The 105,852-nt window shown below is 71.5% G+C and carries 82 protein-coding genes and 4 tRNA genes; 57 read left to right on the top strand and 29 right to left on the bottom strand.

The features are described 5' to 3' along the window. Positions 1-166 precede the first annotated feature (166 nt). On the top strand, positions 167-967 hold the full coding sequence (locus RT054_RS13170; RefSeq protein ID WP_313024307.1) for a zinc ribbon domain-containing protein: 801 nt from the start codon (positions 167-169) through the stop codon (positions 965-967). Here the strand turns inward: RT054_RS13170 and RT054_RS13165 are convergent. Next, a tRNA-His gene (locus RT054_RS13165) sits at positions 960-1,035 on the bottom strand. The genes RT054_RS13170 and RT054_RS13165 overlap by 8 nt on opposite strands. Positions 1,036-1,178: 143 nt before the next feature. After that, positions 1,179-1,808 (bottom strand): oligoribonuclease, encoded by a 630-nt coding sequence (gene orn / locus RT054_RS13160; RefSeq protein ID WP_312719074.1) that lies wholly within the window; start codon positions 1,806-1,808, stop codon positions 1,179-1,181. A gap of 99 nt (positions 1,809-1,907) precedes the next feature. On the opposite strand from orn, the gene RT054_RS13155 reads away from it, so the two are divergent. From RT054_RS13155 to RT054_RS13145, 3 genes are all read left to right on the top strand, one after another. Continuing rightward, the gene (locus tag RT054_RS13155) at positions 1,908-3,101 is read left to right on the top strand and encodes a PrsW family intramembrane metalloprotease (RefSeq protein ID WP_312719073.1); all 1,194 of its coding nucleotides are present in this window, start codon (positions 1,908-1,910) and stop codon (positions 3,099-3,101) included. Positions 3,102-3,168: 67 nt separating this feature from the next. Continuing rightward, positions 3,169-7,095: a Pls/PosA family non-ribosomal peptide synthetase gene (locus RT054_RS13150; protein ID WP_313024302.1), complete on the top strand. Its 3,927-nt coding sequence runs from the start codon at positions 3,169-3,171 to the stop codon at positions 7,093-7,095. Next, a complete protein-coding gene (locus RT054_RS13145) occupies positions 7,088-8,473 on the top strand; it encodes a M1 family metallopeptidase (protein ID WP_313024299.1) in 1,386 nt (461 codons plus the stop codon). Before RT054_RS13150 ends, RT054_RS13145 begins: the two co-directional genes overlap by 8 nt. A gap of 63 nt (positions 8,474-8,536) precedes the next feature. On the opposite strand, the gene RT054_RS13140 is transcribed toward RT054_RS13145, so the two are convergent. Next, entirely contained in the window at positions 8,537-9,334 is a 798-nt protein-coding gene (locus tag RT054_RS13140) for a 4'-phosphopantetheinyl transferase superfamily protein (protein ID WP_313024295.1), read from the bottom strand. A gap of 116 nt (positions 9,335-9,450) precedes the next feature. Continuing rightward, entirely contained in the window at positions 9,451-10,842 is a 1,392-nt protein-coding gene (gene phaZ / locus RT054_RS13135) for a polyhydroxyalkanoate depolymerase (RefSeq protein WP_313024292.1), read from the bottom strand. A 274-nt stretch (positions 10,843-11,116) separates the two neighbouring features. Here phaZ and RT054_RS13130 point away from each other — a divergent pair. From RT054_RS13130 to RT054_RS13120, 3 genes are all read left to right on the top strand, one after another. Continuing rightward, positions 11,117-11,190, top strand: a tRNA-Arg gene (locus RT054_RS13130). A gap of 476 nt (positions 11,191-11,666) precedes the next feature. Beyond that, a complete protein-coding gene (locus RT054_RS13125) occupies positions 11,667-11,849 on the top strand; it encodes a hypothetical protein (RefSeq protein WP_313024290.1) in 183 nt (60 codons plus the stop codon). A 12-nt stretch (positions 11,850-11,861) separates the two neighbouring features. Next, a complete protein-coding gene (locus tag RT054_RS13120; protein WP_313024288.1) occupies positions 11,862-12,395 on the top strand; it encodes a hypothetical protein in 534 nt (177 codons plus the stop codon). Between the two features lie 259 nt (positions 12,396-12,654). Here RT054_RS13120 and RT054_RS13115 read toward each other — a convergent pair whose 3' ends face one another. Next, positions 12,655-12,912, bottom strand: a complete 258-nt coding sequence (locus RT054_RS13115) for a hypothetical protein (RefSeq protein ID WP_313024285.1) — start codon at positions 12,910-12,912, stop codon at positions 12,655-12,657. Positions 12,913-13,471: 559 nt separating this feature from the next. On the opposite strand from RT054_RS13115, the gene RT054_RS13110 reads away from it, so the two are divergent. From RT054_RS13110 to RT054_RS13090, 5 genes are all read left to right on the top strand, one after another. Beyond that, positions 13,472-15,184: an ABC transporter gene (locus RT054_RS13110; protein WP_396837302.1), complete on the top strand. Its 1,713-nt coding sequence runs from the start codon at positions 13,472-13,474 to the stop codon at positions 15,182-15,184. Further along, a complete protein-coding gene (locus tag RT054_RS13105; RefSeq protein WP_313024279.1) occupies positions 15,181-16,911 on the top strand; it encodes a GTPase in 1,731 nt (576 codons plus the stop codon). Before RT054_RS13110 ends, RT054_RS13105 begins: the two co-directional genes overlap by 4 nt. 175 nt (positions 16,912-17,086) lie before the next feature. Further along, on the top strand, positions 17,087-17,683 hold the full coding sequence (locus RT054_RS13100) for a single-stranded DNA-binding protein (protein WP_312719061.1): 597 nt from the start codon (positions 17,087-17,089) through the stop codon (positions 17,681-17,683). Between the two features lie 69 nt (positions 17,684-17,752). Beyond that, a complete protein-coding gene (gene ettA, locus RT054_RS13095; protein ID WP_312719060.1) occupies positions 17,753-19,435 on the top strand; it encodes an energy-dependent translational throttle protein EttA in 1,683 nt (560 codons plus the stop codon). Between the two features lie 173 nt (positions 19,436-19,608). Further along, a complete protein-coding gene (locus RT054_RS13090; protein WP_312719059.1) occupies positions 19,609-20,487 on the top strand; it encodes a pseudouridine synthase in 879 nt (292 codons plus the stop codon). 3 nt (positions 20,488-20,490) lie between these two features. Here RT054_RS13090 and RT054_RS13085 read toward each other — a convergent pair whose 3' ends face one another. Then, complete coding sequence (locus RT054_RS13085; protein ID WP_396837301.1) at positions 20,491-21,432, bottom strand: acyl-CoA thioesterase; 942 nt, start codon at positions 21,430-21,432, stop codon at positions 20,491-20,493. Here RT054_RS13085 and RT054_RS13080 point away from each other — a divergent pair. Both RT054_RS13080 and RT054_RS13075 read left to right on the top strand, forming a co-directional pair. Further along, positions 21,431-21,940 (top strand): acyl-CoA thioesterase, encoded by a 510-nt coding sequence (locus RT054_RS13080; protein ID WP_312719055.1) that lies wholly within the window; start codon positions 21,431-21,433, stop codon positions 21,938-21,940. The two genes, RT054_RS13085 and RT054_RS13080, sit on opposite strands and share 2 nt — an antisense overlap. Next, positions 21,937-22,632 carry a hypothetical protein gene (locus tag RT054_RS13075; protein ID WP_313024272.1) on the top strand — a complete coding sequence of 232 codons (696 nt, stop codon included), beginning with the start codon at positions 21,937-21,939 and terminating at the stop codon, positions 22,630-22,632. Before RT054_RS13080 ends, RT054_RS13075 begins: the two co-directional genes overlap by 4 nt. A 32-nt stretch (positions 22,633-22,664) precedes the next feature. Here RT054_RS13075 and RT054_RS13070 read toward each other — a convergent pair whose 3' ends face one another. The 3 genes from RT054_RS13070 to RT054_RS13060 all read right to left on the bottom strand — a co-directional run bounded on the left by RT054_RS13070 (position 22,665) and on the right by RT054_RS13060 (position 25,983). Beyond that, a complete protein-coding gene (locus RT054_RS13070) occupies positions 22,665-24,434 on the bottom strand; it encodes a glycoside hydrolase family 13 protein (protein WP_313024322.1) in 1,770 nt (589 codons plus the stop codon). Between the two features lie 60 nt (positions 24,435-24,494). Then, positions 24,495-24,896, bottom strand: coding sequence for a globin (locus RT054_RS13065; RefSeq protein WP_396837300.1), 402 nt, complete (start codon positions 24,894-24,896; stop codon positions 24,495-24,497). 70 nt (positions 24,897-24,966) lie between these two features. Then, positions 24,967-25,983 (bottom strand): mechanosensitive ion channel family protein, encoded by a 1,017-nt coding sequence (locus RT054_RS13060; RefSeq protein WP_313024270.1) that lies wholly within the window; start codon positions 25,981-25,983, stop codon positions 24,967-24,969. A gap of 237 nt (positions 25,984-26,220) precedes the next feature. On the opposite strand from RT054_RS13060, the gene malQ reads away from it, so the two are divergent. Continuing rightward, positions 26,221-28,404 (top strand): 4-alpha-glucanotransferase, encoded by a 2,184-nt coding sequence (gene malQ / locus RT054_RS13055; protein WP_313024269.1) that lies wholly within the window; start codon positions 26,221-26,223, stop codon positions 28,402-28,404. A 61-nt stretch (positions 28,405-28,465) separates the two neighbouring features. On the opposite strand, the gene RT054_RS13050 is transcribed toward malQ, so the two are convergent. Further along, positions 28,466-29,872 carry an MFS transporter gene (locus tag RT054_RS13050; protein WP_396837299.1) on the bottom strand — a complete coding sequence of 469 codons (1,407 nt, stop codon included), beginning with the start codon at positions 29,870-29,872 and terminating at the stop codon, positions 28,466-28,468. A 5-nt stretch (positions 29,873-29,877) separates the two neighbouring features. Beyond that, positions 29,878-32,442: an aminopeptidase N gene (pepN, locus tag RT054_RS13045; protein ID WP_313024268.1), complete on the bottom strand. Its 2,565-nt coding sequence runs from the start codon at positions 32,440-32,442 to the stop codon at positions 29,878-29,880. A 208-nt stretch (positions 32,443-32,650) separates the two neighbouring features. Here pepN and RT054_RS13040 point away from each other — a divergent pair, with 208 nt between their 5' ends. From RT054_RS13040 to RT054_RS13020, 5 genes are all read left to right on the top strand, one after another. Continuing rightward, positions 32,651-33,253, top strand: a complete 603-nt coding sequence (locus RT054_RS13040; protein WP_313024267.1) for a disulfide bond formation protein DsbA — start codon at positions 32,651-32,653, stop codon at positions 33,251-33,253. A gap of 111 nt (positions 33,254-33,364) precedes the next feature. Continuing rightward, complete coding sequence (locus tag RT054_RS13035; protein ID WP_313024264.1) at positions 33,365-34,483, top strand: PP2C family protein-serine/threonine phosphatase; 1,119 nt, start codon at positions 33,365-33,367, stop codon at positions 34,481-34,483. Between the two features lie 227 nt (positions 34,484-34,710). Then, positions 34,711-35,526 (top strand): hypothetical protein, encoded by an 816-nt coding sequence (locus RT054_RS13030; RefSeq protein ID WP_312719043.1) that lies wholly within the window; start codon positions 34,711-34,713, stop codon positions 35,524-35,526. Then, positions 35,523-36,029 (top strand): phage holin family protein, encoded by a 507-nt coding sequence (locus RT054_RS13025; protein WP_313024261.1) that lies wholly within the window; start codon positions 35,523-35,525, stop codon positions 36,027-36,029. Before RT054_RS13030 ends, RT054_RS13025 begins: the two co-directional genes overlap by 4 nt. Continuing rightward, positions 36,026-36,733 carry a DUF3618 domain-containing protein gene (locus RT054_RS13020; RefSeq protein WP_312719041.1) on the top strand — a complete coding sequence of 236 codons (708 nt, stop codon included), beginning with the start codon at positions 36,026-36,028 and terminating at the stop codon, positions 36,731-36,733. Before RT054_RS13025 ends, RT054_RS13020 begins: the two co-directional genes overlap by 4 nt. A 74-nt stretch (positions 36,734-36,807) precedes the next feature. Here the strand turns inward: RT054_RS13020 and RT054_RS13015 are convergent. Beyond that, positions 36,808-36,881, bottom strand: a tRNA-Gly gene (locus tag RT054_RS13015). A gap of 158 nt (positions 36,882-37,039) precedes the next feature. On the opposite strand from RT054_RS13015, the gene RT054_RS13010 reads away from it, so the two are divergent. From RT054_RS13010 to clpX, 5 genes are all read left to right on the top strand, one after another. Further along, positions 37,040-37,113, top strand: a tRNA-Pro gene (locus tag RT054_RS13010). Positions 37,114-37,315: 202 nt separating this feature from the next. After that, positions 37,316-38,725: a trigger factor gene (gene tig / locus RT054_RS13005; protein WP_313024256.1), complete on the top strand. Its 1,410-nt coding sequence runs from the start codon at positions 37,316-37,318 to the stop codon at positions 38,723-38,725. 220 nt (positions 38,726-38,945) lie between these two features. Beyond that, on the top strand, positions 38,946-39,566 hold the full coding sequence (locus RT054_RS13000; RefSeq protein WP_312719039.1) for an ATP-dependent Clp protease proteolytic subunit: 621 nt from the start codon (positions 38,946-38,948) through the stop codon (positions 39,564-39,566). 25 nt (positions 39,567-39,591) lie between these two features. Then, positions 39,592-40,251: an ATP-dependent Clp protease proteolytic subunit gene (locus tag RT054_RS12995; RefSeq protein WP_312719037.1), complete on the top strand. Its 660-nt coding sequence runs from the start codon at positions 39,592-39,594 to the stop codon at positions 40,249-40,251. A gap of 296 nt (positions 40,252-40,547) precedes the next feature. Next, positions 40,548-41,834, top strand: coding sequence for an ATP-dependent Clp protease ATP-binding subunit ClpX (gene clpX, locus RT054_RS12990; protein WP_313024251.1), 1,287 nt, complete (start codon positions 40,548-40,550; stop codon positions 41,832-41,834). A gap of 76 nt (positions 41,835-41,910) precedes the next feature. On the opposite strand, the gene RT054_RS12985 is transcribed toward clpX, so the two are convergent. Then, positions 41,911-43,959 carry a PTS mannitol transporter subunit IICBA gene (locus RT054_RS12985; RefSeq protein ID WP_313024248.1) on the bottom strand — a complete coding sequence of 683 codons (2,049 nt, stop codon included), beginning with the start codon at positions 43,957-43,959 and terminating at the stop codon, positions 41,911-41,913. Positions 43,960-44,133: 174 nt separating this feature from the next. Here RT054_RS12985 and RT054_RS12980 point away from each other — a divergent pair, with 174 nt between their 5' ends. Together RT054_RS12980 and RT054_RS12975 are read left to right on the top strand one after the other, a co-directional pair. Further along, on the top strand, positions 44,134-45,180 hold the full coding sequence (locus RT054_RS12980) for a zinc-dependent dehydrogenase (protein WP_312719033.1): 1,047 nt from the start codon (positions 44,134-44,136) through the stop codon (positions 45,178-45,180). Between the two features lie 122 nt (positions 45,181-45,302). Continuing rightward, complete coding sequence (locus tag RT054_RS12975) at positions 45,303-47,693, top strand: EAL domain-containing protein (protein ID WP_312719031.1); 2,391 nt, start codon at positions 45,303-45,305, stop codon at positions 47,691-47,693. Between the two features lie 106 nt (positions 47,694-47,799). On the opposite strand, the gene valS is transcribed toward RT054_RS12975, so the two are convergent. Both valS and RT054_RS12965 read right to left on the bottom strand, forming a co-directional pair. Next, on the bottom strand, positions 47,800-50,502 hold the full coding sequence (gene valS / locus RT054_RS12970) for a valine--tRNA ligase (protein WP_313024245.1): 2,703 nt from the start codon (positions 50,500-50,502) through the stop codon (positions 47,800-47,802). Positions 50,503-50,796: 294 nt separating this feature from the next. Then, positions 50,797-50,940 (bottom strand): hypothetical protein, encoded by a 144-nt coding sequence (locus RT054_RS12965; protein WP_313024241.1) that lies wholly within the window; start codon positions 50,938-50,940, stop codon positions 50,797-50,799. Between RT054_RS12965 and RT054_RS12960 the strand changes: the two genes are divergently transcribed. The 11 genes from RT054_RS12960 (at position 50,876) to RT054_RS12910 (ending at position 64,270) form a co-directional block, all read left to right on the top strand. Next, positions 50,876-52,348 (top strand): alanine/glycine:cation symporter family protein, encoded by a 1,473-nt coding sequence (locus RT054_RS12960; protein ID WP_313024315.1) that lies wholly within the window; start codon positions 50,876-50,878, stop codon positions 52,346-52,348. The two genes, RT054_RS12965 and RT054_RS12960, sit on opposite strands and share 65 nt — an antisense overlap. 138 nt (positions 52,349-52,486) lie before the next feature. Beyond that, a complete protein-coding gene (locus RT054_RS12955) occupies positions 52,487-53,701 on the top strand; it encodes a glycosyltransferase family A protein (protein WP_313024239.1) in 1,215 nt (404 codons plus the stop codon). Continuing rightward, on the top strand, positions 53,698-54,180 hold the full coding sequence (locus RT054_RS12950; RefSeq protein WP_313024237.1) for a PaaI family thioesterase: 483 nt from the start codon (positions 53,698-53,700) through the stop codon (positions 54,178-54,180). The genes RT054_RS12955 and RT054_RS12950 overlap by 4 nt, the downstream gene beginning before the upstream one ends. 94 nt (positions 54,181-54,274) lie before the next feature. Then, complete coding sequence (kdpF, locus tag RT054_RS12945; protein WP_312719023.1) at positions 54,275-54,373, top strand: K(+)-transporting ATPase subunit F; 99 nt, start codon at positions 54,275-54,277, stop codon at positions 54,371-54,373. Next, entirely contained in the window at positions 54,373-56,019 is a 1,647-nt protein-coding gene (gene kdpA, locus RT054_RS12940; RefSeq protein ID WP_313024232.1) for a potassium-transporting ATPase subunit KdpA, read from the top strand. The genes kdpF and kdpA overlap by 1 nt, the downstream gene beginning before the upstream one ends. A gap of 188 nt (positions 56,020-56,207) precedes the next feature. Next, positions 56,208-58,298, top strand: a complete 2,091-nt coding sequence (kdpB, locus tag RT054_RS12935) for a potassium-transporting ATPase subunit KdpB (RefSeq protein ID WP_313024311.1) — start codon at positions 56,208-56,210, stop codon at positions 58,296-58,298. Position 58,299: 1 nt separating this feature from the next. Beyond that, positions 58,300-58,881 carry a potassium-transporting ATPase subunit KdpC gene (gene kdpC / locus RT054_RS12930; protein ID WP_312719021.1) on the top strand — a complete coding sequence of 194 codons (582 nt, stop codon included), beginning with the start codon at positions 58,300-58,302 and terminating at the stop codon, positions 58,879-58,881. Between the two features lie 135 nt (positions 58,882-59,016). Beyond that, positions 59,017-61,527 carry an ATP-binding protein gene (locus RT054_RS12925; protein ID WP_313024229.1) on the top strand — a complete coding sequence of 837 codons (2,511 nt, stop codon included), beginning with the start codon at positions 59,017-59,019 and terminating at the stop codon, positions 61,525-61,527. Beyond that, positions 61,524-62,207: a response regulator transcription factor gene (locus RT054_RS12920; RefSeq protein WP_312719019.1), complete on the top strand. Its 684-nt coding sequence runs from the start codon at positions 61,524-61,526 to the stop codon at positions 62,205-62,207. Before RT054_RS12925 ends, RT054_RS12920 begins: the two co-directional genes overlap by 4 nt. 67 nt (positions 62,208-62,274) lie before the next feature. Beyond that, complete coding sequence (locus RT054_RS12915; protein ID WP_313024224.1) at positions 62,275-62,991, top strand: calcium-binding protein; 717 nt, start codon at positions 62,275-62,277, stop codon at positions 62,989-62,991. A gap of 55 nt (positions 62,992-63,046) precedes the next feature. Continuing rightward, complete coding sequence (locus tag RT054_RS12910) at positions 63,047-64,270, top strand: FAD-dependent oxidoreductase (RefSeq protein WP_313024221.1); 1,224 nt, start codon at positions 63,047-63,049, stop codon at positions 64,268-64,270. 52 nt (positions 64,271-64,322) lie between these two features. On the opposite strand, the gene RT054_RS12905 is transcribed toward RT054_RS12910, so the two are convergent. Further along, positions 64,323-65,807, bottom strand: a complete 1,485-nt coding sequence (locus tag RT054_RS12905) for a long-chain fatty acid--CoA ligase (protein ID WP_313024218.1) — start codon at positions 65,805-65,807, stop codon at positions 64,323-64,325. A gap of 134 nt (positions 65,808-65,941) precedes the next feature. Next, positions 65,942-67,297, bottom strand: coding sequence for a M20/M25/M40 family metallo-hydrolase (locus RT054_RS12900; RefSeq protein ID WP_313024215.1), 1,356 nt, complete (start codon positions 67,295-67,297; stop codon positions 65,942-65,944). 666 nt (positions 67,298-67,963) lie between these two features. On the opposite strand from RT054_RS12900, the gene RT054_RS12895 reads away from it, so the two are divergent. Further along, positions 67,964-69,772: a hypothetical protein gene (locus tag RT054_RS12895; protein WP_313024212.1), complete on the top strand. Its 1,809-nt coding sequence runs from the start codon at positions 67,964-67,966 to the stop codon at positions 69,770-69,772. A 95-nt stretch (positions 69,773-69,867) separates the two neighbouring features. Here RT054_RS12895 and RT054_RS12890 read toward each other — a convergent pair whose 3' ends face one another. Further along, positions 69,868-71,229, bottom strand: a complete 1,362-nt coding sequence (locus RT054_RS12890) for an FAD-linked oxidase C-terminal domain-containing protein (RefSeq protein WP_313024209.1) — start codon at positions 71,227-71,229, stop codon at positions 69,868-69,870. Positions 71,230-71,269: 40 nt separating this feature from the next. Between RT054_RS12890 and RT054_RS12885 the strand changes: the two genes are divergently transcribed. The 4 genes from RT054_RS12885 to RT054_RS12870 all read left to right on the top strand — a co-directional run bounded on the left by RT054_RS12885 (position 71,270) and on the right by RT054_RS12870 (position 77,583). After that, positions 71,270-71,881 carry a hypothetical protein gene (locus tag RT054_RS12885; protein WP_313024206.1) on the top strand — a complete coding sequence of 204 codons (612 nt, stop codon included), beginning with the start codon at positions 71,270-71,272 and terminating at the stop codon, positions 71,879-71,881. Between the two features lie 314 nt (positions 71,882-72,195). Continuing rightward, complete coding sequence (ileS, locus tag RT054_RS12880) at positions 72,196-75,567, top strand: isoleucine--tRNA ligase (protein WP_313024203.1); 3,372 nt, start codon at positions 72,196-72,198, stop codon at positions 75,565-75,567. Then, positions 75,564-76,205, top strand: a complete 642-nt coding sequence (locus RT054_RS12875) for a GNAT family N-acetyltransferase (RefSeq protein WP_312721936.1) — start codon at positions 75,564-75,566, stop codon at positions 76,203-76,205. Before ileS ends, RT054_RS12875 begins: the two co-directional genes overlap by 4 nt. Continuing rightward, positions 76,192-77,583, top strand: a complete 1,392-nt coding sequence (locus tag RT054_RS12870; RefSeq protein ID WP_312721941.1) for a folylpolyglutamate synthase/dihydrofolate synthase family protein — start codon at positions 76,192-76,194, stop codon at positions 77,581-77,583. The genes RT054_RS12875 and RT054_RS12870 overlap by 14 nt, the downstream gene beginning before the upstream one ends. Positions 77,584-77,662: 79 nt before the next feature. Here RT054_RS12870 and RT054_RS12865 read toward each other — a convergent pair whose 3' ends face one another. After that, entirely contained in the window at positions 77,663-78,355 is a 693-nt protein-coding gene (locus RT054_RS12865) for an FCD domain-containing protein (RefSeq protein WP_313024198.1), read from the bottom strand. 124 nt (positions 78,356-78,479) lie between these two features. Between RT054_RS12865 and RT054_RS12860 the strand changes: the two genes are divergently transcribed. From RT054_RS12860 to RT054_RS12835, 6 genes are all read left to right on the top strand, one after another. Beyond that, on the top strand, positions 78,480-79,883 hold the full coding sequence (locus RT054_RS12860) for a GntP family permease (protein WP_313024194.1): 1,404 nt from the start codon (positions 78,480-78,482) through the stop codon (positions 79,881-79,883). A gap of 10 nt (positions 79,884-79,893) precedes the next feature. Further along, entirely contained in the window at positions 79,894-80,433 is a 540-nt protein-coding gene (locus tag RT054_RS12855; RefSeq protein ID WP_313024192.1) for a gluconokinase, read from the top strand. A gap of 149 nt (positions 80,434-80,582) precedes the next feature. Next, complete coding sequence (locus RT054_RS12850; protein WP_312721956.1) at positions 80,583-80,993, top strand: DUF4233 domain-containing protein; 411 nt, start codon at positions 80,583-80,585, stop codon at positions 80,991-80,993. Positions 80,994-81,114: 121 nt separating this feature from the next. Next, the gene (gene ndk, locus RT054_RS12845; protein ID WP_312721958.1) at positions 81,115-81,534 is read left to right on the top strand and encodes a nucleoside-diphosphate kinase; all 420 of its coding nucleotides are present in this window, start codon (positions 81,115-81,117) and stop codon (positions 81,532-81,534) included. 179 nt (positions 81,535-81,713) lie between these two features. Beyond that, complete coding sequence (locus RT054_RS12840) at positions 81,714-82,034, top strand: BatC protein (protein WP_312721961.1); 321 nt, start codon at positions 81,714-81,716, stop codon at positions 82,032-82,034. A gap of 5 nt (positions 82,035-82,039) precedes the next feature. Continuing rightward, positions 82,040-83,260, top strand: coding sequence for a JmjC domain-containing protein (locus tag RT054_RS12835; RefSeq protein ID WP_313024187.1), 1,221 nt, complete (start codon positions 82,040-82,042; stop codon positions 83,258-83,260). Between the two features lie 107 nt (positions 83,261-83,367). Here RT054_RS12835 and RT054_RS12830 read toward each other — a convergent pair whose 3' ends face one another. Together RT054_RS12830 and RT054_RS12825 are read right to left on the bottom strand one after the other, a co-directional pair. Next, complete coding sequence (locus RT054_RS12830; RefSeq protein ID WP_313024185.1) at positions 83,368-84,843, bottom strand: DUF1501 domain-containing protein; 1,476 nt, start codon at positions 84,841-84,843, stop codon at positions 83,368-83,370. Continuing rightward, positions 84,840-86,333, bottom strand: a complete 1,494-nt coding sequence (locus RT054_RS12825; protein ID WP_313024181.1) for a DUF1800 domain-containing protein — start codon at positions 86,331-86,333, stop codon at positions 84,840-84,842. The genes RT054_RS12830 and RT054_RS12825 overlap by 4 nt, the downstream gene beginning before the upstream one ends. A 370-nt stretch (positions 86,334-86,703) precedes the next feature. On the opposite strand from RT054_RS12825, the gene RT054_RS12820 reads away from it, so the two are divergent. Both RT054_RS12820 and RT054_RS12815 read left to right on the top strand, forming a co-directional pair. Continuing rightward, positions 86,704-88,191 carry a hemolysin family protein gene (locus tag RT054_RS12820; protein WP_313024178.1) on the top strand — a complete coding sequence of 496 codons (1,488 nt, stop codon included), beginning with the start codon at positions 86,704-86,706 and terminating at the stop codon, positions 88,189-88,191. After that, a complete protein-coding gene (locus tag RT054_RS12815) occupies positions 88,188-89,204 on the top strand; it encodes a hemolysin family protein (RefSeq protein WP_313024174.1) in 1,017 nt (338 codons plus the stop codon). Before RT054_RS12820 ends, RT054_RS12815 begins: the two co-directional genes overlap by 4 nt. Before the next feature lie 145 nt (positions 89,205-89,349). Here the strand turns inward: RT054_RS12815 and RT054_RS12810 are convergent, their stop codons facing one another. From RT054_RS12810 to RT054_RS12795, 4 genes are all read right to left on the bottom strand, one after another. Continuing rightward, on the bottom strand, positions 89,350-90,369 hold the full coding sequence (locus RT054_RS12810; protein ID WP_313024171.1) for a lactate utilization protein C: 1,020 nt from the start codon (positions 90,367-90,369) through the stop codon (positions 89,350-89,352). Beyond that, entirely contained in the window at positions 90,366-92,030 is a 1,665-nt protein-coding gene (locus RT054_RS12805) for a lactate utilization protein B (protein WP_396837297.1), read from the bottom strand. Before RT054_RS12805 ends, RT054_RS12810 begins: the two co-directional genes overlap by 4 nt. Further along, entirely contained in the window at positions 92,027-92,830 is an 804-nt protein-coding gene (locus RT054_RS12800) for a (Fe-S)-binding protein (protein WP_313024169.1), read from the bottom strand. Before RT054_RS12800 ends, RT054_RS12805 begins: the two co-directional genes overlap by 4 nt. 61 nt (positions 92,831-92,891) lie before the next feature. Next, positions 92,892-94,553 (bottom strand): L-lactate permease, encoded by a 1,662-nt coding sequence (locus tag RT054_RS12795; RefSeq protein ID WP_313024167.1) that lies wholly within the window; start codon positions 94,551-94,553, stop codon positions 92,892-92,894. A gap of 229 nt (positions 94,554-94,782) precedes the next feature. Between RT054_RS12795 and RT054_RS12790 the strand changes: the two genes are divergently transcribed. After that, entirely contained in the window at positions 94,783-95,526 is a 744-nt protein-coding gene (locus RT054_RS12790) for a FadR/GntR family transcriptional regulator (protein WP_313024164.1), read from the top strand. A 48-nt stretch (positions 95,527-95,574) separates the two neighbouring features. On the opposite strand, the gene RT054_RS12785 is transcribed toward RT054_RS12790, so the two are convergent. Next, complete coding sequence (locus RT054_RS12785; protein WP_313024162.1) at positions 95,575-98,052, bottom strand: molybdopterin-dependent oxidoreductase; 2,478 nt, start codon at positions 98,050-98,052, stop codon at positions 95,575-95,577. A 204-nt stretch (positions 98,053-98,256) separates the two neighbouring features. On the opposite strand from RT054_RS12785, the gene rpsO reads away from it, so the two are divergent. The 5 genes from rpsO (at position 98,257) to RT054_RS12760 (ending at position 104,041) form a co-directional block, all read left to right on the top strand. Further along, positions 98,257-98,526, top strand: a complete 270-nt coding sequence (gene rpsO, locus RT054_RS12780; RefSeq protein WP_312721746.1) for a 30S ribosomal protein S15 — start codon at positions 98,257-98,259, stop codon at positions 98,524-98,526. 259 nt (positions 98,527-98,785) lie between these two features. Beyond that, a complete protein-coding gene (locus tag RT054_RS12775; RefSeq protein WP_313024159.1) occupies positions 98,786-101,380 on the top strand; it encodes a polyribonucleotide nucleotidyltransferase in 2,595 nt (864 codons plus the stop codon). 296 nt (positions 101,381-101,676) lie between these two features. Beyond that, positions 101,677-102,642: a GNAT family N-acetyltransferase gene (locus RT054_RS12770; protein WP_313024156.1), complete on the top strand. Its 966-nt coding sequence runs from the start codon at positions 101,677-101,679 to the stop codon at positions 102,640-102,642. 206 nt (positions 102,643-102,848) lie between these two features. Next, positions 102,849-103,337, top strand: coding sequence for a DoxX family protein (locus tag RT054_RS12765; protein ID WP_312722734.1), 489 nt, complete (start codon positions 102,849-102,851; stop codon positions 103,335-103,337). A 251-nt stretch (positions 103,338-103,588) separates the two neighbouring features. Then, on the top strand, positions 103,589-104,041 hold the full coding sequence (locus RT054_RS12760) for a hypothetical protein (RefSeq protein ID WP_312722735.1): 453 nt from the start codon (positions 103,589-103,591) through the stop codon (positions 104,039-104,041). 460 nt (positions 104,042-104,501) lie between these two features. Here the strand turns inward: RT054_RS12760 and RT054_RS12755 are convergent, their stop codons facing one another. Genes RT054_RS12755 through RT054_RS12745 form a run of 3 tightly spaced genes read right to left on the bottom strand, consistent with a single transcriptional unit; the run spans position 104,502 to position 105,364 of the window. Further along, complete coding sequence (locus tag RT054_RS12755) at positions 104,502-104,861, bottom strand: rhomboid family intramembrane serine protease (RefSeq protein WP_313024152.1); 360 nt, start codon at positions 104,859-104,861, stop codon at positions 104,502-104,504. A gap of 3 nt (positions 104,862-104,864) precedes the next feature. After that, positions 104,865-105,107: a hypothetical protein gene (locus RT054_RS12750; protein ID WP_313024148.1), complete on the bottom strand. Its 243-nt coding sequence runs from the start codon at positions 105,105-105,107 to the stop codon at positions 104,865-104,867. Continuing rightward, positions 105,104-105,364, bottom strand: a complete 261-nt coding sequence (locus RT054_RS12745) for a hypothetical protein (protein WP_313024145.1) — start codon at positions 105,362-105,364, stop codon at positions 105,104-105,106. Before RT054_RS12745 ends, RT054_RS12750 begins: the two co-directional genes overlap by 4 nt. Between the last annotated feature and the right edge of the window lie 488 nt (positions 105,365-105,852).

Below are 105,852 nucleotides of genomic sequence, written 5' to 3'. Positions count from 1 at the left end.
CGCTTCCCCAGCACGATGCTGGATTCAGCGTGTCCAAGATCAGGGGTCAAGCCCCCAGTCCGCCCTCGGACGATTGACCCCCGTCGAATACGAAGCAATCATGACCACGCCAGCCACTCAGGCTGCGTGACCCAACCTGTCACCCGATCGTGCAGCAGTCCCGACCGTGCTCGGCACGCACCGCTCGGCTGCGGATGCGACGCAAGTCCATGAGCACTACTTGAAGGGGACGGTGTTCTGCGGGCAGTGCGGGTCGCGGTTGCTGGTGTGCAACGCGAAGAGCAGTCAGGGCACGATCTACCCGTACTTCGTCTGCGCCAGCCGTCACGGTGGCAGAGGTACCTGCACCCGGCAGGCGATGCTGATCGAGCAGGTCGAACGACTCGTCGAGCGCTTCTACGTCAAGGTGCAGATCGACCCAGAAACGATCGAGGCGGTCTCGGGGATGATTCATGCCAGGTTCGACGAGATGATGGCCGAAGGAGCCGCCGAGCTCGCCGACCTCGCGTCCCGGAGAACCCAGCTCGAAGGCGAGCAGCAGAAGCTGCTCCAAGCCCACTACGCCGGGGCGATCCCGCTCGACCTCCTCAAGAGGGAGCAGGACCGGATCACCGCGTCGTTGGAGACCATCGAGCACCGGATCACCGCGCACCACGGCCACTACGCCGCTGCGCGAGAGAACCTCGACGACTCCCTGAAGCTGTTGTCCAACGCCGCCGACATCTACGAGCACGCCGACGACGCGAACCGGCGGCTCATCAATCAGGCGCTGTTCAAGGCGATCTACATCGACGAGGACAACGACGTGCGCGTCGGCTACCGGAACCCGTACGACGGGCTGAGCATCCCTGGCCTCCATGCCGACGCCCTGAGCTGGGCCGCCGAAGCGAAGAAAATGGGCCAGGTGGGAACCGCGACCAAGGGCGGACCCTTGGTCGCAAGTTCACACCTGACCCGTTTGGGGTGAGTGACGGGACTTGAACCCGCGGCCACCTGGACCACAACCAGGTGCTCTACCAGCTGAGCTACACCCACCATGGTGCGCGATCGAGGACGGGGATCCGGTCTGGACTCCCGGCGAGCGGCGCGGCGACCATCGTACCTGCTTTCCGGAGTGCTCGTGACCATCGCCTCCGGGGGCTGCCGTCGGGCGGGTCCGGTCCGGCCCGGCGCGGCGGTCACATCTTCGTGCGCAGCTCCTCGTGCCGGGCGCCGAGCTCCTTCGCCGTGGCCGAGTCGGGGCCGGGTTGGGGGACGAAGACCGCGTCGCGGTAGTAGCGGAGTTCGACGAGCGAGTCCTTGATGTCGGCGAGCGCGCGGTGGCCACCGTTCTTGCGGGGCGAGTGGTGGAAGGCCCTTGGGTACCAGCGACGCGCAAGTTCCTTGATCGACGAGACGTCGATGTTCCGGTGGTGCAGGTAGCCCGCGAGCTCCGGCATGTCGCGGGCGAGGAAGGAACGGTCCGTGCCGACCGAGTTGCCACCGAGGGGCGACTTCCCGGCCGCCGGCGCGTGCTCGCGCACGTAGGCGAGCACGGTGGCCTCCGCCTCCTCCATCGTGACCCCGTCCTCGAGCAGCGGCAGCAGGCCACTGTCCGTGTGCATGGCGCGGACGAAGTCGCCCATCTGCGCCAGCGCCTCCGCGGGCGGTCGGACGACGACGTCGATGCCCTCGCCGAGCGGGGTGAGCTCGTAATCGGTGACGAGGGCGGCGACCTCGATGAGCGCGTCGTGCTCGAGGTCGAGTCCGGTCATCTCGCAGTCGATCCAGATGATGCGGTCCTGGGAGGAATCAGTGGTCTTTGACACGCCCGCCACTCTAGGCCGCACGTGCGTGCATGCCCGACGGCACCGGCGGGTGTCGGCGTGGTCCCATAGTCTTCGCGAGCGACGCCGACAGGAGATCCGATGACTGCGATGACCACGCCACCACCCCCGCCGTGGCGCCACGTGCCGCCGAGCGGTTACGTCCCGGCGGCGGGTCCGTCGAACGCGACCCACCGCCCCGCGCTGCGGCGCTGGTTCGCCGTCGGCATCGTCCTGCTCCTTGCGCTGCTCGGGGCGGCCCTGCTCGCCTGGGCCATCGGCGCCACCGTCGGCGTCCAGGCCGCCCTGCGGGCGACCATCGTCGCGCTCATCCCGCTCACGGTCGTCGTGCCCGCGTTCCTGTGGCTCGATCGCCAGGAGGCCGAGCCGATCACGTCACTGGTCCTCGCGTTCCTCTGGGGCAGCTGCATCGCGACGGCTCTCTCGTTGCTGCTCAACGAGCTCTTCGCCGGGCTCGTCTGGGCGCTGGGCTTCGACCCCCAGGTGGTCGCGCCCGTCGTGGGTGCCCCCCTCATCGAGGAGACGACCAAGGGCCTCGGGATCCTCGTCATCCTCGCGCTCCGCCGCCGGGAGTTCGACGGCGTCCTCGACGGGATCGTGTACGCCGGCATCATCGCGGCGGGGTTCGCCTTCGGTGAGAACATCCTCTATCTGGGCCGGGCCATCGTCGAGGGTGGTCCGGAGGCGCTCGCGGTCACGTTCGTGCTGCGGGCGGTGTTCTCCCCGTTCGCCCACCCCCTGTTCACGATCTGGATCGGCGTCGGGATCGGCCTCGCGGTCGTCGGACGCACCCCGCTGCGCTTCCTCGCCCCCGTCGCGGGCTGGGTCTTCGCGATGGTGCTCCACGGATTCTGGAACGGCGCCGCATCACTGGGACTGGCCGGTTGGGTGGGCTCGTACCTCTTCATCCAGATGCCGGTGTTCCTGGGTGCTCTCGTCTTCGCCGTGTGGCTTCGCTACCGGGAGAACGCCCTCGTCGCCCGCTACCTCGTCGGCTACGCCCAGGCCGGACTGTTCGGTCGCGACGAGGTGGCCATGCTCGCCACGCCCAAGGGCCGCCGCGCCGGGCGGCGCTGGGCGGGAGAGGTCGGCGGTCGCCGGGGCAGGCGCGCCATGCGCGACTTCCAGGACGACGCCGTCGAGCTGGCCTTCCTCCGCGCCCGTCACGACCGGGGCCGTGCCGGGCCGGGCGTCGCACAGGAGGAGCGTGTGCTCGTCGACTCGTTGCTCCGCGCACGCCAGGAGTTCACCGGGACCGCCCTGCCGCGCCGCTGACATCCGCGCCGCTACCATCGTCGAGATTCCCCCACAGCCGGAGCGCTACTGCTCGAAAGGGTGCTGAATGCCCTCCTCCCTGCCGTCCGACGTGGAGAACCCTCCCCTGAGGCGCAGCTCGCTCGCACCCCCGCCGAGGACGCTCGTCGACGTGTTGCGGGAGGTCGTCGCGCAGCATCCCGAGCAACCGGCGATCGACACCGACGACGGGGTGCTCACCTACCGACAGCTGTGGGAGTCCGCCGGCGAGGTCGCGTTCTCGTTGCGCCGGGCCGGGGTGCGCACGGGCGACCGGGTCGGGATCCGCATGACGACGGGGGGCGCCGCCCTCCACGTCTCGATCGTCGGCATCCTGCGGGCGGGCGCCGCCTACGTGCCCGTCGACGCCGACGATCCGGAGGAACGTGCCACCCTCGTCTTCGGCGAGGCCGGGGTCGCGGCCGTCCTCACCGACGCGGGCGTGGCTCCGCGCGGCGAGGTGCCGGGCGACGGCGGCGAGGACGTCGAGTTCGAGCCCGATCGCTGGGAGCCCGCGCTCACCGACGATGCCTGGATCATCTTCACGTCGGGATCCACGGGCACCCCCAAGGGCGTCGCCGTCACCCACCGCAGCGCCGCGGCGTTCGTCGACGCCGAGGCCCGCCTGTTCCTCCAGGAGGCCCCACTCGGACCCGGCGACCGCGTCCTCGCCGGTCTGTCGGTCGCCTTCGACGCCTCGTGCGAGGAGATGTGGCTCGCCTGGCGTCACGGCGCCGCGCTCGTGCCCGCGCCCCGCTCGCTCGTGCGCTCGGGGGTCGACCTCGCCCCGTGGCTCGAACGGCGCGGCGTCACCGTCGTGTCCACCGTGCCGACCCTCGCCTCGCTGTGGCCGCAGGAGTGCCTCGCCGGGGTCCGTCTGCTCATCTTCGGCGGCGAGGGGCTGCCCGCCGACCTCTCCGCCCGGCTCGTCTCGCCCGAACGCGAGGTGTGGAACACCTACGGTCCCACCGAGGCCACGGTCGTCGCGTGCGCCGCCCGGATGACGGGGGAGGAGCCCGTCCGCATCGGCCTGCCGCTCGACGGGTGGGACCTCGCCGTCGTCGACGCGGACGGTCACGAGGTCGAGGACGGGCAGACCGGCGAACTCGTCATCGGGGGTGTCGGCCTCGCGCGCTACCTCGACCCCGAGAAGGACGCCGCCACCTACGCCCCGATGCTCGGGTGGGACCGCGCCTACCGCAGCGGCGACCTCGTCGTCCGCGACGACGACGGGCTCGTGTTCGCCGGGCGCGCCGACGACCAGGTCAAGGTCGGCGGCCGGCGCATCGAACTCGGTGAGATCGACGCCGCGCTCCAGAGCCTGCCCGGGGTCGCGATGGCGGCGGTCGCCGTGCGCGAGACCTCCCCGGGCGTCAGCGTGCTCGTCGGTTACCTCCTGCCCGAGAGCGGCGACGGCTACAGCGACGCCGACCTCGCCGACGCCCGCACCCGACTCGAGGACCGTCTCCCCGCGGCGATGGTGCCGCGGCTCGCCGTCGTCGACGACATGCCGACACGCACCTCGGGCAAGGTCGACCGGGACGCCCTGCCCTGGCCGCTGCCCGGCGAGGGCCCGGTCGGGGGCGGCAGCGACGGCCTCGAGGGTACGGCGGCGTGGCTGGCGCAGCAGTGGCAGGCCGTGCTCGGTGTCGACCCCGGCGCCGACGACGACTTCTTCACCCTCGGGGGCACGAGTCTCGCCGCCGCCCGGCTGGTGTCGCTGCTGCGGGCACGTTCGCCCCGGGTCACGGTCGCCGACCTCTACGACCACCCCCGGCTCGGCGCCCAGGCCGCGATGCTCGACAGCCGGCACGACGCTCCGGCGTCGCAGGCGGCCGTGTCCGACCCGCGGCCGGTGCCCTCCCCGGTGCCGATCGGCGCCCAGGTCACCCAGCTCGGAATCGACGTGGTCTGCGCGACGGTCCGCGCCGCGCGGTGGCTCGTCGTCGTGCTCACCCTCGCCACCGTTCTCCACGGCCTCGGCTGGGGCGCGATGCCGCGCACGTCGTGGGCGTTCCTCACGGTCGGCCTGCTCGTGGGATGGACTCCGGTCGGGCAGATCGGTCTCTCGGTACTCGTGAGCCGCGTGTGCCTGCGCGGGCTGCGGCCCGGCACCTACCCGCGCGCCGGTCGGGTGCACCTGTCCGTCTGGGGGTGTGAGAAGTTCGCCGAGAGCATCGGCGCGACCTCGATGATGAGCGCCCCCTGGATGCTCAACTACGCCCGGTGGCTCGGCGCCAGCGTGGGTCGCGGCGTCGACATGCATGCGGTCCCCCCGGTGACGGGCATGCTCACCCTCGGCGGCGGGGCCGCGATCGAGCCCGAGGTCGACCTCTCCGGGCACTGGGTCGAGGGCGAGGAGTTCCACGTCGGCCATGTCCGGGTCGCCTCCCACGCCTCGATCGGCGCGCGCAGCATCCTGCTGCCCGGTGCGTCGGTGGGCAAGGGGGCGGTCGTCTCGGCCGGATCGGCCGTCCACGGTCTCGTGCCCGCCGGCCAGGTGTGGGCCGGCTCACCCGCGTCCCCGTCCTCCGCGCGCAAGGTCGTGGGGGAGTGGCCCGACCACCGGCCCGTCCGTGCGCGGTGGTGGGTCGCGGTCTACGCCGTCACCGGGATCCTCCTGTCCTTCCTGCCGATCATCGGGTTCCTCCCGGCGCTGTGGCTGCTCCTGCGTCCGTCGCGGGACGTCGACGTCCTCGGCAGCGCCCTCCCCGCCACCCTCGCCCTCACCCCGCTCGCGACCATCGTCGGGATGCTCGGGTTCGCCCTCGTCGTCCTCGTCGTCGTGCGGCTGTGCGCGATCGGCGTCCGTGAAGGGCATCACGCGGTGCGCAGCCGCGTGGGGTGGCAGATCTGGATCACCGAACGCACCCTCGACATGGCGCGCACGCTGCTCTTCCCGATCTACGCGAGCCAGCTCACGCCGGGGTGGCTCCGCGCGCTCGGCGCCGACGTGGGGCGCGGGGTCGAGGCCTCGACGGTGCTCCTCCTGCCGTGCATGACGAAGATCGGCGACGGCGCGTTCCTCGCCGACGACACCCTCGTCGCGTCCTACGACCTGCGCGGTGGCTGGATGCGTGTCGGTCGTGCCCGCGTCGGCAAGCGCGCCTTCCTCGGCAACTCCGGGATGGCCGCGGCCGGTCGCAAGGTCCCCAAGGACGGGCTCGTCGCCGTCCTGTCGGCCGCCCCGCACAAGTCGAAGTCGGGCACCTCGTGGCTCGGCAGCCCACCGGTGAAGCTCCGGCGCATCGCCACCGAGAGCGTCGACGAACGCACGTACTCGCCCACGCCGATCCTGCGTGTCTACCGCGGGCTCGTCGAGGTCTGCCGCCTCGTGCCGGTGGTCTGCAGCGTCGCGCTCGGGGTGCTCGTCGCCTACGCCTTCGTCGCGCTCGCCGCGTTCGGCCTGCCCGCCGCTCTCCTGCTCGGGGGTGTCGTCGTCCTGGGCGCGGGCGCGATCGCCGCCGTCGTCACGAGCCTGGCCAAATGGCTCATCATCCGACGGATCGCGGTGTCCGAGCACCCGCTGTGGAGCGCGTTCGTGTGGCTCAACGAACTCTCCGACACGTTCGTCGAGATGCTCGCGGGCCCGTGGTTCGCCTGGGCCGCCACCGGGTCCCCGACGATCACCGTCTGGTTGCGCAGCCTCGGCGCTCGCATCGGTCGAGGCGTGTGGTGCGAGACGTACTGGCTCCCCGAGGCCGACCTCGTGCGCCTCGCCGACGGCGCGAGCGTCGGGCGCGGCTGCGTCGTCCAGACCCATCTCTTCCATGACCGGGTGATGAGCCTCGACACCGTGACCCTCGGTGTCGGTGCCACCCTGGGGCCGAACAGCGTCGTCCTCCCGGCGGCGCAGATCGGCACCGGTGCCTCGGTCGGGCCCGCGTCTCTCGTCCTGAGGGGGGAGGACGTCCCGGACGGGACCCGGTGGGTCGGCAACCCCATCGCGCCGTGGGACAGTGACGACCATGCCTGACCTGTCCCTGCCCGGCCCCCTCGACCGTCTCGCCGCCGCCCTCACCCCAGGGCCGGCGGACTACGTCTCCGATCAGGGCAGCGACGTCTACGACGTCACCCACTACGACCTCGATCTCGACTACACGGTGCGGACGAACCGTCTCGTCGCCACGGCGCGCATCACCGTCGTCCTGCGCGAGGCGGCCAAGCAGCTCGACTTCGACCTCGACGGGCTCACCGTCTCGGACGTGCGCGTCGACGGGGAGTCCGTGCGCCGGTGGCGCACGCGCGGCGCCAAGCTCATCGTCCCGCTGCCCGGCGAGACCGGGGCGCGGCGTCGGTTGCAGGTGGTCGTCTCCTACGGTGGCCGGCCAGGTCCCCGGACGGGTCCGTGGGGTGAGGTCGGGTTCGAGGAGCTCACCGACGGCGCCCTCGTCGCGGCCCAACCCGACGGCGCGCCCACGTGGTTCCCCTGCAACGACCGGCCCTCCTCCCGCGCCACCTACCGCATCTCGGTGACGACGGAGTCGGCCTACACCGTCGTCGCCAACGGTGAGCTCGTGTCGCAGCGACGCTCCTCGAGCCGCACGACCACCGTCTTCGACAACCCCACCCCCACGGCGCCGTACCTCGCGACGATCCAGGTGGGGCGGTACGGCGCGGTCGAGCCCGAGGGTCTCGCCCGCGGTGACGTGCCGCAGCGGATCTACGTCCCCGACCGGCTGCGTCGCCGCGCGGCCCACGACTTCGGCCGGCAGACCGAGATGATGCGGTTGTTCGTCGACCGATTCGGTCCCTACCCGTTCTCGCGCTACGACGTCGTCGTCACCGACGACTCGCTCGAGATCCCGCTCGAGGCCCAGACCGTGTCGATCTTCGGCGCCAACCACGTCGACGGCCGTCGGCACAGCGAACGTCTCGTCGCGCACGAACTCGCCCACCAGTGGTTCGGCAACGCGGTCGGGCTCGCGCGGTGGCGCGACATCTGGCTCAACGAGGGCTTCGCCTGCTACTCGGAGTGGGTGTGGTGGGACCACCTCGGCTCGCGTCGGCTGCGCGCCACGGCGGAACGCCACCACGCCGCCCTGCGGGACGAGCCCCAGGACATCCGCGTCGCCGACCCCGGAGCGGAGCGGATGTTCGACGACCGCGTCTACAAGCGCGGTGCCCTCGCCCTGCACGCCGTCTCCTGCGCCGTGGGCCCCGAGGCGTTCGACGCGATCGTCCGCTCATGGGTGGCTCGGCACCTCGACACCGTGGTCACGACCGACGACTTCCGCGCCCACCTCGCCGCGGCCCAGCCGGGCCTCGAGGACGTCCTGTCACCGTGGATCGACGAGGAGGACCTGCCCGACCTGCCGCCGACGCCGCCCGCTCCGCGACGACGCCGGTCCTGAGGAGGGCCCCCCTCGCTCCCGGCCCGGCCCGAGACCGGCTCGGGTGTCGCGGCGTCGCCTGGGTCAGTCGTGGTTGCGCCCGCCCGGCACCGCCTGCACCGAGACGGCGTCGGGGGTGTCGACCTCGTGCAGGTGGACCCGGAGTTCCACGTCGCCGGCGACGGCGACGGCGGCGGCGTAGCGTCCGCGCACGGGCAGATCGGCCATCGAGACGGTGGGGCGGGGGATGTCGTCGTCGGTCCAGTCCAGCAGGGCGGCCGGGCGGTCGGGCGCCGAGACGCGCAGGTGACGAGCATCGACGCGTAGTCCGTGCCCGGTGGCCTTGAGGACGGCCTCCTTGCGGCACCACCACACCGCGCGCGCGACCTCACGCTCGGACACGTCGAACTCGAGCAGCTCCCGGGCCTCCTCGGAGGTCAGGGCGACGCTGGCGAACCCGGCGAAACTCGTCGCGTCCCAGCGTTCGACATCGACGCCGACCGCGTGGTGGGGGGAGAGGGCGAGCACGATGCGCCCGTCGGTGTGGGAGAGGTTGACGTGGGGTGTGCCCGGGTCCGCGGCCAACGTGCCGTCCTCACCGGGTTCGACCCCCGGCGGGAGGAGCCGGGGCTTGCCGTGCGGGCCGCGGCACAGGACGCACCTCCGGTGGAAGCGTTGCGCGCTCTCGGGGATGCCGGTGTGCTGCGCGAGGGCGTAGCGGAGCAGGGCGTGTGCGCTGACGTACCGGGCGTGATCGCGCGGGCGGCGCAGCGTGGCGAGGGAGGTCCGTTCGTCGTCGTCGAGGAGATGAACGGACTCCGGCGCGAAGGTGGGTCGCGCGGAGTACACGTGCACCTCGGCAACTCGACGCGGCTCGTTCACGTCCACAACCCTAGTGGCCGAGGGTGGGGGTGACACGAATCACGTGGGTCCGTCCGGTGGACGGACCCACGTGATCTCTCGCGAACGGCAGGGCGTCAGCCGGTGAGATGCCTGTCTCAGCCCTCGTACGGCGCGATGGGGATGTGCGGGTACTGCGGCGGGCTGTAGTTCTCGGTGGCGTAGGCGTGGATCTTGCCGAGGACCCGCGGTGCGATGTCGCCACGCCAGTGACCGCCGGCGAAGACGCCGTAGTGTCCGGCGCCCTCCTGCTCGTAGAACGACACGTCGTCCGAGCCGGTGAACTTCGCGAGGAAGTCACGGGTCTGGCCGGGCGCCGAGATGTCGTCGTTCGAGCCCTCGATGCCGATGATCGGGCACGTGATCGCCTCGGGTCGCACCAGCCGACCGCCGTACTCCATCGTGCCCGCGGCGAGCTGCTTCTCGATGAACACCCGCTTGACGGTGTCGGCGTAGAACTCGGCGGTGAGGTCGGCGACGGCGAAGTACTCCCGGTAGAAGCGCTCGATGCGCTCGATCTCGGGGTGGGTGTCGTCGGCGACCTGGTAGCGGTACAGGTCGCGGTGGGAGGAGAAGTGGTTCTGCGGGTTCATGGCGATGAACGACATGAGCTGCACGTAGCCCGGGTAGACCCGGCGACCGTTGGGGGCGCGGGCGATGAAGGTCTGCAGATAGGTCGGCAGATGCATGCGGTCGGCGAGCTCGGTGACGTCGGTGGGCGCCGCCGCGGGGTCGAGCGGACCGGCCATGACCGTGAGCGTCGCCGGCTGCGTCGCGGGGTCGTCCTCGGCGAGGCGGGAGATCGCCATGACCGAGGGCACCGTGGACTGACAGATCGCGAGGACGTTCGTCCTCGGCCCGAGCATGGTGACGAAGTGACGGACGTCGTCGGCGTACGTGTCGAGGTCGAACGTGCCCTCCTCGGGGGCGACCTCGCGGGCGCTGATCCAGTCGGTGATGTAGACCTCGGCCTCGGGGAGGAGGCGTTCCACGGTGGGTCGGAGCAGGGTCGCGTAGTGGCCCGACTGAGGGGCGATGAGCAGGACGATCGGGTCCTTGCGGTCGGTGTCCCGGTCGAAGTGGATGAGGTTGCAGAACGGCCGCGCCTCGACGATGCGCTCGGTGACGGCGACCTCCTTGCCGTCGATGCGCGTCGTGTCGAGGCCGAACTCCGGCTTCGTGTACTCGCGGGTGAGCTGGTCCATGAGCGAGACGTTCGCGTCGGCGATCCGCCCGAGCCAGCTGGAGAACTGCTGTACCGGCAACGGCTGGCCGTAGAGGCGCCCGAGGTCGCGCTGGACCCGCAGCCAGTCCCGCTGGAGGCCCACCCCCACCGAGGCGAACGACATCATCAACGTGCCGATGTAGTGGGTGGGCTCGAGCCACGGGTTGTACGGGCCCGAGTAGCGGTCCGTGGCGCCCCAGAGCGTGGCGGATGCGTCGCGCGTGAGACCCAGGCCCTCGCCTGCTGTGCGGTCGGTGGTGGTCATCGCAGTGCTCCTCGGTGCTGAGTCCGATACCCCTTCGTATCGGCCGGAGACGGCCCCGCCCAACGGAACTCGGCCGAGAGTTCTGCCACGGCCGGGTGAGCTCTGAAGCGGCTGGGTGGAGGTCCACCGGATGCTTCATGGTGCACCCGCCGCGCCCTGACGCAAGCGAAAGGTCGCTGTGATGCTCGACCGTTGCGGTGAACGGCGCTCTTGGGCCGTCCACCGTGACGTCACCGGCCGTTCCTCCGTCCCCGGTTAGACTGCGAGACGCGTTGCCCCCGTAGCTCAGCTGGATAGAGCAAGAGCCTTCTAATCTCTAGGTCGCAGGTTCGAGTCCTGCCGGGGGCGCAATCCGTTGGCAGCATCTACGCAGGTCAGGCGCCCATCACGGGCGCGGAGGGCCCCACGTGGATCGCGCGTCATCGCGCCCAAACGTGTGGTGGACGTGGACACGAGATGGATCCGACCTGCACGTGTGCCCCGGCCCCGGATGCTGGTGGACACGGGATGGACACGGCGGTCACGACGAAAGCGCCCCCCGCCTCGAGGTGAGGCAGGGGCCGCTCGTGGTCCAGCGGCAGGGGGAGTCAGGTGCGGTGGCCGCCCACAGGATCTGTGCGGCGACGATGCGGTGCGCACGTGATCAGGAGGCGGTGGCGCGGGTGCTGCGTGAGGTGGGGTGGCCGCGAGATGCATCCGGCTCCCGCGCCAGGACCTTGGTCCCTCGGGTTCGAACCTGGACGAGCGATCATCCACGCCTCAGGCAGGGGCCCCGGCACCTGCGGTCACAGGCCGGTGGCGTGGCCGACCACGAGGGAGCCGACATGAATCACCGTACCGTCGTGGCGTTCCTCGAGGCCGGCACGATCGCATCCCTGCTCAGCGGGTGCGGAGGGCAGACCGACGCGCCGTCACAGGCGACCCCGACGACGAGCCCGACCCGCTACGAGAGCGTGGCCGCACTCAAGGACGCCGCCGTCGCGGCCGGGCACCCCTGCCCCAACTGAGAGCAGGACAACGTGGTCGACGGCGCCAAGGAGTCGGGCACCTGCAGCGATGCGGACGTGTTCATGCTCTTCGACGATCCCAACGATCTCGAGCGGAAGGCGACCTTCCTCACGGAGTTCGGTTCGAACTTCCTGCTCGGGGAGAACTGGCTCATCAACACGAAGGACCCGGCGGCCTTGCAGGCGGCCCTCGGTGGCGCCGCCCGCACCGCTTCCCCGACGCCCACGCCCACGACCGCGGCCGCGGCCACCGAGGCCGTACCGAACCTGACCCCCGACGACATCCAGCTCGAGGTGTTCGTGACGGAGAAGAAGTGCTTCGGCTCCGCCGGGTGCAACGTCAGCTACGAGATCAAGCCCACGGTGTCGTCCATGCCCACCATGCCGATCCGCATCACCTACACCGTCGAGGGCCTGGAGGATGAGCAGATCGACTCGGCGACCTTGACCCCTGAGGGCAGGATGAACTACGAGCCGGGCAGCGGGCAGACCAAGTCCTCGAAGGCGAAGCTCACCGCGAAGGTGACCGATGTGCGTCCTGCGTGAGACGTGAGGCCTCAGGACGCGTGGACCACGCGCTAGAGCTGTCGGCGCACCGTCGAGTCGACGAGACACCGCCGTCTCTGGGCGCACACCGCCTGCCGGAGGTGCATCCGCGGAGCGCCGGCGGCATCCCCGTGTTGGCGGTGCCTCGCGGCCCCTGCCCGTACCGGGTGACCGGTCGACCGAGGCCGGTCACCTGCGTCGGTGCCGCAGTGGCGGCGAGCGGGTCGCGCGTTCGGCGCGGCGCGAGGCGTGGGCGGGGTCAGCCCTTGAGGAAGCCCGCGCTGCGGAGGAGTTGCTCGGCGTAGGCGTCGCAGGAGCCGGTGCGCAGGTAGCGCGCGCGCTCGGCGAAGAGCCAGGCCTGGGGATCGGTGCGGCGCAGGATGCCGACGACGGCGTGTCCCTGTCGAGCCGCGGCGTCGATGACGAGGTCGCCCGTGCCGATCGGATGCGCACCGGGACCGGAGCGCTCCTCGATGCGCGCTGCGTCGGTGGGCCGGTGGCTGGTGAGGGTGCTCATGGTGGTCCTTGAGTGGTCCGGATGCCGTCCTGGCGGTGCCCTGCGTGCGGGCCGTCCTGATGCCTTCCGATCGGATCCGCCGGCCTCGACGTGAGCGTTCCGCGCCGGGAGGTCTCGATGTGGTCTCGGCGTGGCGGACCGACGGTGTCGTCCCACGCCCACGCCGGCGCCCGCAGGTCTGCGCCCGCACCCGCCCGCTCCGCACCCGCCGGGTGACGGGTCCGGGCCGCCTGGACACCTCCGGCGGGAGCGCATCCATGCCGGTCACCGCCCTCCCGGCCCGCCCGTCGAGGGGCGAGGTCGGTCCCCGCGCCGGTACCGTGGTGGAGCCACAGAGAAAGGGCGGACGGTGACCGACGACTACACGCACGACGCGACGTCCCCGCAGCACGACGGCCCCGGGGTCGACCGGGCCGCGCCGAGCACCGGCGGACGCGACGCCGACCCCGCCGACCGGGTGGGAGTCTCGTCCTCCGGCGGCAGCACCGCCCTCGACGCGACGCGCACCCAGCTCGTCCACGACGACGCCGTCCAGGGCGAGATCGTCGAGGCCGAGATCGTGGACGCCGACGCGGTGGACGAGGTCGCCGTCCTCTACTCGGCGGTGACGGGTCTGCGCGACGAGGTCGCCGCCTCCCACCTGCCGCTACAGACCGCCGACGCCGAGGCGGCCCGTCGCGGGCGGGGGGAGATGCTCGACCAGTTCGACGACTACATCCTCCCGCGCCTCGCCGACATCGACGCGCCCCTGCTCGCGGTCGTCGGCGGATCGACCGGGGCGGGCAAGTCGACCCTCGTCAACACGCTCGCCCGTCGCGTGGTCACGCGCAGTGGGGTGCTGCGCCCCACGACCCGCGCCTGCGTCCTCGTCCACCACCCCGACGACGCCGGCTGGTTCACCACCCCACGCGTCCTGCCCAACCTCACCCGCCTGAGTGGTGCGGTCGACAACGACGACCCCGCTGCGCTGCGCCTCGCGGCCGCGGACGGGCTCCCCGCCGGCATCGCGCTGCTCGACGCCCCCGACATCGACTCCGTCGTCGCGAGCAACCGCGACCTCGCCCGTCAGCTCCTCGGCGCGGCCGACCTGTGGGTCTTCGTCACCACGGCCGCGCGCTACGCCGACGCCGTGCCGTGGGAGATGCTCCGCCGCGCCGTGGAACGTGGGACGTCGGTCGCGATCGTCCTCGACCGCGTGCCCGACGGTGCGAGCGACGAGATCGCCGAGCACCTCGGGGGCATGCTCGTCGACGAAGGTCTCACCAACTCGCCGGTGTTCGCGCTCGGGGAGACCACGCTCACCCCCGACGGGATGCTCCCCGAGGACGACGTCGCCGACCTGCGGGCCTGGCTCTCGCGCCTCGGGGAGGACCAGCGCGCCCGTGGACTCGTCGTCCGGCGCACGCTCGACGGCGCCCTGGACTCCCTCGGGGGACGTGTCCGAATGCTCGCCGAGGCCAGTTCGACCCAGGTGCAGACGGTCGAACAGATGCGCGCCGTCGTCGACGTCGCCTACGCCGAGGCCCTCGAGGGCATCGCGCAGGGAATGAGCGACGGCACCCTGTTGCGGGGCGAGGTCCTCGCCCGGTGGCAGGAGTTCGTCGGCACCGGCGAGTTCCTGCGGCAGGTCGAGGTCGGCTTCGGACGCCTGCGCGACCGCGTCACCGCGATGCTCAAGGGCCGGCCGGCGCCGGCGGCCGAACTCGGCGAGGCCCTGCAGTCCGGCGTCGCCGACCTCATCCTCGCCAACTCCGAGGAGGCGACGACCACGGTGCTCAAGCGCTGGCGCAGCATCCCGGGCACCGCGGCCGTCATCTCGGCGCACCCCGAACTCACTTCTCCGCCGGTCGGATTCGACGACGACGTCCACCGCCTCGTGCGGGACTGGCAGAACGACCTGCTCGACCTCGTCCGCAGCGAGGGGCAGGACCGCCGGACGACCGCGAGGGTGCTGTCGATGGGCGTCAACGCCGTCGGTGTCGTGCTCATGCTCGTCGTCTTCAGCCACACGATGGGGACGCTCGGCGGCGCGGAGGTCGGCATCGCGGGCGGCTCGGCCGTCGTCGCGCAGCGCCTGCTCGAGGCGATCTTCGGCGACCAGGCCGTCCGCACCCTGGCCGCCAAGGCGCGCGCCCGACTCCTCGACCGCGTCACCGCCCTGCATGCCGAGCAGAAGGCCCGCCTCACGGCGGCCATCGACGAGATCGACGTTGATTCCGCCCAACCCCGGCGTCTGCTCGACGCCGCGGCGGCCGTGGCGGTGGCCCGATGAGCGAGAAGGGACTCACCCGGGTCCGCAACCCGCTCAGCAGGCGCACGCGCCGCCCTGCCGCTCCCAGCCCCGAGCAGCTGAAGGACGCGGTCGGCGGCCTCATCGGTGCGCTCGACGCCGGCGGCGAGTACCTGCCGGCCGCCAAGACGGCGTCGGCGCGCAAGGTGCTGCGCAAGTCCTCCGAACGACTCGAGCTCGTCGGCGGCCACACGATCGTCGCGCTCGCAGGCGCCACCGGCAGCGGCAAGTCGAGCCTGTTCAACCGGCTCGTCGGCTCGGCCGCCTCCACCGTCGGGATGCTGCGGCCCACCTCGACGACGATCACGTCGGCCGTGTGGGGCGAGGACCCCGCGACGCCGCTCCTGGACTGGGTGGGGTCGGCCAACCGGCATCGCGTCAGCCGTGAACGCGCCGAGCGCAGCGGGGTGGGGGAGGACCTCGACGGTCTCGTCCTGCTCGATCTGCCCGACGTCGATTCCCACCGCCTCGCCCATCGCGCCGAGGCCGACCGAGTCCTCGAACTCGCCGACGTGTTCGTGTGGGTCACGGATCCGCAGAAGTACGCCGACGGCGTCCTCCACGAGGACTACCTGCGCAAGCGACGCGCACACGAGGCGGTCACGCTCGTCGTCCTCAACCAGGCCGACCGGCTCGACGCCGAGGAGGCGCAGGCCTGCCGCCGGCACCTGCACCACCTCCTCGTCGAGGACGGGCTGCCGAACGTCGAGGTCCTGCTCGTCTCCGCCCGCACGGGTGAGGGCATGGACGCCCTCCGCAGCGCGCTCTCGACCGCGGTCCATGCCGCCACCGCCGCGCGCGTCCGGCTCCTCGGAGACCTCTACGCCGAGGCCGCCTCGCTGCGAGAGGACGTCGCCGACACCGAGGCCACCGTCGAGGCCGAACCCGATCCCGCGCTCGTGGCCGGGCTCGCCCGCACCGCCGGGGTGCCCGTTGTCCTCGCCAGCGTCGAACGTGACTACCGGGCCCGCGCCTCCCGGCACACGGGCTGGCCGATCACACGACGGCTCCGGGCTCTGCGGCCTGATCCGATGCGCCGCTTCCACCTGGATCAGACCGTCCTCGCCAAGGGGGGCAGGAAGCGAGGCAAGGCTCAGAGCACCGCCGATGCGGAGATCGGGGCGGTCCTCGCCCGTTCCTCCCTGCCCGAGGCCACCCCGGCCGCGCGGGCCGCCGTCGCCACGCTCATGCGACGAACGGCGACGAAGGCCTCCCAGGGGCTCCCGCCGCTGTGGGCCGACGCCGTCGAGGCCGCGGCCGGTCCCGATGAGAACGACCTCGCCGACGCTCTCGACCAAGCGATCGTCGGCACTCCGCTGCGGGGTCGCACACCGTCGTGGTGGTACCTCATCGGCGCACTGCAGTGGATCTTCGTGCTCTGCGCGGTCGGCGGCCTGCTGTGGCTCCTGTTCCTGTGGGCCATGGCCGCGGCGCAGCTCCCGCTCCCGCAGACCCCGACCTACTCCGGTGTTCCGGTGCCCACCGGAATGCTCCTCGGGGGGCTGCTGGGCGGGTTCCTGCTCTCGATCCTCTGCCTCCCGCTTGTCGGGCTGGGGGCGCGTCGGCGCCGGCGCACGATCGAGAAGCGGCTCGACGACGCGATCGCGGGGGTGGCGAAGAACCGGCTGCTCGCGCCGCAGCACGAGCTCCTCACCCGCCATCGCCAGACGCGGGAGAACCTCGATCGGGTGCTCGCCACGCGGACCTGAGCGTGCTCCCCGCGCGAGGGGGCCCGCGCCGGCGTCGTCGTCCCGTCGTCCACACCCTCGAACCGCGGCCGGGATCGTCCACAGGATCGGGACGGCTCCCGGCGCGGTGTCTCGCCGACGGTGACGGTGGAGGGGTCGGCGTCCGCCGACGTCCGGCCTCATCCAGGAGCACGAGATGAACGAGACCCACGTGACGATCCGCGGCAACACGACCGAGGAGCCCAGGACCAAGACGACGGCCAAGGGCGAGCCGATGACCCTCGTCCGGGTGGCGTCGACACCGTGGCGGTGGGATCCCGAGCAGCGCACCTATGTGGACGGCACGACGAACTTCGTCACCGTGGTCGCCTTCCGGCAGCTCGCCACGCACCTCGCGAAGTCGGTGCACAAGGGGGACCCCGTGATCGTCCACGGCGAGCTGCAGGTCTCCCAGTGGGACCAGCCCGACGGCCGCAAGGGCACCAACGTCGAGGTCCGGGCCTTCTCCGTGGGGCACGACCTCTCCCGGGGCGTCGCCGCGTTCAGCCGGTCCAATGGCGGTGACCATTCGCGCTCGGGCCCGCCCGCGGCGGCGACCAACGCCGAGGGATCCTCCGGCGGGTGGGGCTCACCGGGTCCCACCGGGGGGAACGGCCAGGCGGGAGCGGCATCCGGCGGCTGGGGCTCACCGGGGACGGCCGTGGGGAGCGCCCAGACGGGCGCGGCGGGAGGGGGAAGCGGCGTCGATCCCTCCCGGGCCGACACCGACGACTACGTGGTCACGAGCATCTGAACACCGGCGGTGGCGGCCGCGCTCCGGGGCGATTCGGAGCGTGGCCGCAACACGGATAGCCTTCGGGACATGGCCGAGTTCATCTACACCATGACCAAGGCGCGCAAGGCGGTCGGCGACAAGCTGATCCTCGACGACGTGTCGATGTCGTTCTACCCGGGCGCCAAGATCGGCGTCGTCGGCCCCAACGGCGCCGGCAAGTCGACGATCCTCAAGATCATGGCGGGGCTCGACCAGCCGAGCAACGGCGAGGCGCGGCTCTCACCCGGCTACACGGTCGGGATCCTCCTCCAGGAGCCTCCGCTCAACGAGGACAAGACCGTCCTCGGCAACGTCGAAGAGGGGGTCGGCGAGATCAAGGCGAAGGTCGACCGGTACAACCAGATCTCCGCCGAGATGGCCGAGCCCGACGCCGACTTCGACGCGCTCATGGCCGAGATGGGCACGCTTCAGGAGGAGATCGACCACGCCGACGCGTGGGATCTGGACTCCCAGCTCGAGCAGGCGATGGACGCCCTGCAGTGCCCGCCGCCGGACGCCGACGTCTCCGTCCTCTCCGGTGGTGAGCGTCGCCGCGTGGCGCTGTGCAAGCTCCTGCTCTCCAAGCCCGACCTGCTGCTCCTCGACGAGCCCACCAACCACCTCGACGCCGAGAGCGTCAACTGGCTCGAGCAGTTCCTCGCGAACTACCCGGGCACCGTCCTCGCCGTCACCCACGACCGGTACTTCCTCGACAACGTCGCGCAGTGGATCGCCGAGGTCGACCGCGGCCGCCTCTACCCGTACGAGGGCAACTACTCCACCTACCTGGAGAAGAAGGCCGAGCGCCTGCAGGTGCAGGGCAAGAAGGACGCCAAGCTGCAGAAGCGGCTCAAGGACGAACTCGAGTGGGTGCGCAGCAACGCCAAGGGCCGTCAGGCCAAGAGCAAGGCGCGTCTCGCCCGGTACGAGGAGATGGCGGCCGAGGCCGAGCGCACCCGCAAGCTCGACTTCGAGGAGATCCAGATCCCGCCGGGCCCGCGGCTGGGCTCCACCGTCATCGAGGTCGAGAACCTCACCAAGGGCTTCGGCGACCGCGTCCTCATCGACGGCCTGAGCTTCACTCTGCCGCGCAACGGCATCGTCGGGGTCATCGGGCCCAACGGCGTCGGCAAGACGACGCTCTTCAAGACGATCGTCGGCCTCGAGGAGCCCGACTCCGGCACGGTCAAGGTCGGCGACACGGTGAAGATCAGCTACGTCGACCAGTCCCGCGAGGGCCTCGAGGCGAACAAGACCCTGTGGGAGGTCGTCTCCGACGGTCTCGACCACATCCAGGTCGGCAACGTCGAGATCCCGAGCCGCGCCTACGTGAGCCAGTTCGGGTTCAAGGGCCCGGACCAGCAGAAGAAGGCCGGGGTCCTCTCCGGCGGTGAACGCAACCGCCTCAACCTCGCGCTCACCCTCAAGCAGGGCGGCAACCTGCTGCTCCTCGACGAGCCGACCAACGACCTCGACGTCGAGACCCTGGGCAGCCTCGAGAACGCACTCCTCGACTTCCCGGGCTGCGCCGTGGTCATCAGCCACGACCGGTGGTTCCTCGACCGCGTCGCGACGCACATCCTCGCCTACGAGGGCACCGACGAGAACCCCGCCGCCTGGTACTGGTACGAGGGCAACTTCGACGGCTACGAGAAGAACAAGGTCGAGCGCCTCGGCGAGGAGGCCGCCCGCCCCCACCGCGTCACCCACCGCAAGCTCACCCGCGACTGACGCCCGCGCGCCGATGGGGTGCTGTGCGCGGCACGACACGACGGCCCCGCGGCACATCGGTCCTCATGGCTCGACGTCGACGACGCCCGCCCCCGCTCCCACCACGGGAGGGGGCGGGCGTCGCGCGTCTGGGGCTCCCGGTGGGAGGGCCGTGGCCGACGGTGATCGAGGCGATGCGTGAGATCACGGGAGCGGTCGTGGAGGTCGACCGACGCCTGGCGGCGGGCGAGATCGTGCTCGCCGACGGCACGATCGTCACCGAGGCCACGACGTACGAGGAGGGCCGTCGTCGCGGGGGGTCGGTGTGGACCTACCGGGCGTGGCCGCACGAGGACCCGGTGCCGGGCGAACTCCTCACCCTCCATCGGGACGCGGATCTGCTCGTCGTCGACAAGCCACCGTTCCTCGCGACGATGCCCCGGGGGAGCCATGTGCGGGAGACCGTCGTCGGACGGTTGTGGGCGGCCGGGGAGCTCGAGGCCGCACCGGCCCACCGGCTGGACCGCCTGACGAGTGGGGTCCTGCTCCTCACCCGCCGTCGGGAGGTGCGGGCGGCGTACCAGGACCTGTTCGCCCACCGCCGGGTGGAGAAGACCTACGAGGCGCTCGTGCGCACCGACGCCCGTCCCGCGGACACGTTGCCGGGGGTCGTGCGGTCACGGATCGTCAAGGAGCGCGGCAGCCGTCGCTCCCGGGAGGTGCCGGGGGAGCCCAACGCCGAGACCCACCTCGAGGTCCTCGCCGCCCAGGGCGGTGTCGCGCACCTGCGACTGCGTCCGCACACCGGCCGGACCCACCAGCTCCGCGTCCACCTCGCGGCTCTCGGCACTCCCATCCTCGGCGATCCGCTCTACGGCACCGTGGACCGTGTCGATCATCCCGCCCGCCACGATCCCGACCGCGACGATCCCGGTCGCCAGGATCACGACCATGAGGATTCGGGCGAGGAGCCCTTGGCGCTCCTCGCCCGCGAACTCTCCTTCGTGGACCCGCTCAGCGGTCGGCGACGCACGTTCACCTCGCGCCGCCGCCTGTGCGGCGGCGACGACTGACGATCAGGACTGCTTGAGGCGCAGCATGCCCTCCTGGGCGACGGTGGCGACGAGGACACCGTCCTCGCGGAACACGTGCCCCATGCCGAGGGCGCGCCCGCCCTGGGCGGAGGGGGAGGCCTGGGTGTAGAGGAGCCACTCGTCGGCGCGGAAGGGCCGGTGGAACCACATCGAGTGATCGAGGCTCGCAGCCCGGATGCGCCGGTCGCCCCAGGCGATGCCGTGACGCCGCAGGGCCCCTTCGAGGAGGTTGTAGTCCGAGGCGTAGGCGAGGACGGCGGAGTGCAGCAGCGGGTCGTCGGGCATGTCGCCCTTGGCGCGGAACCACACGCTCTGCTCGGAGGCGGTCACCCGCCGGGGACGCCCGTAGAGGTGCCCCTGGCAGTGACGGATGTCGATGGGCCGGGTGCGCGACATGTACTCGCTCACCGGGTTGCCGAGGGTCGAGAGCTCGTCGTCGTCCGAGTGCAGGGTCTCGGGGTCGGGCACCGCGGGCATCATCGCCTGGTGTTCGAGGCCCTCGTCATGCGTCTGGAAGGAGGAGATCATCGAGAGGATCGGCCGGCCGTGCTGCACGGCGTGCACCCGACGCGCCGAGAACGACGACCCGTCGCGCAGCTCCTCGACCTCGTACCGGATCGAGGAGTCCGGGTCTCCGGGCCGCAGGAAGTAACCGTGCAACGAGTGGAGCAACCGGGGCGCGCCCTCGAGCGCGGCGACCGTGCGTCCGGCGGCCACGAGACACTGCGCGACCACCTGCCCACCGAACACCCGGCCGTGCGGCTGGGGTTGGCTCCGGCCTTCGAACACCCCGGACTCTCCGGGCGCCGCATCGAGATCCAGGATGTCGAGGAGGTCGTGGAAGGGGTCGAAGTCCTCGGGGGGCAGGGTGACGTTCACACCCGTGAGGGTAGCGGCAACGCCGTTTGGCAGGATCGCCCCCATGACCTCAGGCGAGCACACCACCACCGCATCCCCCTCCGACACGACCGACACGGGCACCGCGCCCGGCATCGTCGTCGAGATCCCCCTGCGGTGGTCGGACATGGACGCCTACGGCCACGTCAACAACGCGACGTACGTCACGCTGCTGGAGCAGGCACGCATCTTCGCCCTCGACGAGTGGTACGGCCACGGGGGGCTCCTCGAGTCCGGTCTCCTCGTGAGCAACCAGGAGGTCGACTACCTCGCCCAGCTCACCTACCGCACCACGCCCATCGCCGCCCGGGTGTGGTGCAGCCACATCGGCGCCGCGAGCTTCACGATGGCGTGCGAGCTCCGTGACCCCGAGGGTGCGGGGGACACCCGGTACGTCCTCGCCGAGACGACCCTCGTCCGGTTCGACACCCGCGCGGGGCACAGCCGCCGGCTCGACGCCGACGAACGGGCCGTGCTCGAGCGTCACCACGGCGACCCGGCCCCGCTGCACCGCCGCCGTCGGGCCGCCCGGTGATCGGGACCCCCGGGCATCTCGAGCTCGTCGACGACCGCGACGCGGCCGACCTCGCGACGTTCCTCGGGAGGGCGCGACGCCTCGGCGCCACCGCCGTGCGCCTGCAGGCCTCGGGACGGATCCTCGCCGTCACGGTGTGCGCGCTCGCCGGCAGCGGCCTCATGGGGGAGGGCACGGTGCTCGGGATGAGGGTCTTCGCCCTCGCCGACGACGCGGCCTGCGATCGCACCGTGGGGCTCGACACGGTTCTCACCGCACTGTCCCCGGGCCCTCGCGAGGAGGCCGTCGACCGGCGCCACGACGCCGAGGGACCTGACGCCGAGGGACCCGACGCGACGACCACTCCCGACACGTCCGAGGGGCACACGCGCCTCACCGTCCCGGGCGTCGTCGTCGTGGAGCCGTGGTCGGGGATGTCGGCACCTCGCGGCGGCTGGGAGCCGCTCGGGGTGCTCCCCGGTGCCGAGCTCGTCGCCGTCGCGAGAGCGGGGATCGCCGAGGTCGCGGCCGCCGACGGCGCCGCGCGGGTGCGGGACGCCGTGTGGCGCAGGAACATCCCGGGGACGTCCCTCCCCGCCGGGGCGGCCCTCGCGATCCACGGCCTCGGGTTCGCCGCTCCCGAGGTCCCCCTGCACATCCATGGGCGCTGGGCACGCCTCACCACCCCGGCCGGGTACGTCCTCACCCGCTGACCCCGGCCCCGACGAGCACACCTGGGGCCTTGTCAGGGGAGGGCGACCCAGGCGGCGGTGTCGACGGGCAGCCGGCCCGCGTCGAGGGGTCCGCTCGTCACGAGCAGCTCCCCTTCGGGGAGGCGGATCGGATCCTCGCCGAGGTTGAGGACGACCCGCGTGCGAGGTCCCTCACCGCCGCCGCCCTCGATGCCCTGCAGGTCGTAGGCGACGACGTCCGGTGGCGTGTCGGCCACCTCGGCCACGCCGGCGCGCCCCAGGCCGCGGTCCCGGCGCACCCGCAGCAGCGTGCGGTACAACTCGAGGGTCGACCCCTCGACCCCGCGCTGCCGGTCGACGGCGAGCTCTGCGTAGCACGCCGGCTGGGGCAGCCAGGTCTCACCGGTCGTGTTGAACCCGGCCGCCGGGGCCTCGCCCTTCCAGGGCATGGGGATGCGGCAGCCGTCGCGTCCGAGCTCCCTACCCCCGGAACGGTGGAACGCGGGGTCCTGGCGCACGTCGTCGGGCAAGCCCGTGTGGTCGGGCAGTCCGAGCTCCTCACCCTGGTAGAGGTACGCCGAGCCGGGCAGGGCGAGCATGAGGGTCGTCGCCGCGCGGGCCCTGCTCAGGCCGAGCTCGGCGTCGGGCTGCGGGTCGTCGGCGCCGATCCCCGACGGGCACGGCACGTCGACGGGAAGCCCGAGCCGGGAGGCGTGTCGCACCACGTCGTGGTTGGACAGGACCCACGTCGTCGGCGCGCCCACGAGGTCGTTGCCGCGCAGCGACTCCCCGACGGCCGCCTTGAGGTCCGGGGCGCGCCACGCGGCGTTGAGGTAATGGAAGTTGAAGGCCTGGTGCATCTCGTCGGGACGCACGTAGAGGGCGACCCGCTCGATGGGCTCGACCCACGCCTCGGCGACGAGGATGCGCTCGGAGTCGGGGTCGGGGGTGCCGTCGGGACGTGCCCTCCCGTACTCCTCCAGGGTGGCGCGCCAGCCGCGGTAGATCTCGTGGACACCGTCCTGGTCCCACATCGGCGACTCACACGTGGGCCGATCGCTCACGCCGGCCATCCGTGTCGTGTCGTCCCAGTCGGGAAGGCCCTCCCGTTTGACGAGGCCGTGGGCCACGTCGACGCGGAATCCGTCGACTCCGCGGTCGAGCCAGAACCGCAGGATCGCGTCGAACTCGGCGCGGACCTCGGGGTTCGTCCAGTCGAGGTCGGGCTGTCCGGAGTCGAAGAGGTCGAGGTACCACTGTGCCTTGTGCAGGAGCCGGGTCGCCCCGTTGCCGTCGTCGTCGAAGACGGCCGACCTCGCCTTCGTCCAGGCCGGACTCCAGAACACCGACCGCCAGTTGTTCGGCGGCTGGGCACCGAAGGGTCCGCGCCCGTCGCGGAAGAGGTAGCGCGCCCGCTCGGGGGATCCGGGGCGGGCTTCGAGGGCGGCACGGAACCACGGGTGTTCGCGACTCGTGTGGTTCGGGACGAGGTCGACGACGACCTTGAGATGCAGGTCGTGAGCCCGGGCGATGAGCGCGTCCGCATCGTCGATCGTGCCGAAGAGCGGGTCCACGTCCCGGTGGTCGGTGACGTCGTACCCGGCGTCGACCATCGGGGACCGGTAGAACGGCGAGAGCCACAACGCGTCGACGCCGAGGTCGACGAGGTGCTCCAGATGCGCCGTGACGCCGGGCAGATCACCGACTCCGTCGCCGTCGGCATCGGCCCAGGAGCGCGGATACACCTGGTAGATCACGGCATCACGCCACCAGGGGGCGTCCGGGGGACCGGGAGGGTGGAGCTGAGCGGGGGATTCCGTCATCACACCGCGAGTGTGCCGACTGCCGGCGGCGGTGTGGTCAGGAAAAGATTGGGGGCTAGATCACCCTGGTTCGGGGCTGTTGACGAGCATGTCCGCGGCCCGCACGAGGTAATCGCGGAGCGCGGCGTCCTCCGGCGGCGCCAGCTCGACGGTGTCGACGGCCGCGAGCATGTGCCGTAGCCACCGATCGCGTTGGGTCGGGGTGACGGCGAACGGCACGTGCCGCATCCGGAGCCGGGGGTGGCCACGCTGCTCCCCGTAGGTGGTCGGGCCGCCCCAGTACTGCTCGAGGAACATGCGCAGGCGGTCCTCGGCCGGTCCGAGGTCCTCCTCGGGGTAGAGCGCGCGCAGGTCGGGGTCGCCCGCGACCCCACGGTAGAACTCGCGCACGATCTGCGAGAACGTCTCGTGGCCGCCCATCCGCTCGTACGGGGTGGGCTGCGGGGCGTCGGGGGTGCTCACGGGATCCTCCAGGGGCGGGGGTCGGGCAGGGCGGGCTCGCTCGCGCGGAGCGTACCCGTGCGGCCCCGGCTCACGGCCGGGGGTCGACGGCGGACATCCCGCCCGCCGGGGTCGGCGGCACCACGGGCACGATCGGGCCCCGCACCCCGGCCGCGTCGAGAGCGGTGACCCCGCGCTCGCGGAACTCCCGCTGCACGGCCCAGTGGGTATTCGTCTGGCACTTGGCGAAGGTGCGGATCGTGAGGGCGGTGCCCGTCACCGATTCGACGCCGGCGACGCTCGGCGGTGAGAGGAGTTTGCGCCGCCACACCGGGTCGTCGTACATGTTCGAGGCGACCTCGCGGAGCACCTCGATGACCTTCTCCGAGGACTCCCGGGGGGAGACGGGGATGTCGATCGTCGCCGTGTTCCATCCCTGCGAGCGGTTGGCGATGCGCACGATCTCGCCGTTGCGGACGTACCAGATAACGCCTTCGAGGTCGCGCAGACGCGTCACCCGGAGCGTCACCTCCTCGACGGTGCCCTGGACGTCACCGGTGTCGATGAAGTCCCCGACGCCGTACTGGTCCTCGAGGATCATGAACGTCCCCGAGAGGAAGTCCTTGACCAGGCTCTGGGCGCCGAAACCGAGGGCCACGCCGCCGACGCCGGCGGAGGCGAGCACCGGGCCCATGTTGATGTTGAGCGCGTCGCCGATCATGAGCACCGCGGTACCCCACACGAGGATCGAGGCGATGCTGCGCAGGACCGACCCGAGGGTCTCGACGCGCGCCCGCTGTCGTTCGGTCGCGACGAGTCCGGACCGTGAGATGACACGCCCCGCCTTGCGCCCGTATCGGCGGAGGACGGGCAGTTGCGCCGTGGGCGTCGGGTCGACCGCGCCCATCGTCGTCGTGTCGCCGCCGGCGTGCCGCTCGACGAGGGAGGCGACGAGGCGGTCGATCGCCCGGTGGATGAGCCACCGGATGAGCCAGGCACCCAACAGGATCACGAGGATCTGCAAGGGGATGCCGAGGAACCATTCGATGGCCGAGGCCCACGTGAGCGAGGGCGGCGCAGATGGAGCAGAGAGGAACGAGCCGAGCATGTCCTCCATGATCCCCGCCGGCCCTGGACATTGTCTGGTCGGCTTCGGGACAACGCGTCGACGGAGGCCGAAGGGCAGGCTCCCACCGGGGTCGGCACCGGCGCCGACACGCGGTCGGCCCGGGGGCGACGGCGGTCCGGGAAACGGCCGGTGAGAGGGGGCGAGGCCCGGCGCCGACCGCCCCTGCGAGACCTTAGGATCGACCGTGGCTCGCCCCCCACAACGAAAGCGCTCCTCGTGAACGACTCCGTCCTTTCGCCAGACCTCGCCGAGCTCGCCCGTCGGCACGGTGTCGCCACCGAGTATTGGGACTGGCAGGGGGAGCATGTCACCGTCTCGGCCGACGCCATCCACTCCGTCCTCGCCGCCCTCGAGGTCGACACGAGCACCCCGGAGGCGGTGTCCGCGGCCATCGCGGAGACCGAGGTGGCGCCGTGGCGTCGCCGCGTGCCTCCGGTGCGGGTGGTCACGGTGGGGGAGAGCGCGACGGTCGCCGTCCACGTCCCGCACGGGGACGCCGTGCGCGTCTGGGTCGAGCTCGAGGAGACCGGTGAGCACCGCGATCTCGCGCAGGTCGACCGGTGGGTGGATCCCCGACAGGTCGACGGTGCGCTCGTCGGCGAGGCCACGTTCGCCCTGCCCCAGGACCTGCCGACCGGATGGCACACGCTCTCGGCCGAGCACGACGGCGAGGTCGCCTCGGGGCGGCTCGTCGTCACCCCCGCCCGCCTGCAGCTGCCCACCCGCGTGGCCGCTCACGGGGCCGCCGGGCTCATGAACCAGCTGTACTCGGTGCGGTCGCGACGCTCCTGGGGCGTCGGTGACCTCGGCGACGTCGCCGAGCTGGGCGCCTGGGCCGCCCGCACCCTCGACACCGATTTCATGCTCATCAACCCCGTCCACGCGGCCGAGCCGATGGCGCCGCTGGAGGCGTCGCCGTACCTGCCGACCTCGCGCCGGTTCGTCAACCCCGTGTACGTCCGCGTCGAGGACGTCCCCGAGTACGCCGAGCTCCCCGCGGCGGACCGCGCCCGCGTCGTCGCGCTGGCCGACCGGGCCCGCGCGCTCAACGTCTCCGACGAGATCGACCGCGACACCGCCTGGACGCTCAAGGAGCAGGCCCTGCGGATCCTCTTCGGCCGCCCCATGAGCATCCGCCGCGCCGCCCTGTTCGAGGCCTACTGCGAGCGCGAGGGTCGGGGACTCGTCGACTTCGCGACGTGGTGGGCACTCGTGCGCACGTACGGCGCCGACGAGGGCGACTGGCCGAGCGACGTGAGCACCCCCGGCGCCCCAGGGACGGTCCGCGTGCGCGAGGAGCTCGGCGAGGAGGTGTCGTTCGCGATGTGGCTGCAGTGGGTGCTCGACACCCAGCTCGCCACGGCCCAACGCGAACTCACCGACGCGGGGATGTCGATCGGGGTCGTGCAGGACCTCGCGGTGGGCGTGCACCCCAGGGGCGCGGACCGGTGGGCTCTCGGCGACGTGTTCGCGAGCGGCATCACCGTGGGTGCACCCCCGGACCCGTACAACCAGCGCGGCCAGGACTGGAGCCAGCCGCCGTGGCGCCCCGACCGCCTCGAGGCCCTCGCCTACGCACCCTTCCGCGACATGGTGCGGGCGGCCCTGCGGCACTCCGGGGGCCTGCGCATCGACCACGTCATCGGCCTCTTCCGGCTGTGGTGGGTGCCTGCCGGCGGTCTCCCCCTCGACGGCACGTACGTGCGCTACGACCACGACGCACTCATCGGGATCCTCATGCTCGAGGCGCAGCGGGCGGGCGCGATCATCGTGGGCGAGGACCTCGGCACCGTCGAACCGTGGGTGCGGGACCACCTCGCCGAGCGGGGCATCCTCGGCACGTCGATCCTGTGGTTCGAGAACACCGACGACGGCACGCCCCGCGCGCCCGAGGCGTATCGCCGCCTGTGCCTGGCGTCGGTGACGACCCACGACCTTCCGCCGACGGCCGGGTACCTCACCGGTGAACACATGCGGATCCGTGAGGACCTCGACCTCTTCACCCGCCCGGTGGAGGTGGAACGCGCCGAGGACGAGGCCGCGCGAGAGCGCATGCTGCGGGCCCTGCGGATGCGCGGGCTCGTCAGCGACCTCGGTGGCGAGGAGGTCGAGCTCGAGGACCTCGTCGAGGCACTGCACCGGTATGTCGGCGCCTCACCCGCCGCGCTCGTCGGCATCGCCGTCCCCGACCTCGTCGGCGACCGCCGCGCGATGAACCAGCCCGGCACCCACCTCGAGTACCCCAACTGGCGGCTCTCCCTGGCGGGTCCGGACCGGCGCCCCGTGATGTTCGAGGACCTCGTCTCCTCCGGTCTCGCCCGGCGGCTCGCCGCGAGCGTCGACCGGGGCGACCACCACGGCACGCCCGACACCCTCGACGAGGTGCTCGACCGCTCCTGATTCCCCCCCGCCCACGGGTGATGCTCGACGGCTCCTCACGAGGGGCGTCGCCCCCGGCGGCTCACGGCATGCCGACGGCCTCACTGCGTCGCTCCTCGGGGCGCACCGGCAGGAGCAGGAGAAGGCCGGCGAGCAGCACGAGGACGATGCCGAGGATTCCCCAGTACTGCGCCGGGCCGCCGGTCACCCGGGTGCCGACGGCGATCGCGGCGGTGAACATCAGGGGGGCGAGGAAGCTGACGGCGCGGCCGGTGGTGGCGTAGAGGCCGAAGATCTCGCCCTCGCGCCCCGGGGGGATCATGCGGGCGAGGAAGGACCGGGACGCCGACTGGGCGGGGCCGACGAAGACGCACAGGAGCAGACCGAGGATCCAGAACATCCGCGTCCCCTGGTCGTGGAACACGAAGATGCCGAGGCCCGCGAGGACCATGGCGAGCAGTGAGCCGAGGATGAGGGTCTTGGGTCCGAGCCGGTCGTCGAGGATCCCGAACGCGATCGTCGCGAGCCCGGCGACGACGTTCGCCGCGATGCCGAAGACGATGACCTGGCCCGGGGTGAACCCGAACGTGCCCTGGGCGATGACGCCGCCGAAGGTGAACACCCCGGCGAGTCCGTCGCGGAACACCGCGGAGGCGACGAGGAAGAACAGCGTGTGAGGGTGCTCCCGAGCCAGCCCCTTGATCGTGCCGAACAGGGCCCGGTAGGAGGCGACGACGCCGAGCGGTCGCGCCCGGGGGTGGTTCCCGTCGCGCCGGTCGGGCAGGGCGATGAGCACCGGCACGGCGAAGACGCCGAACCACAGGGCGGCGATGAGGATCGCCACCCGGATGTTGAGCCCGTCGTCGTGGGTGACCCCGAACCAGCCCACCTCGGGGGAGATGAAGCCGACGAAGAGGATGAGCAGCAGCACGATGCCCCCGAGGTAGCCGGCGCCCCAACCGAAGCCGGAGACGCGTCCCACGGTGGCCGGGGTCGAGACCCGCGACAGCATCGCGTTGTAGTTGACACTCGCGAACTCGAAGAACACGTTGCCGACAGCCACGAGGGTGATGCCCCACCAGAGGAAGGCGGGATCGGGCCTTACGGTGAACATGAGCGCCGACAGGGTGACGACGACCGCGGTGTTGACCCCGAGCCAGAGGGCGGGTCGGCCGGCCCGGTCGGCCCGTTGACCGATGACCGGGGCGAGCAGGGCGATGGCCACCCCGGCCAGGGCGGTGCCGATCCCGAGCTTGGACGACGTCTCCGCCGCGTCTCCGAAGCCGGAACTCGTGAGGTACACGGTGAACACGAACGTCGTGATGACGGCGTTGAACGCCGCGGACCCCCAGTCCCAGGCGGCCCAGGCCACGACCCGTCTGCGTGGCACCCCGCCGTCGGGGCCCCGGTCGTCGAGGACGTGCGGCGCCGCTCGGAGCCCGTCGTCCTCCTTCGGTCCTCGGCCGACCGGGACCTCGCCTGCGTTCACGCTGCTCAGCCCCGCGCGTCTTCGGCCTGTGCCGCCAGGGCGCGGGCGACGGCGTCGCGGCGTTCTCCGACGAGCCGGACGAGGCCCTGGGGGGCGTCCTCGTTGGCGTCCAGCCAGGCCTGGGTGGCCGCGAGCAGGTCGTCGTCGGCGAGGAGGATCGGGTAGAACCCCTCGACGATCGACTCCCCGATGGCCTGGGTGCGGTTCTCCCACATCGGGCGCAGGGACGCGTGGTAACGCTCGACGTACGGGCGGAGGAGCTGCGTGCGACCCGCACACCGCAGGAATCCGCCGGCGGTCGCATCGATCATCGCGTTGGGCAGGGAATCGTCCTCGACGGCGGCGGCCCACGCCGCGGCCTTGGCCTCGGGTGTGGGGAGGGCGGCCCGAGCGAGTGCCGCCCGTTCGCGCCCGGTGGCCGTGGCATCGCGCTGCCGTTCGGCCTCGATGCCGGCCTCGTCGACCCGACCGCCCGCGGCAAGGGCCGCGAGCAGGGTCCACCGCATCTCGGTGTCGACGGCGAGGCCCTCGGGCAGGTCCCTGCCGTCGAGCCAGCCCTGGATCTCCTCCAGGTGGGCGTCGGTGGTGGCGAACGCGGCGTACGCGGTGACGAGCTGGAGCTGCGCGTCGCTCTCGGGGGCCGCCTCGAGCGCGAGTCGGCGGAGCCGCTGCGCGACCTCGCCGTGCAGCTCCTCCCGGCGCGCGGGGTCGCTGTAGAGGTGGACGGCCGTGCCGAGACGCGCGAGGGAGAAACGCAACGCCGTCGAGTCGAGGTCGGCGCCGAGGACGTCGAGGGTGAACCGCACGAAGTCGTGAGCGCTGATCTCCGCGTCGCGGGTCATGTCCCACAGCGCCGTCTGCACGATGGCCCGCGGCAGGCCGGGGAGCCCGGCGGCGTGGTCGAGGACGGTGCGCAGGGAGACGTCGTCGAGCCGGACCTTGACGTAGGCGAGGTCGTCGTCGTTGAGGAGCATGAGGGTGCCGCGCCGCAGGCCGACGAGCTCGGGGACCTCGGTGCGGGCTCCGTCGACGTCGATCTCGAGTCGGTCGCGGCGTTCCAGGCTCGCCCCGTCGGCGGCGACGTCGTAGACGCCGATCGCCATGCGGTGCGGGCGCAGGTCGGGGCACTCCGGTGTGGCGCTCTGCTCGACGTGGGCGGCGGTGATCCTGCCCTCGTCGTCGGTGTCGAGCACGAGACTGGCGGTGCCGACACCGGCGGTCTGCAGCCAGGCCCGCGTCCACTCGGTGAGGTCGCGCCCGGAGGTCGCCTCCAGCTCGACGAGGAGGTCGGGCAGGCTCGTGTTGCCGTAGGCGTGCTTGGCGAAGTAGGCCCGCAGCCCGTCGCGGAACGGCTTGCGGCCGACGTAGGCGACGAGCTGCTTGAGCACGGAGGCGCCCTTGGCGTAGGTGATGCCGTCGAAGTTGACCGCGACGTCGTCGAGATCACGCATGTCGGCGGCGATGGGGTGGGTGGAGGAGAGCTGGTCCTGCTGGTAGGCCCAGCTCTTGTCGCTGGTGGCGAAGGTGGTCCAGGCGTCGACCCAGCGGGTGGCCTCGGCCGTGGACGTCGTGGCGGCCCAGTCGGCGAACGATTCGTTGAGCCACAGGTCGTCCCACCACCGCATCGTGACGAGGTTGCCGAACCACATGTGGGCGAGTTCATGGAGGATCGTGCCCGCGCGACGCTCCACGACGGCCTCGGTGACCTTGGAGCGGAACAGGTAGGACTCGGTGAACGTCACGCAGCCGACGTTCTCCATGGCCCCCGCGTTGAACTCGGGGGTGAAGATCTGGTCGTACTTCTCGAACGGATAGGCGAGCCCGAACTCCTCCTCGTAGAAGTCGAACCCGGCCTTGGTGATCGCGAAGATCTCCTCGGCGTCGAGGTGTTCGCGCATCGAGCGGCGGCAGTACACCGACAGCGGCACGGCGCGGCCGTCGCCGGTGGTCGTCGCATCGTCGACGCGCTCGTACGGCCCGGCGACGACCGCCGTGACGTAGCTCGACAGCGGTGGGGTGGGGGCGAACGTCCACGTGGCGGCGCCCTTGCCCGCGGACGCGGGCTCCGGGGTCGGCTGGCAGGAGACGACCGACCAGGTGGCGGGGGCCGTGACGACGAACGTGAACCGCGTCTTGAGGTCGGGCTGCTCGAACACCGGGAACGCCCGGCGGGAGTCGGGGACCTCGAACTGGGTGTACAGGTACGTCTCACCGTCGACGGGGTCGGTGAACCGGTGCAGGCCCTCACCGGTGTTCATGTACCGCCCGGTGGCGCGCACGACGAGCTCGTTGTGCGCGGCGAGATCGGGCAGCGCGATGCGGCTGTCGGCGACGTGCGTCGCGGGGTCGAGGGTGCGGCCGTTGAGCACGATCTCCTCGACCGAGGGACCGATGAAGTCGAGGAAGGTGGAGGCGCCCGGCTGCCGGCACGTGAAGGTGATCGTCGAGGTGACCGGGAACGTCGGCCGGTCGGCCGCGCCACTCACGTCGAGGTCCACCCGGTGGGCGTCCACCACGAGGAGTTCGGCGCGGGTGCGCGCCTCGTCCCGGGTGAGGTTCTGACCTGGCATCTCGTCCTCCGTGTCTGCTGCGACTGTGCACCCGACGTCATCCGACGCCCCGACGTCCTCACTCTCGCGCGCCACCCGCGCACGGGTGCGGGACGAGCGGTGGTGCTCCGACTCGCTGGGCATCCTTGCACGCACCGCCGACAGCCGCGTGACGTGCAGCGACAACCCCGCCGATGCACGACACCACGGGTGTGGGCACCATGGGGGCATGACCGATGTGCGCATGTGGTTCGACCCGACCTGCCCCTGGGCGTGGATGACCTCTCGCTGGCTCCTCGAGGTCGAGAAGGTCCGCGACGTGACCCTGCGGTTCTCCGTCATGAGCCTCGCGGTGCTCAACGAGGGGCGGGAGCTGCCCGAGGACTACCGGGCGATGATGGACCGCGCATGGGCGCCGGTGCGGGTCGTCACCGCCGCGGCCCGCGACCACGGCGAGCAGATCGTCCCCGCGCTCTACACCGAGATGGGGACGCGGATCCACCCCGGAGGGCGCAAGGACGACCTGCCCGGTGTGATCGCCGAGTCCCTCGCCGCCCTCGACCTCCCGGCCGGGCTCGCCAGGTACGCCGAGAGCGACGAGCTCGACGACCTCATCCGGTCCTCGACCGCCGAGGCGCTGGATCGCGTGGGGGACGACGTGGGCACTCCCGTGGTCCAGGTCGGGGAGGTCGCGTTCTTCGGTCCGGTCGTCTCTCCGGCGCCCAAGGGCGAGGACGCCGGACGACTGTTCGACGGATGCGTCCTCGTCGCGGGCACGCCCGGGTTCTTCGAGCTCAAGAGGTCCAGGGACACCGGTCCCGTCTTCGACTGACCCCACTCGAACGACCCTCGCCGAGGGGAGTGATCTGCGTCTCATTCGGCGGGTCGGGGCGGGACTTTCGGACGGTTGTCTCGGGATCGGCCGAAGACTAATGTCTCGAAAATGCCGAGCCTGTCCGCACGCGCACTGCGCCGCCGCCCCGATCTGGCGGCCGGTCGGGCGTGGCGGGCGACGATGCCGCGCAGTTCGCTCACGCCCACTGGCCACGGCACGGCCGTGCTGCTGGTCCTCATCGCCTTCCTCCTCCTCTACACCCTCGTCGCCACCGCCGACGCGCTCTCCGGTGCGGTGTTCCTGCCTCTCATCGCCATCAGTGGGGTCGCGCATCGACCCGGGGACCATGCCCTCGTCGTCCTCGTCAGCCTCGGGTGCCTCGTGGCCTCGTCCCTGCTCGTCGGCCAGGACCTCTCCCACGCCGTGAGCACGGTCGTGGCCGGGGTGCTCATCGCGACCGTGACGATGTGGCGGTCGCTGGCCCGTGCCCGGGTCGGCGTCCAGGGCCGGGCCGGAGAACACGTGCTCGACCAGCTCCGCGTCGGCCTCGAACGCCGCGCCGAACTGCCGGAGCTGCGTCCGGGTTGGTCGGTCGAGGGGTGCATCAGCTCGGCGTTCGACCACCCCTTCTCCGGCGACTTCATCGTCTCGCACCTCGACGACGACGCCGCCCGCTTCGAGACCGTCCTCGTCGACGTCTCGGGGCGTGGGGTCCGGGCGGCCTCCCGGGCGGTACAGCTCTCCGGGGCCCTCGATGCGCTCATCGGCGCGGTGCCGCCCGAGGAGCTGCTCTCGGTGGCCAACGACTTCGTCGTCCGGCAGAACTGGGACGAGGGGTTCGCGACGGCGATCCACCTCGCCGTCGACCTCGACACGGGGGAGTTGCGCGTGTGGCGCGCCGGTCACCCCCCTGCCGCCGTCTTCCACGGGGGCAGCGGCAGCTGGAGCGTCCTGGAGAAGAGCATCGGCCCGGCCCTCGGGCTCGTCCCCGCGCCCGTGTACCGGTGCGACGAGGCCGTGATCGGCCATCGGGACGCGGTCATCCTCTACTCCGACGGGCTCGTCGAACAGCACGACCGAGTGCTCGACGAGGGCATCGACCGTCTGCTCGGGAAGGCGGAGTTCCTCGTCACGGCCGGCTTCTCCGGTGGCGCCGAGCGGCTGTGTGCCCAGGCCACCTCGGGCAATGCCGACGACCGCAGCGTCGTCGTCCTCTGGGCCGACTGAGCCACCTCGGCGCGCCCGGTCGCACGGGTGGTCGCCTCACCAGCGCCGTCATCACCTGCCCCCGGGCCGAACCGCCGTCCGGCCTCCGGTCGCCGGGATCTCGACGCGGGGCACCCCGCTCACGCCGTGACGCTCATCTCGTCCCGGGTGTTTCGGCCGTGCCCCCGGGGGTACTGGAGAGCAACGCTTCGACCCGAGGGGTCGAATCCCGACGAGAGGGCCACGAGATGTCTTCACCCCATGAACCGATCCAGAGAGCGGCGGGCACGCCGTCCGCCGAGGAGAGCCGCGGCAGCGGAGAGGCCGCCAAGGAGAACGCCTCCCAGGTCGCCGACGAGGCCAGGCAGCGCGCCGGTGACGTGACCGCCACGGCCAAGGCGAACGCCGGGGAGGTCGCCGACAACGCCAAGGAGGGCGCCGCCCAGGTGGCGGAGACCGCCAAGGACGAGGCCCGCGCGGTCGCCGGCGAGGCGGGCCGGCACGTCCAGTCGTTGGTCGCGCAGGTGCGCGACGACGTCACCACTCAGGTCGGCGGTCGCCAGCAGGAACTCGCCGCGGTCCTGGGTTCGCTCGGTTCCGGCCTCGGTCGCGCCCGCTTCGGCGACGAGCCCGCCGACGGTCTCGCCGCCGACCTCGCCCAGCAGGCGGCGACCCGGCTGCAGGGTGTCGGCAGCTGGCTCGAGAACCGCGGCCCGAACGAGGTGCTCGACGAGGTCAAGCGGTTCGCCCGCCGTCGTCCCGGGACGTTCCTCGCCGCCGCGGCCCTCACCGGGCTCGTGGCCGGCCGTCTCACGCGGGGCATCGCCGACGACGCCCGCGACGACACCCCCGACCGTCGCGTCGCCGACGATCGCCACGTCCAGGGCACACGCGCACCGGCGTCCCCCGTCGTCCCGGCCTACGGCTCCCCGCACGAGTCCGGCTACGACGCCTCGCAGCCCGCCTACGGCCAGACCACCCAGGCCCAGCCCGCCTACATCGGCGACGACGCCACGACCTCGATCCAGCCGCCGGTCACCGACACCGAGGGTCCGCGCCGATGAGCACGTCCGCTTCGGATCCCTCCGACGGCTTCGCCGAGAACCGCGCCTCGACCGGCGGATCCACCCCGGCCGGCGCCGCCAGGGCCTCCACGTACCACGCGACTTCCGCCACGACGCCCGCGGACGACCTCAGCCTGGGCGATCGGCTCTCGGCCATCACCGAGGACATCTCCACGCTCATGCGTCAGGAGATCGCCCTCGCGAAGGCCGAGGCGATGCAGTCCGGCAAGCAGGCCGGCAAGGGCGTCGGGATGTTCGGCGGCGCCGGCGTGGCCGGGCATCTCGCGCTGATCTTCGTCTCCCTCGCCCTCGCCTGGGGCCTCGGTGAGCTCTTCGACATCGGCCTGGGCTGGGGTGCCCTCATCGTCGGCCTCGTCTGGGCCGTCGTCGCCGCTGTCCTCGCCCAGATGGGCAAGAAGAACGTCCAGAACCTCGGGATGCCCCAGACGGTCGACACGGCCAAGCGCATTCCCGACGCCATGAAGGGAAACGAGACCCGATGAGCAACGACCCGGACCAGATCCGCGCCGAGATCGACCGCACCCGAAAAGACCTCTCCCGCAACGTCGACGCGCTGGGTGAGCAGGTGAAGCCCGGCAACGTGGCCCGCCGCCAGACCGAGAAGATCGGGGAGGCCGTCTCCGACCGGTTCACCTCCGTCAAGGAGGCCGTCATGGGCGCGGCGGACGACGTGTCCGACCGCGGCGGCGACGGTCCCTCCGTGGGCGACCGCATGCGCGACCAGGCGGACGACCTCCGTGACGGTGCCCGTCAGCAGATGGTCGACGTCCGCCGTGGCACCCGTCGCAAGGCGCAGGGCAACCCCTTGGCCGCGGGTCTCGTCGCCCTCGGTGCGGGTTGGCTGATCGGCTCGCTCATCCCCGCGTCCCGTAAGGAGCAGGAGGCCGCCGCCGCCCTCAAGGAACAGGCGCGTCCGCTCGTCGAGAACGCTCAGCAGTGGGCGAAGGAGACCGGCGAGCAGTTGCGCGAACCGGCACAGGCCGCCTTCGCGGACGTCAAGGAGAGCGCGACCGAGTCCCTCGACCGCGTGAAGAGCGAGGGCGCCGACGTGGCGGCCGACGTCAAGGACCAGGGACAGCAGGCCGCCGCCGAGGTCCGCGAGGAGAGCCGCTCCGCGGCCCAGGACGTCAAACAGTCCGGGGTTGAGGCCGGCAAGGACGTCAAGAACGCGCACGACAACGCCTGACCCCTCGGCGACGCCAGGCGTGCGGACATGCGCGGAAGGGCCCGCCGGAGATCTCCGGCGGGCCCTTCCCTGCATGGAGCGGGTGACGAGAATCGAACTCGCGTAATCAGTTTGGAAGACTGAGGCTCTACCATTGAGCTACACCCGCACACGGCGCGCTCGGCGCGACGCACACGGCAGCATACCCGGTCACGAGGCCGTGCCCGAATCCCGCCGGCGTCGTCGATACGGGAGGCGCCGGGGCCGCGGCGACGCGGCGAGGACGGGGCCGGGGAACTCCGGTCGCCCGGTACCCTGGTCGGGTCACGGGCTGTGGCGCAGCTTGGTAGCGCGCGTGCTTTGGGAGCACGATGTCGCAGGTTCGAATCCTGTCAGCCCGACGCAGATGATGTCGCACGCACACCGGCCACGGGCAGGGGAGGTCCTCGCCCGTTCGACAGAGGTGGTGGGCGACCCGGTAGCATGAACCGACCCTCGCGTGGGCGTGAGCTACGCCGCCCGCGAACGGTCCCGGTGAGAAGGGCGGCCATCGCCGCCGCTCGCCGCGCCCATCCGTCACCGATCGATGCTGGAGTGCCCGCAGTGAAGAGTTCCGTCGAGACCCTGTCGCCGACCCGGGTCAAGATGACCGTCGAGGTCCCGTACGAGGAGCTCAAGCCGAGTGTGGACGCGGCGTACAAGGCCATCGGATCCCAGATCTCCATCCCGGGTTTCCGTCCCGGCAAGGTGCCCGCCCGCATCATCGAGCAGCGCGTCGGCAAGGGCGCCGTCATGCAGGAGGCCGTCAACGACGCCCTGCCCAAGTACTACGGCGACGCCGTCGAGGAGAACGACCTGCGCCCCATGGGGCAGCCCGAGGTCGACCTCACCGAGGTGCCGATGGACGCGGGCGACCAGCTCGTCTTCACCGCCGAGCTCGACGTGCGACCCACCATCGACCTTCCCGAGTTCTCCACGATCGAGGTCCAGGTCGACCCCGTCGGCGAGGACGCCGTCAACGAGCAGCTCGACAGCCGCGTCGAGGAGCTCCGCGCCCGCTTCGGCACGCTCATCGGCGTCGACCGCCCGGCGGCCGACGGCGACTTCATCACGATGGACCTCCGCGGTGAGATCGACGGCGAGGAGATCGACAACGTCGAGGGCGTCTCCTACGAGATCGGCTCGCGCACGATGATCGAAGGCCTCGACGAGGCGCTCGTCGGCATGGCCGTCGACGAGGAGAAGTCCTTCACCGCCCCGCTCGCCGGTGGCGAGCACGAGGGCGAGCCCGCACAGATCACCGTCACCCTGCGCTCCTGCAAGGAACGCGAGCTGCCCGAGCTCGACGACGACTTCGCACAGATGGCCTCGGAGTTCGACACGCTCGAGGAGCTCAAGGCCGATCTGCGCACGCAGGCCGAGCAGGCCGCGCAGTTCGGTCAGGGCATCGAGGCCCGCGACAAGATCCTCGAGCACCTCCTCGAGACCCTCGAGATCCCGGTCCCCGACTCCGTCGTCGAGGCCGAGGTCGAGGCCCACTTCGCCGACGGCAGCCACGAGACCGAGGACGAGGAGCACCGCACCGAGGTCCGCGAGAACACCGTCAAGGCCCTGCGCACCCAGCTGCTCCTCGACGCCATCGCCGAGAAGACCGAGGTCACGGTCAGCCAGCAGGAGCTCATCGAGTACCTCATCATGACCGCGCAGCAGTACGGCATGGACCCGGCCCAGCTCGCGCAGGCCATGGACAGTCAGCAGCAGGCCGGCGCGATGGCGGCCGAGGTCGCCCGCCGCAAGGCCCTCGCCGCCGTCATGGAGGAGGCCACGGTCACCGACACCGACGGTGAGGTCGTCGACCTGTCCGCCACGATCGACGTGGAGACGGGCGAGGACGACGAGGACCTCGCCGACGCCGACGGGGAGGTCGACGCCGACGAGGCCGCGACCGACACGACGGACGAGGCCGCGACCGACGAGGAGACGACCGAGGGCGCCGAGACGTCCGACCGGTGAGTCGCAGCAGGCGGCGCCGTTCCCCGCGGGGGCGGCGCCGTCGGCGTCCGCACGGACCTCCCGGGGCGGAGGGCCGTCCGCCGAGGGCGAACATGCATGGTGGCCGGGAAGAGGCCGGGGGCATCGAACGTTAGCCTCGGGTGAGAAGACGTGGCAGGTCACGGGATCCGAACCGGGTCCGCCCGCCACGCGTGAGATTCACGACCAAGGGAGTATCAGCGTGAGCCACAGCAGCGAGATCGTCGCCGCCGAACAGGGCCCCAAGGGCGGGCTCGACGACCACATCTACAACCGGCTCCTCAAGGAGCGCATCATCTTCCTCGGTTCGGATGTGCGTGACGACAACGCGAACGCCATCTGCGCGCAGCTCCTCCTGTTGTCCGCGGAGGACCCCGAGCGCGACATCTGGCTGTACATCAACTCACCCGGTGGGTCGATCTCGGCCGGCATGGCCATCTACGACACGATGAACTGGGTTCCCAACGACGTGTGCACGGTCGCGATGGGCATGGCCGCGAGCATGGGCCAGTTCCTGCTCACCGCCGGCACCCGCGGCAAGCGGTACGCCACCCCGCACAGCCGGATCCTCATGCACCAGCCTCTCGGTGGCATCGGTGGAACCGCGACGGACATCAAGATCCAGGCCGAGCAGATGCTCTTCATCAAGCGGCAGATGGCCGAGCTCATCGCCGAGCACACCGGTCAGAGCGTCGAACAGATCACCAAGGACTCCGACCGCGACCGCTGGTTCAGCGCTCAGGAGGCCAAGGAGTACGGGTTCGTCGACCACGTCTTCGAGCGCGCGAGCGACACCCCCGGTGCCGGTGGCACGCAGGCCTGAGCCCACGAGACCTTTGGAGCATCGCATGGACATCATCGACCCCCGCCTCGCCGACCGCCGTGTCGCCACCCCCACGAGCCGCTACATCCTGCCGCAGTTCGAGGAGCGCACCTCCTACGGCATGAAGCGCACCGACCCGTACACCAAGATGTTCGAGGACCGCATCATCTTCCTCGGCGCCCAGGTCGACGACGCCTCGGCGGACGACATCATCGCCCAGCTGATCGTCCTGGAGAGCCAGGACCCCGACCGTGACATCGTCATGTACATCAACAGCCCCGGTGGCTCGTTCACGGCGATGACCGCCATCTACGACACGATGCAGTTCATCCGCCCGGACGTGCAGACGTTCGTCATCGGGCAGGCGGCCTCGGCCGCGGCGGTGCTGCTCGCCGCGGGCGCCCCCGGCAAGCGGTACGCCCTGCCGAACAGCCGGGTGCTCATCCACCAGCCGGCGCTCGGCGGCAGCGACTACGGCCAGGCCAGTGACATCGAGATCCAGGCCAACGAGGTCTTCCGCATGCGCACCTGGCTCGAGGAGACCCTCGGCGGGCACTCTGGCCGCACGCCGCAGCAGGTCAACGAGGACATCGAACGCGACAAGTTCCTCTCCGCCGCCGAGGCGAAGGAGTACGGCCTCATCGACGAGGTCCTCGTCAGCCGTAAGGCCTCGCGCCAGAGCTGACGCACCACGGCCGCGCACGGGATCGTCCCGTTCACCCACGGTCCGCACACCGCACGACGAAGGCCCACGGCAACGCGCCGTGGGCCTTCGTCGTGCCCTCCTCCTGCAAGCCGGCCCGGGGTGGTCGATGGGGGAGGGGCCGGCATGTCCGCCCTCAGCGGACAGGGGCGCGCGCGGCCTCGACACCGCGGTTCAATGGAGTCGGGAGCGGTGCGGGGGCGGTACCGTCTCCTACCTGGTGGCGGGGGTCGCCCCGACCACCCGGCAAGACGAACGGCGACGACGAGGGAGGACACGTGGCACGTATCGGAGAGGGCGGTGACCTGCTCAAGTGCTCGTTCTGCGGCAAGAGTCAGAAGCAGGTCAAGAAGCTCATCGCCGGGCCCGGTGTCTACATCTGCGACGAGTGCATCGATCTCTGCAACGAGATCATCGAGGAGGAGCTCGCCGAGGCCGGTGAGCTCGGCCTCGGGGAACTGCCCAAGCCGCGGGACATCTTCGAGTTCCTCCAACAGTTCGTCATCGGTCAGGACGACGCCAAGCGCGCCCTCGCCGTGGCGGTCTACAACCACTACAAGCGCATCCAGGCGGGCGACTCCCTGAAGAAGGGCGACGAGGCGGTCGACATCGCGAAGTCGAACATCCTCCTCATCGGACCCACGGGCTGCGGGAAGACCTACCTCGCGCAGACCCTCGCGCGCATGCTCAACGTGCCGTTCGCCATCGCCGACGCCACGGCCCTCACCGAGGCGGGTTACGTCGGGGAAGACGTCGAGAACATCCTCCTCAAGCTCATCCAGGCCGCCGACTACGACGTCAAGAAGGCCGAGACCGGCATCATCTACATCGACGAGGTCGACAAGATCGCCCGCAAGAGCGAGAACCCCTCGATCACGCGCGACGTCTCGGGTGAGGGCGTGCAGCAGGCGCTGCTGAAGATCCTCGAGGGCACGACGGCCAGCGTCCCGCCACAGGGCGGCCGCAAGCACCCGCACCAGGAGTTCATCCAGATCGACACGACGAACGTGCTGTTCATCGTGGGTGGCGCGTTCGCCGGCCTCGAGCGTCTCATCGAGGCGCGCGCAGGCAAGGCGGGCCTCGGCTTCGGGGCCGCACTGCAGACGGTCAAGGACCCGGACGAGTACTTCACCGACGTCATGCCCGAGGACCTCATGAAGTTCGGGCTCATCCCGGAGTTCATCGGTCGGCTCCCGGTCATCACGACCGTGGCGCCGCTGGACCGCGCGGCACTCGTGCGGATCCTCGTCGAGCCGCGGAACGCCCTGGTCAAGCAGTACAAGAAGATGTTCGAGATCGACGGGGTCGAGCTGGAGTTCACCGACGGCGCCGTCGACGCCCTCGCCGAGCAGGCCCTCGCGCGCGGCACCGGTGCGCGTGGACTCCGGGCGATCCTCGAAGAGGTCCTCCAACCGGTGATGTTCGACGTGCCGAGCGACCCCGACATCGCCCGCGTCGTCGTCACCCGCGAGGTCGTCTTCGATCGCGTCACCCCCACCGTCGTCCGTCACGGCGGCGTCGACGGACGCCGCCGCAAGAGGCGCGACGAACGGGAATCCGCCTGACCTCTGCCCTCCCACCCCGGGGCACACGAAACGCCCGGTCACCATCGCGGTGACCGGGCGCTCGTGTGCGTGGGGCTCAGAGGGTGATGCCGGCGAGAAGGTCGCGGATCTCCTCGGGGGAGGTCGCGCGGTCCATCGTCGCGAGCTTGTCCTCGTCGAGGAAGACCTGGGCGAGTTGGGCGAGGATCGCGAGGTGGTCGTCGCCGACCCCGGCGATGCCGACGACGTAGCGCACGGGCTTGCCGTCCCAGTCGATCTCGCGGTCGTAGCGCACGAAGCTCAACCCGGTGCGGTGGATGGAGCCCTTGGCCTCGTTGGTGCCGTGGGGGATCGCGAGGAGGTTGCCCATGGCGGTCGAGACCGAGGCCTCCCGCTCGTGCATGGAGTCGACGTACGGCTGCGTCACCGCACCCTGGTCGACGAGCAGCCCTCCGGCCTCGTCGATCGCGGCGTCCCGGGTGGTGGCGGATCCGCCGAGGCGGATGCCGGACAGGGGGAGGGGCGACGAGCTCGGGTCGGTCCCGGCCGGGGTGTCCGCCGCCGGGGTGTCCGCCGCCGCGGCGGCCGGCACCGGTGTCGTCGACGGGGTCGTGCCCTCACCGCGGTTGGTGCGTCCGAGGAGGTCGACGATCTCGTCGTAGCGCGGACTGCTCATGAAGTCGCTGACCGAGACGTGGAGCGCCGACCTCGTGCGCTCGGCGGCGCGGGGGGTGAGGTCCTCGTGGCTGACGACGAGGTCGACGGTGTCGGTGAGGCTGGAGATCGCCTTGTTGACGACGGTGACGTCGGTGTACCCGGCCTGTCGGATCTTCCTGCGCAGCACCGACGCGCCCATCGCCGAGGAACCCATCCCCGCATCGCAGGCGAAGACGATGTCGTGGATCGGCCCGGAGTGCGCGCCCTCGAGCGAGGTCCCGGCGGCGCCGCCGGCGAGCGCCCCGGCGACCGAGGACTTCGTGCCCTTGTTCGCCTCCATCTGCGCGGTGGCGGCGGTGAGGTCGCCGTCGTCGTCCGCCCGATCGGTCCGCAGGAGCACCGCGGAGACCGCGAAGCTCACGGCCGCGGCGGTGAGGACACCGAGCGTGACGCCGAGGTAGCTGTCGGACGCGGTCTGCAGGTAGATCGCGATGATCGACCCGGGCGCCGCCGGGGCTCGGAGGCCCGCGCCGAAGAGGACCTCGACGAAGACGCCCGACATGCCGCCGAGGATGACCGCCGCGAGGAGCTTGGGCTTCATGAGGACGTACGGGAAGTAGATCTCGTGGATGCCGCCGAGGAAGTGGATGATCGCCGCGCCGGGGGCGGAACCGCGGGCCATGCCCTTGCCGAAGAACATGAACGCGAGGAGCACGCCGAGGCCGGGCCCCGGGTTTGCCTCGAGGAGGAAGAGGATCGACTTGCCGGTCTCCACGGCCTGGTTGGTGCCGATGGGGGTGAGGATGCCGTGGTTGATCGCGTTGTTGAGGAACAGGATCTTGGCCGGCTCGATGAAGATCGACGTGAGCGGGAGGAGGTCGTGGCGCACGAGGAAGTCGACGACGCTCGAGGCGAACGTGCTGAAGGCCTTGACGACCGGCGCCATGACGAAGAACCCGGCGATGGCGAGGAGCATGCCCCAGATGCCGGCCGAGAAGTTGTTGACGAGCATCTCGAACCCGGGGCGGATGCGGTGCGACCAGAGCGCGTCGAGCCTCTTCATCGACCACCCGCCGAGGGGGCCCATGATCATCGCGCCCATGAACATCGGGATGTCGGTGCCGACGATCACGCCCATCGTGGCGATGGCACCGACCACACCGCCGCGCATGTCGTAGACGTTCTTGCCGCCGGTGTACCCGATGAGCAGGGGCAGGAGGTAGGTGATCATCGGGCCGACCATGCCGCCGTCGGCGAAGTCACCCCAGCCGCCGATGTGCGCGACCCAGCTGTCGGGTCCCCAGACGGCGCGGGGGCCACCACCGAGGTTGAGCCATCCGCTCTCGATGAAGAGGGCGGTGATGAGACCCCAGGCGATGAACGCGCCGATGTTCGGCATGACCATGGTGGAGAGGAAGGTGCCGAACTTCTGGACCCGGACGCGGGCGGAGGCCCGGGGCTGCTGTTCGGCCGTGGCTGGTATGGCCATGGGTCGCTCCTGTCTGGTGGATCACACTCCGTCGTGGATCGCTGAAATGTTTATATCTGTCCGAGTACGTCCGGTCAAGGGCCTCTTGACGTGGGTTTCGGGATGAGCGAGGCTGTGATCGTCCGAATCCCACACAACAAGACATGAGTGGGTCCCTGGCGAAGGAGCGAGGCGATGAAGGCCCTGAGGTTCTATGCACCCGGAGACGTACGACTGGAAGACGTGCCCGAGCCGGTGTGCGGCCCGGACGAGGTGAAGATCGCGGTGAAGAACTGCTCGACGTGCGGGACGGACGTCAAGATCGTCAACAACGGACACCCCAACATCACGGGGGTGACGACGATGGGTCACGAGATCGCCGGTGAGGTCGTCGAGGTGGGGACGGACGCCGTCGGGGGCTTCCGGCCGGGGGACCGCGTCCAGGTCATCGCCGCCGTCCCCTGCGGCACGTGCCACGAGTGCACGAAGGGCTGGATGGAGGTCTGCCAGAACCAGACCTCCGTCGGGTACCAGTACGACGGCGGCTTCGCGGAGTACATGATCGTCCCCCCGCAGGTCCTCGCCGTCGACGGGCTCAACCGGGTGCCCGACAACGTGGGGTTCGACGAGGCCTCCGCCCTCGAGCCCTTCGCGTGTGCGATCAACGCCCAGGAGCAGCTCGGCATCGAGAAGGGCGACTTCACGGTCGTGTTCGGGGCCGGGCCCATCGGCTGCATGCACATCCGCATCGCTCGCGGCGTCCACGAGGTCGGACCTGTCGTCCTCGTCGACATCAACGCCGAGCGCCTCGCGATGTCCGCCGAAGCCGTGGCCCCGGACCACGTCATCAACTCCGCGGAGGAGGACGTCGTCGCCCGCATCCTGGAGCTCACCGGGGGCCGTGGGGCGGACGTCGTCATCACGGCCACCCCCGCGAACGTCACCCAGGAGCAGGCCATCGCGATGGCCGCGCGGAACGGCCGCATCAGCTTCTTCGGTGGTCTGCCCAAGACCGACCCCACGATCACCTGCGACTCCAACCTCGTGCACTACCGGCAGTTGCACATCCACGGCGCCAACGGCTCCGCGCCCCGCCACCACAAGGCCGCGTTGCAGTACGTGTCCACCGGTCGGATCCCCGTCAAGGACCTCATCACCGCGCACCTTCCGCTGGCCGACGTCCTGCAGGCCTTCGACATCGTCAAGAAGGGCCAGGCCATCAAGGTCACCGTCGAACCGTGATCCGTTGACGGGCAACAGAACCGGGGGAGGCCTCACACCGCCCCGCTGACCCGCCTCGATTCCCTGCTCAGGCAGGGCACACGTCGGCCGACTGTGTCCTTGACGACAGGGATGGTGCAGACGTGACGCGATCCGAGGGCCCCATGGAGGGGCGCCCGACGACGACCCAGGACGGGGCCGGGCGCTATCCCATCCTGCCGTCGACCGCCGTGCTGATCGTCTTCGTCGCACTCGTGGCCGCGGTGTACCTCGCCGCCCCGGACGGGATCGGTGGCGCCTTCGCGATCGTCGCCGGCATGAGCCTCCTCCTCGCGTCGGCGGTGGGGCCCCTGTGGCGCGGCGTCGGACCGCGGCCGGCGTGGATGTGCGTCACTGCCGCCGGGGTGTTCCTCGCGGCCGCGACCCTCGACGACGTCGAACCGTTCGCCTCGTGGCGGGTGGGACCGTTCGAGTACGGCGACGTCGCCACCCTCGTCGCCTACTCACTCCTGCTCACCTGGTTCGCGATGCTCATCAGGTTCGTCAGCGACCGGGACCGCTCGGCGATGTTCGACACCGGCGCGGCATGCGTGGGCGCCACGCTCGCGCTCTGGGTGACGATCCTCGCGCCGCTCTCCACGGTCGACGACCTCGCGACCGGGATCGTCTGGACGGCCTACCCACCGCTGGACGTCGCGATGATCGTCTTCGCCGTCCACCTGTGTCTCGCGTCGGGTCGCGCACCTCTGCCGCTGAGGTGGCTCGTCACCGGGCTGCTCCTCTGGCTCCTCACCGACTCGATCTACGCCGTGCAGCAGGTGCATCTCGCCGAGGGCTACGACGTGCCGGCGCTCGAACTCCTCTACCTGCTCGCCCACGCCTGTGTCGCCCGCGCCTTCACCCACCCCGCGCTCGCCGAACTCAGCCCCGCCGCGGAGGAGAGGCCGCCGAGCGGAACCAGGGGCCGGCGCGCCGCCATCGTCCTGTTCACCGGGCTCCCTGCCGTGATCGCCACCGCGATCCCGGAGGTCGGGACGGTCGACACGATCGTCCGCACGGTCCTCCTCGCTCTCATCGTCGCTCTGCTCTTCGTGCGGATCACCGGCACGATGACCGCGCTGTCGGACGCGCGGGCGGAGAGCCAGTGGCGGGCGACCCACGACCCCCTCACCGGTCTGCTCAACCGCGCCGCGCTCGTCGACGCCGTCGCGGAGCAGCGGCGACGTGACGCCGTGACCGGAGCCCGGACGGTGGTGCTCTTCCTGGACTGCGACGACTTCAAGCGCGTCAACGACACGTGGGGTCACCTCGCCGGTGACACCCTCCTCGTCGACCTCGCTCGACGACTGCCCGGCGTGTTGCGTGAGGGGGAGCGGGCCGCCCGCAACGGTGGTGACGAGTTCGTCGTCGTCTCCTCCGCGCGCAACGACGAGGATGCCCTCGACCTCGGTCGGCGCGTCCGTCGCGCCTTCGAGAGCCCGCTCCGCGTCCGTGACGACCGCGTCCACAGCATGACTCCGTCGATCGGCATCGCCTTCGCCGCGCCCGGGGACCGGTGCAGCACCGACGATCTCCTCGGCCGCGCCGACGCCGCCATGTACGCGGGCAAGCAGCGGGGCAAGGGCCGGACGGTCGTCTTCGGGGAGAACCTCGCCCGCCTCACGCACGCCCGTGCGGCGATCGGCGACCGGCTCGGCCAGGTCGCCGCCTCCGAACCGTGGGACATCGAGCTCCAGCCCGTGATGAGTGGGCCCGGCCTGCGCACCCGGTGCGGCTGGGAGGTCTTCCCCCGGTGGCACGACGAGGTGTTGGGGGAGGTGCCGCCCGAGGTGTTCCTCCCGGTCGCCGACCAGCTCGGGCTTCTGCCCACTCTCGGCGCGGGGGTGGTGCGCCGCGCGTGCGAGGCGCTCACCCGGCTTCGGGAGGCCTCCCCCGGGGAGGACCTCTGGATCTCGATCGATGTCTCTCCGGCGGAGCTCCGGGACCCCGGCTACGGTGCCGCCGTCGTCGACGCCGTGCGGGAGGCTGGCCTCACCCCCGGTTCGCTGTCACTCGAGCTCACCGAAGCCACCCTGTCCGACGTCATCGGGGTCGCCGGTGTGCTCATGGAGTTGCGTGAGGCCGGTGTCCGCATCGTCGTCGACGACTACGGCGAGGGGGCTGCCTCGCTCGGCATGCTCACCCGCCTGCCCATCGACGGCGTGAAGATCCACCGGTGTCTCGTCGTGGGGATCGACGGGAATCCCGCCGCACGGGAACGGCTCGGCGCCGTCATCGCGCTCCTGCGCACCCTCGGTCTGCACCACATCGTCGCGACCGGTGTCGAGAACCCCATCCAGGAGCGGCTGCTCGTCGAGATGGGATGCCCGGCCGCCCAAGGGTGGCTGTACGGGCCCGAGCTCGCCGTCGAGGAGGTGGTCGCCGCCGCGCTGCGCGACCAGGACGGTCTGCACGACGTCATCACCCTCGCGGTACCGCCGCCGGCCCCCCTCGCCGCGGCCCCGCCCGAAGAGCTCCGCCTCACGCCCCCGTGACCGAGGCGATCACGCACGAGGGGACCGCCCACGAGGAGATCGCCCACGGGGAGGCCGATGACGTCATCCGGTTGCTCCCGGGGCCGCTCCGCCGACGGGCGACGGGTCAGCTCGTCGGCGTCCTCGGAGGCGGTGGGACGAGATCAGCGTCACGCACCGCGACCTGGTCGGCGGCCGCGTAGGTGATCTCGCCGTCGATGCGTCCCGCGGCGCGGAGATCGGTCTCGGCGTCTCGGATCGCGGCGACCGCGGCCTCCGGACCGGCGATCGTCACCGACGACACCGTCGCCCGCATGCCGACCTTGGCGTCGGACTTCGCGCGGCGCACCCCGCCGAGCGCCTGCCCGACGGCGTCGAGCATCGCCGGGTCGCCGGCCTCGCTCGGCCGGCACTCGTCGGCCTCCGGCCACGTGGCCCGGTGGACGGATCCGGTGCGCCACCAGCTCCAGACCTCCTCGGTCGCGAACGGCAGCACCGGCGCGAGCAGGCGCAGAAGCACGTCGAGCGCGATGCGCAGGGCCGCGCGGGCGCTCGTCGTCGTCGCACCGGGTTCGTCGGCGTCGTCACCGTAGGCCCGCGCCTTGACGAGTTCGAGGTAGTCGTCGCAGAACGTCCAGAAGAACGACTCGGCGACCTCGAGAGCCCGGGTGTGGTCGTAGTTCTCGTACCCCGCCGTGGCCTGCTCCACCACGCGCGCGAGCGTGGTGAGCATCGCCCGGTCCAGCGGCTCGGTGACGAGTGGGAGCAGCGCCGACGTCTCCGAGGCCGCGCCCTCGGGGGCCTCTCCGGTCGGGGCGTCGAAGCCGAGGACGAACTTGCTCGCGTTGAGCACCTTCATCGCGAGGCGACGGCCGACCTTCATCTGGCCGGTGTCGAACGCGGCGTCGGTGCCGAGGCGCGCCGAGGCCGCCCAGTAGCGCACGGCGTCGGAACCGTGCTGCTCGAGCAGGCCCTCGGGGGTCTCGGCGTTGCCCTTGGACTTGCTCATCTTCTTGCGGTCGGGGTCGAGGATCCACCCCGAGATCGCGGCGTGCCGCCACGGCACCTCGTCGTGGAGGTGGTGGGCGCGCACGACCGTGGAGAACAGCCACGTGCGGATGATGTCCTGCCCCTGAGGACGCAGATCCATGGGGAAGAGGTGGGCGAAGAGCTCGTCGTCGCCCTCGTGCGACCCCCAACCGGTCGTGAGCTGTGGGGTGAGGGAGGACGTCGCCCACGTGTCCATGACGTCGGGGTCACCGACGAAACCGCCCGGCTCACCCCGTTGAGCCTCCTCGTAACCCGAGGGCACATCGGCGGCGGGATCGATCGGCAGCGACTCGGTCGCGGGCGTGAGAGGGGAGGAGTAGTCGACCTCGCCGTGCTCGTCGACCGGGTACCAGAGGGGGATCGGGACACCGAAGAAGCGCTGACGGCTGATGAGCCAGTCGCCGTTGAGTCCGCCGACCCAGTTCTCGTACCGCACCCGCATGAAGTCCGGGTGGAAGGCGATCTGCGTGCCGCGCTCGAGGAGGGCCTCGCGCAGGTCGGCGTCGCGGCCGCCGTTGCGGATGTACCACTGTCGGCTCGTGACGATCTCCAGCGGCTTGTCGCCCCGCTCGTAGAAGTTGGCCTTGCGCTGGGTGGCGGTGGGTTCGCCGTCCATCTCGCCCGAGTCGCGCAGCGCCTCGACGACGGCCTTGCGGGCACCGAACGTGCTCTGGCCGGCCACGTGCTCGGCGTAGAACGTCGCGCCCTCGCCGCTCAGCCACTCGGGGGTCTCGGCGAGCATGCGGCCGGTGCGGCCCACGAGCGAACGCAGGGGGAGCTGGAGCTCCCGCCACCACGTGACGTCGGTGAGGTCACCGAACGTGCAGCACATCGCGATGCCGGCGCCCTTGTCCATCTCCGCGTCGAGGTGGGCGAGGACGGGCACCTCCACCCCGAACACCGGGCTCGTCACGTGCGTGCCGAACAGCCCCTGGTACCGCTCGTCGTCGGGGTGGGCGATGAGGGCGACGCAGCTCGGGAGCAGCTCGGGGCGCGTCGTCTCGATGTGGACGGGCTCGCCGCGCGAACCGTCCTCCTCGACACGATGGAACGCGACGCGGTGGTAGTGACCGGGATAGTCGCGCGCCTCGAGCTCGGCCTGGGCCACGGCGGTCTGGTAGGTGATGTCCCAGAGCCCGGGCGCCTCGGACTGGTAGGCCGTGCCGGCCGCGAGATGCTCGAGGAAGGCCTGCTGGCTCACGGCGCGGCTGCGGTCCTCGATCGTGCGGTAGCTGATCGCCCAGTCCACCGAGAGGCCGAGGCGGCGCCACAGGCGCTCGAACGCCTTCTCGTCCTCGACGGTGCGCTCGTCGCACAGTTCGATGAACGTCGCGCGGCTCACGGGCTCCTGCTTGGAGGCGTCCTTGACGTCCTTCGCGGGCATGTCGCCGCGGTACCGCGGCTCGTAGTTCGGCGCGTAGGGCACCGAGGCGTCGCCCCGCACGCCGTAGTAGTTCTGCACGCGCTTCTCGGTGGGCAGGCCGTTGTCGTCCCAGCCCATCGGGTAGAAGACCTCACGTCCGCGCATGCGCTGGTAGCGCGCCACGCAATCGGTGTGGGTGTAGGAGAACACGTGACCGACGTGCAGAGATCCACTCGCGGTGGGCGGCGGGGTGTCGATCGCGTACACCTGATCACGGGGCAGGCGAAGGGCGCGTCCACGATCGAAGGCGTAGGTGCGCTGCTGCTCCCAGACGCCGACCCATCGCTCCTCGAGACCGTCGACCGACGGCTTGTCGGGGATCGCCGATGGGGTGGGCTGCTGGGGGCTTTCCGTCATGGGCGTCATTGTTCCATGTCAGCGGTGATGGCCCGATCGACCGGCGGTCGAGCGGCCGCGCGGCGGGGGTTGCGTCGCCGTGGGGGTGCCCGCCCCCGCGTCGTCTCATGATGCGAGAGACCCTGCCGTTCCGCGCGACACAGGCGCCGCTCGTCGTCCGAAATGGGCGTTTCGCCGGGTCGATCTCGTCAGGTGACATGCCGGGCGCCCCCTGCTGATCACCTCCCGACATGACATCCGCACCCACCTCGCGCCTCGCCGCCGGTGACCCAGCGGTCTCGAGGGGATCCTCCATCAGATCGAGCAGGGGATCGATGCGGCCGCCGCGCCGTTCGCCTCGTGGATCGAGCCGATCGTCTTCTTCACCCTGCCCCTGCCCGGCCCGCTCGCCGATCTCCCGTTCGTCGTCATCTGGCTCGTCTCCTGGGCCGCCATCATCACCGTCTACCTCGGCTTCATCCAGGTACGGGGTCTGAAGACCTCCTTCGACGTCGTCCGCGGCACGTACTCCCACGAGGACGATCCGGGCGAGATCAGCCACTTCCAGGCGCTCTCGTCGGCCGTCTCCGGCACCGTCGGCCTCGGCAACATCGCCGGTGTCGCGGTCGCGGTGACGATGGGAGGGCCCGGTGCGACGTTCTGGATGATCCTCGCCGGTCTCCTCGGCATGGCGACGAAGTTCGCCGAGTGCACCCTCGGCGTCAAGTACCGCACGATCCACGAGGACGGGACCGTCTCGGGCGGCGCGTTCCAGTACCTCCCGGTCGCGTTCTCCCGGTTCGGCAGGATCCCGGCCCGGGTGCTCACGTGGATGTTCGGCCTCGCGATCTTCTTCTTCGGCGTCGCGGGCGGGAACATGTTTCAGTCCAACCAGACGTACACGATCGTCCGCGACACCCTGGGTGGTGAGGAGGGGCCACTCGGCGGTCCCGGCGCCGCCCTCATCTTCGGCGTCCTGCTCGCGACCGGCATCGCCATCGTCATCATCGGCGGGGTCAAGTCCATCGGCCGGGTGACGGGCCGCCTCGTGCCGGCGATGGGGATCATCTACCTGCTGTCCTGTCTCGTCGTCATCGCGGTCAACATCGACCACGTGCCGGCCGCCTTCGGCGAGATCATCGACGGCGCGTTCAGCCCCGACGGTGTCATCGGCGGTGTCGTCGGCGCGCTCATCATCGGTTTCCAGCGGGCGGCGTTCTCGAACGAGGCCGGTCTCGGGTCCGCGCCCATCGCGCACTCCGCGGTCAAGACCCGTCGCCCCGTCTCCGAGGGCTTCGTCGCCCTGCTCGAGCCGTTCATCGACACGGTCGTCATCTGCACGATGACGGCGCTCACGATCGTCATCGCCGCGCCGCAGTCGTACACGAGCCTGCGTGCGCAGGTGGCCGAGGCCGCGGCGACCGGAGGCGAGGCTCCGGCTCCCGGTGGCGTCACGATCACGGCCGAGGCGTTCGCGACCGTCCTGCCCGCATGGGACTACGTGCTCATGGTGGCCGTGTTCCTCTTCGCCTTCTCCACCTGCATCACATGGGCGTACTACGGCGAGAAGGCCTGGCACTACATGGTCGGCCGCAGCAGGGTCGGCGACATGATCTACCGCCTCATCTTCTGCGGCTTCACGACCGCGGGTGCCGTCCTCAACCTCACCCAGGTCATCACGATCGCCGACTCCTTCCTGTTCGTCTGCGGGTTCATCAACCTCCTCGGCGTGGCCTTCCTCCTGCCCAAGATCCGCGAGGAGATGCGCCTCTACCTCGCCGACCGCAAGGCCGGCCGGCTCGACCACCTCGGCGTGGGGGAGGAGAGCGACGACGCGAGCGTGACGGCCCGCGAACAGGGTCGCTGAGACGCGAATCCTGTTCTGTGGCTGTCGATTCGGATCAAGAGGTGGGGGCCTGGAGTGAACTCTGACGTAGGGTGAGGGTGACTCATTCCTCGCCTGCCACGGAGTCCAGTGACCGCCCAGCCCCCGCCTCCTCGCCGAGTGCCGACCCTGCCGCCGCATCCGGCGACCCGGGCGGTCCTCGGCGCCCTCCCCGCCGACCGCGAGTCACGCGACCGCCACGACCGCGACCCTCGCGACCGCGACCCTCGAGACCGCGATCGGCGAGACCTCGTCCGTGGCGACGGTCGTCGTGACGACGTCGACCGAGTCGGGCCGCGCGCCGCGCCCTCGATCGCCGCCGTCGTCCCCTGCTTCGACTACGCCGCGTTCATCGGCGACGCGATCGAATCGCTTCTCTCCCAGACCCAGCCCTACGCCCAGGTCGTCGTCGTCGACGACGGCTCGCAGGACGGGTCGCTCGAGATCATCAGGCGCTACGCGGACCAGGTGGAGATCGTCGAACAGGAGAACCGCGGACACCTCGGCGCGAGTCTCGCCGGGCTGGCGAGGGTGCGGGCCGACTACGTGCACGTCCTCGACGCCGACGACGTCGCGTTCCCGACCCTGGTGGAGACGGTGACGCCGGCACTCTCCGAGCGGCCCGTCAAGGTGCAGTTCGCGCTCGCGGGCCTCGACGCGACGGGCGAGCTCAACGACTCCGTGTTCCCGAGCTTCGCGGCCGGCTACGACGTCGCGGCGATGCGGGAGGACAACCGCGTCGTCGGGTTCTACCAATGCCCGCCCACCTCGGGCAACGTCTTCGACACGGCGACGCTGCGGGGGCTCTCGCTCGAGCACGAGGACCCGCGTCTGCCGCTCGACGGAGCGGGGTGCGCGGTCATGCCCTACCTCGGTGAGGTCGTGACGATCGAGGAGCCGCTCGCGGGGTACCGCGTCCACGGCGTGAGCCTCAGCAACACCCAGGTCGCTCCGACCCCGGCCCAGGCCGAGAGGGAGATCGTCGAGTTCGAACGCAACTGGGAGGTCGCGGCCCGCCTCATGGGGCACCCCGCGCCGCCCTACGCCCCCGACGAGCCCGTGTTCCTCCTCGAACGGCGACTCATCCACGGGGGACTCGTGCGGCGGGCACCCGACGTCGCCCGACTCGTCCGCTACCTCCGCCGGCTGTCGCGAGCGAACATGCCCTGCTGGCAACGCGCCGCGCAAGGGGTCTGGATGAGTGTCCTGCTCGTCCCCTCGCGCCGCGCCCGCGCGCGCCTCGTGCTCCTCCGCCGATCGGGCTCGGCGAGGCCGCGATGGATGCGGTCGTTGCTGGCCGTCGTCAGGCGACGAGGAACTAGGCTCGCGTCATGAGCGCAGACCTCAAGGGCATCGCCGTCCAGGACGTCTATCCCGAGGACGTCGCGCACTGCTACGGCTGCGGCAGGCTCAACGAGGACGGACTGCAGCTCAAGACCCGGTGGGACGGGCAGGAGACCGTGTCGGTGTTCACGCCTCGACCCGAGCACACCGCGATCCCGGGCTACGTCTACGGCGGACTCGTCGCCTCCCTGCTGGACTGCCACGGCACCGGCTCCGCGGCCCTCGCCGGGTATCGGGCGCAGGACCGGGAGCCCGGCACCGAGCCGCCGCTCCGGTACGTGACCGCCAACCTCACCGTCGACTTCCTCGCCCCCACGCCAATGGGCGTGCCGCTCGAGGTGCGCGGCACGATCGCCGAGGTCACGGCGAAGAAGGTCGTCGTCGAGGAGAGCCTCACGGCCGACGGCGTCACCGTCGCCAGGGGCCGCGTCGTCGCCGTGCGGATGCCGGAGACGATGTCGCGCGGGTGACGAGTGACGACGCCCCCGTGAGTGGCGGCGTCAAGAAGGCGTCAAGACGCATCAATCGCCCGTCAACGCAGTCCGCGACCCCGCCGATCGGGCCTTGACTGGCGGCGTGATCGAACAACTCGTCGCGGGCTTCACCGCGCTCGCCCTCATCGTCTATCTCGTCTACGTGCTCCTCCGGCCGGAGCGGTTCTGATGAGCGACGTCGCCGCCGCCGTCGCGACGTTCGGTCTCGTCGCCGGCATCCTCGCGCTCACTCACGCCCCGCTCGGCGCCTACCTCGCGCACGTGTTCACGACCCCGAAGCACCTGCGCGTGGAACGCGGCGTCTACCGCCTCGTCGGTGTCGACCCGGACTCCGAGCAGCGATGGAGCGTCTACGCGGTGAGCGTGGTCGCGTTCTCCGTCGTCAGCGTCCTCGGACTGTGGGTGCTCATCCTCGCCCAGGACGTGCTCCCGTTCGCGAACGACCGCCACCAGAGCGTCGACGGCGCGCTCAACACCGCCGTCTCGTTCGTCACCAACACGAACTGGCAGAGCTACGGCGGGGAGTCGGGGGCCACCCACCTCGTGCAGATGCTCGGTCTCACGGTCCAGAACTTCGTCTCCGCCGCCGTCGGCCTCGCCGTCGCCATCGCGCTCGTGCGGGGGATCGCCCGGCACGGCACCGACCGCATCGGCAACTTCTGGGTCGACCTCGTGCGCGGATGCCTGCGGGTTCTCCTGCCGTTGGCCTTCGTCGGTGCGCTGCTCCTGCTCTTCGGCGGCGTCATCCAGAACCTCGCCGAACCACGCCTCATCTCCACGGTCACCGGAGGTCAGCAGATCCTCCAGGGCGGCCCGGTCGCGAGCCAAGAGGTCATCAAGCTCCTCGGCACCAACGGCGGCGGGTTCTTCAACGCGAACTCCGCGCATCCCTTCGAGAACCCCAACCCGACGACCAACGTCATCGAGATCCTCCTCGTGCTGATAATCCCGTTCGCCCTGCCGCGGACCTACGGTCTGCTCGTCGGCGACCGTCGCCAGGGCTGGACCGTGCTCGCCCTCATGGGCACGCTGTTCACCGGTGCCTGGCTGGTCACCCTCAGCTCCGAACTCGCGCTCGCCGGCACCCCCCAGGGCGCACTCGAGGGCAAGGAGCTGCGTTTCGGCATCCCGGCCTCGGTGATCTTCGGCACCGCGACGACGGGGACCTCCACCGGCGCGGTGAACTCGATGCACGACTCCTACTCCCCGCTCGGCGGCGGCATGTACATGCTCAACATGCTGCTGGGCGAGATCAGCCCCGGCGGCGTGGGAACCGGCCTGTACAGCGCGCTCATCATCGTCGTCATCACGGTCTTCGTCGCCGGACTCATGGTGGGCCGCACCCCCGAGCTGCTCGGCAAGCAGATCGGCCGCCGTGAGATCACGTGCGCCGCGCTGTTCATCCTCGTCATGCCCGCCCTCGTGCTCGCCGGCACCGGCATCTCCGTCGTCCTGCCGAACGCGCTGGCGTCGCTGACGAACTCCGGCCCCCACGGGCTCTCGGAGATCATGTACGCCTACACCTCCGGCGCGAACAACAACGGCAGCGCCTTCGCCGGCCTCGCGGCCGACACGCCGTGGTACAACCTCACGATCGCGTTCGCGATGTTCGTCGGGCGCCTGCTGCCGATCACGCTCGCCCTCGCGCTCGCCGGGTCGCTCGCCGCGCAGCCCCGCCGCGCCGTCACCGCCGGGACGATGCCCACCCACACGCCGGTCTTCGCCGGTCTTCTCGTCGGCATCGCCGTCATCATCGCCGGGCTGACGTTCTTCCCCGCCCTCGCCCTGGGCCCGATCGCGGAGGCCACGCTGTGACCCGCCGCCCGCTGTCAGGAGATTCCGTGAGCACGTCCTCCGACTCACCCACCGACGCCACCCCGCACGGGACCGCAGGGGCCTCGACGGCCGTCGCCGTGTCCGATCCCGTCCCCGAGGAGCAACAGGCTCCCGTCCACGACAAGCACCGGGGGGAACGACGACACCCCGCCGCGACGCAGTCCTCCCTGGCCAGTCTCGCCCTCGCGAGCCTGCCGCAGGCGTTCGCCAAGCTCGACCCCCGGCACGCGTTCCGGAGTCCCGTGCTGTTCGTCGTGTGGATCGGCTCGGTGATCACCACGGCGCTGACGATCGTCCACCCGACGATGTTCTCCGTCTCGGTGACGGTCTGGTTGTGGCTGACGCTGCTCTTCGCCAACCTCGCCGAGGCCGTCGCCGAGGGGCGGGGCAAGGCCCAGGCCGCCACCCTGCGGGCGACGAAGCAGGACACCACCGCGTTGCGACTTCGTTCCGACGGCTCAAGCGAGGAGATCCCCGCCGCGCAGCTCACCATCGGCGACCTCGTCGTCGTCGAGGCCAATGGACCGCATGCGGTCATCCCCGGTGACGGCGACGTCGTCGAGGGTGTCGCCACCGTCGACGAATCCGCGATCACGGGTGAGTCCGCCCCCGTCATCCGTGAGTCCGGCGGTGACCGGTGCGCGGTGACCGGCGGGACGACCGTGCTCTCGGACCGCATCGTCGTGCGCATCACGACGAAGCCGGGCGAGAGCTTCATCGACCGCATGATCGCCCTCGTCGAGGGTGCGGCGCGGCAGAAGACCCCGAACGAGATCGCCCTGGGGATCCTGCTGGTCACGCTCACGATCATCTTCCTGCTCGCGGTCGCCGCCCTCGCGCCGATGGCGGCGTACTCCGGGGTGCAGCTCGGCGTCATCACCCTCGTCGCGCTCCTCGTGTGCCTCATCCCGACGACGATCGGTGCCCTGCTCTCGGCGATCGGCATCGCCGGCATGGACCGTCTCGTGCAGCGCAACGTCCTCGCGAAGTCCGGCCGCGCGGTCGAGGCCGCCGGCGACGTGAGCACCCTTCTCCTCGACAAGACCGGCACGATCACGTTCGGCAACCGCCGCGCCACCGAGATCCTCCCGGTCAGCGGTCACACGCAGCGGGAGGCGCTCGACGCCGCCTACGACTCCTCCCTCGCCGACGAGACCCCCGAGGGGCGGTCGATCGTCGAGCTCGTGGCCCGGATGCGACGGGGTCTCCAGACGGGCGACACCGGTGCCACGGGGGACGCCGGCGTCGCCGACCTCGACGGCGACATCGTTCGCGCCCGTGAGGAGGCCGTCGCCGCCGGCGCCGAGTTCGTCGAGTTCTCCGCGCAGACACGGATGTCGGGCGTCGACCTCGCCGACGGTGGCGGGGTGCGCAAGGGCGCGGGGTCGGCCGTGGGCGCCTGGGTGCGCGCCGCCGACGGCGAGGTCCCCGAGGACATGACCCGTCTCGTCGACGGCATCGCCGCCTCCGGGGGCACCCCGCTCGTCGTCGCCCGTCAGGGGCGCGACGGCGGCCGGCACGTCGTCGGCGTCGTCCACCTCAAGGACGTCGTCAAGCCCGGGATGAAGGAGCGCTTCGACGAGCTGCGCCGGATGGGTATCAAGACCGTGATGATCACCGGCGACAACCGGCTCACGGCCCAGGCCATCGCCGACGAGGCGGGGGTCGACGACTTCCTCGCGGAGGCCACCCCCGAGGACAAGATGGCCCTCATCAAGAAGGAGCAGTCCGGAGGCCACCTCGTCGCGATGACCGGCGACGGCACGAACGACGCCCCCGCCCTCGCCCAGGCCGACGTCGGCGTCGCGATGAACACCGGCACCTCCGCGGCGAAGGAGGCCGGCAACATGGTCGACCTCGACTCCGACCCGACCAAGCTCATCGAGATCGTCGCGATCGGCAAGCAGCTGCTCATCACCCGAGGAGCGCTCACGACCTTCTCCATCGCGAACGACGTCGCCAAGTACTTCGCGATCATCCCGGCGATGTTCGTCACCGTGTTCCCCGGCCTCGGCACCCTCAACGTCATGCGGCTGCACAGCCCCGAGTCGGCGATGCTCTCGGCGGTCGTGTTCAACGCGCTCATCATCGTCGCGCTCATCCCGCTGGCGCTGCGGGGCGTCGGCTACCGGCCGCTGTCGGCGAGCGCGCTGCTGCGCCGCAACATCCTCGTCTACGGACTCGGCGGCGTGGTCGCCCCGTTCCTCGGCATCAAGATCATCGACCTCCTCGTGTCCACCCTCCCCGGATTGGCCTGACATGCGCACCCTTTCCCGCCAGTTCCTCGCCGCCCTCCGCGCGTTCCTCGTCCTCTCGGTGCTGCTCGGCCTGCTCTGGCCGTTCGCCTTCACGGCGGTGGCCCAGGTGGCGGCCCCCGCGCAGGCGAACGGGTCGCTCATCCGCACGGCCGACGGCACGGTGGTCGGCTCCTCCCTGCTCGGGCAGAAGACCGAGGGCCCGCAGTGGTTCGCGCCCCGCCCCTCGGACTCCGACTACGCCGGCGACACCTCCGGGTCGAGTCAGCTCAGCCCCGTCTCCGGGGAGCACCTCGCGACCGTGCAGGAGCGGCGCGACGCGCTCATGGCCGAGAACCCGCACGCCCGTGGGCCCGTCCCGGCCGACGCCCTCGCGGGCAGCAGCTCCGGCCTCGATCCCCACATCAGCCCCGAGTACGCCGCCTGGCAGACCCCGCGCATCGCGGAGGCCCGGGGGATGTCCGAGGCCGACGTCGCCGCGATCGTCGCCCGTCACACCCAGGGCCGCACGCTCGGCTTCCTCGGGCAGCCGCGGGTGAACGTCACCGAGCTCAACGCCGACCTCGCCGCGCACGCCGGCCGCTGATCCTGCGGCGATGACGAGTCGGACACGATGATCGAAGAGACGACGTCGATGACGGAGAACGACTTCGGACCGGGCGCGCGGGGCGTCGCGCCCCGCGCTCCCGGTGCCGACGCAGCGGCACGGGACAATCGCGGGATGAGACGGGGAACGCTGCGGATCTATCTCGGCGCAGCGCCGGTTGTGGGCAAGACCGTGAAGATGCTCGGCGAGGGCCGCCGCCGGGCCGAACGCGGCACCGACGTCGTCGTCGGGTTCGTCGAGACCCACGGGCGCGCCTTCACCGCCGCCGAGCTGCGCGGCCTCGAGGTGATCCCGCGACGGGAGATCGAGTACCGCGGGGCGAAGCTCACCGAGATGGACGTCGACGCCATCCTCGAGCGCGCCCCCCAACTGGCCCTCGTCGACGAGCTCGCCCACACCAACGTCCCCGGCAGTGCCCGCGCCCGCCGTTACGAGGACATCGAGGTGCTCCTCGACGCGGGGATCGACGTGATCTCCACGGTCAACATCCAGCACCTCGAGTCGCTCAACGACGCCGTCGCGGCGATCACCGGGGTGACGCAGCGGGAGACCGTTCCGGACCAGGTGGTCCGACGCGCCGAGCAGATCGAGCTCGTCGACATGACCCCCGAGGCCCTGCGGCGACGCATGGCCCACGGCAACGTCTACAAGGCGGAGAAGGTCGACGCCGCACTCGCGAGCTACTTCCGCCCCGGCAACCTCGCCGCCCTGCGCGAGCTGGCGCTGCTGTGGCTGGCCGACCGCGTCGACGAGACCCTCGAGCGCTACCGCGCCGATCAGGGCATCCACGCCTCCTGGCCCACCCGGGAGCGGGTGGTCGTGGGGCTCACCGGTGGCCCCGAGGGGGAGCAGGTCCTCCGGCGCGCCGCGCGCATCGCCTCCCGCGGCGCGGGTGGGGAGCTGCACGCCGTGTTCGTCACGAGCGCGGACGGGCTCACGGGGCCCGATTTCGCCACGGTCGCGGCGCAACGCGCCCTCACCGCCGACCTCGGCGGGACGTTCCACACCGTCTCCGGCGACGACGTGGCCGCCGCGATCCTCGACTTCGCCCGCAGCGTCAACGCCAGTCAGATCGTCGTCGGCACCTCTCGCCGTCCCCGCCTGGCCCACCTGTTCGCGCCGGGCGTGGGGGAGGGCGTCGTCGCCGGATCGGGCGACATCGACGTCCACATGGTCACCCACGACCTCGCCCGCAACAGCCGGCCGCGGCCGCGGTCGCGGGCGGCCCTCAGCGCCCGACGCCGCGTGTGGGGGTACGCCGTCGGACTCCTCGGTGTCGTCGCGCTCACCGGACTGCTCATGCTCCTGCGCGACCACCACGACCTTCCCCTCGACTTCCTGCTCTACCTCGGGCTCACGGTCGCCACCGCCCTCGTCGGAGGCCTGTGGCCGGCGATCGTGACGGCGGTCGTCGGGTCCCTCGCGCTCAACTGGTTCTTCACACCGCCGCTGCACACGTTCACGATCGCGGCGGGGCAGAACGTCGTCGCGCTCGTCGTGTTCGTCCTCGTCGCGGCCGCCGTGTCCTCCGTCGTCCACGTGAGTGCCCGGCGGACCCGGCAGGCCCTCGCGGCCGAACGCGAATCCGCCGCGCTCACGCAGGTGTCGCACGCGATGCTCGCCTCGCCCGATCCGCTCGGATTCCTCGTCACCGAATGCCTCGACCTGTTCGACATGCGCGCCGCGGGAATCGTCCGGCGCGACCCGGAGTCACCCCGCCTCGAGGTGCTCGCCGCCACGGAGGGATTCGATCCCGACGAGCGGGAGTCCGCCGTCGTCGAACCGGTCGAGGAGGACACCGACCTCGTCCTCGTCGGCCGCGTCCTCCGCGGGGAGGACCAGCCCCTCCTGTCCGCCTACGCCTCGCACGCCGCGGCCGTCCTCACCCGGCGCCGGCTCCAGGCGGAGGCGGCGACCGCCTCCGTCCTCGCGAGCGACAACCGGGCCCGCACGGCGCTGCTGTCGGCGGTCTCCCACGACCTGCGCACCCCGATCGCCGCGGTCAAGGCCGCGGTGAGCAGCCTGCGGTCGGCCGACGTCGCCTTCTCGCCCGAGGACGAGGCCGAACTCCTCGCCTCCATCGAGGAGGCCGCCGACCGGCTGGACGCCCTCGTCGGTAACCTCCTCGACGCCTCCCGCCTGCAGACGGGGGTCGTCCGTCCCCGGTGTCACCCTCTCGACGTCACCGAGGAGGTGCGCGCGATCCTCGACGGCGTGAGCGCGCCGGAGCGCGTCCACGTCTGGGCGCAGGGGGTCTGCCCCGGGTGGGCCGACCCCGGCCTGCTCGAACGCTGCCTCGCGAATCTCGTCGAGAACGCGCTGCGGCACGCGAGGGGCGACGTCGTCGTCAACGTCGCGACCCTCGGAGATCGCACGCAGATCCGCGTCGTCGACTCCGGCCCCGGGGTCCCCACCGCCGACCTCGACCGCATCTTCCAACCGTTCCAGCGACGCGGCGACGCCCCCGCCGGGGACGGCGTGGGCCTCGGCCTCGCCGTCGCCCGCGGCCTCGCCGAGACCATGGACGCGACCGTCACCGCCGACGAGACCCCCGGCGGGGGCCTCACGATGGTCGTCGACCTGCCCGCACATCGACCGGGGAGTGTGCCAGGCTCGCAGGCATGACCCGCATCCTCGTCGTCGACGACGAGCCGGCCATCGCCCGCACGCTCCGTATCAACCTCGCCTCCCGCGGCTACGACGTCCAGCTCGCGGGCGACGGACGGTCGGCGCTGTCGGCGTGCGAGGAGGAGCTCCCCGACCTCGTCGTGCTCGATCTGGGGCTTCCCGACATCGACGGGGTGCAGGTGCTGGCGCGGCTGCGCGAGCGGTGCGCCGTGCCCGTCGTCGTCCTCTCCGCCCGACACGACTCCGACGACAAGGTCGAGGCCCTCGACCTCGGTGCCGACGACTACGTCACCAAGCCGTTCGGGATGGACGAGTTCATGGCCCGGTTGCGGGCCGCCCTGCGCCGCGGCGGCGCCGATCAGACCGAGGCCCTGCCACCGGTGGAGACCCCCGACTTCGTCCTCGACCTCCGCGAACGGCGGGCCACGCTCGCCGACGGCACCCGGGTCAACCTCACGCCCACGGAATGGCGGCTCGTCGGTGCCCTCGCGAAGCGGCGGGGCAGCCTCGTCCCGCGGGCCGAGCTGCTGCACGAGGTCTGGGGGCCGGGGTACGGGCGGGAGTCCAACTACCTGCGCGTCTACGCCAACCAGCTGCGCCGCAAGCTCGAACCGGTGCCGAGCGAACCGCGGTACCTGCTCACCGAGCCCGGTCTCGGATACCGGTTGGTGGTGTGAGGCTTCTTCGGCCGGGGGAGGGAGCGGCCGATAGGGACGGGACACCGACTCCGTCCCGGGAGACCTCATGCGGCGCACCGCCCGTTCCTCGCTGGCCTCGTTCCTCACCGTCACGGCCCTCCTCGCGGGGTCCCTCGCCGCGATCGCGCCGACCGGGTCGGCGCAGGCCGCGCCCCGGCACGACCGTCCGCGGACGGCGGCCACGGTGAGCACCCCCCGATGGCAGGAGGGCGAGGTGAACGGGCCGTGGCGGCTCGCCTACCACGGCTACGGCAGCGTCAGCTACGGAGACGACACCGTCAGGCTCGCGCCGATGGTGTCCTCGCAGCCCGACGAGACCCACGCCTCGCTCGTCACCTCGCGGACCACGTACCGGGACATCGACGTCACCACGCTCATGCGCACCGACACCCAGTTGCGCACCGGCACCGCCCCCAACCCGTGGGAGAGCGCCTGGCTGCTGTGGCATTACACCGACGACCTCCACTTCTACGCCCTCGCCCTCAAGCCCAACGGATGGGAGCTGTCGAAGGAGGACCCGGCCTACCCCGGCGCACAGCGCTACCTCGCCACCGGGTCGAGCCCGGCCTTCCCCATCGGCAGCACCGCGCGCGTGCGGGTGCGGCAGAGTGGCGCGACCATCCGTGTCGACGTCGACGGGCGCCCGCTCGTCACGTACACCGACCGGGAGCGCCCGTACGGCGCCGGGTCCGTCGGCCTCTACACCGAGGACGCCGCCGTGACGTTCTCGCGGGTGCGGATGTTCGGGGCACCGCTGCGCTGAGGCGCGGGCTCGCTCCCTCCCCCCGCACGCGTGGAGGGGACCGATAGCGTGAGGCATGCGCGTCGTCGTGATCGGTGGGGGCATCGGGGGACTGGCCCTGGCCCAGGGACTGGTGAAGCGCGGTGTGGACGTCGTCGTCCTCGACCGTGACACCGACCTCGCCCACACGGGCGGGTACAAGCTGCACCTGGGGCCGAGGGCGTGCGACGCCGCACGCGCGGTGCTGCCGGCGTCGCTGTGGTCGACGCTGCGCTCACGCGCCGTGCGGACGACGGGTTTCGAGATCACGGTGCGCGATCATCGCGGGCGGCTGCTGGGCCGGGGGACCGAGGAGGAGGGTGAGGCCCTCGACGTCGACCGCATCACGCTGCGGCTCGTCCTCGCGGGTGGTCTCGACCATCGTCTGCTCACCGGCGTCGAGTGCGTCTCCTGCGAGGAGACCGACGACGGCGTCGTGGTGACCGCCACGAGCGGACTGCAGGTCGAGGGCGACGTGGCGGTGATCGCCGACGGTGCGCGCTCGGTCTTCGCGCCGCGGCTGGCGGGCGGCCCGACGGCCACGGACACCGGTCTGGTCGGGGTGGCCGGGCGCACGGAGGTCACCGGCCTGGACGCCGAGGCGCGTGGGCTGCTCCACGAACGGCCGTTCCTCGCCGTCGGGCCCGGTGGGGTCGGACTGTTCGCCTCCTGGCACGCCCCCCGCCCCGTCGTGCCCGGTGCGGCCGGGAGCGCCGACCCCGTCGTCATCTGGGGAGTCATCAGCACCGCCGCGCAGTTGCCGCCACGGCTGCACACCCTCCCCGGCACCGACCTCGGTCGGGCCGCGCACGAGCTGCTGACCCGGCGCGGATGGGCTCCCGCCCTCGCCGGGCTCCCGCAGCTGGCCCGGACGGAGTCGATCGCCGGGTTCCAGTTCCTCGCCGCCGACCCGCGCCACATCGCCCCGTGGATCCCGGGCCGGGTGAGCGCCATCGGCGACGCCACCCATGCCATGCCCCCCACCGGCGGCCGCGGAGCGGGGACCGCGATCAGGGATGCCGCCGACCTCGCGACCCGGTTGGGCGAGGCCGCACGGGGGTGGACGACGATCCCCGAGGCGTTGCAGGGCAACGTCGCGGCCATGCGTGGCTACGCCCCGCAGGCCGTGCGGGAGTCGCTCGAACCGATCCGATGGATCAAGGCCGGCGCGAACCCCGTCGGTCGCTCGGCAACCCGGGTCGGACTGCCCGTGCTGGCCGGTCTGGCCGCACTCCGGCGCCGCCGGGGTGCGGCCGCATGAGCGAGCCGAGTCCGCCGCGGGAACACGTCCGGACCGTGCCCCCGGGCCCCGCTCAGTCCGTGACCGTGATCTCGCGCTTGAGGATCTTGCCGGTCGGGCCGAGGGGGAGGGCCTCGACCATGCGGATGATGCGGGGGTACTTGTAGGCCGCGAGGCGCTCCTTGGCGTGGCCGCGCAGCTCGTCCTCGGTGACCGTCGAACCCGGCTTGAGGGTGATGACCGCCGCGATCTCCTCGCCGTGGGTCTCGTGGGGGACGCCGACGACGGCGGCGCTCGCGACCGCCGGGTGCTCGTACAGCACCTCCTCGACCTCGCGGGGGTACACGTTGTAGCCGCCGCGGATGATCATGTCCTTGGCGCGGTCGACGATGAAGTAGAACCCGTCGTCGTCGCGGCGGGCGAGGTCGCCGGTGCGGAACCAGCCGTCCTTCATCGTGAGTTCGGTGGCCTCGGGGTTGCCGTAGTAGCCCTTCATGACGTTGTGACCCTTGATGGCGATCTCGCCGATCTCGCCCTCGGGGGTCTCCTCCCACACCGGGTCGATGAGCCTCATCTCGACGCCCTCGACCGGCTGCCCGATCGAGCCGGGTTTGCGGTCGCGGTCGGCCTGGTTGAAGGAGGCGACGGGGCTCGTCTCCGACAGGCCGTAGCCCTCGAGGATGGGTGCGGTGTAGACCTTCTCGAAGGCGTTGAGGACCTCGACGGGCAGCGCCGCACCACCGGAGATGCAGCGGCGCAGGGTCGAGGTGTCGTAGTCGGCGGGGTTGCCCACCTGGGCGAGGGCGATGTACATCGTCGGCACCCCACCCATGAGGGTGACCTGGTCCCGCTCGATGATCTCGAGGGCCTTGGCCGGGTCGAACCGGGGCAGGAGCGTGAGCGTCGCGCCCCGGAGGACCGAGGCGTTCATCATGCAGGTCTGCCCGAACACGTGGAACAGCGGCAGACCGCCGAAGACGACGTCGCCCGGCTCGAGCCCGAGGATCGAGGACGAGGCGCTGACCTCGGCGTTACGGCCCATGTTCGCGTGGGTGAGCTCGGCGCCCTTGGGGGCTCCGGTCGTGCCGGAGGTGTAGAGGATCACCGCCGTGTCGTCCCCGTCGCGGTCGACGAGGTCGATGCCGTCGTGGGTCGCGGCGTCGGTGAGGAAGGACTCGCCGACCTCGACGTAGGTGACGCCCTCCTCTTCCGCGGCCTTCGCGGCCTCACCGCTGATCCCACTCCACCCGAACAGCACCCGGGCGCCGCTGTCGCGGAGCATGTGCCCGAACTCCCGGGCGCGGAACAGGGGGTTGGTGGGGACGACGATCCCGCCGGAGTGGAGGGCCGCGTAGTACACGACCGGCATCTGGGGGATGTTCGGCAGGGACACCGCGACGCGGTCGCCGGGCTCGACCCCCAGCTCCCGGATCCACCCGGCCGTCCGCGCGGCGAGGTCGCCGAGTTCGGCATAGGTCAGCGAGACGTCGTCCATCCTCACCGCGACGAGGTCGGGGTGGGCGGCCGCCGTGGCCACGAGGTTCTCGGCGATGTTCATGGTCGTCCTCCGGTCTGCGGTGCGGGCGTTCATCCTCACCGACGCGACCCCGCACGTCCATCGGGCGCGCGGGGTCGCAGGGGGATTCACGGGCGCATGCGCCGAAGCGGCGGGTCGGGCCCGGGGCGGCCGGGTCAGGCCTTCTGCTCGCCGAGGCGGGAGAGCAGGAGGATCTGCGCCACGACGAGGTCCTCCAGCTCCTTGGGGTCGACGGACTCGTCGGGGCCGTGGATGCGGGCCTTCTCCTCGTCCTCGGCACCCCAGAGGATCGCCTCCGAGCCGGGGGAGGTGTCGAGGAGCACCTGGACCAGCGGGATCGAGCCGCCGGAACCGTGGCTCGTGCACGGGGCGCCGAACGCGTCGCCGAGGCACTGCTCGGCGAGCTGGGTGACGGGACCCCCCTGCGGGGCCTGCCAGGCGCCGAAGAGCTTGACGTCGCCGATCTCGAGCTGGACGCCACGCGGGGCGTGCTCGCGCAGGTGGGTCTCGACGGCGTCGAGCTGGGCCTTGGGGTCGCTTCCGGGGACGATGCGGACGCTCACCCGGGCGGTGGCCTCGGGGATGACGATGTTCGAGGCCCCGGCGACCGGTGGGGCGTCGATGCCGATGACCGTGGCGGCCGGACGGCTCCACAGACGGCTCGCGAGGTGGCCGGTGCCCGAGAGTTCGACCCCCTCCAGCACGGCGGCGCTCGCCCGGAAGTCGGCCTCGTCGATGTCCTCCCCCTCGGGCCACCGGTAGGAGTCGAGCCCCTCGATGACCGTCGCCCCGTGCTCGTCGTACATGCTCGAGAGCAGCTGGATCATCGCGACGAGGGCGTCGGGGGCCGCGCCCCCGAACAGGCCCGAGTGCAGCGCGGACTCGATCGTGCGGATCGTGACCGTCACCGAGACGTCGCCGCGCAGACCCGTCGTGAGCGCGGGGGCGCCGACGCGCTGGTTGCCCGAGTCCGCGACGACGAACACGTCGGAGCGGAAGTCCTCGGCGTGGTTCTCCACGTACTCCTCGATGTGGCTGCCGGTCTCCTCCTCACCCTCGATGACGAGACGCACCGTGACCGGCGGCTTGCCGTCGAACGCCGCGAGCGTCGCGAGGTGGGCGACGACGCCGGACTTGTCGTCGGCGGCGCCGCGACCGTACAGGCGGCCGTCCTCCTTCTCCGTGAGGGTCCACGGGTCGGTGGTCCACCCCTGCCCCTCGGGTGCGGGCTGCACGTCGTAGTGCGCGTACAGGGTGACGACGGGGGAGCCCTCCGGCCCGGGGATCTCGGCGAAGATGCTCGGGTAGGCCCCTTCGCCGAGGTCGAGGAGACGCACCCCCTCGACGCCCGCGCGCCGGAACATGGCAAGCAGATCCTCGGCGATCGCGTCCATCGGTTCACGTGGGAAGCCGGGGAACGCGATCGAGGAGTGCCCGACGAGCGTGCGCAGGTCGTCGATCACCTGCGGCATCGCCTTCTGGGCGTATTCGCGGGCGTGGGTGAGATCCATGGTGGCCTTCCTTCTCCGGGGACGTGGGTCCCGGCCATCGTCTCTCGTCGTCTCCGGGACCGTCCGAGGAACCCCGCAACACGGCCGGAGGCGATGGGCGACGCGACGCCGGCGGATGTGCGCCCGGGCGGATGCCGCGGAGGGTGTGGATCGCTCTCAGGGCGATCACGGCGTCCTCGCTTGGAAAGTCTCTGCGACACAACGCGTTTCGCGGTGATGGTCGCGGATTCTCCCCGCTGCCGGGCTAGAGTTCGAGCGACGCACTGCCGGCATGAGGGGACCCGGCGGAAGCACTCGAGGCGGTGACAGGCAGACATGCCGTCGTGCCGTCCGCACGCGCACCCACCCGTGCGGCGTTTCTCCGGTTCGGGCACCGTCCCCGGACGTCTCCGTGGGTCGGTTCTCATGAGGAGGGCAGCGGTGCAGACCTTGATCGCCTATGCCATCGCCGCACGAGCGGCGGCTCCCGTGGAAGACGGATGCCGCCGTGTCGAGCGGGCCTACGACGGGCGCTGGCAGGAATCCCCCGTTCGCCATCTGCACAATGCGCCCCATGGTGGATTGATCCTGTGGGAGGGGGGTCGATCCTCACGCTGGCCGGCCTGGAGTGCCACGGGCGCGAGGAGCGTCGCCTCCCTCTATGCACCCGTGGGATATGAGCGCGTCGTGCAGGCCGAGCCCCTGGCGACGGCGCCGACGCGGCTGGCCACTGAGCTCGACCGATGCCCCTCAGGGATGGACGAGATCCTGCCACCGTTCGTCCTCGGGTCCCTGGACGAGGACGGCGACCGGCTGCGCCTGACCACTGATTCCCTCGGAATCGGTCGCCTGTTCGAGTTGCGCACCCGGTGGGGGTGGGTCTGGAGCAATCGACCGGAAGCCGCCCTGGCGTTCGCCGGAGAGCCGTACCGGATGGATGAGGTCGCGTGGGCGCACAACGCCGTGGCGGATGAGGTCTTCGGACACAGCTCCCCGTACCAGGGGGTCCGTCTGGTCGATGCCGGCACGACCATCACCTGGGACGGGCATGCCCAGCGGCTCGCGGCAGTCTCTCGGGATCCGGTGACGAGTTGGTCGATCCCTGGTGCGCCGGGGGAGCTGTCCGCGTCGATGGATGCGGCGGTCGACTCCCTGACCACCGTGGCCGCATCGATCGGGCACCTCTTTCCCGGGACGCCGACCGTCGCGCTCACCCGTGGCCGGGACTCACGCCTGGTCGCAGCCGCGTTCCTCGCGGCCGGAACCGACATCACGCTGACCACACACGACGCCCTTCCCGAGGACCTGGCCGTGGCCCGAGACCTGATCGCCACGCTGACCGACCCGCCCGAGCATCGGGTCAAACACGTCGCCTCCGGTGACGTGGCACCCCCGAAAGCCTGGGCGGCCATTCCCAACGCGAACGCGTGGCACGACTACGCCGAAGGGCTGCGCCCTTACAGCTATCTGCACTACCGCGCACCCCGACACCTCGACATCCCCCGCCCCCCGACCATCGGCCGCGCCGGAGGCGAAGTGGCCCACGGCTTCTTCTACCTCGCCGGCAGGGACATCCTCGAGAACCTGCCCCCGGCGGAGATGATCTCCCGTTTCACCGACGGGATCCTGCGCCGATACCACCGCGTCGCCGGGCCTCGACCCGCCGCCGTGGCACTCGTCCGGGAACGCATCCGGACGTCCCTGTTCGACATCGCCGCCCACGGCTATGACGACTTCACCGTCCTGGACCTGTTCTACCTACGCCAACGTCTGCGCCGGTGGGGCACCACCGGAGAACGCCCCGGCACCATCTCCCCCCTGATCGCCCCCGCCTTCATCCGCGCCTGTATCGGCTTGACCCCGGAGCAGCGCCAGGCCAACCTCCTGCACCGCGAACTCACCCGCCGTCTGGTCCCCCAGTGGGCCGACGCGCCCTACTACCCGGCCGAGTACGCCGGCACCACGACCACCCGCACCCCCATCGCGCCCAGGATCATCCGCGTCGCCGACGCCACCGACCGCGACGCCGTCAACAGCCTCGTCCACGACCCCACGACCTGGGAATCCGTCCTGCGCCCCGAGGTGGTCCGACAACTCTGGGCGGACTCCCTCGCCGGGCACACCGATGCACGCGAAGAGCGTGTCCTTCGCGCCATGATCTGGCGAGCGGCGTTCAGCGACCGCCTTCACCTCCTCGATGGACGCGCCGTTCGGCAGCGTCCGCACATTCCCTGGACACCACAGTCGGAACTGATCCCACCGCCCCACACCTCCGTGACGGGGGCCCCTCAGGCCGAGCGCAGCGAGAGGTCCGACACCGCCCCGGGGGGCACGTCACCCACCGACCCGGACGTCAGGTCGAGGACTGGACCACTGGCGACGGCGGCTCGCCGGGCCGCCCGAAGCTGCGCGTGGACACGCCTGCGAAACACGCCGATCGGTGATCCCGTCAAAGCGGTGGCTCGCCGCGCGCGGCGCCACGGCCTGAAGATCTGACCGTGTTCCCGTGGGACGCAGCCGGCTTCGCCTCGGGCAGGTCGCGCCTCCCACGGCTCCCTTCCCCCGAATCCAGGGCCTCGACCGAGCCTCGCTCAGGCGGTGTACGTCTTGCCCGGGTTGCAGATGCCGTGCGGGTCGAACACCGCCTTGATCTGCCGCATCCTCGCGATGGCGGCGTCGCCGACCTGTCGGCGCAGGTAGGGGGCCTTGATCGTGCCGATGCCGTGCTCGCCGGAGATCGTGCCGCCGAGGGCGATCGCGAGGTCGGCGAGGTCGCCGAACGCGGCGAACCCGCGGGCGCGGGAGTCGGGGTCGGCGGGGTCGAAGAAGATCGACGGATGGAGGTTGCCGTCACCGCCGTGGCCCGACATCGTCACCTCGACGCCGTGGGCGGCGCAGAGCGCGCGACCCTCCTCGACGAGGCGGGGGAGGGCGCGGATCGGGACGCACATGTCCTCGATGAGGTTGGGTCCGCGCGCTTCGAGGGCGACGTTGAGCGCGCGTCGCCCGGCGAGGAGCGCGTCGGCCTCCTGGGCGTCGTCGGCGAGTGCGACCTCGGTCGCCCCGTGGGCGGTCATGATGTCGGCGTAACGGCGGGTGTCCTCGGCGACGTGCCCGGGGCGGTCGGACTGGACGAGCAACGCCGCCGCACAGCCCTGCGGGAAGCCGTAGTCGGCGAGGGCCTGCACCGCGGCGATCGAGGGCTCGTCGAGGAACTCGAGGAGACACGGCGGCTGTGGGTCCCGGCGCAGGGCGACGATCGCCTCCGCCGCGGCGGTGAGCGAATCGAACGTCGCGAGCACGGTGAGCGGGTCCTCCGGGGCCGGGACGAGTTTCGCGACGACCTGGGTGATGACGCCGAGCGTGCCCTCCGAGCCGAGGAACAGGCCGGTGAGGTCGAGGCCCGCGCTCGACTTCGCCGTCCGCCGCCCCGTCGTGACGATCTCGCCGCCGGGGAGGACGACCTGCAACCCGCGGATGTAGTCGGCGGTGACGCCGTACTTGATGCAGCAGAGGCCACCGGCGTTCGTCGCGACGTTGCCGCCGATCGTCGAACTCGCCGCCGAGGCGGGGTCCGGCGGGTAGAACATCCCCTCGACGCGGGCGGCCTTCTTGAACTCCTCGGTGACGACGCCCGGCCCGGCGATGCCGATCCCTTCGACGGGGTCGATCGCCTCGATCGCGTTCAGGCGTTCGGTGTTGAGGACGATGCACCCCTGCGTCGCGACCGCGGCGCCGTTGAGGCCCGTGCGCGCTCCCTGCGGCACGACCGGGATGCGGCGCGCCTGCGCCTCCTTCATCACCTCGACGACGTCGTCGACGTCCCGCGCGCGGACCACCTCGAAGTCCTCCGGAGCGACGGCCCCGAACGAGGAATCGACGCCGTAGGTGCGCTTGACGTCGGCGTCGGTGACCACGGGAGCGGAGTGCCTCGGCGCGGCGATGTCTGCCATGACCCGACCGTACCGCCCGTCGTTCGCCGACGATGGACTCATGAACGCTCCCGACGACCTCCGGCCAGGGAGGCGCGGCCCGCGTCAGGGGACATCGGTGACGTGCGGCGCCGCGTGTCTCGCCGTCGCGCGGCTGCTCCGTGATCCCGACCTGGCCGCCTCGCTCGACACCGACGGTGGGGACGGGCCGACCGCGTCGACCGCGGTGGGCCGATTCGGCACCCTCGAGGCCCGTGTCCATCGGTGGACCAACGGCGTGCGTGGCCCGGGCGGGCCGCAACTGCCCTGGCCACGCTTCTGGGGCACGTCGCCGTGGGGGGCCCGGTCCGCCCTCGAACACGGGGTGGCCGAGCCGGGGACCCGGTACGAGACGGTGGTGGTGCGCTTCGCGGACGGCCGCGGCCTCGCTGCGACCCACGACCGACTCCTCGCCGCGGCCGGGCCCGGCACCCCGGTCCTCCTCTACGTGGGGAACACGTGGACCCCGCGACACGTGGCCCTCATCGCCACGCCGCCCGGGGCGGACGCGCCGCTGCTCTACGACCCCGCCTCCGGTGCGGTCTCCCGGCCCTCACGGGAGGGGTTCGTCGCCCGGCGCGTCGGGATCGCCGGGTGGGACATCCCCTGGCTCGCCCTCGTGCCCCGCCCGTGACGCCGCCTCGCCCCACCCCTCGTCCCGCTGCCCCGGAAGGCCCGTCGTCGGGGGTTGCGTCGGCGGGTAGAATCGTCGGTAACGACGTTCGAGCCGTCATCAGCGGCGAGTCTCCGGAAGAACGGCGTCCGCCCCGTCGCGGCCGCTCAGTAGACCCGGACGGGTGGGCCCGTCACAGCCGCAAGGAGCGGTCGTCACCGTAGGCCCACGTGGGACGGTGACGGCAAACGAGGTGGTACCGCGGGAGCCCGGCGAGCCGGCGCGCTCGTCCTCGTGCGATCCGCCCGATCCACGACGAGAGGTACGACCTGGCGATGAGCTACCCCCAGACGGTCACCGGAGCCACCGACGACGGCGCAGGTGCGGCGTTCGGTGTCCCCACCTCGCCACGGTTCCCCGACATCGAGCAGCGCGTCCTCGCCTACTGGGCGGCCGACGACACCTTCCGCGCGAGCGTCGAGAACCGTGACGCGGGCGAACACGGCAGCAACGAGTTCGTCTTCTACGACGGCCCCCCGTTCGCCAACGGCCTGCCGCACTACGGCCACCTCCTCACCGGCTTCGTCAAGGACGTCGTCCCCCGCTACCGCACGATGCGCGGCTGCCGTGTCGAGCGTCGCTTCGGCTGGGACACGCACGGACTGCCGGCCGAGCTCGAGGCGATGAGCCAGCTCGGCATCAAGACGACGGATGAGATCCGCGAGCTCGGCATCGAGAAGTTCAACGAGGCCTGCCGTGAGTCGGTCCTGCGGTACACCGACGAGTGGCGCGACTACGTCACCCGGCAGGCGCGGTGGGTCGACTTCGACGACGACTACAAGACGCTCGAGCCCGACTACATGGAGAGCGTCATCTGGGCGTTCAAGCAGCTCTACGACAAGGGGCTCGCCTACGAGGGCTTCCGGGTGCTGCCGTACTGCTGGAACGACGAGACGCCGCTGAGCAACCACGAGCTGCGCATGGACGACGACGTCTACCAGGACCGCAACGACCCCGCGGTCACCGTCGGTCTGCGGATGGAGCCCAAGGACGACGGCAGCGACCCCCTCGGCCTCGCCGGCACGCTCGCGACCGTGTGGACGACGACGCCGTGGACCCTCCCGAGCAACCTCGCGATCATGGTCGGCCCCGAGCTCGACTACGTCGTCGTCGAGTCCGCGGTGCCCACCGGCACGACCGAGCGCTACCTGTTCGGGGCCGAGCGCGCCCGGGCCTACGCCAAGGAGCTCACCGGCGAGTCCAAGGGCGACGTCGACGCCCTCGTCGTGGGTCGGTACACGGGCGCCGACCTCGTCGGCTACCGGTACACCCCTCCGTTCTCCTACTACGCCGGCCACGAGAACGCGTTCCGCCTCGTGCCCGCGGAGTTCGTCACGACGACCGACGGTACGGGCCTCGTGCACACCGCCGGCGCGTTCGGTGAGGACGACAAGATCGTCACCGACCGGGAGGACATCGAGGCCGTCATGCCCGTCGGCATCGACGGACGCTTCACCGTGCCCGTCGACGACTACGCCGGGATGCTCGTCTTCGACGCCAACGCCCCGATCCTCGACCACCTCAAGGCGCGCACCCGACTCGATGCCGCCGCCTCGTCGCGTCCTGCGGGGCTCGCTCCCGAGGACGTGGCGACGGAGAGCGGCGCGGTCTCACCCGGCACGGTCCTCCTGCGGCGGGAGTCGTACACGCACTCCTACCCGCACTGCTGGCGCTGCCGTCAGCCGCTCATCTACAAGGGAGTGAGCAGCTGGTTCGTCGCGACGACCAAGATCCGCGACCGCATGCTCGAGCTCAACTCCGAGATCACGTGGGTGCCCGCGCACGTCAAGGACGGCCAGTTCGGCAAGTGGCTCGAGAACACGCGCGACTGGTCGATCAGCCGCAACCGGTTCTGGGGCAGCCCGATCCCGGTCTGGAAGTCCGACGACCCCGCCCACCCCCGGGTCGACGTCTACGGCAGCTTCGCCGAACTCGAGCGCGACTTCGGCGTCGAGGTCACCGATCTTCACCGCCCCTTCGTCGACGAGCTCACCCGCCCCAACCCCGACGACCCGACGGGGCGCAGCACGATGCGTCGGGTCACCGACGTGCTCGACTGCTGGTTCGAATCCGGGTCGATGAGCTTCGCGCAGGTGCACTACCCGTTCGAGAACGCCGAGTGGTTCGAGTACCACTTCCCCGGTGACTTCATCGTCGAGTACATCGGGCAGACCCGCGGCTGGTTCTACACGATGCACGTCATGGCGACCGCCCTGTTCGACCGGCCGGCGTTCCGCACGTGCGTCTCCCACGGCATCGTCCTCGGCAACGACGGCCAGAAGATGAGCAAGTCGCTGCGCAACTACCCCGACGTGCGCGAGGTGTTCGAGCGAGACGGCGCCGACGCCATGCGCTGGTTCCTCATGTCCTCCCCGATCCTGCGCGGTGGCAACCTCATCGTCACCGAGCAGAGCATCCGCGAGGGCGTACGTCAGGCGTTGCTGCCGCTGTGGAGCACCTGGTACTTCTTCAGCCTCTACGCCAACGCGGCCGACGGCGGGCACGGCTACACGGCGACGTGGTCGACGAGTTCCACCGACGTGCTCGACCGCTACCTGCTCGCCAAGCTCCGCGACCTCGTCGAGGGCATGACGACCGCCCTCGACGCCGACGACATCGCCGGAGCGTGCGACCAGGTGCGGGTGTTCCTCGACGTGCTCACCAACTGGTACGTGCGGCGTAGCCGGGACCGGTTCTGGGACACCGCGGGAACCTCCCCGGAGACGGCCACCCAGGCCTTCGACACGCTCTACACGACGCTGGAGGTGGTGTGCCGGGTGGCGGCGCCGCTGCTGCCGCTCGTCTCCGAGGATATCTGGCGTGGCCTCACCGGCGGTCGCTCGGTGCACCTCACCGACTGGCCCGACCCCGCCGACCTGCCCGAGGACCACGCCCTCGTCGCGACGATGGACCGCGTCCGCGAGGTGTGTTCGGTCGCCTCGAGCGTGCGCAAGAGCGCCGGGCTGCGCACCCGGTTGCCGCTCTCGGAGCTCGTCGTCGTCACCGAGGGCGCCGAGGCCCTGCGACCGTTCGCGTCGATCATCGCGGACGAGCTCAACGTCAAACGGGTCGACCTCGTCGACCTCGCCGGCGCCGACGCCTGGGAGTTCGGCGTCGAGCAGCGCCTCGCGGTCAACGCCCGCGCCGCCGGGCCGCGCCTCGGCCGTGAGGTGCAGACCTGCATCAAGGCGAGCAAGTCCGGCGACTGGTCGGTGGGTGAGGACGGCTCGGTCGTCGCGGGCGGCATCCCGCTGCACGAGGGGGAGTACACCCTCGAGACCGTCGTCGCCGACTCCGGTCGGGCCGAGACGCACGCGACGGCGGTGCTGCCGCGCGGCGGGTTCGTCGTCCTCGACACCCACGTCACCCCCGAGCTCGCGAGCGAGGGTCTCGCCCGCGACGTCGTCCGCGCCGTCCAGCAGGCACGACGCGACGCCGGCCTCGAGGTCTCGGACCGGATCAGCCTCACCGTGCTCGGCGGCCAGGAGGTGTGGGAGGCCACGGTCGCCCACCAGAGCCTCGTGGTCACCGAGACCCTCGCCACCCAGTTCGGCTCCGCCGCCGACCTCTCGCTCCTGCCCGGAAAGGGGGTCGAGGCGGCCGTCGGAGACGGACTGCCCGTGCGCATCGTGGTGGAGAAGCGATGACGGCCGCCGGACGGACGACCCCGCCCACGGCGCGACGAGCCGATGTCCGGTCGAGGCTGCGCTCGACCGGTCCCGTCGTCATCCGACCGGCCGACGGGGACGACCTCGAGGGCGTCGTCGCCGTCGGCCGCGCGGCGTGGCGTGAGACCCACGCGACGCTGTACTCCCCGGAGCTCATCGAACTGTTCCTCGACAAGTGGTGGACGGCGGGAGCGAACGCGCCCGCCATCCGATCGGGCCGCACGATCGTCGCCGACCGTGACGGGGAGATCGTCGGCATGGCGTCCTACGGCGTCACCGACGGTCGCTTCGTCGTGTGGAAGGTCTACGTCCACCCGGACGCGCAGTGCTCGGGCATCGGTGGCCGGCTGCTCGAGGCCGTGGAGGAACGGGCGGCCGGTCACGACGCCGTGTACCTCACGTTCACCGACGGCAACACCCGCGCCGAGTCCTTCGCCCGCACCCGCGGGTTCGTCCACGACGGGCGCGAGCAGCAGAACGGTCTGCCCGACGTCCTGTGGATGCGGCGTGGCCTCGGTGAGGCCGCCCCGGAGGTCTCGGCCACGGACGTGTCGGCCACGGACGTCCCGGCCACGGACGTCCCGTCTGCGACGGAGGACGGCGATGACCGACCGTGACGCGCGCCGGGAGGCGGCGGAGAACCTCGACCTGCGACGTCGCCTGAGGGAGGTCGAGGAGGCGATCCTCGCCCGTGCGCCGGAACACGACATCGACCCGACGCTGGAGCGGGTGCGGGAGGTGCTCGACCTGCTCGGGTCCCCGCAGACGACGGCGCCGATCATCCACATCGCCGGGACCAACGGCAAGACGACGACGGCGCGCATGATCGAGACCCTCGCGATGGAGGCGGGGTTGTCGACGGGCCGGTTCACCTCGCCGCACCTGCACGACATCACGGAGCGGATCGTGCTCTCCGGTCGACCGATCGACGCGCGCCGGTTCGTCGCGACCTACGACGACGTCCTGCCGTACGTCGAGATGATCGACGCGTCCTCACAGGCCGCCGGCGGGCCGCGGCTGTCGTTCTTCGAGGTGCTCGTCGTCATGGCGTTCGCGGCGTTCGCCGACGCGCCGGTCGACGTGATGATCGTCGAGGTCGGCCTCGGCGGCACGTGGGATGCGACGAACGCCGCCGACGGCACGGTCTGCGTCGTCACCCCGATCGCGCACGACCACCAGGCCTACCTCGGCGACGACCTGGCGACGATCGCGGAGAACAAGGCGGGGATCCTCAAGCCCGACTCCCTCGTGGTCGTCGCCGCGCAGGAGCCGGAGGCCGCGGAGGTCGTCGACGAGAGGGTGCGGGAGCTCGGTCTCACCGCCGCCTACGAGGGGCGTGAGATCGAGGTCGTGTCGCGGGAGCTCGCCGTCGGTGGGCAGCTCGTCGCGTTCCAGGGCATCGCGCGGGAGTACCCCGACGTGCTCATCCCGCTCCACGGCGAGCATCAGGCGCACAACGCGTTGCTCGCCCTCGCGGCGATGGAGGAGTTCCTCGGCGGCGGCACCGAGCCCCTCGACCCCGACCTCGTGCGCGAGGCCTTCGCGCGGGTGACGTCCCCGGGACGTCTGGAGATCGTGCGGCGTTCGCCCACGGTGCTCGTCGACTCCGCCCACAACCCGGCCGGTGCGCGCAGCCTCGCCGCCGCGCTGCGGGACTCGTTCACGTTCGGCCGTGTCGTCGGTGTGCTCGCGTGCATGGCGGACAAGGACGTCGACGGGATCCTCGAGGAGCTCGAGCCGGTGTTCGACGAGGTCGTCGTCACCCGCAACACCTCACCGCGCAGCATGCCCGCCGCACGGCTGGGCGAGCTCGCGGTCGAGGTGTTCGGCGAGGACCGGGTCACGGTCGTGAGCGACCTGCCCGACGCCCTCGATGTCGCCGCCGGCCTCGCGGACTCCGGCGACAGCGGCGGCGTGACCGGCGGCGTCGTCGCAGGAGGATCGGTCATCACGGCCGGTGAGGTGCGCATGCTCCTCGGCGTCACCGACGTGTGAGTCGGCCCGTCCCGGCGGGGGCCTCACCCCGTCGGGACTCTGAGCGGGTGTCGCCGCCTGCGCCGAGCCGGTGACCCGCTCAACGGGGGTCGACGGCGTCGCGCGCCTCGGCGACGATGAGTCGCATGGTGCGTTCGGCCGCCTCCGCGTCGCCGAGGGTGACGGCCTCGGCCACGTCGCGGTGCCAGCGGATGGCCTCGGGGAGGGGCTTGGGGGGCATGAGGTCGTGGCGGGTACGGCCGCTCAGGGCCTCGGCGACGAGAGGGGACAGGCTCGCGAAGGCCGCGTTCCCGGAGGCCTCGAGGAGTGTGGTGTGGAACCGCACGTCGTGCTCGAGGTACGTCGTGAGGTCGCCCTGGGTTCCGGTGACGAGCATCCCGCCCGCGGCGGTGACGAGGGTGGCGCGCTGCTCGGGATTCGCGCGGGTGGCCGCGAGAGCGGCGGCGAGGGGCTCGACGCCGAGGCGGAGTTCCCCGATCTCGCGAAGCTGGTCGAGGCGTTGCGGCCCGGCGAGTCGCCACCGGATGACATACGGGCTCAGGGCCGCCCACTCGGCGGCAGGGCGGATCGTGACGCCCACGCGGCGCCGACTCCGCACGATGCCGAGCTGCTCGAGGACGCGTACCGCTTCGCGCACGACGGTGCGCGAGACCCCGTATCGCTGTTCGAGGCGATCGATCGAGAGGACGGCTCCGGGGGTAAGCTCGCCGCTCGCGAGGTCGGCGCCCACGGCGTCGAGCATCTGTCCGTGCAGGCCGTCCGTCGTGCTCATGTGCGGCATCCTCCCATGCGGACGCGGGCGCTGAGATAGATCAGATGATTTCGACCGAAGGGGGTGACAAGGCATCTCTTCAGGGCAATAGTGTCACTATTGATCATCCGACAAAGGAGTCGCCATGAACGCCCTCGGCACCCTCGTGGCCGCCGACCCGATCCAGCCTGCCTACTCGACGCCGGTGCTGCTCGTGATCGCGCTGCTGGCCGTGCTCGCTCTGCTGTTCCTCATCATGAAGGTGAAGCTGCACGCCTTCGTGTCCCTCGTGCTCGTCAGCCTCCTGACGGCGCTCGCGACGAAGATCCCGCTCGACGCGCTCATGAAGACCCTGCTCGAGGGGTTCGGGTCGACGCTGGCGAACGTGGCGTTGCTCGTCGGCCTCGGCGCGATGATCGGCCGCCTGCTCGAATCCACCGGTGGGGCCCAGACCTTGGCGGACACCCTCGTCGCCCGCTTCGGAGAGAAGCGCGCCCCCCTCGCCCTCGGCATCGCCTCGCTGCTGTTCGGCTTCCCGATCTTCTTCGACGCCGGTCTCGTCGTCATGCTGCCGATCATCTTCACGGTCGCCCGCCGCTTCGGAGGCTCCGTCCTCACCTACGCCCTGCCCGCCGCGGGCGCCTTCGCCGTGATGCACGCCTTCGTCCCTCCGCACCCCGGTCCCGTCGCGGCCGGTGAACTGCTCGGTGCCGACATGGGCACGATCGTCCTCGTGGGTCTGCTCATCGGTATCCCCACGTGGTACCTCGGCTCCTACCTCTTCGGGCTGTGGTCGGGGCGTCGTGTCGACGTGCCGGTGCCGGCCATCCTCGGTGAGGTCCGCGACCTGCCGCCGGAGGAGCGCCCCGGATTCGGCCACGTCCTCGCTCTGCTGCTCCTCCCGTTGGTGCTCATCTTCCTCAACACCGGCCTCGGGACCCTCGCCACCGGCGGTGTCGTCGAGAAGGGCGCCACCTGGGTCGAGGGGCTGCGACTCCTCGGTCAGACCCCGGTCGCCCTGCTCATCACGCTGCTCGTGGCCATCCTCACCCTCAGCGGTCCCCGCCTGGGCCTGGCCGAGATCGAGAAGCTCTGCAACGACGCCCTCGGCCCGGTCTGTGCCGTCATCCTCATCACCGGCGCGGGCGGCATGTTCGGTGGGGTGCTCCGCGCCGGCGGAATCGGTGAGGCGCTCGCCGGCAGCCTGCAGGCCTCCGGCATGCCGGTCATCGTCGCCGCGTTCCTCATCTCGAGCGCGCTGCGCGTCGCCCAGGGCTCCGCCACCGTGGCCCTCACGACCGCCGCCGGCCTCATGGCCCCCACGGTCGCCGCGACACCGGGTCTCACCGGCATCGACCTCGCCTGCATCGTCATCGCGATCGCGAGCGGTGCCACCGTCCTCTCCCACGTCAACGACTCCGGATTCTGGCTCGTCGGGCGCTTCCTCGGCATGGACGTCAAGACGACGCTCCTGACCTGGACGGTGATGGAGACACTCCTCGGTGTCATCGGCTTCGTTCTCGCGGTGCTCGTGAGCCTGGTGCTGTGAGATGGGCACCATGAACACCCCCTCGTCCCACACCGACGACGCTCACCAGGGCCGTGTCGTGCACGTCATCGTCATGGGCGTCTCGGGAAGCGGCAAGACCACCGTCGCCGAAGGGTTGCAGGCCCGAACCGGCTGGGAGTACGCCGAGGCCGACGACTTCCACCCGCGCTCCAACATCGTCAAGATGATCAACGGCGAGGCACTGACGGACGCCGACCGACGTCCCTGGCTCGAAGCACTCCGAGACTGGATCGCCGACCGCGAGCGGGAGGGCAGATCGAGCATCGTCACGTGCTCGGCGCTCAGGCGCAGCTACCGCGACCTGCTCCGTTTTGGCGGCGACGTCACCTTCGTGCATCTCGACGGCGACGCCGCCACCCTCAGCGGGCGCCTCGGTGGCCGCAGCGGCCACTTCATGCCACCCAGCCTGCTCGAGTCGCAGCTGAAGACCCTCGAACCCCTGGAGCCCGACGAGAACGGCTTCATCCTGTCGATCGAGGATCCGCCCGCGCGGCTCGTCGACGAGGTCCTCACGCGACTGCCGAGCTGAGCACACCGGCCACCACGGGTCCCCACCCCCCACCCCGAAAACCCGAGATGGCAGATGGGAGGGCAGGCGAGGTACTGCTGAGGCGAGAGCTGAGCTGCCATCCCCTCTGCCATCTCGGGGTGTGGGTGGGCTCGCCTAGGATGACCGGCATGGCTGTCCCCCTTCCCGTCGTCGGCGTTCCCGGAACGATGCAGCGTCGCCTCGGGGCGGTGACCCTCGTCGGTCAGACCCCGGTGCTGCTGTTCGGGGCGATGGCCCTGTGGGGGCTGGCCTCGGCACACGGGGACCCACGTGCGGGCACCGTCTTGTGGCTCGGCCTGTTCACGACCCTCCTCGCCGTCGTCGCCGCCGCGACGATGCGGCGTCCGTTCGGCGTCACCCTGGGGTGGATCGTCCAGGTGCTCACCCTCGCCGCGGTGATCCTCGACCCCCTCGTCCTCGTCGTCGTCGCGGTGTTCCTGCCGATGTGGGTGTGGTCCCTGTGGCACGGGGCCAAGCTCGACGCGATGACGCGCGCCTACGAACGCGAGGCGCAGGCGCACGCCGGCGACACCCACTGAGAACCGTCCCTGCAGAGGGGGACGGCGACGGGTACCGGACGCGTCGCGGACCGTCACCGGGGTCCGCGGACGGTGGGACAGCACGGCCGCGGCGGATGTCCCGCCTGGATAGGGTGAGGGCATGACCGAACGTTCTCTCGTCCTCGTCAAGCCCGACGGCTACGCCCGCGGCCTCACCGGCGAGGTGCTCCGCCGCATCGAGGCGAAGGGGTACACCCTCGCCGCGCTCACGGTCCTCACCCCCGGCCGGGACCTGCTCTCCCAGCACTACGCCGAGCACGAGGGCAAACCGTTCTACGAGCCCCTCGTCGAGTTCATGAGCTCGGGGCCCGTCGCGGCCGCCGTCATCGAGGGTGAACGGTGCATCGAGGGCTTCCGCGCCCTCGCGGGCGCCACCGACCCCACGGCCGCCGCTCCCGGCACGATCCGTGGCGACCTCGGCCGTGACTGGGGGGAGAAGGTGCAGAAGAACATCGTCCACGGCTCGGACTCCCCCGAGAGCGCGGAACGTGAGATCGGCCTGTGGTTCCCCGGCCTCTGAGGTCTCCCGGCCTCTAGGGTCGTGACCTCCGAGGCGCGTGACGTCCGAGGCGCGTGACGTCCGAGGCGCGTGACGTCCGAGGCGCGTGACGTCCGAGTCCTCCTCGGGGCGAGGTGTACGCCGAGACGATCTCGGGTAAGAGCAACCCCACGCAGAGCCACCCGACGAAGGGAGCAGCAATGAGCGACACGACGACCAACCCCACCGGTGACGGCGGCGCCGACGGTGGTGCCGACTCCGGTGCCGGTGCCCCGGTGACCGGCCCCCTCGCGGGCAACCCCGAGCACGGCCCCGCCGACGGCGGCGCGGGCGACGGAGGTGCCGACGGTGGTGCCGACGGCGGCGCGGACGGTGGTGCGGACGGCGGCGCCGACGGCGGCGCGGACTCCGGTGCCGGTGACGGAGCCGCCGGCGACGGTGGTGCCGACGGTAGCGCCGATGGCGGCGCGAACCCCACCGGTGACGGTGGCGCGGACTCGGGTGCGGGCGTCCCTGCCTGATCCCGATGTCCTCGTCCGATGACGACGGGCGGGCGAGTGCTTCGGCGCTCGCCCGCCTCGTCGGTGCCGACCCCTCCGCCTTCGAGGGCGCCTGGGGCCGTACCCACCTCCTTCACCACGGCGCCGGCTTCGAGGACCTCCTCGACCTGCCGGCCGTCGACGAGCTCCTCACCACCCGGGGGCTGCGCACGCCGTTCCTGCGCGTCGCCAAGGACGGCACCCCCTTCGACGAACGCCGCTTCACGAGCGGCGGCGGCGTCGGCGCCGCGATCGCCGATCAACTCGACGACGCCCGCCTCACCGCCCTGTTCGCCGACGGCGCGACCCTCGTCCTCCAGGGCCTGCACCGCACCTGGGCCCCGGTCGCGGAGTTCGTCCGCGACCTCGCCGCGGAGCTCGGCCACCCCGTCCAGGCCAACGCCTACATCACCCCGCCCCAGTCGCAGGGCTTCTCGGCGCACTACGACGTGCACGACGTGTTCGTCCTCCAGCTCTCCGGTGAGAAGCGATGGGTCATCCACGACCCCGTCCTGCGGTGGCCGATGCGCGACGAATCGTGGGAGAAGGGCGGACGCCGCGACCTCGTCGCCCGCGCCGCGGAGGGGGAGCCCGCGCTCGACGTCGTCCTGGTCCCGGGGGACTGCCTCTACCTGCCGCGCGGTCACCTCCACGCCGCGACCGCCCTCGGTGGGGTGAGCGCCCATCTCACCCTCGGTATCCACACGTGGACCCGGCACCACCTCGCCACCGACGTGATGCGCCAGGCCCTCACGCGTGCGTCCGACCTGCGGGCGCCGCTGCCCGCCGGTGTCGACGTGGGCGACCCGACCGCGATCTCGCAGGACGCCGCCGCCGTGCGCGCCGCGCTCCTCGCCGCAGTCGAATCGATCTCCGACGCCGACCTCGCCGCCGCGATGGGCCGTCGGGCGGACGACTCCGGACGTCCCGCGCCGGTCTCCCCGCTCGCGCAGGCCGCCGCGGTCCGCGACCTCACCGCGGACAGCGTGGTCCGCGTCCGCGCCCACCTGCGACTTCGGCACGTGCCGACGGGGGAGGGGCTGCGTCTGGTCGGTCGCGGTGTCGACGTGCTGCTGCCGGAGGCGACCGCCCCACACGTGCTCGACACGCTCCTCGACGGCGCCCCGCACCGCGTCGGCGACCTCCCGGCCGCGGCGTCCGACCTCGTCACCCGCCTGCTCGCCGCCGCCGTCCTCGTCCCCGCCTGAGCACGGGAGGCGCGCGCGCTCGCGCCCCGACGGGTTGCGGGTCTCCACCTCGCCCGCAGCGCCGGTACCGGCGACGCTCGACGGCGCGACGTGGGCGGGCGGAGCCCTCAGCGCACGACGCCCAGCGGCCGGTAGCGGTGCCCGGGGAAGACGGCGGCGAGGTTCGGCGTCGCGAGGCGGCGGGTGAGGATCTCGCCGACGACGTCGCGGTAGTCGTTGGCCACGGCGAGGTCGCCGTCGTCGAGGGCCGAGGGCGCGAGCCCGGGCCACCGCCCGTGCACCCGGCCCCCGACGACGTTGCCGCCCGCGAGCAGCATGAGCCCGCCGTGTCCGTGGTCGGTGCCGCCGGCGGAGTTCTCCGAGAGGCGGCGGCCGAACTCCGTCAGCGTCACGACGGTCGTGCGGCTCCACAGCGGCCCGAGGTCGGTGCGGAACGCGGCGATCCCGCGGGCGAGGGAGTCGACGAGCCGACGCATCGGGCCCCACTCCTCGGACGGGGTGCCGTGGGGGCGGTGGAGATCCCAGTCGCCGCGGTGGTCGAGGCAGGCCGCCTCGACCGGGGCGCCGGAACGCACCGTGCGGGCGATCTCGGCCATGCCCCGACCGAACGGGTCGTCGGGGTAGGCGCTCGCCCGGGAGGGGGCGCTGCGTGACCGGGCGAGGCTGGCGACAGCGGCGAAGGTGCGGTCGGCGTCACGCGCGAGAGAGCCGCCCGCGCGGGCGTACATGCCGCGGATCGTCGCGTCGATCGAGCGCCGGTACCCCTCCCACCCCGCGATGTCGAAGCTCTCGAGCGACTCCAGCGAGGCGGTGGGGAACCCCCCGCTCGCGCTCAGGGTCGCCCGGTCGCCGAGAGTGACGGCGCGGAGCAGTCCCGTGTCGCGCGAGGTCGCGGCGAGGTGACGCCCCAGCCAACCGCTGCGGACCCCGACGGGGGCGGCGCGTTCCATGTCCATCTGCGCCGAGAAGTGGCTGCGGGTGGCGTCGGGGTGCCCGACGGCGTGGACGACGGCGAACTCCCCGGCCCGCCACAGCGGCATGAGCGGGGCCATCGCGGGATGGAATCCGAACCCGGGTGCGGCCGGGAGGACGACGTCCGGGGTGAGGCCGAGCCCGGGCCGTGCGCGACGGTAGGCCGGGTCGTCGACGGGGGCGAGGATCTGCAATCCGTCCGCCGCGCCGCGCAGGAAGATCACGACGAGCACGTCGCGCGCGACCGCTCGGGTCGCGGCCGGCGTCCTCCCGGGCGCGGCGCCGGGCGTGGCGGCCACGGCATACCGGGGGCGGGCGGAGACGGCGCCGAGCGCCCCGAGGGCGGCCAGTCCACCGAGGACCGCGCGCCGGGAGACCCGTCCCCCGGCGGAGTCCTCGCCGAGGGCCTGGGCCGCCATGCCGAGCGCCGTGTCCGACCCGAGGCGGCGGCACGCGTCGTCGGAGGCCTCGCGGTCGCCGCCGTAGACCTCCGTCGCCCCGTCGGGGCCGCGGCGGACGAGGATCTCGCGGTCGTCGTGGGTGTGCACCGGGACGACGTCGTCGTCGAGACGCCAGAGGTGGGGCAGGGTCATCGCGGCGGCCTCGCTCATCGCAGGGACATGTAGGGGGAGGCGAGCACGAGGCGCACGGCCTCGTCGGCGTTCCATTCGATCGCCTGGGGGCTCATCCGCTCGGTCGCGGAAGGCACGCCGCGGCGCAGGGTCGAATCCCGGAGGAACGTCGCGACGGCGTCCCGATCGGGGGCCGCGGGGACGTAGCCGTGCAGGCCGACATGCAGGCGGGTGGCGGCCTGGTGGTAGGTGAGCTGCGTCGTGAGGCCGAACGTCCGCGCCCACCCGCGGTGGGTCAGCGTGGCGTCCCAGCCGCCCGCGACCGCCTCAGCGGCGTTCCAAATGCCGAGCATCGCGCCGGGGTGCCGCCAGGCGTCGTTGCGGTCGGGGTAGCCCTCGGGGTCGGGATGGGCGAGCGGTTGATGGCCGAGACCGTGGGCGATCCACGCGTACGTCCCGAGCGGTGCCCACGGCGTCTTCTCGGCCGGCGGGCGGTAGGTCGGCGACGACGCCGCGTAGGCGGCGGCGAGGAACTCCTGCGGGCGGGCCCACTTCTGCCCCGTCGACGCGGCGAACTCGGTGCTCGTGAACAGGGTGCGGAGGACGGGTGCGATCGCCGTGCGGTGGCTGCGGTAGGTGACCTCGAGGCGCGACAGGAGGGACCTCGGCGGGGAGTCCGAGACGAAGCGGCGCGCGAGCCGGGTGCAGACCCGCCGCACGGTGGCCGGGTGCGACGCGAGGTGCTCGGCCAGGGCGCGGACCGCCGCCGGGCCGGCACCGGGTGAGGCGTTCGCGTGGCCGAAGCCGACGATCCGCACCGGGCCGAGCGCGTGCCACTCGGGCCGGTAGACGAACCCGCCGGTGCGCTCGTCGACGGTGAACCCCGTGAGCAGCCTGGACAGGGCCGCGACGTCGGCCTCGGTGTACGCGCCGACCCCGACGGTGTGGAGTTCGAGGACCTCACGCGCGAGGTTCTCGACGGGGTGGTCGGCGGTCGACCACGTGTTGTCGAGGTATCTCAGCATGGCCGGGTGCGTGAGGCTCGCGTGAAGGAGGTCGGCGAAGCGCCCGAGCGCGTGCGGTCGGATGGCCTGACGGTCGTACCCGGCCACCCAGCCGTGGACCTTGTCGCTGTCGAGGGCGATGTGGAGGTGGTCGTGCCAGGTCTCGACGACCCGCTCGAGCAACGGGCGGCGGGTCGTGAGCTGGCGCCACAGCGTCGCCCTCGACAGGGAGGCCTGTGCCTCCCACGGCTTGTCCCCGGTGAGGCGCATGATCGTCGGCAGGTCGGCGACCGCGGCGGGAAAGGTCCGGGCGACGAAGCGGTCGCAGGCACGGTCGTCGATGCGGGCCGGGGCCAGTTGCCGGTCGAGCCACCGCGTGGTGCCGGTGCGGCGGATCTCCTCGGCCTGCCGGGCCGTCGCCGCATGCGTCGCGCGGCGGGCGAGCAGCCAGGCCGGATCGACGCTCAACGCAAGGCCGGGGGCCAGGGGTGACCGGACGGTGGCCGGGGGACGGCTCGTGCTCACGCGTACCTCGATCCTGCGGGGTGGTCGAAGATCCAGGTCGGCAGCGCCGTACCGGATCTGACCAGCGTCGATGCGGGGATTCGGGGGTGGGTCGAATCCCGTTGCGGGTCAAGGTGGGTCCTGGAGGGGGACCGTGGTCCGGACGGAGGTGGGCGTCGGCCTCCGCTCTCGATGTGACGAGCGCCGCGCGGGGAACCCGGGTCGACACGGTGGCGTTTGCCATGCAGACGCCCCAGGCTGTGATCCTGTCGTCAGCAGCACCGTGCCGAGATCGAGAGGACCCCATGCACCCCCAGCCCGACCGCGCCGAGCCGAGCTGTAGACCCGGCGCCGCCCCGCGCCCCCCGTGCCCGGCAGGCGGTGGTGTCGCATGACGCCGCTGATCTCCCTGCTGGTGGGTGTCCTCGTCGTCCTCCTCATCACCGCGGCGACGGGCTACTTCGTCGCCCAGGAGTTCGCCTACATGGCGGTCGACCGCAACCGCCTCGCGAGCCAGGCCGCGGCCGGCGACGCCACCGCCGAGCGCACGCTCGCGATCACGAAGCGGACCTCGTTCCTCCTCTCCGGCGCCCAGCTCGGCATCACGGTCACCGGACTCCTCGTCGGCTACGTCGCCGAGCCGCTCATCGGCCAGGCGCTCGCGACCCTCACCGGGGACTCCCTCGGCACGGCCGCGGCGGTCGCGATCGGTGGCATCGTCGCGATCGGCTTCTCGACGATCGTCCAGATGCTCTTCGGCGAACTCGTCCCCAAGAACTACGCCCTCGCCCGCGCCGACGCAGTCTCCCGGTGGCTCTCGGGGTCGACGAAGATCTACCTCGCGGTCCTCGGCCCCGTCATCTGGATCTTCGACAAGGCCGCCGAGAAGTTCCTCCGCCTGCTCGGCATCGAGCCCGTCCACGACGTCGAGCACGCCGCGAGCGCCCGTGACCTCGAGGCCGTCGTCGCCGAGTCCCGCGCGAGCGGCGACCTCTCGCCCGAGTTGTCGATGCTGCTGGATCGGATCCTCGACTTCCCCCAGCGCACCGTCGAGCACGCGATGATCCCGCGTTCCCGCGTCGACGTCCTCCGCGACACCGTGAGCATCGCGGAGGCCCGCTCCGAGATGGCCGCCGGCAACACCCGCTACCCCGTGCTGGACGAGGACGAGTCGATCGTCGGCGTCGTCAACCTCGTCGACGTGCTCTCCCATCCCGCGACGTCGACGCGTTCCGTCGCCGAGATCGCCCGCCCACCACTCATCCTCACCCCGTTCATGTCCCTCCCCGACGCCCTCGACCGGCTGCGGGAGGGGAGCGAGCGCCTCGGCTGCGTCATCGACGAGTACGGCGGCTTCGGTGGCATCCTCACGATCGAGGACCTCGCCGAGGAGGTCGTCGGCGAGATCACCGACGAGCACGACCCCGACGAACCCGACTACGAGCCCGTGCCCGACGACGGGGTATGGGTGATGAACGGCGACGTCCACGCCGACGAGGTCGAACGGGCTCTCGACGTCGACCTGCCCGAGGGCGATTACGAGACCGTCGCCGGGCTCGTGCTCCAGACCCACGGCGGACTCCCCGCCGAGGGTGAGACCGTCACCGTGGAGCTGCCGCTGGACCCGGCGGACCTCGTTCTCGACGAGGGGCCCGAGCCCCGCCACCTGCACATCGAGGTGCTCGAGGTCGACACCTACGTGCCCGCCCGCGTCCGTCTCACGCTCGACGAACCCGACCGGGGCAGGTCCCGCGACGGTGCCCGTGACCCGGGGCGCGGTGGTGCGACCGCAGTCGGTTCCGGGACCGGAAGCCACGAGCGCCACGAGCGTAACGAGCGCAACGAGGGCGCCGAGGGCGCCGAGGGGGAGACCCGATGAGCGGCCTCACCGTCGTCCTCGTGACGTTCGTGCTCATCGTCGCGAGTGCCTTCTTCGTCGCCATCGAGTTCGCTCTCATGGCGGCCAAGCGGCACCGCCTCGAGGGGCTGGCGGCGACCTCACGCATGGCGCGCGCGGCGCTGCGCAACTCCTCGGAGCTCACGCTGCTCCTCGCGGGAGCCCAGCTCGGGATCACCCTGTGCACGCTCGCGCTCGGTGCCATCACCAAGCCCGCGGTCCACCACGCCCTCACCCCCCTGCTGGAGATGACCGGGCTACCCCGGTCGGCGGCGGACGTCGCGGCCTTCGTCCTCGCGCTCATCGCGGTCACATTCCTGCACCTCGTCGTCGGCGAGATGGCTCCCAAGTCGTGGGCGATCGCGCACCCGGAGAAGTCGGCCGTGCTCCTCTCGCTGCCCATGCGGGGGTTCATGTTCCTCGTTCGGCCCATCCTGCGGGCGCTCAACCACACGGCGAACGTCATCGTCCGTCGCCTCGGCGCGACGCCCGTCGACGAGCTCGCCACCGGGCAGGACCCGGCGGGTCTGCGCCAGCTCGTCGAGCACTCGGCCAACGTGGGCGCCCTCGACGTCGCGTTCCGCGCCTCGATCGAACGCGCCCTCGACCTGCGGGATCTCACGGTGGGCGATCTCCTCCGTCCCGGCGCCACGATGACGAGCGTCCCCGCCGACGCCTCGATGGCCGACGTGCAGGAGGCCACCCGGACCTCCGGCCACCTGCGGGTGCTCCTGCAGGAGGGGAGCCGGATGGTCGGGGTCGTCCACGTCCGCGACACCCTCGAGTCGCACCACGCGACGGCCGCCACGGTCGCGCAGCCCGTGTTCGAGCTCGAGGCCGCGATGCCCCTGTACGAGGCGATGGCCCTCATGCGAGAGCAGCACAAGCAGCTCGCCGTCGTGAGCCGGGGCGCCCAGCAGGTCGGCGTCGTCACGCTCTCCGACATCCTCCCGGGCCTGCTCCCCAAGGCGGCCCGTGCCGTCGCGGCGACCTGACGCCGACCCGGCGTCGTACCCCGCGACGTCGTCCGCCCCCGCGACGTGACGGGGACGCCGGTCAGGACGAACGCCGGCGCCCGGGACCATCCCCGGGCGCCGGCGTTCCGCGTCCTCGCCCACCGGTGGGTCTCACCCACGCGTCTCACCCGCGCGCGACGAACCCTGCGCGGCGGGCGGCCTCGGCGTCGGTGAACCACACGTCGGGTTCGACCGCGTCGACGCCGTCCTGCGCCTCGGCGTACACCTCGGTGGACGTCCAGGCCGGCACGGGGTGACCGAGCGGCATCGCGTGGTCGGGCAGTGGGGCGGCCGAACCGGGTCCGTACCCGCCGTCGGTCACCTCCTGATCGCTCGACACCCGATGCGTGCGCTCGGAGGTCGCCTCGTCGTGCGAGGCGTGGGTGTCGACGTCGACCATGACGGGTGCGGTGTCCGGGTCCTCGTCGTCGACGAGGAGCACGACGAGCGTGCGCGGACCATGGACGCCCTCGACGCGGGAGAGTTCGATGTCGCTCGTCGCGGACCCGCCCGAGATCCACGTGAGCGGCAGCCGCTCCTCGCGCACCGAGGGGGCGAGGCGCGCGACGGCCTCGGGCACGTCGGAGACGACCTGGTCGGCGCGGATCACGCAGACGTGCAGGTCGGGAACGAGGGTGAGGGCCCGCCGTCCCTGGTCGGGCCGGTGATCGAGCATGATCGTGCCCGATTCCGCCGCGCCCACGCAGCACGCCGTGACGACGGCGTCGGTGGCGTCGAGCTCCGCACGATCCAGGTGGGGCTCGTCCTCGCGGATCTCGAACCCTCCGGTGTGCACGGCCTCCCGCCACCGCGGCTCCAGGCCGGCCGGCAGGACGACGGAGCGGGCGCCGTGGCTGCGCAGCGCCTCGGAGATCCGTCCCGGCACCTCGCGGGTGCGGCACCGGATGACCTGCGCCTTGTAGTCCTCCACCCGTTCGATGAACAGGTCGAGGACACCGTCGGAGCGGGTGGGGCGGCCGTACTCCCAGGCGACGGGGACGTCCTGCTCGGGAGGCAGGTCGGGGATGTCGGCGAGGGCCGTGCGGATGCGCCGGAGGATCTCCTCCTTCGCGCTGCCTCGCCCCTGGGCGCCGGCGCTCGTGCCGGTGCTCGTCTCGGTGCCCGTGGCGGTCGTGTCGGTCACTTCTCCTCGCCTCCTCGCGTGCGGTTCCACCAGGAACGGAACGACTCCTTGGGTGGCACGGGGACGTCCCGCGCATTGGTCCAGGCCGACAGCGGCCACGGCATGGGGCCGATGTGGTCGGCCCGTCCGAGCAGCCGACCGGACAGACCCGACCCCTTGGTCGCCGCGGTCCAGCGACGGGGGTCGGACATCATCCACGCGGCGGCGGTCATCGCGGCCGGCTCGCCGTGGGTGAGGAAGGGACGGGCCCGACCTCGTTTCGCCTCGGCCTTCTTCGTCTCCACGACCTTGTTGCGCATGTAGACGAGGAGGTCGGGGATGGGGATGCGGACGGGGCAGACGTCGAAGCACGCGCCGCACAGCGAACTCGCGAACGGCAGTGACTTGTCGACGGCCGAGCCGGTGCCCCGCAGCTGCGGGGTGAGGATCGACCCGATGGGCCCGGGGTAGACCGAGCCGTAGGCGTGGCCGCCGACCTTCTCGTAGACGGGACACACGTTGAGGCAGGCGGTGCACCGGATGCACCGCAGCGCCTCGCGTCCCTGCCGGTCGGCGAGCACGCGGGTGCGGCCGTTGTCGAGGAGGACGACGTGGGTCTTCTCGGGTCCGTCACCGCCCGGACCGCCCGGGCCCGTCCACACCGAGTTGTACGGGTTCATCCGTTCGGCGGTGCTGGAGCGGGGGAGGAGCTGGAGGAACACTTCGAGGTCCTCGAACGTCGGCAACACCTTCTCGATGCCGATGACGCTGATGAGCGTCTGCGGCATCGTCAGGCACATGCGCCCGTTGCCCTCGGACTCGACGACGACGAGGGTGCCCGTCTCGGCGACGGCGAAGTTCGCCCCGGAGATGCCGACCTTGGCCCGGAGGAACTTCTCGCGCAGGTGCGCCCTGGCGGCGCCGGCGAGGTTGCGCGGCTCGGAGTCGAGGTCCGCGGGGGCGGGGCGGCCGTAGTGGCCCATCTCCTCCAGGAAGATCTCCCGGACCTCGGCGCGGTTGCGGTGGATCGCGGGGACGAGGAAGTGGCTCGGCCGGTCGTGCCCGAGCTGGACGATGATCTCGGCGAGGTCGGTCTCCCAGGCGGCGATGCCCGCGGCCTCGAGAGCCTCGTTCATGTCGATCTCCTGGGTGACCATCGACTTGACCTTGACGACCTCGTCGCCCGCGAGACCGGTGCCGTCGTAGGTGACCTCGTCGTCAGCGAGGGCCTCCTTGACGAGCCCGACGATGATCTCGTTGGCCTCGGCGGCGTCGCGCGCCCAGTGGACGACGGTGCCGGCCTCGGTGAGCTTCTCCTCGAGCTGGAGGAGGTAGTGGTCGAGGTGGCGGAGCGTGCGGTTCTTGATGGCCTCGCCGGCGAGGCGCAGGTCCTCCCAGTGGTCGAGCTCGTCCACGACGCGCTGCCGCTTCGTGCGGATCGTCGTCATCGCGTGGTGGAGGTTGCCCCGCTGCACCGGGTTGTCCATCTCCCGCCGTGCCCCGGCGGGGAACGGCGGGGAATCGATGAGTTCGGTCGCGGGTGGGGCGGGGGTGTGCCGGTCGGCGCCCTCGTACCGGGGCGCGGGACGCCCCGCGACCGGGATGTCCGCGCCGAGGAAGGTGGTCCGGCCTCCGCCGGCCCCACCGGTTCCGCCCGCCTGGGGTGTGGTCGTGGCGCTCACAGCGACGCTCCTTCGCGGTCGGTCTCGGTGGTGGCGAGGATCTCGGCGAGGTGGATGGGCTTGACCCCGCCCTTCTGCCGGTTGGTGACACCCGAGATGTTGAGCAGGCAGAGGTTGTCGCCCGCGACGAGGTACTCGGCGCCGGTGTCCATGACCCGGCGGGCCTTGTCGCCCGCCATCGCGGTCGAGACGCCGGGGTTCTTCATCGAGAACGTGCCGCCGAACCCGCAGCACCGGTCGGCGTCGACCAGGGGCAGGATCGTGATGCCCTTGACGGCCTCGAGGAGGCGCATCGGTTTGTCGCCCACGCGCGCGATGCGCATCGAGTGGCAGGTCGGGTGGTAGGTGACCTTGTGGGGGAAGTAGGCGCCGACGTCGACGACGCCGAGCACGTCGACGAGGAACTCGCTGATGTCGTAGGTGTGGGAGGCGACCTCCCGGGCGTCGCGGGCGAGCCCGGCGTCGCCCGCGTGCTCGGCGAGCATCTCGTGCTGGTGCCGCACCGCGCCGACGCAGGACCCGGAGGGTCCGACGACGTAGTCGTACGGGGCGAACGTCTCGACGTAGTTGCGCACGACCGGCACCGACTCGTCGAAGTACCCGGTGTTGGCGAACGGCTGCGCGCAGCACGTCTGTCTCTCCGGGAACACGACGGTGCAGCCGAGCCGTTCGAGCAGCCTGAGGACGGCCTTCGGCGTCTGGGGGAACATCACGTCGTTCGCACACGTGGCGAACAGTGCGACGCGGATGCCGTCGCCGGGGCGGGCGGTCGTCGTGGGGGCGGGGTGCGTGGTGGTCATCGAGGACTCCTTGGTGCGGCGGCGGTGCGGCGAGTCGAATCGGACGCCGGGGTGAACGGGCTCACGGGAGGATCCAGGCGAGCACCGGGGTCGAGGCGAGGCCGGAGATGAGGCACATGAACACGAGCAGGAGCAGGCTCCACGTGAACACGGCCCGGAGGATCGTCGACTCGGATCCGGCGATCCCGATGGCCGACGCCGCGATCGCGAGGGACTGCGGCGAGATCATCTTGCCGACGACGCCGCCGGCGGCGCCCGCGCCGACGAGAAGCTCCTTGTGTCCGATCTGATCGCCGACGCTGGCCTGCAGGCTGGAGAAGAGGAGGTTGGCGGAGGTGTCGGAGCCGGTGACGTAGGTGCCGATCCATCCGAGGACGGGGGCGACGAACGGGTAGAACGCACCGGCCCCGGCGATCCACAGGCCGAGAGCGAGGGTCTGTCCGGAGTCGCCCATGACGAACGCTAGCGCGACGACCGACCCGATGGTGACCATCGCGAGCCGCAGCTTGACGACGTTGGCCCACAGCTCGCCGAACAGGTCTCGCGGGGAGACGCGGTAGATGAGGCCGACGAGCACCGCGACGAGGGCCAGGAGCGTTCCGGGGTTGCTCAGCCACGAGAACGTGAACGTCGCGTGGGGCGAGGTGGTCCCGGCCGTGGTGAGCAGGCCCGACAGGCCCGGCCAGCCGACGGTGACGTCGGTGGCGGTGAGCGAGGTCTTCACCGCGGGCACGGCAGCGATCGAGAAGACGGCGATGACGAGGATGTAGGGGACGAGCGCCATGAGGATGCGCGACCGGGTGAGGCCGGTCGTGTCCGCCGGCGCGACCGGCACCGCTTCCCCTTCGAGGTCGGCGTCGAGGGGCCGCCCGACGCGCGGCACGGCCTCCTGTCCGCCGATCGGGGTCCACACGCGCAGGAACGCGATGGCGGCCCCGACGCTGATGACGGCGGCGAAGATCTCCGTGAGGTTGTAGAGGTCGGTGCCGGAGACGACCCACTTGACGGCGCCGAAGATGACGCCGATGAAGAGGCCGATCGGCCAGCACTGGGCGATGCCCTTCCGTCCGTCCATGACGGCGAGCAGGAGGAACGGCACGACGAGGCACAACAGGGCGCAGATCCGCCCCGAGATGGGCGCGACGGCCGAGACGGGCAGGCCGGCGGTCTTCGCAGCGATGAGCACCGGGAGCCCGACGGCGCCGAAGGCGACGGGGACGGTGTTGGCCAGCAGCGCGGTGACGGCCGCACGCAGCGCAGAGAACCCGACGGCGATGAGCATGACGGCCGTGATCGCGACGGGCGCACCGAATCCGGCGAGGGCCTCGAGGAGGCCGCCGAAGCAGAACGCGATGAGCAGGCCGAGCACACGCGGGTCGTCGCTGATGAGGAAGAACGTGGAGCGCAGGTCGTCGAAGCGACCGCTGATCACCGTCACCTGGTACATCCAGATCGCGCAGAGCAGGATCCACACGATGGGGAACAGCCCGTAGACGAGACCGTGCACGCTCGTGGCCAGAGCCATCGAGACGGGCATGGCGTAGACGGAGACGGCGATGACGAGCGCGACGGCCCACGAGGTGAGGCCGGCGACGTGGGCCCGCCACCGGAGGCCGCCGAGCGTGAGGAGCATGACGAGAATCGGCACGCTCGCCACGAGCGCCGACAACCACTGCTGCCCCAGGGGATCGGGGTCAGGGGTGAATGCCTGAATGACGGGCATCGAGAACTCCGTTGTTCCGGGTGCGGGCCGGACGCCCAGGGCACGAGATCCCCGATCGTCCGCCGCAAGTGAATGGTCCGACCAATTGAGAGTACGACCACGGAGGGTGCTCTTGGCGGAAATCCCCAGGCGTCGGCCGGGCTCGGCCTGTGATCTGCCTCATGCCGCCACCCCCTCGTCCCCGAGCTCGCCGCGACCCGTCGGGCGGCGGGGGTGCGATGATCGTCCGGTGGCGCCCGACCGTGAGACCCCCGACCCCGCCTGGCGGCCCGTCGAACGGGCGCGGGCCTACGAACTCGTCATCGCCCAGGTCGAGGAACAGATCACCTCGGGCTCGCTGGGCGTCGGGGACCGGCTGCCGCCCGAACGGGACCTCGCCGCGATGCTCGGGGTGAGCCGGGCCGCGGTCCGGGAGGCGATGCGCGCGCTCGAGGCGTTCGGTGTCGTGCGGGCGGGCGCCGGTGTCGGACGTGACTCGGGGACGATCCTCACCTCGATGAGCAGTGAGGCCCTCACCCAGTTCCTGCGCCTGCACGTCGCGCTCGCCCACTTCCCCATGGACGACGTCATCGAGGCCCGCGTGATGCTCGAACGGTGGAGCGTCTCGCTCGCCGCGCGCCACGCCACCGACGAGCACCTCGCCGAGCTCCTCCGGCTCGTCGAGGCGATGGAGGACCCCGCCATCACGCGGGAGGCGTTCAACGACTGCGACACCGGGTTCCACCTCGCCATCGCCGAGGCCGGCGGCAACCGCCTCGTCGCCGACATGACGAGCGCGATCCGCGGCTCGATGGAGGGGCCGATCCTTCGTTCGTTCCACGCCACCCCCGAGTGGCCCGTGCTCGTCCACGACCTGCGCACTGGGCACCGGGACGTCTACGACGCGATCCTCGCGCGCGACCCCGACGCGGCCGCGACGGCCATGGAGGACCACGTGCGCTTCGCCTACGACGCGCTGTCCTGGTCCCGCTGACCGCCGTCACCCGGGGACGCCCGCCCCCGCCATGCGTCCGTCAGCCCGTCACTCCGTCCGTCGGTCCTCCGGCCGGTCCGTCGGGGGGATGTGGGCGAGGACCGGGGGCACCGGGCCGTCCCAGCGCTCGATCTCGACGAGGACGTGCTGTCCGGTACAGCCCTGGGCCAGGCCGGAGGTGCCGACGTCGGCGGTGAGCACGTTGGGATTGCCGTGGACGCACGTGCCCGGCGCGAGGCCCGCCTCCCCGGCCTCCGGGCCGTGGCGTGCGGGGTCGTAGGGGTCGAACCACGCCCCGGTCGACAGCTGCACGACGCCCTGCCGCAGATCGCCCGAGAGACGCGCCCCGGCGAGGCACGCACCCCGGTCGTTGCGGATCCGGACGACGTCGCCCTCGCCGATGCCCCGGGCCGCCGCGTCGCCGGGGTGCAGCCGCACCGGCTCGCGACCGGCGACCTTGACCGACAACGACGTCGCGCCGTCGTCGTGTTGGGAATGGAGCCGTGCGACGGGCTGATTCGCGATGAGCAGCAGCGGGAACTCCTGTGCCCGTTCGCCGCCGAGCCACTCCTGCGGCTCGAGCCACGTCGGGTGCCCCGGGCAGTCGGGGAGGGCGTGGGCGGCGATGTCGGCGCTCGCGAGTTCGATGAGACCCGAAGGGGTCGTGAGGCGGTGGGCCCGGGGATCCGCGCGGAAGGCCTCGAAGGCGACGATCGGGCCCATGCGGGGGAGGTCGATGCCGTCCCCGGCCCAGAACTCGGCGAACGGCGGCAGGGTCGGGACCTCGACCCCGGGCGGGAGGATGCGACGTCGGCGCAGGTCCTCGCGGAAGCCCTCGTAGAGGTGCTCCACCCAGGCGAAGGCATCACGGCCCTCGGTGAACTCCGCACGCAGGCCGAGGCGTTCGGCGATGGCGGCGTAGACCTCGTAATCGTCGCGGGCGTGGGCGTGCCGCGGCGTGACCGCCCGCATGGGGGTGAGTCGTGCGCCCGAGCGGGTCCCGCCGAGGTCGTCCCGCTCGAGGGAGGTCGTCGAGGGGAGGACGACGTCGGCGTGCCGGGCCGTCGCGGTCCAGCAGGGGTCGGAGACGACGACCGTGTCCGGGCGCGTGAACGCCTCGGCCAGACGCCCGAGGTCCTGGTGGTGGTGGAAGGGGTTCCCGCCCGCCCACCACACCAACCGGATGTCGGGGTAGGTGTACGTCCCTCCGTCGTAGGCGAACTCGGCGCCCGGGCGCAGGAGCAGGTCGGCGATCTTCGCCACCGGGATGAACTCGCGCACCGGGTTGATCCCCTGGGGGAGCGAGGGGAACCGGAACGCCGTGGGGGAGCACCCCGGCTTGTTCATGGAGCCGTATCCGCTCGCGAACCCACCTCCGGGCAGGCCGATCTGGCCGAGATGGGCCGCGAGAGCGACGCCGGCCCAGATGGGCTGTTCGCCGTGCCGGGCCCGTTGGAGCGACCAGGACACCGTGACGAGGGTCCGGCGTGAGGCGGCCTCCCGCGCGAGGGCGGCGATGTCGCCGGCGGGGATCCCGGTGAGTGCTTCGGCCCACGCGGGGTCACGGCGGAGGCCGTCGGCACGTCCGAGGACGAGGTCGGCGACCTCCTGCGCGCCGACGCAGTGGGTGGCGAGGAACCGCGAGTCGGCGAGTCCCTCGACGAGCAACACGTGGATCATCGCGAGCATGAGGGCGACGTCGGTGCCGGGGGAGATCGGCCACCACGTGACGTCCCCGGCGGGCGCGGCCCCGGTGGCGACGGACCCGGGAGGCTGTTCGCCGGTGACGAGGCCCGGCGGCGGCGCGACGCCGTACCCGTCCCCGACGCGCGGGAGGTCGTCGCGCAGGGGGCTCACGCTGACGAGTCGTGCGCCGCGTTCCCGGAGGCGGTCGAGGCCGCCCGGCGTCGGGTGATCACCCGAGCCGCCGGCGTCGATCCCCGTGTTCTTCACGGGGACCCCACCGAACGCGATGAGGAGTTGGGTGTGCTCGGCGAGGACGTCCCACGTCGTCGCCGTCTGGGTGAGGACGCTCTCGTCGGCGAGGATCCGAGGGAGGATGACCTCCGAGGCGCCGGTGGAGTAGGAGTTGACGCCGCGGGTGTAACCGCCGGTCACGGTGAGGAAGCGGTGCAGCTGACTCTGCGCGTGGTGGAACCGCCCGGCGCTGGCCCACCCGTAGGAGCCGCCGTAGACCGCCTGGGGGCCGTGCTCGGTGTGCACGCGACGCATCTCGTCGGCGAGTCGGTCCAGCACCTCGTCCCACGGCGGCGTCACCCAGTCCTGCGGTCCGACGGTGTGGCCGCGTCGGGGGTCGGGGCCGGGTCCCCCCTCCCACCAGCGTCGACGCACGGCGGGGCGGGTGACCCGGGAGCGTCGCGTCACCGACCCGGGGACGTTGCCGAGAAGGGGTGAGGGGGCGGCGTCGCCGCGCCACGGCGTCACCGAGGCGACGTCGAGCCCGTCGGGGCCGGGGGCAGGGGTGAACACGCCCCAGTGGGCGACGTGCGGACTCCGCGGACTCATGGATTCCAGGGTGCCACCGGCGTCCTCGGGCCGCCCGGGGGCACTCGCCGATCGACCCCTGCGCGCGTCGTCGCCCCCGGCGCCGATTAGGGCGTGAAGAAGCCTCGCTGGTAGGGTCGAATCTTGCCGTCGATCGGCCGCGGACAGAGAGCGCCGGGTGGATTCGCCCCCGTGCACCGCGCAACGAGTGAGAAGGAGTCGTCAGTGCCGCTGGATACTGAGACCAAGAAGAGGATCATGGCCGAGTTCGGGACCGGCGAGAACGACACCGGCTCGCCCGAGGTGCAGATCGCGATGCTCACGCAGCGCATCAAGGACCTCACCGAGCACTCTCGCACCCACAAGCACGACCACCACAGCCGCCGCGGTCTGCTGCTGCTCGTCGGTCGTCGCAAGCGCATGCTGCGCTACCTCGAGTCCGTCGACATCGAGCGCTACCGTTCGCTGATCAAGCGCCTCGGTCTGCGCCGTTGACGACACGCTTTCCCACAGGGGCGGTCACCTCTTCCGGGTGACCGCCCTTGGCGTACATCCACCCCGTTGCCCGCGTCGAGATGAGCTCACGCGGCTGATCGGGGAGGATGGGCGCGCAGGGTTCCGACGTCACCGCCACCCGGTGGTGAACGACGGGAGTCACGGACGCGCGAACCTCGCGAGTCCGTGACGAGAGAACGAAGACAGCCCGGGCACAACGACGATGCACCGGGCCGACGCGAAGAAAAGGAGGGCCCACATGGAGGGTCCAGAGATCACGTCCGCCGAAGCGACCATCGACAACGGTCGGTTCGGCACCCGCACGGTCCGGTTCGAGACCGGACGCCTCGCCAAGCAGGCAGGCGGTGCCGTCGCCGCCTACCTCGACGACGACACGATGCTCCTGTCGACCACGACGGCAGGCAAGAACCCCAAGGACCAGTTCGACTTCTTCCCCCTCACGGTCGACGTCGAGGAGCGCATGTACGCCGCGGGCAAGATCCCCGGCAGCTTCTTCCGTCGTGAGGGTCGCCCCGGCACCGAGGCCATCCTCACGTGCCGCCTCATCGACCGTCCCCTGCGCCCGACCTTCAAGAAGGGTCTGCGCAACGAGGTGCAGGTCGTCATCACGGTGATGGCGCTCAACCCCGACCACCAGTACGACGTCCTCGCGATCAACGCCGCGAGTGCCTCGACCCAGATCTCCGGGCTGCCGTTCTCGGGCCCGATCGGTGGCGTGCGCATGTCGCTCATCGACGGTCAGTGGGTCGCGTTCCCGAACTTCAGCGACGTCGAGCGTTCCGTGTTCGACATGGTCGTCGCCGGTCGTGTCGTCGGCACCGACGCCGAGGGCAAGGACGACGTCGCGATCATGATGGTCGAGGCCGAGTCCACCGACTCCACCTGGGACCTCGTGAAGAACCAGGGCACCACCGCGCCGACCGAGGAGGTCGTCGCCGAGGGTCTCGAGGCGGCCAAGCCGTTCATCGCGACGCTGTGCCGCGCGCAGTCCGAGCTGGCCGCTCAGGCCGGCAAGGAGGTCCAGGAGTTCCCGATCTTCCTCGACTACGAGGACGACGTGTACGCCGCCGTCGAGGAGGCCACGAGCGACAAGCTGCGTGAGCTGCTCTCGATCGCCGGCAAGCAGGAGCGCGAGGACGCCCTCGACGAGGCCAAGGACATCCTCAAGGCCAACCTCGCCGGTGAGGGCAAGCCGTTCGAGGGTCGCGAGAAGGAGATCTCCGCGGCCTACCGTGCGGTCCAGAAGAAGCTCGTGCGCGAGCGCATCCTCACCGAGAAGGTCCGCATCGACGGCCGGGGACTCGCCGACATCCGCGCCCTCGGCGCCGAGGTCGAGGTCCTGCCGCGCGTGCACGGTTCGGCGATCTTCGAGCGCGGCGAGACGCAGATCCTCGGCGTCACGACGCTCAACATGCTCCGCATGGAGCAGCAGCTCGACACCCTCTCGCCGGTGACGCGCAAGCGCTACATGCACAACTACAACTTCCCGCCGTACTCCACCGGTGAGACCGGTCGGGTCGGCAGCCCCAAGCGCCGCGAGATCGGCCACGGTGCGCTCGCCGAGCGGGCCCTCATGCCCGTGCTCCCCACGCGTGAGGAGTTCCCGTACGCGATCCGCCAGGTGTCCGAGGCTCTCGGCTCCAACGGGTCGACGTCGATGGGCTCGGTCTGCGCCTCGACGCTGTCGCTGCTCAACGCCGGTGTCCCGCTGCGCGCCCCGGTCGCGGGCATCGCGATGGGTCTCGTCTCCGCCGAGATCGACGGGCAGACGCAGTACGCGGCGCTCACCGACATCCTCGGCGCCGAGGACGCGTTCGGCGACATGGACTTCAAGGTCGCCGGCACCCGTGAGTTCGTCACGGCGATCCAGCTCGACACCAAGCTCGACGGCATCCCCGCCTCGGTGCTCGCCGGTGCGCTCACGCAGGCCCGCGACGCGCGTCTGCACATCCTCGACGTGATGAACGAGGCCATCGACGCGCCCGACGAGATGAGCGCCTACGCGCCTCGCGTCATCAGCGTGCAGGTCCCGGTCGACAAGATCGGTGAGGTCATCGGCCCGAAGGGCAAGATGATCAACCAGATCCAGGAGGAGACCGGCGCGGACATCTCCATCGAGGACGACGGCACCGTCTACATCGGTGCGACCGACGGCCCGTCGGCGGAGGCGGCGCGCGCGCAGATCAACGCGATCGCCAACCCGCAGATGCCCGAGGTCGGCGAGCGGTTCCTCGGCACCGTCGTCAAGACGACGACGTTCGGCGCGTTCATCTCGCTGCTGCCCGGCAAGGACGGCCTGCTGCACATCTCCGAGGTGCGCAAGCTCGTCGGTGGCAAGCGGATCGATTCGGTCGACGACGTCCTCTCCATCGGCCAGAAGATCCAGGTCGAGCTCAAGGAGATCGACCCGCGCGGCAAGCTCAGCCTCGCCGCCGTGCTCACCGAGGAGCAGCAGGCCGCGGCCGCTGCCGCCGGCGAGCACGAGGATCGGGGACCGCGCCGCGAGCGTGGCGACCGTGACGGCGAGCGTCGTGACCGCGGGGAGCGCCGTGAGCGCGGCCCGCGCCAGGACCGCACCGAGCGCGAGCCCAAGGCCGACTCCGACGGGGAGAGCGGCGCACCGGACCACGAGTCCGACGAGGAGCGCGCCGAGCGCCGCAGCCGTAACCGCAACCGTCGCCGCGGCAACCGCGGCCGCGGAGGCAACGGCGACGGTGGCGGCGAGAACGGCGACGGCGGCACCGTCGAGACCGGCGAGGGCAGCGACGCGGCCGACGCCATCGTCGACGCCCACGGCCAGGACGCCACCTCGGCGGCCTCCGAAGAGGCCTGATCCGGCTCGCGCCTGAACGACCCGAGGCCCCGTCCACCATCGGTGGGCGGGGCCTCGTCGTGGGTGAGGGGCCAAGCAGGCGCCGTGTCCGGCTGGGATCACCGGTGGGAGTGTCGTCCCTTCGAGCAGTGCAGCCGGGCTGGGGGCACCGATGAGCAGACCGTCATGGCCTGGGGCCACCTCGCAGGGTGACGCCCCTCGGGCAGAGCGCGTGCCGAGTGAACGCTCTGCCCGGGTGGGCGAGGCGAGCCGGAATCCGGTGGACGCCTCCAGATCGGCCGAACGACGATGACCAGGTGACCGCCACCACGACACACCTGCACTGGGATCACCTGCGAGCCGACATGGTCGAGCAGTGGGCCGACCTCACGAACCTCCTCGCCCGGGTCGATGGCACCGAGGAGTTCTTCGAGGCCGCCGACCTCGCCGAGGAGCTGCGAGGGACGGGCTTCACCCCCGAGACGGACACGTGGGCCGTGTGGGACGGTGAGCGCCTCATCGCCTACGGGCAGGTGCGGGTCGGGGACACCCTCGATGAGCAGGGGCGCGCACGGGTCAGCCACGACGGCGGTGTGCACCCCGACTGGCGCGGGCGCGGCCTGGGGCGCGATCTCGTCGCCCGGGCGACGGCGCGAGGCGTCGAGCTCGCCGGGCAACGCCATCCCGGCGCGCCTCACTTCTTCCGCAGCGGAGGCGAACTCGAGGGGTCCGACGCCCGGCGGCTCCTCACCCATCTCGGGTACACCGTGGCCCGGTACTTCAACGAGCTGGAGCGACCCCTGCCCGGCGCCGACCTGGCCCCCTCGGACGTGGACGGTTTCACGTTCGTCACCCCCAACGACGAGCACGAGGAGGGTGTCCGCCTCGCCCACAACGCGGCCTTCGCCGACCACTGGGGCTCGGCACCCTCGACCCCGGAGCGGTGGCACGACCTCTGGTCCTCCCGCTCCCAGCGACTCCCGTTCTCGACTCTGGCCCTGGGCAAGAACGGTGACGTGGCCGCCTACGTCATGACGAGCCAATGGACGCCGCGCGAGCTGTACGTCTCCATCGTCGGCACCGTCGCCGGCGCGCGGGGCCGCGGGCTCGCGGCCGCATGCATGGCGCGGTCGCTCGGGCTGGCTGCGGCGTCGGGTGAATCCGACACCGTCAACCTGGAGGTGGACTCCGACAGCCCCACGGGGGCCACCCGCGTGTACGAGCGGCTCGGGTTCACCCTGGCCCGCACGTTCGCGTCGATGGAGCGCGTCCCGTCGTCCTGAGCTGGGCGGGAGGACGCCGGGCCAGCGCGGGGACCGACGTCGTCAGCGCCCCGCCTGGGACATCTGCCGCTCCCGCCTCGCGGTATCGCCCCATCGAGGCGGTGCGCGCGCGAACCGCGTCGATGACGGCGTCGACTTGCCAGGGTGCGGGGGAAGTCCGTACCGTGTCTCCGGTACGTGATGAGTCAACTAAACGGAGTCTTGTTGTGAGCCAGGCTGTTTCCACCACTGAATCCCGCGCCACGTCGACGGCCCGCGTCGACGCCGCCGGGACCCCGCCGCTGCCTTCGGCGGTGCGCGACGTCGTGCTTCTCCTCGCCCGCGTGCTGCTCGGCGTCATCCTCATCGCCCACGGGCTCCAGAAGTTCGTCAGCAACGGCATCGCCGGGACCACCGAGATGTTCACCGCGGTCGGCGTGCCGATGCCGCAGGTCTCCGCCGTCCTCGCCGCCACCATCGAGACCGTCGGCGGCGGACTGCTCGTCCTCGGGCTGCTCACCCCCCTCGCGGGCGTCCTCGTCGCCGCCGTCATGGCCGGCGCGGTCTGGTTCGTCCACATGGGGCAGGGCCTGTTCGCCTCCGACGGAGGCTGGGAACTCGTCGCCGTCATCGCGCTGGCCGCCCTCACCTTCGCCGTCACCGGGCCCGGCCGCGTCAGCCTCGACGCGCTGCTGCTCCGCTCCCGCCGCCGCTGACCGACACCCCCGTCGGTCGACTGCCCCGGGGCTGGGCCCGACCTCACCCCGCCCGCGCGACGTTCGGCGTCGAGCGCCGCGCCGGGCTCACCGCCGAGCCCGTCCGGCTGACGGCGGGCGGGGTCCACGTGGGCCGTCGGTGATGACGGCGCCGCGGGGCACGTGCAGGTGGTGGCTTCGGTCGAGGTTGGTGGGCTCCCCACGCTCGTGAGGTACGCGCACCCGGCCGATGAGGAGGCCGGAGGTGTGCGATGAGTCTGACGACGTCGGTGCTGGCAGGACCGGTCGACCGGCGCACCGGCCTGCCCCGCCGCCTCGACGTGCTCGGGTCCTGCGTCACCGGGAGCACCCTGCCGTGGACGTTCGAAACCCTCGACGGCGGCCGCGGCTCCCGCGAGACCGCACCGACCTGGCGCCTGCGGCCCGGATTCGGGGTGACCGAGGGGCAACTCATCATCACTGGCCTTGCGCTCGCGTTCGCGGGCACCGAGGGTGCCGACGAGGCCGGGCGGCGCCGTCGCCGCCGCCTTCACGGATCGGGCACCGACATCGTCGTCATCCCCGACCACGTCACCGCCGCCCGCCCGCTGACCGAGCTGCCCATCGCGGTCGTGCTGACCGCGCCCCAGCAGGCCACCGCCCTCGCCGCCGAGCTGGCCGGCACCACATCCTGGCGCATCACCACAGCGACCCACGACAGCTGAAGGGTTCCCCTGCGGCGCCTGTGACGTTCCTGGTCAAGGACGGCCAGATGCGCTGTGCCGTGCTTTATGCGTCGAGATGACGGAAGAACGTCGTAGCGAGCAGAAGGTGGGCGCGCCGTGCGTTGCAGCCGGCTGTGCCTCGGGCCTGGGCGGTGCAGCGCGGAACCACCTGCTGACGCCCGGGTGTCGCTGTCCTCGGGTGACACGGTGATCGTGCGCCGGTCACGCTGCCTTCGGTGTCAGCTCGCGCCAGATGTACGCGCCCGCCATCGAGCACACGCGGGGGTTGTGTCTGGCCGGTGCGGCCACCTCGCACCCACCGTTCGCGGTGAGGTGAAGAAGGCCGTCAAGGAGGACCTCGTGGACGCCGAGGATGTCCCGGACTCCGTCACGCCCTGAGCGCCGTTCAGCTGTCGACTCGGCGGTCGACCTCGTGAGGTTCGCTCACTTCGCGGGGTGGTCAGCCGACGAAGTGGCGTGAACCGAGGCGCTCCTGCCGGTCGCGGCGCCCCAGCCACCAGGCCAGGCCCGCACCGGCGAGGGCGCCGAAGAGGTGGCCCTGCCACGACACCCCGGTGTGGAAGGGCAGGACGCCCCAGAGCAGCGACCAGTACAGGGCCATGACGACGAGGCCCACCAACGCCGAGCCGAGGCGTCGGGCGGCGAATCCGTACACGGTGAGGAACGCCGCATAGCCGTACACGACGCCGCTGGCGCCGATGTGGACGCTGTTCGAGGCGCCGGTCAGCCATGTCCCGAGTCCGCCGAGGACGATGATGCCGGCGGTCGCGAGCCACAGGTGCCCTGTGCTCAGCGCCACGAGCTACCCCAAGACGAGGAGCGTCGTCGTGTTGGCGACGAGGTGGCCGAACCCCAGGTGCAGGAAGGGGGCGAGGACGATGCCGGACAGGTGGTCCAGCTCCCGCGGGCGAATCCCGAAGGCGTCGAGATCGAGCGGCAGGATGAGGTCCACGACCTCGCTGATCCACATGAGCCCCACGAAGACGAAGACCGGGAGGGCCCGGTACCGCCACGACCCGGGAGCAGTGGGTGTCGCCGGGCTCACCAGCGATGTCCTGAGGGGGCGCGCGACTCCGTGGAGGTGCGTGCCCTCTGGGAGCCGACGGTGGCGGTCATCGCCATCATCGCCACCATCACGAGCAGGGTCACGACGGCGACGATGACGACCGCGACGGCAACCCTGCCGAGCCAGGGCCAATCGGTGTAGGCCCGCAACAGGGACAGCGTCACGAGGCCGGCGGTGATCGAGGTGATCGTCGTCGCCATCCGAATGAGGCGGGACGGTCGGGGCGTCTCGGGCATCCCGCGAGGCTACCAAGGCGCGCTCGCCCTGCACCCCGCGGAGACCGGACCCCTGCATTCGGCCGGGCCTCATCGCGTCATTGGTTTCAGAGGGTGAGTGCAACGCCTGCGGTTGAGGGGTTGTCGTGGTCGGGTCTCCGTTGTGGGTGCGGCCTGAGGCGCTGGCGCACGTCATGCAGGGGTGACCAGGCTCATGTCGGTGCCTCTGGGGATGATTTGCGGATGAGGCCGTTGGTGATCTTGTTGGTCGGGCGTTGCCAGGGTGAGCGGGGGCGGCGACGTGTCTTGATGTTGGCGGCGATCTCGATCTGCGGCGCACGGGCCATGACACCGCCCGATGCGAGGTGATGAAAAGACTGCTAAGAGCTATTGGAATCGCACACGTGTGCGAGTATGATGGGTTCTATGACCAAGCCTCTCGAGCCCCCCGAGCTGTCGCTGGACTCAGCCGTCGCGCTGCTGGGTCTGGGGCGCCTGGGTGCGGTGCT

The organism is Mobilicoccus sp. (assembly GCF_032060985.1).
Taxonomy (GTDB): domain Bacteria; phylum Actinomycetota; class Actinomycetes; order Actinomycetales; family Dermatophilaceae; genus Mobilicoccus.
The sequence above is the reverse complement of the archived record's forward strand: the minus strand, read 5'-3'. Positions and strand labels throughout refer to the sequence as shown.

Coding starts and splice junctions, on each gene's coding strand:
- RT054_RS13125 (WP_313024290.1), top strand. CDS start 11,667: ATGAATCACCGTACCGTCGTGGCGTTCCTCGAGGCCGGCACGATCGCA.
- RT054_RS12885 (WP_313024206.1), top strand. CDS start 71,270: ATGAACGCTCCCGACGACCTCCGGCCAGGGAGGCGCGGCCCGCGTCAG.
- RT054_RS12950 (WP_313024237.1), top strand. CDS start 53,698: ATGAGCGCAGACCTCAAGGGCATCGCCGTCCAGGACGTCTATCCCGAG.
- RT054_RS12920 (WP_312719019.1), top strand. CDS start 61,524: ATGACCCGCATCCTCGTCGTCGACGACGAGCCGGCCATCGCCCGCACG.
- RT054_RS12905 (WP_313024218.1), bottom strand. CDS start 65,807: ATGAACATCGCCGAGAACCTCGTGGCCACGGCGGCCGCCCACCCCGAC.
- RT054_RS13080 (WP_312719055.1), top strand. CDS start 21,431: ATGACCTCAGGCGAGCACACCACCACCGCATCCCCCTCCGACACGACC.
- RT054_RS12900 (WP_313024215.1), bottom strand. CDS start 67,297: ATGGATCTCACCCACGCCCGCGAATACGCCCAGAAGGCGATGCCGCAG.
- RT054_RS13025 (WP_313024261.1), top strand. CDS start 35,523: ATGAGCACGTCCGCTTCGGATCCCTCCGACGGCTTCGCCGAGAACCGC.
- RT054_RS13035 (WP_313024264.1), top strand. CDS start 33,365: ATGCCGAGCCTGTCCGCACGCGCACTGCGCCGCCGCCCCGATCTGGCG.
- RT054_RS13060 (WP_313024270.1), bottom strand. CDS start 25,983: ATGCTCGGCTCGTTCCTCTCTGCTCCATCTGCGCCGCCCTCGCTCACG.
- RT054_RS12745 (WP_313024145.1), bottom strand. CDS start 105,364: ATGCCCGAGACGCCCCGACCGTCCCGCCTCATTCGGATGGCGACGACG.
- RT054_RS13115 (WP_313024285.1), bottom strand. CDS start 12,912: ATGAGCACCCTCACCAGCCACCGGCCCACCGACGCAGCGCGCATCGAG.
- RT054_RS13100 (WP_312719061.1), top strand. CDS start 17,087: ATGAACGAGACCCACGTGACGATCCGCGGCAACACGACCGAGGAGCCC.
- RT054_RS12850 (WP_312721956.1), top strand. CDS start 80,583: ATGGCTGTCCCCCTTCCCGTCGTCGGCGTTCCCGGAACGATGCAGCGT.
- ndk (WP_312721958.1), top strand. CDS start 81,115: ATGACCGAACGTTCTCTCGTCCTCGTCAAGCCCGACGGCTACGCCCGC.
- RT054_RS12795 (WP_313024167.1), bottom strand. CDS start 94,553: ATGCCCGTCATTCAGGCATTCACCCCTGACCCCGATCCCCTGGGGCAG.
- RT054_RS12830 (WP_313024185.1), bottom strand. CDS start 84,843: ATGAGCGAGGCCGCCGCGATGACCCTGCCCCACCTCTGGCGTCTCGAC.
- RT054_RS12915 (WP_313024224.1), top strand. CDS start 62,275: ATGCGGCGCACCGCCCGTTCCTCGCTGGCCTCGTTCCTCACCGTCACG.
- RT054_RS12870 (WP_312721941.1), top strand. CDS start 76,192: ATGACCGACCGTGACGCGCGCCGGGAGGCGGCGGAGAACCTCGACCTG.
- RT054_RS12910 (WP_313024221.1), top strand. CDS start 63,047: ATGCGCGTCGTCGTGATCGGTGGGGGCATCGGGGGACTGGCCCTGGCC.
- kdpC (WP_312719021.1), top strand. CDS start 58,300: ATGCGCACCCTTTCCCGCCAGTTCCTCGCCGCCCTCCGCGCGTTCCTC.
- RT054_RS12815 (WP_313024174.1), top strand. CDS start 88,188: ATGAGCGGCCTCACCGTCGTCCTCGTGACGTTCGTGCTCATCGTCGCG.
- RT054_RS12875 (WP_312721936.1), top strand. CDS start 75,564: ATGACGGCCGCCGGACGGACGACCCCGCCCACGGCGCGACGAGCCGAT.
- RT054_RS13090 (WP_312719059.1), top strand. CDS start 19,609: ATGCGTGAGATCACGGGAGCGGTCGTGGAGGTCGACCGACGCCTGGCG.
- kdpA (WP_313024232.1), top strand. CDS start 54,373: ATGAGCGACGTCGCCGCCGCCGTCGCGACGTTCGGTCTCGTCGCCGGC.
- RT054_RS12785 (WP_313024162.1), bottom strand. CDS start 98,052: ATGAGTCCGCGGAGTCCGCACGTCGCCCACTGGGGCGTGTTCACCCCT.
- RT054_RS12890 (WP_313024209.1), bottom strand. CDS start 71,229: ATGGCAGACATCGCCGCGCCGAGGCACTCCGCTCCCGTGGTCACCGAC.
- RT054_RS13105 (WP_313024279.1), top strand. CDS start 15,181: ATGAGCGAGAAGGGACTCACCCGGGTCCGCAACCCGCTCAGCAGGCGC.
- ileS (WP_313024203.1), top strand. CDS start 72,196: ATGAGCTACCCCCAGACGGTCACCGGAGCCACCGACGACGGCGCAGGT.
- RT054_RS12840 (WP_312721961.1), top strand. CDS start 81,714: ATGAGCGACACGACGACCAACCCCACCGGTGACGGCGGCGCCGACGGT.
- RT054_RS12800 (WP_313024169.1), bottom strand. CDS start 92,830: ATGACCACCACGCACCCCGCCCCCACGACGACCGCCCGCCCCGGCGAC.
- RT054_RS12865 (WP_313024198.1), bottom strand. CDS start 78,355: ATGAGCACGACGGACGGCCTGCACGGACAGATGCTCGACGCCGTGGGC.
- RT054_RS13030 (WP_312719043.1), top strand. CDS start 34,711: ATGTCTTCACCCCATGAACCGATCCAGAGAGCGGCGGGCACGCCGTCC.
- ettA (WP_312719060.1), top strand. CDS start 17,753: ATGGCCGAGTTCATCTACACCATGACCAAGGCGCGCAAGGCGGTCGGC.
- RT054_RS12820 (WP_313024178.1), top strand. CDS start 86,704: ATGACGCCGCTGATCTCCCTGCTGGTGGGTGTCCTCGTCGTCCTCCTC.
- valS (WP_313024245.1), bottom strand. CDS start 50,502: ATGACGGAAAGCCCCCAGCAGCCCACCCCATCGGCGATCCCCGACAAG.
- RT054_RS12835 (WP_313024187.1), top strand. CDS start 82,040: ATGTCCTCGTCCGATGACGACGGGCGGGCGAGTGCTTCGGCGCTCGCC.
- pepN (WP_313024268.1), bottom strand. CDS start 32,442: ATGCCAGGTCAGAACCTCACCCGGGACGAGGCGCGCACCCGCGCCGAA.
- RT054_RS12925 (WP_313024229.1), top strand. CDS start 59,017: ATGAGACGGGGAACGCTGCGGATCTATCTCGGCGCAGCGCCGGTTGTG.
- RT054_RS12855 (WP_313024192.1), top strand. CDS start 79,894: ATGAACACCCCCTCGTCCCACACCGACGACGCTCACCAGGGCCGTGTC.
- RT054_RS12980 (WP_312719033.1), top strand. CDS start 44,134: ATGAAGGCCCTGAGGTTCTATGCACCCGGAGACGTACGACTGGAAGAC.
- RT054_RS13150 (WP_313024302.1), top strand. CDS start 3,169: ATGCCCTCCTCCCTGCCGTCCGACGTGGAGAACCCTCCCCTGAGGCGC.
- RT054_RS12985 (WP_313024248.1), bottom strand. CDS start 43,959: ATGGCCATACCAGCCACGGCCGAACAGCAGCCCCGGGCCTCCGCCCGC.
- RT054_RS13145 (WP_313024299.1), top strand. CDS start 7,088: ATGCCTGACCTGTCCCTGCCCGGCCCCCTCGACCGTCTCGCCGCCGCC.
- RT054_RS12995 (WP_312719037.1), top strand. CDS start 39,592: ATGGACATCATCGACCCCCGCCTCGCCGACCGCCGTGTCGCCACCCCC.
- phaZ (WP_313024292.1), bottom strand. CDS start 10,842: ATGACCACCACCGACCGCACAGCAGGCGAGGGCCTGGGTCTCACGCGC.
- RT054_RS13155 (WP_312719073.1), top strand. CDS start 1,908: ATGACTGCGATGACCACGCCACCACCCCCGCCGTGGCGCCACGTGCCG.
- RT054_RS12965 (WP_313024241.1), bottom strand. CDS start 50,940: ATGATGGCGGCCCAGGAGACGAGCCAGATGACGACGAACGGGAGATCG.
- RT054_RS13040 (WP_313024267.1), top strand. CDS start 32,651: ATGACCGATGTGCGCATGTGGTTCGACCCGACCTGCCCCTGGGCGTGG.
- RT054_RS13020 (WP_312719041.1), top strand. CDS start 36,026: ATGAGCAACGACCCGGACCAGATCCGCGCCGAGATCGACCGCACCCGA.
- RT054_RS13085 (WP_396837301.1), bottom strand. CDS start 21,432: ATGGGGGCGATCCTGCCAAACGGCGTTGCCGCTACCCTCACGGGTGTG.
- RT054_RS12860 (WP_313024194.1), top strand. CDS start 78,480: ATGAACGCCCTCGGCACCCTCGTGGCCGCCGACCCGATCCAGCCTGCC.
- RT054_RS13070 (WP_313024322.1), bottom strand. CDS start 24,434: ATGACGGAATCCCCCGCTCAGCTCCACCCTCCCGGTCCCCCGGACGCC.
- RT054_RS12760 (WP_312722735.1), top strand. CDS start 103,589: ATGAGTCTGACGACGTCGGTGCTGGCAGGACCGGTCGACCGGCGCACC.
- RT054_RS12775 (WP_313024159.1), top strand. CDS start 98,786: ATGGAGGGTCCAGAGATCACGTCCGCCGAAGCGACCATCGACAACGGT.